Genomic DNA, 114,544 nt, shown 5'->3' on the forward strand with positions numbered 1-114,544 from the left:
TCGCGGCCGCCTCATCGCCCGACTGCGCCGCCCGGGCGATCGACAGCGCCGTCCGCGGGAAGATGCCGCCGATCACCGAGTACCAGGCGTCGCAGCCGCCGAGCAGCCCGCGCGCACCCGCGGCGTCCCCCGAGACCCCGACGGTGACCCCCTCCGGCACCCGCGCCCGGATCTCGCTGACGCGCGCCGCCGCGGCGCCCGGTCCCTCCGGCACGCCGGGGATCTTGAGGGAGGCGACCTGCGGCAGCCGGGCGACGGCCCCGTAGAGGTCGTCGGAGAAGGAGAAGCGCGTCGTCCCGGGGTTGTCGTACACGACGAGCGGCACCGAGAGCTGAGCCGTCACGTCTTCGTAGAGCCCCAGCACGTCCTCGTCCGTCAGCGGCTGGTAGCCGAGCGGCGCCAGGAGCACCGCGCTCGCTCCGGCGCTCTGCGCGTCCTCGGCGAGCGCCAGCACCTGCGAGGTGCGCAGCGCCCCGATCCCGACCACGACCGGCACCGGGCCAGCGCCGCGGACGGCGATCTCGGCGGCGCGCCGGCGCTCGCCGCGGTCCAGGTACGGAGCCGAGCCGGTCGAGCCCAGGGCGCCGATCGAGTCGACTCCCGCCCGCGCGAGCCGCTCGACGAGAGCGGCGAACGACCGCTCGTCGATGCTGTCGTCGCGGAGCGGTGTGAGGGGGAAGGCGCTGAGTCCGGTGAGCACGTCGGTCCGTTCGCTGAGGGCGGGAGGGGCCCGGACAGTCTCCCCGGCGGCAGGGGCCCGGTCGAGGCCAGAACCGCCGGGGGCCGGGGGACCAGCCGTCACTCCGCGTCGAGCACCACTCGGGAGTGGAGTCCGAGCCGGTCGAGGAACGCCTCGTCGTGGCTGACGACGACCAGGCCGCCCCGCCAGGCGGCGAGAACGTCGACGAGGTGGTCGGTCGTGGCGAGATCGAGGTCGTTCGTCGGCTCGTCGAGCACGAGCAGCTGCGGAGCCGGCTGCGCCAGCACGAGCCCGGCGAGCGCGACGCGGAACCGCTCGCCGCCCGAGAGCGACGCGATCCTCCGATCGACCACGTCGCCGCGCACCAGGAGCCGCGCGAGGGCGTTCCGCAGCTCGACCGCAGGACGATCCGGCGCGGCCCGGGAGACGTGCTCCCGCACGGTGGCCTCCTCGTCGAGGAGTCCCTCGCGGCGCTGGGGGAGCCAGCCGACCCGCTCCGTCAGCGCTCGGGCCGTGGTGCCGGCGAGCGGATGCTCCCGCGCACCCGGCGCCCCGACGAGGTGCTCGAGCAGGGTCGTCTTCCCCGTCCCGTTCGCGCCGACCACGGCGATCCGCTCCGGCCCCTGGAGCACCGTCGTCCGGCCGCGCACCGTCACCTCCGCCAGACGGCGCCCGGCCGCGACCCCGGGGTCCGGCAGGTCGAGGCGGACCCGGTCGTCGTCCCGGACTGCTCGCGACGCTGCGTCGACCTGCTCGCGCGCCCGCGCCTCCGCGGCCCCGTGCCCGGAGCGCAGCCGTCCCGCGGTCGCCTCGGCTCGTCCTCTCCGCGCGTTCGCGAGGATCGCGGGCATCGACTCCGCCGATCGCGCCCCCGCCCGCGCCCGGCGGGCGATGGTCGTCTCGGCCTCGATGCGCTGCCGCCGCTCGGCGCGGAGAAGCCGGTCGGCGTCGCGCAGATCGCGCTCCGCGGCCGCCTGCTCGAGGGCGAGCCGCTCCTCGAACGCCGAGAACGTCCCGCCCGAGGTGCGGACCGCCCCGTTGCGCAGCTCCGCGATCTCGTCGACGTGCTCGAGCAGCTCCCGGTCGTGGCTGACGAGCACGAGCGTCCCGCGCCACCGGTCGACCAGGTCGAGCAGAAGCCCTCGGGAGCGCCGGTCGAGGTCGTTCGTCGGCTCGTCGAGCACGGCGATCGGCCGGCCGCGCAGCCGGACGCCGGTCACGGCCGTGAGGACGACCTGCCCTCCGGAGAGGGTCGCGACCGGCCGCAGCAGGTCCGCCTCCTCCAGGTCGAGACCGGCGTCGCCGAGTGCGGCGAGCGCCCGGGCCTCGAGGTCCCAGTCGTCCGCGAGCACCTCGAAGTGCCTCGGATCCGCGTCGCCGCGGAGGATCGAGTGCAGAGCGTCCAGGCGCTGCCGGATCCCGAGGAGATCGGCGACGGTGTCGTCGGGCCCTCGCCGGAGGCGCTGGGGCAGCAGGTCGACAGGTCCCGTCGTCGAGACGCTCCCGGCGGTGGGGGAGAGGCCACCGGTGACGAGGCGGACGAGGGTCGACTTGCCGGCGCCGTTCGCGCCGACGAGACCGGTGCGCCCGCGCCCGAACGCAGCGGTGACGCGGTCGAGGACGACGGAGCCGTCGGGCCAGGCGAACGTGCAGTCGTGGAGGACGACGGCGGGCGGGGTGGTGCGGGAAGAGGAGGGCACGGTGCTCCAGTGGTCGGTGTCGGCGCACGACGACCACCGGGCTCCGAGGAGCAGCGGCTCGCCCCTGAGGGGCGGGCACGGGGGACGTCAGTGCGAGAGCAGCTGCTGCGTCGTGGACGCAGTACCGGTGCTGGAGCGCAAGAGTCCGTCTTCCGTGCGGGGAGCCCCCGTGACCGCGAGCCGCTGGATCGGCCGGTGTGGCGGCCGCACCGACGTCGCGGCTCGCGACGAGGTACCCGACGACCGTAAGTGCCCGTCGATACACGCGCAACCGTGACCGACTGCTCGTCCGCGGCCTGCGTCCGTCGGCGCCGTCGCGCGGCTCGCGGCGGACGGCTCTCCACCCACGGCGGGACGGCCGGACCGCCCTTGTATGCACGCTGCTGCCCACCGGTCGAGGGGGTCGCCGGCGGGCCCTCCCGTCGCCGGGCCCTCACTACGCTGAGCCCATGGTGACCATTCGCGACGTCGCGGCCGATGCGGGGGTGGCCCGCAGCACGGTGTCCTACGTGCTCTCCGGCAACAAGAAGCTCCCGGAGGCGACCCGCCTGCGCGTGCTCGCGAGCGTGGAGCGGCTCGGCTACCGGCCCGACCCGATGGCGCGGGCCCTGGCGCTGCGGCGCACGAACATCCTCGGCTTCTTCGCCTCCGTCGATCCGGAGTCGCGGCAGACCGATGTCGACGTCTTCATGCGCTTCGTGCGGGCGGCGATGTACGCGGCCCGCGCCCGCGGCTTCGACCTGCTGATGATGGGCACGGGCGAGGGGGAGCTCGCGCGCGACGTCCTCGCCGATGCGCTCGTCGTGATGGACATCCGCCGGGACGACCCCCGGCTGCCGGTCCTCGCGAGCATCGGCCTGCCGACCGCGCTGGTCGGCTACCCGGGCGAGGGCAGCCCGTTCAGCGCGATCGACCTCGACTTCGACGGCGCGGCGCGGGTCGCCGTCGACCACCTCGCCGACCTCGGGCACGTCGAGATCGCGGTCCTCGGGATGGGCCCCGACGCCTACGAGAGCGGCTACGCCTTCGCCCTGCGGTTCCGCGAGGGCTTCCTCGACCAGTGCCGCCTGCGCGGCGTGCGGGGAGCCGTCATCCCCAGCACCGACGACGTCGACGACTGGTTCGAGCAGGCGCAGGAGCAGCTCCCCGGCCTGAGCGCCGTGGTCACGCACGGGCCGGGCGTGCTCGAGCCGTTCCTGCAGCGCCTCAGCGGCCTGGGCCTGCGCGTCCCGGAGGACTGCTCGATCATGACCATCGCCCCGGAGGCGGTGATGCGGCACGCCGACCAGCCGGTCACCGTGGTGGACCTGCCCGGCGACGAGATGGTCTCGCGGGCGGTCGACCTGGTGCTCGACGAGCTCGCCGGCACCGCGACTCCGGGAGTGACGGAGCTGCTGCCCGCGGTCGTCGTTGATCTCGGCACCACCGCGCCCTTCTCGCCGGGCACCAGCCGGGGCGTCGTCCCCTCGTGGCGGCGGGCGCGCGGCTGACGTCGCCGGGTCGTCCGGAGCGTTCCCCGGGCGATCGGTGAACCGGTTCTCCGAAATCTATTGAACCGGTTCTCCGACTCGGTTAGGCTCGCCACGACTTCCGGTCGGACCGCCTCAGCGGGCGCCCCCGGAGGGTCTTCCCGGCGCGAGCGCTCCGCTCGTCCCGACCGTATTCAGAGAGGAATACCGTGAAGAACAGCATCCGACGGGCCGCAGGCGCCGCCTCCCTCGTCCTCATCGCCGGAGTCGCCCTCAGCGCGTGCAGCGCACAGGGAGCGGGCGACGACTCGTCGAAGTCGCTCACCCTCTGGGACAGCTTCACCCAGTACGACGCGTCCTCCCCCTACGGCCAGCTCCTGGCCGGCTGCGAGGCCTCGACCGGGATCACCCTCGAGCGCACCTCCGACCCCGACCTCACCACCAAGCTCCTGCAGTCGGCCGCGTCGAAGACGACGCCGAACCTGGTCGTCCTCGACAACCCCAACGTCGCGAAGTTCGCCGACACCGGCCTGCTCGTCGACAACGCCGCCTCCGGGCTCGACACCAGCGACGTCCTCCCGAACGTGCTCGCCGCCGGCCAGCTGGACGGGAAGACCTACGGCTCGTCGATCGGCTCGAACACCCTCGCGCTCTTCTACAACAAGGCGCTCTTCGAGGCCGCCGGCGTCACTCCGCCGACGACCTGGGACGAGCTGACCACCGCCGCGAAGGCCCTCACCGCGGGCGACGTCACCGGGCTCGGCTTCTCCGCGATCGGCACCGAGGAGGGCACCTTCCAGTTCCTGCCCTTCTTCTGGGGCTCCGGTGCGACCCTCGAGGACATCTCCTCCGACGACGCCGTCTCGGCGCTCGCGCTCTGGACCGACCTGGTGAAGAGCGGCTCGGCCTCGCAGGCGAACGTCAACGCCAACCAGCAGGACGTCCGCGACCAGTTCCTCGCGGGCAAGCTCGGGATGATGGTCAACGGCACCTGGCAGCTCTCCGCCCTCGACGAGGCGGGCATCGACTACGGCGTCGTGCCGATCCCGGCGAAGGACGGGGGAGCGGCACCGAGCCCGCTCGGCGGCGAGTTCGTCGAGGTGGTCGCCTCCGACGCCGCGAAGCAGACCCTCGCCACGGAGTTCGCGCAGTGCGTCATCCAGCCCGACAGCCTGAAGGCCTGGGCGGCCGGCCAGTCGTACATCATGCCGTACGCCGACGCGGCCGCCGAGCAGGCGACCGAGGACCCCGCGCTCCAGCCGTGGGTCGAGGCCATCTCGGTCGCGCAGGGACGCACCAGCGACCTCGGCGTCGCCTACCCGGACACCTCGAAGGCGCTCTGGACCGCGATCCAGGAGTCGCTGACCGGCTCGAAGACGCCGCAGGCGGCCCTCGACGACGCCGCGGCGAGCCTGAAGTAGCGGCCGCATGACCGACCCCGCCGTGCTCACGGCGCCGGTCGCGGGCGGGGCGGCCACCAGGCCGCCCGTCCGCCGCCGACCCCGCTCTCACCTCCGCCTCGCCGCCGCCGCCTTCATGGCGCCCGTGGTGATCTTCCTCGCCGTCTTCTTCGTCTACCCGATCATCCGCGGCGTCGTCCTCAGCCTCCAGGACTTCGGACCGTCGTCCTTCGTGACCGGGATCGCCCCCTTCGTCGGCTTCGACAACTACGTCACGGTCGTCACCGATCCGATCTTCGCGAGCATCGCCTGGCACACCGTGGTCTTCACCGTGGTCTCGCTGGTGGGCCAGTTCACGATCGGCATGGCCCTGGCGCTGTTCTTCAGCCGCCGGTTCCCGCTCTCGGCGACGTTCCGCTCCCTCATCCTGCTGCCGTGGCTCCTGCCGCTGATCGTCTCGGCGACGGCCTGGCGCTGGATCTTCGACCAGCAGTTCGGCATCCTGAACGCCGCGATCGGCACGCCGGTCGGCTGGCTGACCGATCCGTCCGTCTCGCTGTGGGCGGTCATCATCGCCAACATCTGGCTGGGCATCCCGTTCAACATGGTGCTGCTGCACGGAGGCCTGCAGGGCATCCCCGAGAGCCTCTACGAGGCCGCGGCACTGGACGGCGCCTCGCGCTGGCGGTCCTTCTGGAGCATCACCTGGCCGCTGCTGCGACCGGTGACCTCCGTCACGCTCCTCCTCGGCCTCGTCTACACGATCAAGGTGTTCGACGTCATCTGGATCCTCACCAAGGGAGGCCCGGCCAACAGCTCGCACACCCTCGCGACCTGGGCCTACGAGCAGTCCTTCACCGACCTGCAGTTCGGAGTCGGTGCGGCGGCCGGCCAGATCCTCGTGATCGTCGCCCTCGTCTTCGGCGTGATCTACATCCGCGCCCAGCGCAAGGAGGACCTCGGATGAACCGGCACACCACAGGGCTGCGCCGCGGGATCGACGTGGTCATCGCGATCGTGCTCTGCGGCTTCCTCCTCTTCCCGCTCTACTGGATGGTCAACGTCTCGCTGACCAAGCCGCAGAACCTGATCCAGACCCCGCCGAGCCTGTTCCCCGGCGACCCGACCCTCGACGGGTACGTGCAGGCGTTCTCGACGCAGCTGCCGAACCTCATCACGAGCCTCGTGATCTCGATCGGCTGCGTGATCCTGACGCTGGCGATCGCCCTGCCCGCCGCTTTCGCGATGGCGAAGTTCCGGGTGCGGGGGACCGGCGTCGTGATGTTCGTGTTCCTCCTCGCCCAGATGATCCCCGGGATCGTCCTGGTCACCGCGCTGTTCGCGATCTACAACGCGCTGGGGCTGCTCAACACCTATCCGGGCCTCATCCTCGCCGACGCGACCGCCTCCGTGCCGTTCGCGGTGATCATCCTCCGGGCCTTCATGCTCGGCATCCCCGACGAGCTGATCGAGGCCGCGCGGATCGACGGTGCGAGCAACTGGCGCTCCTTCGTCTCGATCGTCATCCCGCTGAGCCGGAACTCGATCGTGACCGCGGGCCTGTTCTCGTTCCTGTTCGCCTGGGCCGACTTCCTCAACGCGAACTCGCTCACCTCGGGCAACAGCATCGTGCCGTTCACCCTCGGCCTCTACCGCTACATCGGATCGACCACCACCAACTGGAACGGGATCATGGCGACCGCCGTGATCGCCTCCATCCCGGCCGCCGTGCTGCTGATCGTGGCCCAGCGCTACGTCGCCGCCGGCGTCACCGCCGGCGCGGTCAAGGACTGAGCGCCGTGCCCGACTCGAGGAAGCAGGAGCACATGGACACCGACGCGTTCGCGCTCGAGGGGGACCGCCTCGTCTGGCGCGGCGACGGCGAGACCGTCGTCGTCGAGCCGTGGGGGAGGGACAGCGTCCGGGTCCGCGCCCGCCGGTCCGGGGAGGTCCTCGACACCGACTGGGCGCTGATCGCCCCCGAGCGCCGCGCGCCGGAGGTCTCGATCGAGGGACCGCGGGCGACGCTGCGCGCCGGCGGCATCACCGTCGTCCTCGAGCAGCAGGAGGGCTACGGGTACCAGACCGGCTACCACGAGCTCTCCTGCTCCCTCTCCTTCTACGACCGTCGGGGGGAGCTGCTCTTCCGAGAGCTCGGGAGCGGGGGAGCGCTCAAGCTGCGCGCCCGCGAGCAGCGTCCGCACCTGGGCGGCGACTTCCGGCTGACCGCGCTGTTCGAGACGTCCCCCGACGAGAAGCTGTACGGGATGGGGCAGTACCAGCAGGACATCCTCGATCTGAAGGGCTGCACGCTCGAGCTCGCGCACCGCAACTCCCAGTCGAGCGTCCCGTTCGTGCTGTCGAGCCGCGGCTACGGGTTCCTCTGGCACAACCCCGCGATCGGCCGCGCGACTTTCGCAGCCAACCGCACGGAGTGGTCCGCCGAGTCCTCCCAGCAGCTCGACTACTGGGTGACCGCGGGGGAGACCCCGGCCGACATCACCCGGGCCTACGCCGACGCGACCGGGCACGTCCCGATGATGCCCGAGCACGGCCTCGGCTTCTGGCAGTGCAAGCTGCGCTACTGGAACCAGGAGCAGCTGCTCGAGGTCGCCCGCGAGCACCGGCGCCGCGGCCTGCCGATGGACGTGATCGTGGCCGACTTCTTCCACTGGCCGCACATGGGCGACTTCCGCTTCGAGGAGGAGTTCTGGCCGGATCCGTCCGCCATGGTCGCCGAGCTGCGCGAGCTCGGGATCGAGCTGATGGTCTCGGTCTGGCCGCAGGTGTCGGTCGAGTCCGAGAACTACATCGCGATGAAGAAGGGGAACCTCCTCGTCAAGGCCGAGCGGGGCCTGGACCTGCACATGCAGTTCGAGGGTCCGAGCGCGTTCTACGACGCGACGAGCCCCGCCGCCCGGAGGTTCGTCTGGGAGGCGTGCCGGCGCAACTACGGCGAGCACGGGATCCGGCTCTTCTGGCTCGACGAGGCCGAGCCCGAGTACGGCGTCTACGACTTCGACAACTACCGCTACGCCGCCGGCCCCGCCGTCCAGGTCGGCAACCTCTACCCGCAGGCGTTCTCCCGCGGATTCTTCGAGGGGCAGAGCGAGGGCGGGGAGACCGCGATCGTCAACCTCGTCCGCACCGCGTGGGCGGGCAGCCAGCGCTACGGTGCGCTCGTGTGGTCGGGCGACATCCACTCGACCTTCGCGGACCTGCGCCACCAGATCACGGCCGGCATCCACATGGGCGTCGCGGGGATCCCGTGGTTCACGACCGACATCGGAGGATTCGCCGGGGGAGACCCGTCGGATCCGGAGTTCCGTGAGCTCCTCGTGCGCTGGTTCCAGTTCGGCGCGTTCAGCCCGGTGATGCGCCTCCACGGCGACCGCGCGCCGTCGGCCCCGGTCACGGCCGCCGACGGGAGCCGCCGCGCCGCGACCGGAGCCGCGAACGAGGTGTGGAGCTTCGGCGAGGAGGCCACGCCGATCCTCACCCGCCTGCTGCATCTGCGCGAGACCCTGCGCCCGTACACGCGGGAGGCGATGCGGGAGGCGCACGAGCTGGGCCAGCCGGTGCTGCGCGCGGTGTTCCACGAGTTCCCGGGGGACCCGGAGGCCTGGGATCTGGCCGACCAGTACCTCTTCGGCTCGGACCTGCTGGTGGCTCCGGTCACGCACGCCGGAGCCGTCTCCCGACGGGTCTACCTGCCCGCCGGGGCGCGCTGGACGGAGCTCTCGACGGGCGCCGAGCGCGAGGGCGGGCAGTGGATCGTCGCCGACGCGCCGCTGGCCGTCATCCCGGTCTTCGCGCGCGACGGCCGGCAGGCGCACCTCGTCGGGCAGCTCTGAGCGGAGGCTCCCCGCTGACCGGAGGATTCCGCCGCGAGGAGCGCCCCCGCGTCAGCCCGTCCCCGCGAGCCAGAAGTCGACCGCGTCGGGGGACGGGCGCCCGGCGACCCGGACGACGTCGCCGAACTCGAGCACGCTGTCCGGATCCTCCTGGACGGCCGGCCACCGCTCGCGGCCGGCGGCGTCCGGATCGCCGTGGGAGACGAACGCGAGCCAGCGCGCGGTCATCTCCTGCTCGAGCCGGCGGTCGACGTCCGTGTAGTCGGCGTCGCCGTCCGCCCCGAGGTTCCCGTACGCGTACATCACCTCGGCGCCGTGGTACGCGCCGAACCGCTCGAGTCCGCTCTCCGGGGGAGTGCGCGTGAAGATGTAGGCGTGGACGCCCGCCCGCCCGGTCCGGGCGGCCGTCAGCGCCCAGAGCCGCATCGGGGCGGTCATCGTCCGGTCGCTGCCGGCGCGCAGCCGGGAGTCGACGACCTGGTCCTCGACGGCACCCGGGTACAGCGCGAGGAAGCGGTCCGCGTCGTCTCCGTGCTCCCGGCGCACCTCCTGCTCATAGGCGTCCGGATCCGAGTCGACGCCTCCCAGCAGATCGAGTGAGGTCTCGTCGGAGTTGCTGCCGAGCAGGAGGGGGACGTCGTTCTGCCGACCGGCCTCGTAGACGGCGAGCGGCGTGTCGGGGAGGACGACGCTGTCGATCGAGGGCCACCAGTGCTGCGAGAGGCCCGCGGCGGCCGCGACGATGCGCTCGGCCGGCAGGGATCTCATCTCGGCGAGGCTCGCCCCGCCGAGGGCCTCGCTCAGGCGCGCAGCCGCCTCCCGAGCGGTGGCGGCGTCGTCGTAGAGGTCGCCGTCCTCGCGGTCTCCCGCCGACCCCAGGCATCCTCCGCTCTCCCCGATGATCCCGTGGAGGAGGCCGGCGGCGAGCGGCGAGGCCCCGAGGATGCAGGCGCTGCCGGAGCCGGCGGACTGGCCGGCGACCGTCACCCGCCCTGGGTCCCCGCCGAAAGCGGCGATGTTGTCCTGCACCCACTGCAGAGCGGCGACCTGGTCGAGCAGTCCCTGGTTCCCCGGGGTGCCGCCGCCGAGCACATCACCGGCGAGGAATCCGAGGACGCCCAGACGGTAGGCGACGGTGACGACCACGGCGCCCCGGGAGGCGAGCGCCGCGCCGTCGTAGGCGGGGAGGGCGCCGGACCCCGAGACGAACGCGCCGCCGTGGAGGTAGACGAGGACCGGGCTGGAGTCGCCCGCCCCGCCGGCCGGCGTCCAGATGTTCAGGCGGAGGCTGTCCTCGTCCGTCGCGTACCCGCCGAGGAGCGTCTCCTCCAGCGGCAGGTCGAGCACGCGGGTCGCCGCTCGGGAGAGGAACGTCGGCTCCGGCTGAACGGCGGAGGGGCCGAAGTCGTCGGCCACGAGGGTCGCCGACCGCTGCGGGGCCGGGCGGGGCGCCTCCCAACGCAGCGGGCCGACCGGGGGAGCGGCGTAGGGGATCCCCGCGAAGGCGTCGACCCCGGCCGCGGCGTCGTGCACACCGACGACGTCGCCCTGCCGGGTCGTGACCGGGGCGGTGTGCGGACCGGCGAGCGTCCGCGTCGCCGGGAGAGGACCCGCGGCGAGGGCGACGGCTCCGACGAGCCCTGCGGACGCGACCCAGGCCGCCGTACGCAGCATCCAGTGCCGGTGCCGCCAGCTCCTCGAGACGGCCGCGATCAGGACCGCGGCCGCCGCGACGACGAGCCACCCCCACCACTCCACCCGGTTCAGCCAGGCGAGGACCGCCCCGATGAGCACGACGGTCGCGGTCGGCAGCCACCGGGACCGTCGCCGTCGAGGTTCGGGCAATCCAGTTTTCGATACGGTATGCATTGGAAACGAAACGTACTGAAAAGGCCCATTCAGCGCAAGGATCCGAATAGGCTGGGGGCGTGGTCACAGGCGAGCAGGCTCCGGTCCGGCGGAGGAGCGAGACGCGACGACGTCTCCTCGCCGCGGCCGCCGAGCTCTTCGAGAGCACGGGCACCATCGGCCAGCGCGTCGAGGACATCTGCGCGCAGGCGGGCTTCACCCGCGGCGCGTTCTACTCGAACTTCACCGGCGTCGACCAGCTCTTCCTCGCACTCCACGAGGAGCAGGCCGCGAGAGTGTGGGGGAGCCTGCAGGAGGCCCTCGACGTCCAGCTGCAGGAGGAGCACCGCGCGGCGACCCTCGACGGCGCCGTACGCTCCCTCCTCGACGCGCTCCCGTCCAGCCGCGAGTGGTTCTCCCTGCGGTCGGTGCTCCTGGCACGCGCTGCCGCGGACCCGGAGTTCGCCGAGCGGATGATGATCGACGACGACCGCGTCTCGCGCGAGCTGGGCGAGCGCTTCGCCGCCCTCGCCGCCGTGCACGGCCGCGTCCCCGCCGTCGAGTCCGCCGTCCTGGCGAAGGCGGTCGTCGCGGCGCACGTCGGGTCGGTGAGCCAGTGGCCCGTGGACACCAGCGCCGAACTCACGCAGCGCATGGTCGTCGCCGCGGTGATCCGAGGCCTCACCGTCGAAGCGCCCGGTCTGCCATCGGAGCGCGGCGGCGATCGATGACGTCCTGTCTCAGGAGCGTTGAGGGGAGCCGATCGCCATCCTGCCGACCGGGGCTTCGGTCGAACTGACATAATGCGCATTATCGGATAACGGTGGACGGACCGGACGGACCGGGACCGAGGCCGCCCGACGGTCCGGCACGTCATCAGCGGACAGGCGAATGCTCCACCCACGGCTCGACGTCCTCGTACCACCACGTTTCGGTCGGAGTGTCGAAGTGCGTGACCAGCCGTAGCCGCGGATCGACGGTCATCGTGCCGCGGACGCGGCCGTCGCCTCGATCCTCCCGGGCGCCCGCCGCAACGCGCGTCGGCGTTCCTGCGAGCGCTCCCGCCGGTTCACCATCACCGCGACGGCATCGAGAAGGATGCTCACGCCGCCCGGCGTCCGCCGGCGGACGGACTGCGCCCACAACGGCGTCGGACTCCCCCTATGCCGGTCCGCTGCCGTCCATCGGAGTCATCCGTCGAGGCTCGCAGAACCGTGCGCCGGCGTCAGTCTCTGGTGAGGATCAGGCGAAGTCGGAGATGTCACCGACGAGGCGGGTGTTGTCCGCGGGGATCGGCTCGACGGCCGCCAGAGCGACCTCGGCCGCGAACTCCTGCACGTTGTAGAGCTTGCCGGCCGACTCGCGACGCGAGCTGATCGCGCCCGGGTTCGCGCGCTCCAGCAGGGTCGCGGTGATGGTGCCCTCGATCATGTCGCCCGAGACGACGACGAACTCGATCCCGCGCTCGGCGAGCTCACCGATCCGCTCGCGCAGGGCGTCCTCGCCGGCGCGCTTGGAGAGCGCGACGGGCTCGTACTCGGGCATCGTGGGCGTGGTCCGGATGAAGTGCGCCTGGTGGCTCGTGACGAACACGACACGGGAGCCCTCGGAGAGCAGCGGCAGCGCCGCGTCGAGCACGGAGACCTGCGAGTCGCGGTTGAGGACCATCGCGTAGTCCTCCCCCATGTTGCTCTCCATGCCGCCGGAGGCGTTCAGGACGAGCACGTCCAGACCTCCGTACTCCTTCTCGATGCGCGAGAAGAGCTCGGCGCGCGAGTCGGCGTCGGTGAGATCGGCGCCGACGGCGATGGCGGTGCCGCCGGCCTCGACGATCTGCGCGACGAGCTTGTCGGCGCGCGGCGCCTTCGAGCGGTAGTTGACGACGACGCGGGCTCCGGCCTCGGCCAGGTAGCGGACCGTGTCGGCGCCGATGCCGCGGGACGACCCGGTGACGAGAGCGCGCTTGCCGTCGAAGGAGCCGGGGGCGAGGGGATTGGACACGGGTATTCCTCCAGAACGCCGGCTCGGAGACCGGATCGGGCACGATGACGGGCCACGGCCCGACGGAGGAGTCTACCAAGGGCCTCGAGACCGTCGGCGCACCCCCTCTCCCAGCCCTCGTCCGGGGGGCGTTGATAGCCTGGGAATGCTCGTCGAGGGGAAGGAGCACACAGCATGGACGCTGTCACCCAGTACGCGTGGATCCTCTGGCTCGCGCTGATCCTCATCTTCGTGATCGTCGAGATGATCACTCTCGAGTTCACGTTCCTGATGCTCGCCGTCGGCAGCATCGGCGGACTGCTGACCGGGCTGGTCGGGGCTCCCTTCTGGGTCCAGGTCCCCGTCGCGGCCGTCCTCGCCGCCCTCCTGCTGTTCACCGTCCGGCCGTCGCTGCTGCGGCTGCTGAAACGGGGCGGCGATCCCACCCCCAGCGGAGCGGACGCTCTCCTCGGGCTCTCCGGCAGCGTCGTCCTCGCCGGCCCCGGAGCCGGCCAGGTCAAGCTCGCCAACGGCGAGACCTGGACCGTCCGCCTGTCCCCGCTCGTCGAGGACCGCACACTCGGAGTCGGCGAGAGAGTCGTCGTCACCGCCATCGAGGGCGCGACCGCGGTCGTCGTCCCCGCCGAAAGGAGCACACCGTGACACCGTCCTCCGTCGTGACGATCGTCGTCGTCGCCGCCGTCGTCCTCTTCGCCCTGGTCGTCCTCTTCCGAGCGGTCCGCATCATCCCCCAGGCCACCGCCGGGGTCGTGGAGCGCCTCGGCAAGTACCACAAGACCCTGCTGCCGGGCCTCAATCTCGTCGTGCCGTTCATCGACCGGGTCCGCCCGCTGATCGATCTGCGCGAGCAGGTCGTCTCGTTCCCGCCCCAACCCGTGATCACGGAGGACAACCTCGTCGTCTCGATCGACACGGTCGTCTACTTCCAGGTGACGGACGCCCGCGCGGCGACCTACGAGATCGCCAACTACCTCGGCGCGGTCGAGCAGCTGACCACCACCACGCTCCGCAACGTCGTCGGCGGCCTGAACCTCGAGGAGGCGCTGACCTCCCGCGACAACATCAACGGGCAGCTGCGCATCGTCCTCGACGAGGCCACCGGCAAGTGGGGCATCCGCGTCGGACGCGTGGAGCTCAAGGCCATCGACCCGCCCCTCTCCATCCAGGACTCGATGGAGAAGCAGATGCGCGCCGAGCGCGACCGTCGAGCCGTGATCCTCACCGCCGAGGGCACCAAGCAGTCCCAGATCCTGAACGCCGAGGGTCAGCGCCAGGCCGCGATCCTCGCTGCGGAGGGCCAGGCGAAGGCGGCGGTCCTGCGGGCCGAGGGTGAGGCCAAGGCGATCACCACCGTCTTCCACGCCATCCACGAGGGCCGCCCCGACAGCGAGCTCCTCGCGTACCAGTACCTCCAGACACTCCCCAAGATCGCCGAGGGCAGCGCGAACAAGCTCTGGGTCATCCCGAGCGAGCTCACCGAGGCGCTGAAGGGCATCGGAGGCGCGCTCGGCCAGCGCGGCCAGTCCGCCCCGGCGGTCCGCCCGCAGGATGCGGCACCCCCGTCGGCGCCTGCGGCGTCCGCGCCTGCCGCATCCGGGTCCGTCGGCTCCACTCCTGTCGAGCCCGGATCCGACACGTCCGCCCCCGTGGCGCCCGCGACGACCGACGGAGCCCCCGGCTCGGCGCCCACTCCCCCGCCGCCGGCCGTCTAGCCGCGGACCCGGTCCGCGATGCGCACCCCTGAGCGACCCCTCGCCCTGAGCGGGCCGACCCCCCGGGTGATCGCGCATCGCGGGTTCGGCCCGCAGGCCGAGGGCAACACGCTCGCCGCCTTCGAACGCGCCCTCGCCGCGGGTGCGGACCTCCTCGAGACGGACGCGCGCGCCTCCCTCGACGGGGTCGCCGTGCTCGTCCACGACGCCGAGGTGGTCGACCGCTCCGGCCGCCGCCACGTCGTCGCCGCCACCCGGTGGGAGGAGCTCGCCGACCTCCGACTGGCGGGCGGCGCCCGGCTCGCCTCTCTCGAGCAGGCCCTCGCCGCACTCCCCCGCGCGCGCTTCAATGTCGACGTGAAGTCGCGGGACGCGATCGACCCGGTCGTCGCGGCGGTGTCCGGCGCCGCCGCCGCGGAGCGCGTCCTGATCACCTCGTTCTCCGAGATCCGTCGAGCAGCGGCCCTCCGCCGTCTTCCCGGCGCCGCGACCTCGGCGTCGGCGGTCCGCTTCGTCGTCGCCCTGGTCGCCGCCCACCTCGGCGCCGCCCTCCCCGTGCGTCTCGCTCTCCGCGGCATCGACGCGCTCCAGGTGCCCGAGCGCGCGCTCGGCCTCCGCGTCGCCGAGCCGCGGATCCTCGCCCGGCTGCGGGTGACCGGCTGCGAGATCCACCTCTGGACCATCGACGATCCGGAGCGGATGGAGCAGCTCCTCGCGCTCGGGATCGACGGGCTCGTGACCGACCGCACCGACCTCGCCCGAGCGGCCGTCGACGCCGTCCTCAGCGCCCGTCGGCCACGCCCTCAGGAACCGCGGAATACGCCTCCGACCTGAGGATTCTCTGGCAATGGCAGGGACGGGAAGACCACCTCCAGGTACGACGTTGACACTGGGGAAGCACAGCGAGAGGAGACCACACAATGGCAGATCGAAGCTTGCGAGGAATGCGGCTCGGATCCCAGAGCCTGCAGAGCGAAGAAGGCGTCGTCTTCTCCCCGCGATCGACGTACGAGTACCACTGCGCGAACTGCGGCCACGACACCGACATGGTGTTCTCGGCCGATGCGGAAGCGCCGGAGACCTGGGAGTGCCGCTCCTGCGGTCACGAGTCCACTCTGATGGTGGACTCGAAGCCGGTCGTCGTGGACAAGGGCGAGCAGAAGGCTCCGCGCACCCACTGGGACATGCTGCTCGAGCGCCGGACCCGCGCGGAGCTGGAGGAGCTGCTCGAGGAGCGGCTCGCCTATCTGCGCGCCAGGCGCGGCGAGCACAAGATCGGCGCGTAGCGCCGGTCAGCGGGAACGGCGTCGCGGCTCGCGCGTCCTGAGGACGAACGAGACCATGACGATGAGACCGGCGGCCAGGAAGTACCAGCCGAGGTCTCGCGCCCACACCAGAGCCGGGGTCGTGGTGGAGCTGAGGGGGACCTCGTCCACCATGGCACCCGGCTCGAACCATGTCAGGGAGTCGATCGTCGCGCCGTCCGGCCCGATGATCGCACTCGTCCCGACGGTCGAGATGTTGACCACGCTGCGCCCGGTCTCGATGGCCCGCAGGCGAGCGATGGCGAGCTGCTGGACGCTCTCGTCCGTCCGGCCGAAGTCGGCGTTGTTGGTCTGCCCGAGGATGACCTGGGCTCCCCCGTCGACCATCGCGTTCGTCAGCGCGTCGTCCGAGATGTCGAAGCAGATCGCGATGCCTGCGAGGACGCCGTTCACGTCGAAGACGTTGGGACGGGTGCCGATCGAGTAGTCGCGGCTCACCAGGTCGACCAGGTCCGGAGCGAACATCCGCCAGAACGCCCGGTCCGGCATGTACTCGGCGAACGGGACGGGATGCACCTTGTCGTAGACCTGCGTCGCCCCCTCCCCCGCCTTCCAGAGCAGCGAGCTGTTGTAGAAGACGTCGTCCGAGGGGTTCGTGATCGTGCCCACGACGAACGGCGCGTCCATCGTCCGGCTGAGGTAGTCGAGGACGGCGGCCGACTGGGCGTTCCGGGTCGGATCGATGTCGACGCCGTTCTCGGGCCACACCACCATGTCGACGTCCTGATCGAGGATCGGCAGCGTCGCCGAGGTGTGGTCCTCGAGGATCTGCCCGCGGTAGCTCTGCGAGAACAGGCCCGCATCGGAGTCGCCCTGGACGGCGGCGATCCGGGTCGTGCCCTCCGTCGGTGCCGGCCAGGCGGGGAACACCAGCGCCACGATCGCGAAGCCCGCGAGAGCGCTGACGCGAGAGAAGGCCGGGACGGACATCTCGCGGACGGCCTGCGCGAGCACGGCCGCGAGGAACGCCACCACGAAGCCGAGGCCGGCGAAGCCGATCCACGCCGCGAGACCGGCGAGCGGGCCGAGGGACTGCGAGATCGCGAGGCGGCCCCAGGCGAAGCCGCCGTAGGGCCAGACGCTGGTGATCGACTCGCGCCCGATCCAGAGCGCCGCCAGGAGGGCGGGGAGGCCGACCATCCGGCCGAGCGGTCCCTTCCAGACGCGGTGGCCGCGCGTGGAGACGACCGCCATCAGCCCCGCGGAGAGCGCGAAGAAGATCGCCTGCAGGCCGGCGAGGGCCGCCCACGGGACCGGGCCGAGGTAGAGGGTCAGCCACTCGATGTGGACGCCCCAGAAGACCGCTCCGCCGACGAGGCCGACGAGGCTTCCGCTCCAGAAGCCGCGCCCCCCCAGCGCGAACAGGATCGCCGCGGCGCCCACGATCGCCAGCGGCCAGACGTCGGAGTCGGGGAAGCCGCGGTCGAGCACGGCGCCGCCGAGGGCGGCGAGGGGCAGCGCCACCCACAGCGGAACGGTCCGCCCGTCGGGCGGAGGAGCGATCGGCGTCATGCGACCGTCGAGTACGCGACGATGCCGCGGCGGACCAGGTCGAGGGCGGTCCGGGCCGCGCGGCCGACCTTGCCCTCGGCGACGACGGAGAGCTGGTCGAGGAGGTCGATGGTCTGCTTCGCCCAGCGCACGAAGTCGCCGGCGGCCATGTCGGACTCGCGGAGCACCATGTCGAGCGGCATGCCCTTGGCCCACATGTTCATCGACAGCGCCAGGCTCGTCGAGATCGGGTTGCTGCCCGGCAGGCGGTGCTCCCGCTCGACGTCGTCGAGCCGGGCCCACAGAAGCTGGGTCCTCTCCAGCGCCTCGGGGAACGCGCCGCGGGGCAGGAACTGCTCGCCGAGCGTCCCCTCCTCGCGTCGCGGCTCGAAGACCAGGCAGCACGCCATCGCCGCGAGGCCGGCCGGATCGAGCTCCGTCCACGCCTGCTTCCGGAGGCACTCGGCGACGAGCAGGTCCCGCTCCCCGTAGATCCGGCGGAGCGTGCGACCGTTGGGCGTCAGCGAGAGCTCGCCGACCTCGTCCCGGCGGAAGTAGCCGAGCTCGAGCAGCACGTCCGTGATGTGGTCGAAGATGCGGGCGACGGCGCCGGTGCGCGAGCGGATCTGGCGCTCGATCTCGTCGGTCTCGCGGCGCAGCTTCCACCAGCGCTCGGCCCAGCGCGCGTGCTGCTCGCGGTCGGAGCAGGCGTGGCACGGGTGCGCCTTCATCCGACGCCGCAGGCTCGTGAGCTGTCCCTGGCGCTTCTCGCGCTCGGCGTGGGAGGCCGACTCGCCGCGCACCGCGCCCCGGCGCTCGAGGTCGCCGATCTCACGGCGGATCGCCGCGTACTGCTCGAAGTCGCCCAGGTGGCACTGCATCGCCGTGACGTAGCCCGCCATCGACTCCTCCTGCTGGCGGACCCGGCGGGCGAGATCGACGACGGACCGGTCGGCCTGGAACTGCGCGAACGACGACTCGAGGATCTCGCGCGTGCGCACCCGGCCGAACTGCTCGATCAGGTTCGCGGCCATGTTGTAGCTGGGGCGGAAGCTGGAGTTGAGCGGGTAGGTCCGCCGGGAGGCGAGGGACGCGACCGCCTGAGGGTCCATCCCGCCGCGCCACTGGATCACCGAGTGGCCCTCGACGTCGATGCCGCGTCGGCCCGCCCGGCCGGTGAGCTGGGTGTACTCCCCCGGTGTGATCGGGACGCGCGCCTCGCCGTTGAACTTCTCGAGCTTCTCGAGGACGACCGTGCGGGCCGGCATGTTGATGCCGAGCGCGAGCGTCTCGGTCGCGAAGACCACGCGCACGAGCCGGCGCAGGAACAGCTCCTCGACGACCTCCTTGAAGGCGGGGAGCATCCCGGCGTGGTGCGCGGCGACGCCCCGCTGGAGTCCGTCGAGCCACTCCCAGTAGCCGAGCACCGCGAGGTCCTCGTCGCGGATCGTCCGGCACCGCTCCTCGACGATCGCGCGGATCTCGTCGCGCTCGTGGCGCTCGGTGAGGCGCACGCCCGACCGCAGCACCTGGCGCACGGCCTGGTCGCAGCCCGCACGGCTGAAGACGAAGAAGATCGCGGGGAGGAGGTTCTTGCCGCGGAGGATCTCGACGACCTCCGAGCGCAGCACGAGCTCCTCGGTGCGCTGCTCCGGGTAGCGGCCGCGACCGCCTCGGCCGTTGCGGCCGCCCCTGCCGCCGCGCTCGACCCGGGAGCCGCCCTGGGCCATGCGGGCGAGCTCGGGGTTCACCCGGTTCGTCGCCGCCCGACCGGAGGAGTCGAAGAGATCGACCAGCTTGCCGCCCACCAGGACGTGCTGGTCGAGCGGGACGGGCCGCTCCTCGGAGACGATGACCTCGGTCTCGCCCCGGACGGTCTGGAGCCAGTCGCCGAACTCCTCGGCGTTCGACACGGTCGCGCTGAGCGAGACCAGCCGCACGCGCTGCGGGAGGTGGATGATGACCTCCTCCCAGACGGCGCCGCGGAAGCGGTCGGCGAGGTAGTGCACCTCGTCCATCACGACGTAGGCGAGGTCGCGCAGGAGGTCCGAGTCGGCGTACAGCATGTTGCGCAGCACCTCGGTCGTCATCACGACGATGCGGGCGCGCGCGTTGACGTTCGAGTCGCCGGTCAGCAGGCCGACCTCGGAGGCTCCGTAGTCCTCGACGAACTCCTGGAACTTCTGGTTGCTCAGCGCCTTCATCGGCGTCGTGTAGAAGACCTTGGCCGTCGGGTCCTGCATGGCCAGGTGGATCGCGAACTCGGCCACCGCGGTCTTGCCGGCGCCGGTGGGCGCGGCGACGAGGACGCTGTGGCCGTCGTCGAGCGCGCTGCAGGCCTCGTACTGGAAGGGGTCGAGGTCGAACGCGAGGGTCGAGCGGAACGCCTCGACCCTCGCGTGGCCCTGGCGCGTCCGGAACGCGGCGAACCGCTCGGCGGGAGACGGTCCGGTCACGCGGGCAGGTCGGAGGGGCTGCCGTCGAACACCAGCTGGCGCTTGGCGGCGCGCCGGTCGTGCAGGATCGCGATCCCGCAGGCGAGGAAGAACAGGAAGATGATCGGGATGGCCAGGAGGAACATCGAGATCGGGTCGGCCGCGGGGGTCGCGATCGCCGTGAAGAGCACGATCGCCATGATCGCGATGCGCCACGACTTGAGGATCAGCATGCCGGGGAGGACGCCGAGGAAGTTGAGGAGCACCAGGAAGACGGGCAGCACGAAGGCGATGCCGACGACCAGCACGAGCTTGAGAACGAACTCGTAGTAGATCTTGGCGTCGAGGAAGCTCGCCGCGTTGCTGCCGGTGAAGCTCGTCAGGAGCTCCACGATGTGCGGGAACACGAACCAGCCGGCCGCGCAGCCCGCGAAGAACAGCGGGATGGCGGTGAGGATGAAGCCGAGGCCGTACCGCATCTCCTTGCGGGTCAGGCCCGGGACGAGGAACGCCCAGATCTGGTACAGCCAGACCGGGCTTGCCAGGACGATGCCCACCGTGATGGCGATCTGCAGCCGCAGGTCGAAGGCACCGGCGATCGTCGGGAAGTTGAGGATCGCCTCCTTGCCCTGGGTGGAGGCCACCTCGGAGATCGGAGCCTTGAGGGCCTCGAAGACCCACTCCGAGACGAACCACCCCGCGACGCACGCGATGACGATCGCGATCGCGGACTTGAAGAGCCTGTTGCGAAGCTCGACGAGGTGCGCCCCGAGCGACATGCGCCCGTCGGGGTTCTTCGTCCGCTTCGTCCGTGGCTTCTTCGGTGCCACGGACGTCATTACTTGAGCGGGGACTCGGGCGGCGTGGTGGTGCCGGTGCCGGTGGTCGTGCCGGTGGATCCGGCGACGGTGCCGGTGGTCCCCTCGGTCGACTCACGGCGCTCGGTGCCGTCCTCGTCCTTCATGGTCTTGACCTCGCTCTTGAAGATCCGCATCGACTGCCCGACACTGCGGGCCAGCTGCGGGAGCTTGGGCGCACCGAACAGGAGGAGGATCACGGCGAGGATGATGAGGAGGTGCCACCCCTGGAGGCCAGCGAACATTGCAGACTCACTTCACTTGTCGGTTGCGGTGTACGAGGAGCTTACCCTGTTCGACCCGTTCTGACCGGCGGAGATCGATCCTGTCGCGACGTGCGTCACGCCGGCCCTCGTGCGCACGCCTCACGTCGTCGCGATCGGCGAACAGCGACGAGGACGGCCGGGGCGGCAGGTCGTCCGTCATTCCAGGACTCAGTGTCTCGAGTTTCGCGGTGACCTCGGACAGCTGTCCGAGGAGCACCTTCCCCTTGCGCCAGTAGGAGAGGGCGAAGAGGACCAGCATCGCCAGAGCGCCCAGCGCGAGGCCGAGCCAGATCAGGATCCACGACCACCAGGTCACGACGGCTCCCCCACGTTCGCGGCGAGCGCGGAGGCCGCCCAGAGCGCGACCGCGGTGCGCGCCTCGGGGGGTGCCACCACGGTGACGAGACCCGCCAACGACGCCACCAGGCGCGTCAATCCCTCCAGATGGGCGACGCGGAGACGGACGAGGACACCGTGGTCCTCCTCCCCCGGCACGGGATCGGGGAACTCGGCGTCGGCCGCGTAGTCGCCCAGCAGCACGACGGCGCTGGGGGCGACGCGCAGGTCCACGACGAGATCGGAGGCGGAGGCCTCGAAGAGCCGTTCCGAGAGGGTCACCTCGTTGCGGCGCCGGACGATCGGCGTCCCCGTGTCGCGGAGGGAGCGCATCCTGTCGACCCGGAACGTCCTGACGCCCTCGCGGAGGTGGTCCCATCCCCGCAGGTACCAGTCCCGATCGACCGATTCGAGCACGAAGGGGTCGACGAGCCGGGACTCGGTCTCGCCGCGGGCGCTGCGGTAGTCGAAAGCGACCTGCGTCGCCGAGCCCATCGCTGTCCGCAGGAGCGCCACAGCGCTGTCCGCGCCCGTGCCGCGCGAGACCGCGACCGCGCTCGGGGCCGAGGAGGCGCCGCGTGCGAGCTTCCCCATCAGCGAGGCGATCCGGTCGTTGCCCTGGTTCTCGGGCAGCGCTGCGAGGTACTGCATGCCGGCGATGAGGGCGGCGGCCTCCCGCGCCGAGAACCTCGGCGAGTCGTCGATCGCGACCTGGTGGGTGAGGACGACGTGGTCGTTCTCCTCGAAGTCGTCCCAGCCGATGTCGAAGAGGTCGTTCGCCTGGTACTGCGCGGTCTCGCCGGGGATGCCCGAGACGGCGATGAGGCGCACCGCGCGGCGCACCTCCTCCTCCGGGATCTCGAAGTGCGCGGCGACCTCGGCGACGGAGACGCGGCCCCGGTCGAGCAGGTAGGGAACGAGGGAGAGGAGGACGGCCAGGCGGTCGCGCGCCTGCAGGGAGCGGGGTCTAGCCACGGGGATCCCCTCCATGGTCGTCCAGGGTGCGGCGGAGGCGGTCGAGGACGCGGCGGCGGAGCTCCTCCGGCTCGAGCACCCGCACCTCGGGACCGTGACCGGCGAGCTCGTCCGCGAGCACGTCCGGGTCGGTGTAGTGCAGGCGCAGCAGGCCCTGGCCCTCGCCCTCGGCCTCGGCACGCCCGCCGAGACGGAGGGCGGCGTCGGAGTCGGGGGCGACGCGCAGGAGCGCGCTGTTGCGCTGCAGGATCTCGTCGAGCTGGGCGAGAGCGGTCGCCGCGTGGTCCCCCTCCACGAGAGGCGCGGTGCGGCCGGTGGACGCGACCGGCCCGACGATCCGCGACAGGAGGAAGGTCCGCGTGCCCTCGGCGCCCTCGTCCCAGCCGTGGAGGTGCCAGCGCCCCTGGTGGTTCACCAGGGCGCGGGGCTGCACGGTGCGCACGCGCGGCTCCTCGCCGCCGGGCTTCAGATAGGGGAAGCGGACGACCTGGCCGCGGTCGAGCGCAGCGTTGAGCGGCTCGAACGAGGCCTCGCGGACCCGGATCGAGGGGCTGATGCCGATGACGGGGTCGACGGACTCGACCCCGATCGAGCGCAGCTTGATCAGCGCGCGCCGCGACTCCGCCGAGAGCGTCCCCTCGCGCCAGACCGCCCCGGCCAGGCGGAGCAGCGCGAGCTCCTCCGGGTCGAAGGTCAGGTCGGCCGGGAGGTCGTAGCTGCGCTTCGCGATGCGGTACCGGACGGTCTGGGTGTTGCCCGGGTCGCCCGGGGCGTCGACCGTCTCGATCGGGATGCCCAGCTCGCGCAGGTCGTCCTTGTCGCGCTCGAACTGGCGCTCGAGCGAGGTCCGGTCGCCCCGGCCCACCCGCTGCCGGTAGCCCTGCACCGTAGAGAGGACGTCGGCCTTCGTCAGTCCGTTCTCGGCCGCGACGAGCGCGAGCACGAGGTTGAACAGACGCTCCTCGGCCGGGACGCGGCTCGAGGACGGGGCGTCGGAAGGCACGCCCTCCAGTCTAGGGCCGGGCCCGGTCAGACCTTTCCGAGGATGTCGGCGACGAAGATCAGCGTCGCGCCGCCGGGGATCCCGCCCTGAGGGGAGCCCTGGTCGCCGTAGCCCTGGTCCGGCGGGATGACCGCGATGACCTGGGATCCGACGGGCTGGCCGATGAGGGCGTCGGCGAATCCGGCGATGACTCCGCCCTGGGTGGTCGAGCCGTCGGCGGCCGTGAAGACGGCGGGAGCGCCCTTCTCCCAGCTGGAGTCGAACACCTTCCCGTCGCTCCACTGCCAGCCTGTGTAGGCCACGACGACCTGGTCGCCCTCGGCGACGACGTCGCCGTCGCCCTTCTTGAGCTGGGCGATGCGGAGGTCGGTCGGCGCGTCACCGGAGGGCTTCGCGAGCCCCGGGCGTCCGTCGTCGCCGAGCGTCACCGTCGGGAAGCCGTCGGGCGCGGGCTGGGCGGCGCCGTTCGCGCGGGCCAGCGAGGCCTCACGGACGTCCGCGACGAGCACGAGCGTGTCGTCCTCCGAGATGCCGAGCTGCGACGAGGACTGGCCGAAGCCGTCCTCGGGGGCGATCGCGATGGCGACGCGCGAGCCGACCTGCGTGCAGAGGAGGCCCTCGTTCAGGCCGACGAGCCCGGCTCCGCCGACGCCGAAGCGGGCGGTGCTCGACCCGTCGTAGGGCGAGGTCTCGAGGACCGTGCCGTCCGCTCCGTTGACCAGGGTGTAGTCGATGGTGACGAGCTGGCCCTTCTCGAGCGGTGCGCCCGAGCCCTCGATGAGGGTGCTGACCTGCGTGCCGTCCGCCTTCAGCGGCGTCGGGACGCTGACGTCCGGCTTCGCTCCGAAGTCGCCCGTGGCGCTGACCGCCGCCGAGGAGTCGCCGGAGGAGAACGGAGCGTCGCAGTCCGCCTGCGAGGAGGACGCGGTGCATCCGGTGAGAGCGGCGACGATGCCGATGCCGGCGATGAGCGCGGTGGTCCTGCGCACGGGTCCTCGATTCGAGTGAAGGGGAGCGGTGACGCCCGGGGTGGAGACGGCCCGGAGGCCGGGAACAGCTTAGAGGATGCCCTCGTCGTCGGGCTCCGCGGTCTCCTCGCCGAACCCGCGGGCCCGGGAGAGCTCGGCGCTGGTGGCGGACTCGCGGACCCGCTTGCGCAGGCTCTTGGGGCTCACGGCGCGCTCGCCGAGCGCGCCGGGGGTCCAGGCCTCCACGTCCTCGTCGCTGAAGTCCGTCTTCGACGGGCGACGCTTGAGCTCGGGGAGCACGGTGTCCGGAGCGAGCCGGCGAGCGGTGATGAGGAAGCCGGTGTGGCCGATCATCCGGTGGTCCGGCCGGACCGCGAGGCCCTCGACGTGCCAGCCGCGGACCATGGTCTCGTTCGACGACGGGTTCGTGAACAGGCCCGAGGCGCGGATCGCCTCCGCCGTCCGCGAGAGCTGCGTGACGGTGGCCACGTAGCAGAGGAGGACTCCCCCGGGCGTGAGAGCCTCGGCGGCGACGTCGAGGCACTCCCAGGGCGCGAGCATGTCGAGCACGACGCGGTCGGCCTCGCCGGACGGGACCGTGCCGGGCAGCGCCTCGACGAGGTCGCCGACGGTGACGCTCCAGTTGTCGGGCGTGTAGCCGAGGAAGGTCTCGATGTTCGCCCGTGCGACATCCGCGAACTCCTCGCGCCGCTCGAACGACGACAGCCGGCCGGTCGGACCCACCGCCCGCAGCAGCCAGAGCGAGAGCGCGCCGGAGCCGACACCGGCCTCGACCACGCGGGCGCCGGGGAAGACGTCGGCGAGGGCGAGGATCTGGGCCGCGTCCTTCGGGTACACGATCGCCGCGCCGCGGGGCATCGACATCACGAAGTCGGCGAGGAGAGGGCGCAGCGCGAGGTGCTCGACGCCGACGGTGTTGGTCACCACCGAGCCGTCGGGCAGCCCGATCACCGTGTCGTGCTCGATGCCGCCCCGGTGCGTGTGGAACACCTTGCCGGGAACGAGCGTGATGGTGTTCATCCGCCCCTTGGGTCCCGTCAGCTGGACGCGGTCTCCCGCGCGGAAGGGTCCGGAATGCTGCAGTGCCTCACCGGTCATCGGCGGGCCTCCGTCTCGGTCGTGGCCGGGCCGGAGCCGCGGTGCTCGGAGGACACCGTCGCGAGGTCCGCGACGGTGCGGCCCGCGAGAGTGGGCCAGAGGGCGTAGGGGCCGGCGGGGTCGAGCTCCAGCTGGTGCGGGACGCCGATCGACGCGGCTCCGGAGGCGACGGCCGCGCCGAGGCCCGTGAGGGAGTCCTCGATCGCGACGCAGGCGGCGATGTCGACACCGAGGGTGCTCGCGGCGAGGAGGTACGCCTCGGGGTGAGGCTTGCTGCGCTCGACCATGTCGCCGCTGACGACGGCGGCGAAGGCGGGGAACGGGATCCGGTCCACGACGGCCGCGGCCATCCGCGAGATCGACATCGTGACCAGCGCCTGCGGCACTCCCGCCTCGGACACCGCGTGCAGCAGCTCGAGCGCGCCCGGTCGCCACGGGATGCTCACGGCCAGCTGGTCGACGACCTCGTCGGTCATCCGGTCGATGATCGCGTCGACGGAGAGGTCGACGCCCTTGCCCTGCAGGATGCGGGCGGCGGCGGGCAGGCCCGAGCCGACGAGTCCCATCGCGTCCTCGTGGGTCCACACTCCGCCGAAGGAGGAGACGAGCGCGTGCTCCGACGCCATCCAGTACGGCTCGGTGTCGACGAGCGTCCCGTCCATGTCCCAGAGGACGGCGGCGGGGGCGGACGCTCCTCCGAGCGGCTCGGAGGACAGCGGCCGGGCGGAGGTCTCGGGAGTCACGAGCGACCATGGTACCGGCAGGGCCGCGCCCCTCCCCGGCCGCGGGCCGAGAGCGAACAGCGCGGCCGATCCCGCCGGACGGGACAGGCGCGGCCGGGGGCGGTCCTATCCTGGACGGAGGGACAGGCGCGGTGTGCGCTCCCCGCACATCGAGCCGAACGCGGAGATCCTGCCTATGAACGTGATCACGGGGAACGTCCTGGTCGTGGCCTTCGAGGGCTGGAACGACGCCGGGGACGCCGCCAGCGGCGCGCTGCGGCTGGTCAAGGACGCCGGGGAGTACGTGCCCCTCTTCGCCGTCGACGCCGAGCAGTACTACGACTTCCAGTACACCCGCCCCATGCTCTCGATCGGCGAGGACGGCCGCCGCAGCCTCGCCTGGCCCGGCACCCAGATCTTCGGCCCGGCCGACACCTCGGTCGACGCCGAGAGCGCGCTGTACCTCATGATCGGCACCGAGCCCTCGCGCAGCTGGAAGAGCTTCGCCGCCGAGGTCGTCGACGCCATGCTCGCGATCGACATCTCCGCCGTCGTCTTCCTCGGCGCGATGCTCGCCGACGTCCCGCACACCCGGCCGATCTCGATCTTCGCCTCGAGCGAGAACGCGGAGCTGCGGAGCTCCTTCGAGCTCGAGCGCTCCAGCTACGAGGGGCCGGTCGGCATCCTCAGCGTGATCGGCGAGGCCGCGCAGAAGGTCGGCATCCCCGCCGTCTCGATCTGGGCCTCCGTCCCGCACTACGTGCACAACGCGCCCTCGCCCAAGGCGATGCTGGCGCTGCTCGAGAAGCTCGAGGAGGTCGTCGGCCTGGCGATCCCCCGCGGCGACCTCGTCGAGGAGGCGGAGGAGTGGGAGCGCGGCATCGACGCCCTCGCCGCCGAGGACGAGGAGATGGCGTCCTACATCGCCCAGCTCGAGCAGGCGCGCGACACCGTCGACTCGCCCGAGGCGAGCGGCGAGGCGATCGCCCAGGAGTTCGAGCGCTACCTGCGCCGCCGCGGCGACGGCCGCTCCGGCGAGGAGCCCTGGCGGCCGTAGCATCCGCCGGCGCCCGCTCGTCCGAGACGGTCGTCGATCACGGGACCGCTGCCGGCCGATGCCCCTCCCGGCCGCCCTGACGGGACTCGAGCCATTCGGGACTCGAGCCTGACGGGGTTCAGGCCGGGCGCACCCCGAGCAGGGCGTCGACCGCGTCGCGCAGGAGCGACGGGTCGTCCACGCCCTCGGTCAGTGCGGCGTCGACGACGGCGAGGGCGGCCGGAGTGCCGAGGTCGTCGGCCAGCGCCTCGCGCAGCTGCGCCAGCACCTCGAGCGCCGAGCGCGGTCCGACGGCGGCGAGGGCCGACTCCCAGCGCGCCAGGCGCGCCTCGGCCGACGGCAGGTCCTCGGGCAGCCACTCCCAGTCGGAGCGGTAGTGGTGCGCGAGGAGCGCGAGGCGGATCGCCCGCGGGTCCGCGCCCTCGCTCCGCAGACGGGAGACCAGCACCAGATTCCCGAGCGACTTGCTCATCTTCTCGCCCTGGTAGGCGACCATCCCGGCGTGCGCGTATGCGCGGGCCAGAGGACGGCCGGACAGCGACGCGGCGTGGCCGGCGCTGAACTCGTGGTGCGGGAAGACCAGGTCGCTCCCGCCGCCCTGCAGGGTGAACTCGGGTCCGAGCCGGTCGAGGGCGATCACCGAGCACTCGATGTGCCAGCCCGGACGGCCGCGGCCGACCTCGGCGTCCCAGGCGGGCTCGCCGGCGCGCTCGGCCCGCCAGAGCAGCGGATCGAGGGGGTCGCGCTTGCCGGCGCGCTCCGGGTCGCCCCCGCGCAGCGCCGAGAAGCGGGCCATCGACTCCGCGTCGAGCCGGCTCTCGCTGCCCAGGTGCCAGACGGCGCTCTCGGCCGCGGCGATGTCGTAGTAGAGGTCGCTCGCGCCCTCCTCCGCCGCGTCCGGAGCAGCGACGCGGTAGGCGACGCCGTCGCGCTCCAGGCGGGCGACCGCTTCCGCGATGGGATCCACGGTCTCGGTGACTCCGACGTAGTGCTGCGGAGGCAGGACGCGCAGGGCGGCCATGTCGCCGCGGAACAGCTCGACCTGCTCCTCGGCGAGGTCGCGCCAGTCGACGCCGGTGGCCGTCGCACGCTCGAGCAGAGGGTCGTCGACGTCGGTCACGTTCTGGGCGTACTCGACCGTGTAGCCCGCGTCGAGCCAGACGCGCTGGACCGTGTCGAAGGCGAGGTAGGTCGACGCGTGCCCGAGGTGGGTGGCGTCGTAGGGCGTGATGCCGCAGACGTAGAGGCTCGCGACTCCGCTGGGCGCGTCGAGCTCGACGGGGCCGGCGGTCGCGGTGTCGTGCAGGCGCGGTGCGCTCCCCCGGCCGGGCAGGGCGGGGACGTCGGCGGCGGTCCAGGCGCGCATCTAGGCGGCGATCAGGCCGGTGGCGAGCGCGACCATCAGGACGACGCCGAGGACGATGCGGTACACGACGAACGGGAGGAAGCTGCGGCGGGAGATGTAGCTCATGAAGAACGCGATCACGACGAAGCCGACCACGAACGCGACGATGGTCGCCACGAGGGTCTCGAGCCCGCCGACCTGGACCTGGTTCGGGAGCACGACCGGGTCGCTGATGCTCTTGTACAGCTGGTAGAGACCGCTGCCGAACACCGCGGGGATCGCGAGGAGGAAGGAGTAGCGCGCCGCAGCCTTGCGCTCGTAGCCGAGGAAGAGGCCGGCGGTGATGGTGCCTCCCGAGCGCGAGACGCCGGGGATCAGGGCGAGCGCCTGCGCACCTCCGAAGATCAGGCCGTCGCGGACGCCCAGGTCGCGCAGGCGGCGCTTCTTCGCGCCGACCGCGTCGGCGATGCCGAGCAGGATGCCGAAGAGGATGAGGGTGGTGGCCACCACCCACAGAGAGCGGAGGGTCGTCTCGATCGCGTCCTGGAAGACGAGGCCGAGGACGATGATCGGAAGGCTGCCCAGGATGATGAGCCAGCCCATGCGGGCGTCCGGGTCCGAGCGCGGGATCCGGCCGACGAGGGAGCGCGCCCAGTGCGACACGATCCGCACGATGTCGCGCCAGAAGTAGATGATGACGGCGGTCTCGGTGCCCAGCTGCGTGATCGCGGTGAAAGCGGCTCCGGTGTCGCGGCCGCCGAGGCCGGGCAGCAGCTCGCTGACGATCCGGAGGTGGGCGCTGGAGGAGATGGGGAGGAATTCGGTCAGACCCTGGACGAGTCCCAGGATCAGCGCGTCGAGCAGGCCCATGCGTCACTTTCGAGGAGGGCTGGGGCGTCGTCGGCCAGCAGTCGGTCGGGATCGGTCGGTGCTGACCCGGTCCGCGGCGCCGTCAGGAGCTCAGCAGGAGATCGGTCAGGACCTTCCTGCCAAACACTAGTGCGTCCAGTGGAACGCGCTCGTCGACCCCGTGGAACAGCGCCGGGAAGTCCAGGGACGACGGCAGCTGGAGCGGCGCGAACCCGTATCCGGTGATGCCGAGCGTCGAGAGCGCCTTGTTGTCGGTGCCTCCGGAGAGCAGGTACGGGAGGACCTCGGCGCCCGGATCGAACCGGCGGATCGAGGAGGCCATGCTCTCGACGAGGGGGCCGGCGAAGGGCACCTCGAGTCCGATGTCGCGGTGCTGGACGAGGATCTCGACGTGCTCGCCCGCGAGGACCTTCAGGCGCTCGAGCACCGCGTCCTCCTCGCCGGGGAGGACGCGCACGTCGATGGTGGCGTCCGCGGTGTCCGGGATGACGTTGGCCTTGTAGCCGGCCGACAGCATCGACGGATTGGCGGTGGTGCGCAGCGTCGCGGCGATGAAGCGCGAGGCGGTGCCGGTGGCGAGTGCCAGCTCCTCCGGAGTGCTGCGCTGAGGGTCGTGGCCGAGCAGGCGGGCGACCTCGTCGAGCAGCTCGCGCGTGGTGTCGGTGAGGCGGGTGGGCCACTCCTCGCTTCCGATGCGGGCGATCGCCTGCGCCAGCCGGGTGACGGCGTTCTCGGAGTTGATCTGCGAGCCGTGCCCCGCCGTGCCGTGCGCGCGGAGGGTCAGCCACATCAGCGCCTTCTCGCCCGTCTGCACGAGATAGGCCCGCTTGCCGGCCAGCTCGATCGAGTAGCCGCCGACCTCGCTGATCGCCTCGGTCGCTCCGGCGAACAGCTCGGGCCGCTCACGGGCCAGGAATCCCGATCCCCGCACACCGCCCGCCTCCTCGTCGGCGAAGAAGGCGATGACGAGGTCGCGGGAGGGGCGCCTCCCCTCACGGAGGATGTCGCCGAGCGAGGCGAGGATCATCGCGTCCATGTTCTTCATGTCGACCGCGCCGCGGCCCCAGAGCATGCCGTCCTTGATCTCGCCGCCGAACGGGTCGACGCTCCAGTTGTCGGCGATGGCGGGCACCACGTCGAGGTGCCCGTGGACGACGAGGGCGCCGCGCTCGCGGTCCTCCCCGGCGACCCGCGCCACGACGCTCGTGCGTCCCGGGTCGGAGTCGATCAGCTCGGGCTCGAGGCCGAGGTCGCGCAGCTTCGCCGCGACGTACTCCGCGGCCGGGCGCTCCGGCTCCGCCTTCCCGTCGCCGTAGTTGCTGGTGTCGAAGCGGATGAGATCGCGCGCGATGAGCGCCGTCTCGTCGAGGGTGCTGTCGGTCACGGGCGCGCTGTCGATGCTGTCGGACATGCGGGCAACGGTACCGGCGCGGGCTCGACGGCGCGCGGAGGACGGTGGGCCGGGAGGTGGCGTGAGAGGCCCCGGAACCGTGCTAATGTCTTCTTCGGCCGCGGAAACGCAGGTCGAAGGAAACACTCGTCCGGGTGGCGGAAATGGCAGACGCGCTAGCTTGAGGTGCTAGTGCCCGTATAGGGCGTGGGGGTTCAAGTCCCCCCTCGGACACACTGATCGGAACCCCTCGTCTCTCCTCGGAGAGGCGGGGGGTTCCGTCGTTCCCGGCACCGTCCGCTCCTCGCGCCGGCGGGAAAGATGCTGTGGTCGGAGAGAGCAGACGCCCCGCTCTTTCCCGAAGAGGTGGGGGCGTCTCCTGCAGTAAACGGGCGCTCCTGCAGTAAACGGGCGCTCCTGCACCGCAGGGGCGCTCCTGCACCGCAGGGGCGCTCCTGCACCGCAGGGGCGCTCCTGCACCGCAGGGGCGCTCCTGCACCGCAGGGGCGCTCCTGCACCGCAGGGCCCTCCTGCACAGACCGTGCCTCGGCGTCAGACGCCTGCTGTCGCCGGCGACCAGCCGAGAGCCGGAGCGATCGATTCCACGACAGTGCGCAGGAGCCGCGCGTTGTACTCGACCCCGAGCTGGTTGGGAACGGTGAGCAGCAGCGTGTCCGCCTCCTGCACGGCGGCGTCCGCAGCGAGCTCGGCGGCGACGGCGTCCGGCTCGCCCGTGTAGCTGCGGCCGAAGCGGGCGCGGACGCCCTCGAGGGTGGCGACCTGGTCCTGCTCACCGCGGCCGCCGAAGTACATGCGGTCGAGATCGCTCGTGATCGGGAGGACGCTGCGCGAGACGGAGACGCGCGGGGTGCGCTCCCAGCCCGCCTCGCTCCACGCGGCGCGGTACTCGCGGATCTGGCGGGCCTGCAGCTCGTCGAAGGGCACGCCCTCCTCCTCCAGGAGCAGGGTCGACGACTGCAGGTTCATGCCCTGCTCGGCCGCCCAGCGCGCGGTCGCGAAGCTGCCGGCACCCCACCAGATCCGGTCCTCGAGGCCGGGCGAGCGCGGCTCGATCGAGAGCGGGAGCGACTGGCGCGTCATCGCCGGATCCGACTGCGCGACCGGCGCTCCGGCGAGCGCATCCCGGAGGATGCGCACCTTCTGCCGGGCGAGGTCGGCGTCGGTCATCCCCTCCGGGGGGACGAAGCCGAACGTCTCGGACCCGCGCAGGGCGGTCTCGGGCGATCCCCGGCTGACCCCGAGCTCGAGCCGGCCGTCGGAGATCAGGTCGGTGGCGGCCGCCTCCTCCGCCATGTAGAGCGGGTTCTCGTAGCGCATGTCGATGACCCCGGTGCCGATCTCGATGCGGCGGGTGCGCGCGGCGATCGCCGCCAGCAGCGGGAACGGCGAGGCGAGCTGCGGCGCGAAGTGGTGCACGCGGACGTAGGCGCCGTCGATGCCGATCTCCTCCGCCGCCTCCGCGAGCTCGATCGTCTGGAGGAGGACGTCGCGAGCCGAGCGGGTCTGAGACCCGGGGACGGACTGGTAGTGGCCGAAGGAGAGGAAGCCGATGCGCGAGACCATGCCTGCCTCAGCGCTCGGGGGTCCCCCGCTATTCCCGGAGGGTGTGCACGGCGGACGCCGAACCGCGACAGCGCTCCCGAGGAGTCCTCAATACACGTATGGTGGTCGCGTGCCCGCTGATCGGGGCGGAGAGGGGTCGTCGTGGAGCCGATGGTCGGTCGCCTCGGGGCGACTCTCGGGGTCGCCATGCAGACGATCAGCGGGTCGCAGGTGCAGGCATGCGCTCTCCGTCCGCAGCGGAACCGGTCGCCCGGTCGCGTCTCCGCGTCAGTGCGCCTCGAAGTCGGCGGAGACCGAGGCGGTGACCTCGATGTCCTCCGGCTTGAGGGCCAGCGGCTCCTCAGGAGAGGAGAACGCCTTGGCGCGGCTCATCATCGCCGAGCCGCCCTCGATGCGCGTGTGCGGCCGCAGTCCCGGCTCGAAGAGGGTCAGCACCCGCACCTCGGTCAGGCCGAGGGCCGCCGCATAGGCCTCGGCCCGCTCGCGCGCGTCGCGCACGGCAGCGGTGCGGACCTCGCGCTCGATGCCCGCCCGTCGCGCCGCCGTCACGTCCCAGTCGATCCCCGAGATCTGGATCCCCGGCACCTCCGAGATCGAGCCGACCCAGCGCCCGAGAGCCGCGAAGTCCCGGTACTTCACCCGGACCCCGGCGGCCGCGACATGGAACAGCTGCGTGACGTCCGAGTCCTTGATGTACCGGCGGATCGAGGAGACCGAGATCTGATCGGAGGACCACCAGGTGGCGGCGCCGGACGCCTGCTCGGCGGCCGCCTCCTCACGGACCCGCGCGTGCAGGGCGGTGACCTCGGCGAGCGCCTGGGGTCGGGATCGCGACTCGCGCCGGATCTCGAGGCGGACGGTGCCCCGCTCGGCGGGGTGGAAGTGCTGGGCGAGACCGGCGACGGTGATGGTGACCATGGCCCCATGGTGCCGTACGCACCCCGTCAGCTCCGAGCGGCGAGCATCTCCCGGATGCGGTCGGCGAGGGCCCGCTCCGTCGTCAGGTTGCTGACCAGCTGGGCTCGGTGCCCCCCGCAGGCGCCTGGGAGGGGATCTCCGGTGCTCGGGTCGACCCGGCCCAGCAGTGCCCGCTCCCCCTGGGCGATCGAGGCCTCGAGCAGGGCGAGCCGCCGCTCGAGCCGCTCGATCTCGAAGCTCTCGGGCGTGATGTCGGACTCGCGGAAGTGGCCGGCTGTGGAAGTGGGGACGCTCATCGATGATCCGTTCCGTCGGGGGCGCCCAGGAGCGGCGCCATCACCAGGAAGACACCGGAGAACGGCGATCATGACGCGAAGGCGCGAAATGCACTGAGACGTGGCGCGCCACCGGCGGTCAGGAGCGGAAGACGGCCAGGTTCTCGTTCTCCACGATGGCGAGGGTGCGGACGAGGCGGGTGTAGCGCTCGACGAGCTCGCCCTCCCCCGCGCCCTGCCCCAGCAGGGCCGAGATGCTCTCGGCGGGGAAGAGGGAGACGATCTCCATCGCGACGGCCCGAGCGTGCTCGGAGGAGAGAGTGCGCGCGTACTCCAGAGCGCGGGTCAGCTGCGGCCTCTCCTCCCCCTCCGGACTCGCCGACGGCGCCGTCGTGGCGGCATGGCCGAGGACCGCCACGAAGACGCGGGCGATCTCGTCGACCCGGAGTGCGCGGACCAGGGTCAGCAGACGCGAGGAGACGCGGGAGACGCCGCGCGCGAGGAGCTCTCCGCTGAGGGCGCGCACCTCGATCACGTCGCCGCCGCCGAACTCGCCGGAGACGCGCTTGATGCCCGAGGCGAACAGGCTCGAGCCGGCTCCGATGCTCCGCTCGGCCTCGAGGTTGATCTCGACGCGGCCGCGGCCGGTGGCCACTCCGGAGATCCAGCGCTGCTCCACGGGCGGATGCGCGTGCACGGCGCGGACGAGGGTGCCCGGGCCCGGCCCTCCCAGGGCGCCCAGGATGACCTCGGGGGTGCGCGCCCCGGCGATCCTGGTCGAGACGCCGTTGTGCGCGGCGAGCTCGGCGGCCCGCAGCTTGGAGCGGATGCCCCCTCGGCCGGTGCCGCCCTTCTGCACGCCGATGCGGCGCAGCTCCGAGATGCCCAGCTCCTCGAGGTGCACGCCCTCGGCGATGCTGCCGGCGAAGACGCCGGGGACGTCGGTGAGCAGCAGCAGCAGGTCCGCGCCGAGGAGCATCGCCAATCCGCCGGCGACGCCGTCGTTGTCCGAGCCGGCGGAGTCGATCGTGTCGTTGCCGTTGACCACGGGCACGACTCCGGCGTCGAGGGCGTGGCGGATCGCCTCGGCGACGTGTGCCATCTGCCGGGGAGAGGCGAGGTCGGACTCGCCGATGAGGATCTGCGCGATCAGGGCGCCCGAGAGCTCGGCCACCGAGCGGTAGAAGCCCATCAGGACGGTCTGGCCCACCGCTGCCGCCAGGCGGGCGCTGATCGGCTCCTCCTGCGAGCGGGCGAAGAGCGCCCGACCCGAGGAGACGGCGCCGGAGGAGACCAGCACGACGTCCCAGCCCAGCGCGCGGGCGGCGAAGGCGCTCTCGAGCGCGCTGGCCAGGAGAACGGGATCCGGACCCGACTGCTTGGTGACCGAGCTGGACCCCATCTTGACCACGAGGGTCCTTCTGCGCGGCGCGGCCGGGGCGGTGGCGTCGGAGTCGGCGGGGTCGGGCAGGGCGTCGGACATGGCTCCATGCTAGAGGCGCGGTAGGAGGCCCTCCCTCGCCGAGACCCGGCGGAGAACGCCCCCGGACGGGGATGTCGGGGGCGGATGCGAGACTGCCCGGGACGTCTGGAACCTCCTTCACGGTGCCCCTTGCCGGGCGGTCACGGAAGGGTCCGAGCGGCTCGCCGGTGGATGTCGGTGGCGATTGACATACTCGAACACATGTTCGAACATGGGCAGATGAGCCCCCCTTCATCCCTCGTCTCCGCGGAGACGGCCGAGGCCGCAGAGCCCCTTCTGCGGCAGCTCGCGTCGGTGAAGGAGCTGCAGTCCCGCATCCGGGACATGCAGGCGACCACCCTCGAGACCAGGAGCCTCGCCACCCTGCCGGCCTTCTCCTCCGTGCTCCCGGGCGGCTCGCTCAAGCAGGGTGCCGCCTACTCGGTGGAGGGCTCGATGAGTCTGGCGATGGGGCTGCTGGCCGGCCCGTCCGCCGAGGGCTCGTGGTGCGGCGTGGTGGGCGTCCCGGAGTTCGGGGCCGAGGCCGCGGCCGGCATGGGGATCGACCTCGAGCGCCTGGTGCTCGTGCCCGCACCGGCCGAGCACTGGCTCACCGTCACCGCCGCTCTGGTCGATGTGCTGACCGTCGTGCTCACCCGTCCGCCCGCCTCCGTCTCCTCGACCGACGTCTCACGTCTGGGAGCACGACTGCGCCAGCGGGGTGCCACGCTCGTGGTCCTCGGCGAGTGGCCCCAGGCCGAGGCGCGGCTCAGCATCCGCAGCAGCCGCTGGGAGGGGCTCGGCGACGGCCACGGCTACCTGCGCTCCCGGGAGGCGATGGTCGATGTGGTCGGCCGGGCCGGCACCCGGGTGCGCACGGTGCGGATGAGCATGCCCGGCGTCGAGAGCGCCTTCGGCTCCCGGGTCGAGCACGGCCGCCTGCACGAGCGGGCGGTCTGAGATGGCGAGCGCACCCGAGCTGCGGCGGACGATCCTCGTCTGGTGCCCCGACTGGCCCCTCCTCGCGGCCGCCGCCGACGCCGGCCTCGGCGCCGGGCACCCCCTGGCCCTCACGGAGAAGAGCCTGGTCTTCGCCTCCTCCCCCGCTGCTCGGGCGGAGGGGGTCCGGCGGGGCATGCGCGTGCGCGAGGCGCAGTCCCGTTGCACGGGTCTCGCCGTCCTCCCGTACGACCCGGTGCTCGACCACCGGGCGTTCGAGCCGCTCATCCAGGCGCTCGAGGAGATCACCCCGGGCGTCCAGCTGATCCGGCCCGGTCTGTGCGCGATCCGCGCCCGCGGTCCGCGCCGCTACTACGGGAGCGAGCAGAGCGCGGCCGAGGCGATCCTGCAGCGGCTGGCCGAGCTGGGTCTCCCCGACGCCCGCATCGGGATCGCCGACGGGCTCTTCGCCTCCGAGCTCGCCGCGAAGCACTCCGGCTGCCCCGTCGCCGTCGTGCCCCCGGGAGCAGCGGCAGGCTTCCTCGCTCCGCTCCCGCTCGACGCCCTCGAGACCGAGTCCGTCGCTGCCCCTGCCCGTGCTCCCCGCCGGGGGGACGACCTGGTGGCGCTCCTGCGCAGGCTCGGCGTCCGCACCCTCGGCGCCTTCGCCGCCCTCCCTCGCGAGGACGTCGCCGCCCGGTTCGGACCGGAGGGCGCCCACGCGCACCTCCTCGCCGCCGGTGCGGAGTCGGAGACGGTGGTGCCCCGGCTCCCGCCGGAGCGCCTCGACCGGGCGATGGAGTTCGAGCCCCCTCTGGACCGCATCGACCAGGCCGCCTTCGCCTTCCGCGTCCCCGCGGAGGAGTTCGTCGCCGGGCTCACCCGCGCACAGCTGGTCGCGACCGCCATCCGCATCGAGGTCGTCAGCGAGCGCGGTGAGGTCTCCTCCCGGAGCTGGCTGCACCCGAGATGGTTCACCCCGGGCGACGTGCTCGACCGGGTCCGCTGGCAGCTGCAGGGCAGCGGGGAGATCGACACCGGTCTCGGAGCGCCGATCTCGCGGCTGTGCGTCGAGCCCGAGGCGGTCGACGCGATCGGCAACCACGAGCAGGGTCTCTGGGGCACCGCTCCGGAGGAGCGCGTCCACCACGGGCTGAGCCGCGTGCAGAGCATGCTCGGGCACGAGGCCGTGATGACCGCGTCGATCGGAGGGGGTCGATCCCTCCGCGACCGCCAGCACCTGATCCCCTGGGGCGACCGGGAGCCGGGCGACGCACGGCCGAGGACCCTGCCCTGGCCCGGCTCCCTGCCGCCGCCCCTCCCGCCGACGGTCTTCGCGGAGCCCGCGGCCGTGCTGGTCCGCGGACCGAGGGGCGAACCCGTCGCCGTCGACGAGCGCGGCGCCCTCAGCTCCGTGCCCGCCTACTTCACCCCCGGGACCTCTCAGGCACGCCTGGAGCCCCTCGCCGGATGGGCGGGTCCCTGGCCGATCGACGAGCGCTGGTGGGATCCGAGCACCGCCGTCCGCTACGACCGCTTCCAGGTGGTCGACGCCGCCGGTGTCGCCTGGCTGCTGCTCTGCCTCGACGGGGTCTGGGCCGCAGAGGCCCGCTACGACTGAACCGGAGCATCCCTCCACCACCGCGAACGAGCACCGAAGGAGCCCCGATGGGCTGGAACAACCCGCCGATCCCCTGGTCGGAGTTCGAGCGCCGCCTCTCCAGCGGCAAGCGCGCCGACGGCACGGTCGTCCAGGGCGACGGCGGCGACAGTCCGGCCTGGTCGCACAAGCGCCCCGCCTACGTGGCAGGGGACGACGTCCGGCCGCCGGCTCATCCGGTGCCCTACGCCGAGCTGCACGCCCACTCCCACTTCAGCTTCCTCGACGGGGCGAGCAAGCCGGAGCAGCTGGTCGAGGAGGCGGTCCGGCTCGGCATCGACACTCTCGCGCTCACCGACCACGACGGCCTCTACGGCATCGTGAGGATGGCCGAGGCCGCGCAGGGGCACGCCGTCCGCACGGCCTTCGGAGCCGAGCTCTCGATCGGGCTCACCTCGCCTCAGAACGGGGTCGCCGATCCGGAGGGGACCCACCTGCTCGTCCTCGCGCGCCGCGAGGAGGGCTACCACCGCCTCGCCCGTGCGATCACCACCGCCCAGCTCGCCGGAGCCGAGAAGGGCAAGCCGAGCTACGACCTCGAGGAGCTCGCGCGCGCCGCCGACGGCCACTGGATCGTGCTGACGGGCTGCCGCAAGGGAGCGGTCCGTCAAGCGCTCGCCGCCGCAGGAGTGGCCACGGCCGAGCAGGAGGTCCGCGAGCTCGTCCGGCTCTTCGGTCCCGCCAACGTCCTCGTGGAGCTGTACGACCACGGGGATCCCCTCGCCTCGCGCGCCAACGACCAGCTGGCGGCGATCGCCGAGAAGCTCCGGCTGCGGACGGTCGCCACCGGGAACGTGCACTACGCCCGGCCGGAGGAGCGCCCCCTCCAGACGGCCCTCGCCGCGGTCAGAGCACGCCGGAGCCTCGACGAGATGGACGGCTGGCTCCCCGCCGCGGGCGGCGCCCACCTGCGCTCCGGAGCCGAGATGGCCGAGCGCTTCGGCCGCTACCCCGGCTCCGTGGAGAACACGGTGCGCGTCGCCGACGAGATCGCCTTCGAGCTCGGCCGAGTCCGGCCCCGGCTGCCGCGCCAGGAGGTCCCCGAGGGGCACACCTCGATGAGCTGGCTGCGCGAGCTCGTGCGCGAGGCCGTGCCGGCCAAGTACCCCCGCGCCGACGCCGACGTCCTCGCGCGCCTCGAGAAGGAGCTCGCGGTGATCGAACAGAAGGACTTCCCGGGCTACTTCCTGATCGTCCACGACATCGTCCACTACGCCAAGCGGAACGGCATCCTCTGCCAGGGACGCGGCTCGGCCGCCAACTCGGCGGTCTGCTACGTCCTGGGCATCACGGCGGTCGACTCGATCTTCTACGACCTGCCGTTCGAGCGGTTCCTCTCCAGCATCCGCGACGAGGAGCCCGACATCGACGTCGACTTCGACTCGGAGCGACGCGAGGAGGTGATCCAGTACGTCTACCGGAAGTACGGACGTCTGAACGCGGCCCAGGTCGCCAACGTCATCACCTACCGGCCCAAGTTCGCCGTGCGCGACATGGCCAAGGCCCTCGGATACAGCGCCGGGCAGCAGGACGGCTGGTCGAAGCAGGTCGAGCGGTGGGGGTCCGTCACCGAGAGCACCGACCACGACATCCCCGAGGACGTGGTCGCCCTGACCACCCGGGTGCTGGGAACGCCCCGGCACCTGGGCATCCACTCCGGCGGCATGGTGCTGACAGACCGGCCCGTGGGCGAGGTCTGCCCGATCGAGCCCGCCCGGATGGAGGACCGCACCGTCCTGCAGTGGGACAAGGACGACTGTGCCTGGATGGGCCTGGTCAAGTTCGACCTCCTCGGGCTCGGGATGCTCGCCGCCCTGCAGTACACGTTCGACCTCGTCGCCGAGCACGTCGGCGAGAAGTGGGACCTCTCCACCCTCCCCCGGGAGGAGAAGGGCGTCTACGACCAACTCTGCCGCGCCGATTCGATCGGGGTGTTCCAGGTCGAGAGCCGGGCGCAGATGGGCACCCTCCCCCGGCTGCAGCCGCGCCGCTTCTACGATCTGGTGATCGAGGTAGCGCTCATCCGCCCCGGCCCCATCCAGGGCGGTGCGGTCCATCCCTACATCCGCCGCAAGCTCGGCGAGGAGCCGGTGACGTACCAGCACCCCCTCCTCGTGACGCCGCTCAAGCGCACCCTCGGCGTGCCGCTCTTCCAGGAGCAGCTCATGCAGGTGGCCGTGGCCGTCGGCGACTGCAACGCGGAGGACGCCGACCTGCTGCGCCGGGCGATGGGGTCCAAGCGCGGGACCGAGAAGATCGAGACCCTCCGCGAGCGGCTCTACCAGGGGATGGCCCGCAACGGCATCACGGGCGAGGTCGCGGACGACATCTACCTCCGGATCCAGGCCTTCGCGAACTTCGGCTTCGCCGAGAGCCATGCGATCAGCTTCGCCCTGCTGGTCTACGCGAGCGCCTGGCTCCGCCTGCACTACCCCGCCGCGTTCACCGCCGCGCTGCTGAGGGCGCAGCCCATGGGCTTCTACGCCCCGCACACCCTGGTCGCCGATGCCCGGCGTCACGGAGTGGAGGTCGTCTCGCCCGACGTCAACCGCTCGCTGGCGCCTCCCGGGCTCGAGGCGAAGGAGGACACCCCCGCACGCCGGAGGGGCGGTGCCGCCTACGGGAGCGACGACTGCCTCCGCGCCGATCAGCCGCCCACGGGACTGTTCGACCGCACCGAGCACTTCCACACGGACGACCACAGGCGCGACAGCGGCTTCGTGATCCGGCTCGGGCTGGCAGGGGTGAAGGGCATCGGCACCGCGCTCGCCGAGCACATCGTCGCCGAGCGCGAACGCGGCGGACCCTACGCGAGCATGGCCGACCTCTCGCGTCGGGTCGGCACGACCGCGGCTCAGCTGGAGGCCCTCGGCGCCGCGGGCGCCTTCGACTCGCTCGGTCTGCAGCGTCGGCAGGCGCTCTGGGAGGCCGGCACCGCCGCAGGCGACCGCGAGGAGTTCCTCGCCGGCTCCACGGTCGTCGTGCAGCCCCCGCTCCTGCCGATGCTCTCCCCTCAGGAGCGCGTGGTCTTCGACTTCTGGGCCACCGGCATCTCGCCCGACGACCATCCGCTGCGCCACCTCCGCGAGGGGATCGCTCGCCGCGGCGCCCGCTCCTCGGCCGATCTTCCCGGCATCCCCTCGGGGACCCGGATCGAGGTCGGTGGGGTCGTGATCCACCGCCAACGTCCCTCCACAGCCGGTGGAGTGACCTTCCTCAACCTCGAGGACGAGCACGGGATCCTCAACGTGATCTGCTCCGTCGGAGTATGGAACCGCTACCGCCGCGTGGCCCGCGAGGCACCCGCCCTGCTGGTCAGGGGGATCCTCGAGCGCTCCGACGAGGGGGTGACGAACCTCCTCGCCGACAGGTTCGAGACCCTCACGGTCGGCGCTCGCACCACCTCCCGCAACTTCCGATGACCCCTCAGCGGCACCGCCCGCTCGCCCACGAGAAAGCGACACCATGACCACTCTCGACCACGCCGCTCCCGCTCCGCACCTCGATGCGCCGCTCCTGAACGACCGCGAGCTGCGCGAGCGCGTCTCCTCGCTGATCGGACCGGCCTACCGCCGGGCCCTGTGGCCGATCTTCCTCGACCGCGACGGCGTGCAGCTGCCGATCCTCTACCCGGTGGACGGGCTCCCCGTGCACCCCGACGAGGAGAAGACCGAGCGGATCGTCGCCACCCTCGCCAAGGCCGTCGCGCACCAGGACGTGGGCTCGCTCGCCTTCGCCCTGGAACGTCCCGGGCGCGCCTTCCTCGGCGAGACCGACCGGGTCCTCGCCCGTCACCTGGCGGCGGCGTGCCACAAGCGGGCCATCCCCCTCCGCGCGCTCCTGCTCGTCCACGACGAGGGAGTGCGGGTCGTGACCGCGACGGAGTACGCCGCGGTCACGCTCTGAGCGCTCGGGCCCGAGGCGGCCGTTCAGGACAGCGGCGGCCGGCCACCTGAAGAGCCGGCCGCCACGGAGCTCAGGCGCTCAGCGTCACCAGCAGCGAGGAACCGCCGAGATCCACCTCGGTGTCCCCGGGCTGCACCGCGTACTCCCCGACGCCGAGCAGCGTCTCCGCCACCTCCGGCAGGGCGATGCGGGCGGCGGACTCGCCGACGTTGATCGCGACGGTCACCCGACCGCGGCCGAGAGTCAGCCAGCGGGCCTCCTCGTCGAACTCCACGCGGAGCGACCCGAAGCGCGGGTCCGTCAGCTCGGGGTAGCGGCGGCGGATCGCCGCCAGCTCGCGGTACACCTCGAGGGTGCGGGCGTGACGCCCCTCCCCGACCTCGGACCAGTCGAGCCGCGAGCGCAGGAACGTCTCCGGGTCCTGCGGGTCGGGCACGACCTCCGGGTCCCAGCCCATCTTCGCGAACTCCTCGATGCGGCCCTTCGCCGTCGCCTCGCCCAGATCCTTCTCCGGGTGCGAGGTGAAGAACTGCCACGGGGTCGACGCCGCCCACTCCTCCCCCATGAACAGCATGGGAGTGAAAGGGCCCAGCAGCGTCAGAGCCGCGGCGATCGCGAGGCGCCCCTCGTCGAGGGTCGCCGTCAGACGGTCGCCGACCGCCCGGTTGCCGATCTGGTCGTGGTTCTGGCTGCAGACCACCAGGCGCCAGGTCGGCATGTGCTCGGTGTCCACCGGACGGCCGTGGTGGCGGCCGCGGAACGTCGAGAGGGTGCCGTCGTGGAAGAAGCCCCGCGTCAGCACCTTCGCGAGGGCGCCGAGCGGCGCGAAGTCCTCGTAGTACCCCGTGGTCTCCCCGGTCAGCGCGACGTGGACCGCGTGGTGGAAGTCGTCGCTCCACTGCGCGTCGAGCCCGTAGCCGTGCGCCTCCCGCGGAGTGATCAGCGTCGGGTCGTTGAGGTCGGACTCGGCGATCAGCGTCAGAGGGCGCCCGACGTGGGCCGACAGCACGGCCACCTCGCTCGCCATCTCCTCGAGCACGTGCACGGCCCGCTCGTCCGAGAGGGCGTGCACCGCGTCCAGGCGCAGGGCGTCGACGTGGTAGTCGCGCAGCCACATCAGAGCGTTGTCGATGATGTACCCGCGGACGGTGTCCGAACCCTCGCCGTCGAGGTTGATCGAGCTGCCCCAGGTGTTGGCCTTCTCGTTCTTGAGGTACGGGCCGAACTCCGGCAGGTAGTTGCCGCTCGGGCCGAGGTGGTTGTAGACGACGTCCTGGACCACGCCGAGGCCGGCACGGTGGGCGGCGTCCACGAAGCGCTGGTACGCCTCGGGTCCGCCGTACGGCTCGTGCACGGCGTACCAGAGGACGCCGTCGTAGCCCCAGTTGTGCGTTCCGTTCACCGCGTTGACCGGCAGCAGCTCGATGAAGTCCACGCCGATCGAGCGCAGGTGCTCGAAGCGCTCCGCCGCCGCGTCCAGGGTGCCCTCGGGTGTGAACGTGCCGAGGTGCAGCTCGTAGATGACGGCGCCGGCGAGCTCGCGCCCGGTCCAGGCGGAGTCGCCCCACTCGTGCGCCGAGGGGTCGAACGTGCGCGAGAGCTCGTGCACGCCCTTCGGCTGGCGACGCGAGCGGGGGTCCGGCAGCGGACCGCTGCCGTCCACCCGGTACCCGTAGTCGACCTCGCCGGTGGCCGGGGCCGACGCGGGCGCCCGCCACCATCCGTCGTCTCCGTGGCGGGTCATCGTCAGCGACGAGTCGTCGCCGAGAAGGAGCTCGACCGTCGAGGCCTCGGGGGCCCAGACGTCGAACCGCTCGGGCCCGGTCGTCGGGAGTGCGTAGCGGTAGGGAGTCGTGCTGATCACTGCTGTCTCCAGGAGGGGTCGGATCGGTCTGCGGTGCGGTGCGGAACCGGTCAGGAGACCGGGGCGAGCAGTGCCACGGGGTAGTCGGCGAGGATCTCGGCGACCGGAGTCACTCCTCCCGCGAAGGTGCGGCCGGTGAGGACGTCCTCCATCGGGTGCCCGGGCAGGACCACGACCGTGCCGTTCCACCCGCCCGAAGCGGCGAGGCCCTCGGGGAGCCTGGTCGCGACGGTCAGCGCGCCGCCGCGGTCGAAAGCGATCGCGTGCTCGGCGGCGGGCCCGATCGCGGGGACGGCGGCGTAGCGGGTGAACAGCTCGGGGCGGTCGCGGCGGAGCCGGAGGGCGCGTGAGGTGACGAGGAGCTTCGCGGCTCCCTCGGCGTCGATCGCGGGCTTCCAGCCGCCGTCGATCCGCTCCAGCAGCGCTCGACGCTGCCCGAAGTCGACCTCGCGGCGGTTGTCCGGGTCGACGAGGGAGGTCTCCCAGAGCTCGCTGCCCTGGTAGACGTCCGGGATGCCCGGGGCGGTGATCTGCACGAGCTTCGCGGCGAGGCCGTTCGACCAGCCGGCGGCCGACACCCGCTCGACGGTCTGCTCGACCAGCCGGCGGACGGCGGGCTCGTCGAACGCCGCGTCGATCGCCGCGTGCATCCGCTTCTCGAACTGCTCGTCAGGAGCGGTCCAGTGCGTCGAGTCGTCGGCCTCGCGCGACGCCTTCTCGGCGTAGGCGTGCAGGCGCTCGCGGCTGGCGGGCCAGGTCCCCACGACGGCCTCCCAGAGCAGGTGCTCGATCGGGCCGTCGCCGAAGCCGACGAGGTCGTGGAGCTCGCGGAGCGTCGCCGCCCACGCCTCCGGGTCCTCGGCCAGTGCGGTGATGCGGGCACGGGTGTCCTCGCCGCGCTTCGTGTCGTGGGTCGAGAGCGTGGTGAGCGAGGCGGGGAACGAGGCCTGGCGCACGGCCTGGCGGCGGTGGAACTCGACCAGGTCGATCGCGAACTCGTCCGGGTCCGCTCCGACCTCGTTCAGCGAGGTGAGGCGGCTGAAGCGGTAGAACGCCGTGTCCTCGACGCCCTTCGCCATCACCATGCCGGAGGTCTGCTGGAAGCGCACGGACACCGGAGTGCCGGTCTCGCCGAGCGCCGCGGCGACCTCGTCGATGGTCGCGCGGATCTCGGGACGGCGGCGCACGGCGTCGACGCGGGCGTGCTCGAGGTGCTCCGCTCCGTAGGGGAGGTAGCTGCGGTAGACCGGGTAGGTCGCCAGGAGCTCCGCCAGCGCGTCGTCCGCTCCCTCGATGCCGGGGATCAGGCGGGCCAGCCGCAGGACCTCGGAGCGGAGGATGCCGTCGGCGATGCCGCGCTTGGTGTCGTGGATGAGGTCGGCCCACTGCAGCGGGGCGCCCTTCCCCGTGAGCTCGGCGTCGAGGCCCTCCAGCACGGGGCGGGCGTCGGGGTCGACCAGGATGCGGTCGACGTCGGCCAGGGCGTCGTAGCCCGTGGTGCCGACGGTCGCCCAGTGCGGCGGGAGCTCCTCGTCGCCCTCGAGGATCTTCTCGACCCAGACCGGGGCGCCGCCGATCGCGCGGGCCAGGTCGTCGAGGTATCCGCCCGGGTCGGCCAGGCCGTCCGGGTGGTCGACGCGCAGGCCGTCTGCGAGCCCCTCGGTGAACCAGCGGACGATCTCGGCGTGCGAGGCGTCGAACACCTCGGGCCGCTCGACCGTGATGGCGGCGAGGGTGTTCACCGCGAAGAAGCGGCGGTAGTTCAGCTCCGCGTCGGCGCGGCGCCAGTTCACGAGCTCGTAGCTCTGGCGCTCGTGCACCGTGCGGCCGGAGTCGCCGGGCTCGGCGGTTCCGGGCGCGATCGGCAGGCGGTTCTCGTAGTAGTGCAGCTCGTCGCCGACGACCTCGAGCGCGTCGAGCTCGCTGTCGCTGTCGCCCTCGCTCGCACCGTCGCCGAGGATCGGCACGCGCAGCTTCCCGCCCCCCGCCTCCCAGTCGATGTCGAAGGCGGTGGCGTAGCGGGAGGACTTCCCGTTCCTCAGCAGGTCCCACCACCACGAGTTCCCGCTCGGGGTCGCGACGCCCATGTGGTTGGGGACGATGTCGATGAGGACGCCGAGGCCCTCCGCCCGCGCCGCGGCCGAGGCGTTCGCCAGGCCGGCCGCGCCACCGCGGTCGGGATCGACCTCGGTGTGGTCCACCACGTCGTAGCCGTGGTCCGAGCCGGGCTCGGCCTTCAGCAGCGGCGAGAAGTACAGCCAGTCCGCTCCGAGCGCGCGCACGTAGTCGGCGACGCGGGCGGCGTCGTCGAGGTCGAACGCCGACCGGATCTGGAGGCGGTAGGTGGAGGCGGGCAGACGCACGTCAGGCTCCTGTCGAGGGTGCGGTCGCGGAGTCGGTCGACTCGGCGTGGGGGCTGGTGGGTCCCGTCGAGGAGACGATCGGGATGGCCGAGGTGGCGGCCAGGGACGCGAGCGAGGCGGCGACCGAGTGGTCGACCTCGGGCTCGGGGGTGCTGTGCTCCTGGAGGATGACGAGAGACTTCGCCTGGACGGTGAGCATCGCCCCCGCCGGACGCGGGATCGAGTCCGCCTCGGCGCCGGCGGTGTCGACGAGGACGCTCCACTCGAGCGCGTACTCGTCGCTCGGGATCGCGAACTCGACGTCGACGTCGTCGGCGTTGAAGTACAGGAGGAAGCTGTCGTCGGTGACGGGGCGCCCGCGCTGGTCGCGCTCGCGGATCCCGTTGCCGTTGAGGTAGATGCCCACCGATCGGCCGAGACCGGAGTCCCAGTCGGACGGGGACATCTCGGTGCCGGCAGCGGTGAACCAGACGATGTCGGGCAGGGGCTCGCCGTCGCCGCGCAGGACGGGGCGGCCGTCGAAGAAGCGCATGCGTCGGAAGGTCGGGTGCTCGGCGCGCAGGCGGATGAGCGCCGCGGTGAACTCGAGCAGCGGCCGGTCGGCGTGGGCCCAGTCGATCCAGGTCAGCTCGCTGTCCTGGGCGTAGGTGTTGTTGTTGCCGTTCTGGGTCCGGCCCAGCTCGTCGCCGTGGAGGATCATCGGGACGCCCTGGGAGATCAGCATCGTCGCGAGGAAGTTCCGCTGCTGGCGTGCCCGGAGCGCGAGCACCCGCGGGTCGTCCGTGGGCCCCTCCACGCCGTGGTTCCAGGAGCGGTTGTGCGACTCCCCGTCGTTGCCGTCCTCGCCGTTGGCGTCGTTGTGCTTCTCGTTGTACGAGACCAGGTCCCGGAGGGTGAAGCCGTCGTGCGCCGTGACGAAGTTGATCGAGGCGACCGGGTAGCGGCCCGAGTGCGCGTACAGGTCGGCCGAGCCGGTGAGGCGCGAGGCGAACTCCCCCAGCGTCGACGGCTCGCCGCGCCAGAAGTCGCGGACCGTGTCGCGGTACTTGCCGTTCCACTCCGTCCACTGGGGCGGGAAGTTTCCCACCTGGTAGCCGCCCGGCCCGACGTCCCACGGCTCGGCGATCAGCTTCACCTGCGAGACCACCGGGTCCTGCTGGACGAGCTCGAAGAAGGTGGAGAGCCGGTCGACGTCGTAGAACTCGCGTGCCAGCGCCGAGGCGAGGTCGAAGCGGAAGCCGTCGACGCGCATCTCCGTCACCCAGTAGCGCAGCGAGTCCATGATCAGCTGGAGCGAGTGCGGGTGGCGCACGTTCAGGGTGTTCCCGGTGCCGGTGTAGTCCATGTAGTAGCGCTTGTCGTCGTCGACGAGGCGGTAGTACGCCTCGTTGTCGATGCCGCGGAACGACAGCGTGGGGCCGAGGTGGTTGCCCTCCGCCGTGTGGTTGTAGACCACGTCGAGGATGACCTCGATGCCGGCCGCGTGGAGCGCCTTCACCATGCTCTTGAACTCCTGGACCTGCTGGCCCTGGTCGCCCGTGGAGGAGTAGGTGTTCTGCGGAGCGAAGAAGCCGATCGTGTTGTAGCCCCAGTAGTTCGAGAGGCCCTTGTCCATCAGCGTCGAATCGTTCACGAACTGGTGCACGGGCATGAGCTCGATCGCCGAGACGCCCAGGTGCTTGAGGTGGTCGATCACCGCGGGGTGGGCGACTCCGGCGTAGGTGCCGCGGAGCTCCTTCGGCACGTCGGGGTGCGTCTTGGTGAGCCCCTTCACGTGCGCCTCGTAGATCACGGTGCTGTCGTAGGAGGTGCGCGGGCGGCGGTCACCGGCCCAGTCGAAGAAGGGGTTGATGACGACGCCCATCATCATGTGCGGCGCCGAGTCCTCGTCGTTCGTCGAGTCCGGGTCGCCGAAGGTGTACGAGAAGAGGGACTGGTCCCAGTCGATCTCCCCCGAGATCGCCTTCGCGTAGGGGTCCAGCAGCAGCTTGTTCGGGTTGCAGCGGTGGCCGGCATCGGGGTCGTACGGTCCGTGGATGCGGAAGCCGTAGCGCTGGCCCGGCTGGACCTGCGGGAGGTAGCAGTGCCAGACGTAGGCGTCCGACTCCTGGATCTCGACGCGCGTCTCTGTGCCGTCCTCCTCGAAGAGGCACAGCTCGACGCGCTCGGCGATCTCGCTGAACAGGGCGAAGTTCGTGCCGCTTCCGTCGAACGTCGCGCCCAACGGGTAGGCGGTTCCGGGCCAGGTCTCCACGAGACTCCTCAGGGGATTGTTCTCGGGCAGTCCGGGAGACGCCGATGTGCGGTCTGCGGATGCCCGACGTCGGGGGTGATGGTCCGTCACTTCCGCGACGGACCGACTGCTCAGCTTAGCGAGCGTGTCTCGAGCATTCCCCTGACGGTCAGCGCTCATCGCGCGGTCCTCCTCCGGTGGTCACGACCGGCGGCCGGAACCGCCGTCCGGTTCGTCCTGCGGGCGCGTGAGCGGGCAGGTCGTTCCGGTGGGTCACGCTCGAACAGTACGGTCGCGCCCGGTCCGCCGGGGAGGGCTGGCGCCGCGCCGGGTGCATCGGCTAGAACGCGCCGGAGGGGCTGTCCGGCCCACGCGGAGGGGCCGGCCGGGCTGGGCGGGAGCAGCGATCGGCTCCGTCGTCGAGAGCGCGGCGCCACTCACCGGGGCGCCGCACCGCGATCAGTGCGAGCCGAGCCTGCGCCGCAGGAGGTCGATCCGCGCCTGCAGCTGGGTCACGCTCGCCTGCGCCACCGCGGGTCCGCCGCAGAGCCGGCGCAGCTCGGTGTGCACCTGGCCGTGCGACTCCCCCGTCCCCCGCGCCCACAGGCCGACCAGGGAGTTGAGCAGGCTGCGCTGCTCCTTGAGCGTGCGGTAGAGCGGCGCCGGGATCTCGCTCGCCGGCTCGGCCGGGGCCGCCGCCCCCGCGCGGCTGCCGGCGCGCTTGGCCTGCCGCTGCTGCCGGTGCTGGAGCAGCTCCCGCACCTGGTCGGGCTCGAGGAGCCCCGGCAGGCCGATGAAGTCGAGCTCCTCCTCGCTCTCGACCTCGACCTCCATCCCGAACTCGGCGCCCTCGTAGACGACGCGGTCGAAGGTGGCGGCCGAGCCGATCGACTCGAAGCGGCCCTCCTCCAGGAGATCCGAGGACGCCTTGTCGCTGCGCTCGGCGTCGGCCATCAGATCGGCCTCGGGGTACTCCTCGTCGTCGGAGGTCCTGCGGTCGAGGGCGTGATCGCGCTGCAGCTCCATCGAGCCCGCCAGCGCGAGCAGGCCGGGCACGTTCGGGAGGAACACCGAGGCGGTCTCGCCGCGGCGCCGCGCGCGCACGAAGCGGCCGATCGCCTGGGCGAAGAACAGCGGAGTCGACGCCGATGTCGCGTAGACGCCGACGGCGAGCCTCGGCACGTCGACGCCCTCGGAGACCATGCGGACCGCGACCATCCAGCGACTGGTGTCCTTCGCGAACTCCTCGATCCGGTCGCTCGCCTCCTTCTCGTCGGAGAGCACGACGGTGACGGTCTCGCCGCTGATCTCGCGGAGCATCGCGGCGTAGGCGCGCGCGGTGTAGTGGTCGGTCGCGATGACCAGGCCGCCGGCGTCGGGCACGGCGCGCCGCACCTCGGTGAGGCGGGTGTTGGCGGCGCGGAGGACCGAGGGGATCCAGTCGCCCTTCGGGTCCAGCGCGGTCCGCCAGGCCTGCGAGGTGATGTCCTTGGTGTTGCCCTCGCCGAGCCGCGCCTCCATCTCGTCGCCGGCCTTCGACTTCCAGCGCATCTGCCCGGCGTAGACCATGAACAGCACCGGCCGGACGACGCCGTCCGCGAGCGCGCGGCCGTAGCCGTAGGCGTAGTCGGTGAGCGAGGTGCGGATGCCCTCCTCGTCCGGCAGGTAGCTGACGAACGGGATCGCTGCCGTGTCCGAGCGGAACGGCGTCCCGGTCAGCGAGAGCCGGCGGACGGCGGGCTCGAAGGCCTCGCGCACCGCGTCGCCCCAGCTGAGCGCGTCGCCGGCGTGGTGCACCTCGTCGAGGATGACGAGGGTGCGCCCGGACAGGGTGAGCTCGCGGTGGAGCTCGGCGCGGACGGCGACCTGCGCGTAGGTGACGGCGACGCCGTGGTAGTGGCGGGCGTGACGGCCCATGCGGTTGGTGAAGGTCGGGTCCAGGCGGATGCCGACGCGGTGCGCGGCCTCGGCCCACTGGCGCTTGAGGTGCTCCGTCGGCGCGACCACGGTGATCCGGTCGACCGTGCGGTTGTGCAGCAGCTCGGCGGCCAGCCGCAGCGCGAAGGTGGTCTTGCCCGCGCCCGGGGTCGCGGCGGCCAGGAAGTCGCGCGGCTCGTGCTCGAAGTAGGCCTCGAGCGCCTCCGCCTGCCAGGCGCGGAGCTTGTTCGCGGTACCCCACGGCGCCCTGCCCGGGAACGACGGGGACAGGTGCTCAGCGGCGGAGGTGCCGACCTGATGACCGAAGCTCGAGGGACTGTTCACGTGGACCGAATCTAGCCGACGCCACCGACAGCGGCTCGGTCTCCGCGGTCCGCCGGGAGGCGCACGGCGTGTCGCGCCGTGCCACCGGCGGCCGGGTGCGGAGCATGATGGAGGGATGGTCGAGCAGCGTCATCCGTGGTCCCGCTACGTCGCCCTGGGCGACTCCTTCACCGAGGGGATCGGCGATCCCGAGCCCGGCAGCCCCGGCGGGCACCGCGGCTGGGCGGACCGCGTGGCGGAGGTCCTGGGCAGCCAGAACGAGGACTTCGCCTACGCCAACCTTGCGGTGCGCGGCCGCCTCCTGCAGCAGATCGTCGACGAGCAGGTCGAGCCCGCCCTGGAGCTGCGCCCCGACCTCATCACCATCTCCGCGGGCGGGAACGACGTCATCCGCCCGGGGACCGACCCCGACGACATCGCGTCCCGCTTCGAGTCGGGCCTCGCCCGGCTCCGCTCCGACGGGGCGACCGTCGTCCTCTTCACCGGAGTGGACGTGGGCTTCTCCCCCGTGTTCGGGCGGATCCGCGGGAAGGTCGCGATCTACAACGAGAACCTGCGGGCGCTGGCCAAGCGGTACGACTGCATCGTCGCCGACCAGTGGTCCCTCCAGGAGATCCAGGACGTGCGGATGTGGGCGCCGGACCGCCTGCACCTCAACCCGCACGGCCACCACGAGGTCGCGCGCATGGTCCTCGAGTCGCTGAACGTCGAGAACGACCTGCGCCCCCTCGCCCCGGAGCCGCTGCACGCCCGCACCTGGCGTGCCGCCCGCACGGAGGACATCCAGTGGGCGCGGGAGTACCTCGTGCCATGGGTGCTGCGCCGAGTCCGCCACCAGTCCTCCGGCGACTTCATCACCGCCAAGCGGCCCTCCGCCGAGCGCTGGAGCACCGATCCCGCGGCCTCGGAGCCGGGCTCGGTCGTGCCGGGCAACGCGACGCCGGAGGAGGTCGCCGAGGACATCGCGACCGCCGGCGTGCGGATCATCGACGACCGGGCCGCGGATCCCCTGGCCTGATCCGCTCCCGGGAGGCGGCGGCTCGCCCCGCGCTCAGCCGAACAGCTCGGCCGGGTGGCCGAGGCGCCAGGCGAAGCCCGGGTCCTCGATCGACCCGTCGGCGACGAGGGGAAGCTCGTACGAGGTGCCGTTGACGTCGACGGTCGCGGTCCCCACGCGCTCGCCGTCGGCGACGGTCTCGAGCGGATCGAGGGCGACCGTGGTCGACGTCGAGACCGCACCCCACACCAGCACGGACCGCGCCTCCGCGGTCTCGGCCGTCGCCGTCTCCCCCCAGGCGCTCGTGAGGGTGCCGTAGTCCTGGCCCTCGACGGTCAGCGGGACGGTCCGGAAGCCTGCCTCGACGGTCGGGACGAGGGTCAGCACGTCCGCGGCGAGCTGCGGGTGCGTGCGCGCGCCCACCACCACGCCGACGAGGGTGACCGGCCGGCCCTCGACGGTCGCGTCGAGCGAGAACAGCAGGCACGAGCCCGCCTCGTCGGTCGTCCCCGTCTTGATACCGTCCACTCCCGAGCGGCCGAGGAGCGAGTTGGTGTTGTCGACCTCGCCGACCCCCGGGATGACCGCGGTCGGCGTCGCGACGATCGGAGCGAGCACCGGGTCCGCGATCAGCAGCTCGCCCAGGCGCACCATCTCGGCCGTCGTGCTGACCGTCGCCGGCGAGAGCCCGCTGGTGTCGGCGAGGGAGGTCCGCTCGAGCCCCTGCCCGTCGAGCCAGCCGCGCGCCGCGGCGAGGAAGGCGTCCTCCGAGCCGTACGCCCAGATCGCGAGGGACTTCGCGTAGTTGTTCGCGGACGGGAGCATCATGGCGGTCAGCGCCTCCCGCTCGGTCAGCTGCAGACCCGCGGTGACCGGAGCGTTCGAGCCGTTCTCGGCCAGGGTGTCGTTGTAGTACTGCACGTCCGCGCTCGTGAAGGTGATGGTCTCCCCGTCCGTCCCCTCTGCGATCGGCTTCGCCGCGAGGACGACGAGAGCGGTGACGACCTTGGCGATGCTCCCCGTCGGCACGGTTCCGGTGGAGCCGTAGCGGGCGAGCAGCCCGTCCTCCTCCGTCCCGTCGATGCCCACGGCCGCCACGGCGCCGGAGCCGTAGGCCGGCCAGGCCGGAGCGGGCGCGTCGACGGTGCTCGAGACGGGGTCCACCGCGACGGCGCTCGCCGTCGGCAGCTCCGCGGTCGCCGCGTTGGTCGCGTAGGCACCGCCTCCACCGACCAGCACGGTCGCGGCGACGAGACCGGCGACGACTGCCCCGCGCCGTCGACGCGGTCGCGGCTCCGGCGCGGCGGGCTCCCCGAACAGGTCGAGGGCGTCGTCGGATCGGGTCGGGGAGGTCACCCCGTCATCGTACGGGCGGGCCTCTCCCCCGTCCCGGACGCCGCCCCGTCGTCGGACGCGGCGGGTGACGCGCGGCACCGACCCCGATCCAGCGGCGGGAGCGTCAGCAGCAGGTCACCGCGGGGCCGCCGAGCGCCGGAGCCGGGCGGTCAACGCCCGCGGGTCAGCGCCCACAGTGCGACGGCGCTCGCCGAGGCCACGTTGAGCGAGTCGACGCCGTGCAGCATCGGGATGGTGACGACGGTGTCCGATGCGTCCAGCGCCGCGCGGCTGAGGCCGTCCCCCTCGGCGCCCAGGACGATCGCGACGCGCTCGGGGCGAGCCGCCGCGTACTCGTCGAGCGGCACCGCGTCCGGAGCGAGCGCCAGCGCGGCGACCGAGAACCCGGCCTCCTCCAGAGCGCGGCGAGCCGGTGCCCACTCAGGGGTGCGCGTCCACGGCACCTGCAGGACCGTGCCCATGCTCACCCGGACGCTGCGACGGTACAGGGGGTCCGCGCAGCGCGGCGTCACGAGGACCGCGTCCGCGCCCATGCCGGCCGCGGCGCGGAAGACGGCGCCGACGTTGGTGTGGTCGACCAGGTCCTCCAGGATCACGACGAGGCGCGCGCCCTCCAGCAGCTCGGCCATCGGCCGCAGCGGCGGACGGTGCATCGAGGCGAGCGCTCCGCGGTGGAGGTGGAACCCGGTCAGCTCCTCGATCAGCGGATCCGGCGCCACGAAGACCGGCACCTCGGAATGACGCTCGAGCACCCCGGCCGCGTCCGGCAGCCGCTTCTCCTGCACCAGGACCGAGCGGGGACGGTGCCCGGCGTCGAGCGCCCGCTCGATCACCTTGGCCGACTCGGCGATGTACAGACCGCCCTCCGGCTCCAGCACCCGCCGCAGCGCCACGTCGGTGAGGCGGTGGTAGTCGGCGAGGAGCGGGTGGTCGAGGTCGGTGATGTGCACGATCGGCATCCCGGCAATCTAGGGCACGGCGCGGACTAAACTCGTCCAGGGGCCGCTCGAACGGCCCTCGAAGGAGGCGCGGATGGAGTCGAGTCCGACACCGGTCGCCGAGGGCCCCGAGGCGCTCGCGGTCGAGCAGGCCGTCGAACTCCTCAGCGGGCGCCGCATCGCCGCCGTCACCGGCGCGGGCATGAGCACCGACTCGGGCATCCCCGACTACCGCGGAGCCGGGGCACCGGTGCGCAGCCCGATGACCTACTCCCAGTTCGTCGCCGATCCCGACTACCGCCGCCGGTACTGGGCCGGCAGCCAGCTCGGCTGGCGCCGCTTCACCAGCACGCGCCCCAACGACGGCCACCGGGCCCTGGCCCGGCTCGAGGAGCGCGGCCTGCTCACGGGCGTCGTCACGCAGAACGTCGACGGCCTGCACGTCCGAGCCGGTTCGCGCCGCGTGGTGGATCTGCACGGCTCGGCGGACCGTGTGCGCTGCATGACCTGCGGCCAGTACTTCGCCCGCGACGCGGTGGCCGAGCGGATCGAGGCGCTCAACCCCTGGCTCGACGACCCCGACGTCTCCTCCCTCAACCCCGACGGCGACGCCGAGGTCCACGACGTCTCGGCGATGACCGTCCCCGAGTGCACGGTCTGCGGCGGGATCCTGAAGCCGGACATCGTCTTCTTCGGCGAGTTCATCCCGACCGAGCGGTTCGAGGAGGCGCGCGCCATCGTCGCGGGCGCCGACGCCCTGCTCGTCGCCGGCTCGTCGCTCGTGGTCAACTCCGGCATCCGCTTCCTCGAGATCGCCCGACGCGCCCGGATGCCGATCGTGATCGTCAACCGCGGCACCACCAAGGGCGACTCGCGGGCAAGCATCAAGATCGACGGAGGCACCAGCGAGGTGCTCCGCGAGCTCGCCGAGCGCCTGCCCGCGCGCCGCACCGCCGCCCTCTGAGCTCCCGCCCGCTCCGCACCCGACCTCCCGAGAGGCCCCTGTGACCCAGCTCACCCTCGTCCGCCACGGCCAGACCGACTGGAACGCCACCCGGCGCATCCAGGGCAGGAGCGACATCCCGCTCAACGCGACCGGGCGCGCCCAGGCGCGGGCGGCGGCGCGGCTGCTCGCCGACCGGCGCTTCGACGCGGTGGTCGCCAGTCCGCTGCAGCGCGCCTTCGACACCGGAGCGATCATCGCGCGCGGTCTCGGACTCGACGAGCCGCTGGCGGTGCCGGGCCTGGCCGAGCGCGCCTACGGCGAGGCGGAGGGGATGACCGGTCCCGAGCTCGCCGAGCGCTTCCCCGGAGGCATCGAGCGCGCGCCGATCCCCGGCTGCGAGACCCGCGCCGAAGTCGTCGAGCGGGCGACCGCCGCGCTGCTCGAGGTGGCCGAGCGCTTCCCTGACGCGTCCGTCGTCGTCGCCACGCACGGTGCGGTCATCGGCAGCCTGATCCGCGCGCTCAGCAGCGAGGACCTCCCCGTGCACGGCGTCTCGGTCGGCAACGGCTCCCGGCACGACTTCGCGATCGTCGACGGGGCACTGCGCATCGTCGGCGTCGACGACTCCGGCGACGTGGTCGTGGCGGACGTCGACCTCGACGACGTGCTCAGCCCGGCCCCGGGAGCCTGACGGCCCGCCTCCCGGAGGCGGTCCGATCGCCGGACCGCGTCAGCGCCGGCCGAGGTCCTGCAGGAGCCCGAAGAGCACCCGGGCGGAGTCGCGCCAGGAGAAGGCCGCGGCCCGCTCCCTCGCCCGGGCCGAGTGCGTCCGCCACACGGCGCCGTCCTCGAGCGACCGCACGCCGTCCGCGATGCCCTTCGCGCTCGACGGGTCGACGTACACGGCGGCGTCCTGGGCGATCTCGCGGAAGATCGGGATGTCGCTCACCACGACCGGCGTCCCGAGCGCCATCGCCTCGACCAGCGGGATCCCGAAGCCCTCGTCCCTGCTCGCCGTCACGAGAGCGGTCGCCCGCGCGAGCACCGCACGGTACTCCGCGTCCGGCGCCCCCTGGTGGAACACCAGCTTCGCGGTCGGCGCCAGGGCCCGGAGCGTCTCGACGGTCTCGTCGGTCGCCCGACTCATCAGGTGCAGCTCGTAGTCGGGCAGCAGCCGCATCGCGCGCGCGAGCGTCTCGACGTTCTTGTAGGGCATGAACGAGCCCATGTAGACGAGCGAGCGCGCGGCCGACCGGTCGGGCAGCGATCCCGCCAGAGCGGCGCTCGCCTCGTCGGGCTCGGTCGCCGCGTTCGGGACGACGACCACCGGCCGGGTGGTGAGGCGGTGGGAGCGGATCAGGTCGCGGGTCGTCTCCGAAACGGTGACGACCGCGTCGGCGCGCTGGAGGAGCCTCCGCTGCGGCCACCAGGCGAGGTGGTAGAGCCGCCAGAGCGCGCGCACGGGAGCGGCCAAGTCGCGCGGCGGAGTGCGGTGGCGGTAGTAGATGAGGTCGTGCACGGTCAGGACGAGCCGGTAGCGGCGGCCGAGCGAGCCCATGGTCTGCATCGGCGAGAAGACCACGTCGGGCCGCAGCCGGTTCACCAGCAGCGCGACGAACGGCTCGAACGGGCTGGTCGGCCCGGTCACGCGCTCCCACGGGAGCGACGGGAGCATCGCGAGCTGGCGGCGGTCGCTGATCAGCATGGTCACGTCGTGCAGCTTCGCGAGCTCGCGGACGAGCTCCGCGGTGTAGCGGCTGATCCCGTCGTGCCGCTCGAGCCGGGTGTACCGGCAGTCGACGACGATCCTCATCGGTCGATCCCCTCCTCGAGGGCCGTCCGCAGCACGGCGGCGGCCTCGTCCGGCGTCTCGTAGTGGATCAGGTGGCCGACTCCGTCGATGACGTGCAGGCGGGCGTGCGGCAGCCTCTCGAGCAGGCGGTACTGCGCCGGGAGCGGAGTGATGTCGTCCTGCGCCGCGGCGATCAGCTGGGTCGGCACGCCGATCCGGGAGGCGTACTCGCCGACGTCGTGCGAGACGGAGGCGCGGAACGCCTCGAGGACCGTGTCGCGGGAGGCGAAGGCGCTGAAGTAGCGGTCGTGCTGGTCGTGCACGAAGCGTCGCAGCGCCGGCTCCTTCGTCTTCACCATCGCCAGGCTCATCACCCGCACGATCAACGGGTCGCTGAGCAGGCGGCGTCCGAGGGGCCCCGGCAGGAGCGCGCCGAGCCGGTAGTAGAGGACGGCGAGCCTGGTCAGGACGCCGCGGGGACCCTGCAGGGCGGGCGCGCCGATCGGGTTGACCAGCACCAGGAGCGGAGCGGGCAGCCCGTCCGCGACGGCCGCGGCCGCGACGATCGAGCCGAAGGAGTGGCCGAGGACGGCCGCCTCTCCGCGGAGCCCCAGCGCGTCGAGGAAGGAGCCGAGCCAGGAGGCGTAGCCGTCCACGTCGTGCGGCAGGCGCGTCATGGGGGTCGAGGCGCCGAAGCCGGGCAGGTCGGGAGCGACGACCCGCACGTCCGCTCCCCCGGCGAGCAGACGGGCGACGACGGGCTCGAGGCCGTGGTGCTCGCCGCGGAACCCGTGCACCAGCACGAGGACGCTCGAGGCGTCCGGAGCGCCGTAGGTCCAGTAGGCGGTGCGGGATCCGGCGACGTCCACCGCGGCCTCGCGGACGGGGACACGGCCGAGATCGGAGGCGTAGGGGGAGGGAGTGGTCATCGCGTTCCTTATCGTAGGGAAAGCCCGTCGAAGATCTGGCCGCAACGCCTTGCGTGGCCTCGATCCGAGCCGGGAGCATGATCACGCGCTCGCAACACGGCGCACCGCCCACCCGTCTCGCGAGACGGTCATCCGCTCAGGCAGCAGCAGAAGGAGCACCGTGAGCTTCACGTCGCCGATCCAACTCCCCGGACTCGCCCTCGACCCCCAGTGGTACCGCCGGGCGGTGTTCTACGAGGTGATGATCCGGTCGTACTACGACTCCAACGGCGACGGCGCCGGCGACATCAACGGGCTCGCCTCCAAGCTCGACTACCTGCAGTGGCTCGGCATCGACGCCCTCTGGCTCCCGCCGTTCTACATGTCGCCTCTGCGCGACGGCGGCTACGACGTCTCCGACTTCAAGGCGATCCTCCCCGAGTTCGGCACGATGGAGGACTTCCGCGACCTCGTGCGGAAGGCCCACGAGCGCAACATGCGCATCGTGATGGACTTCCCGCTCAACCACACCAGCGACCAGCACGAGTGGTTCCAGCAGTCCCGGTCCGACCCCGAGGGCCCCTACGGCGACTTCTACGTCTGGAACGACACCGACGACAAGTGGCCGGACATCCGCATCATCTTCGTCGACACGGAGGACTCGAACTGGGCCTTCGACGCCGAGCGCCGCCAGTTCTACTTCCACCGCTTCTTCTCGCATCAGCCGGACCTCAACTTCGAGAACCCCGCCGTGCACGAGGCGATCCACGACGTGGTCAAGTTCTGGCTCGACCTCGGCGTCGACGGCATCCGGCTCGACGCGATCCCCTACCTCTACGAGTCCGACGAGGGCAACGGAGAGGGCGAGCCGCCCACCCACGAGTTCATCAAGAACCTCCGCACCATGGTCGACCGCGACTACCCCGGCCGCATCCTGATCGCCGAGGCGAACCAGTGGCCGCGGGAGGTCGCCGCGTTCTTCGGCACGGAGGAGGAGCCCGAGTGCCACATGGCGTTCGACTTCCCGGTCATGCCGCGCATCTTCTACTCCCTCCGCGCGCAGACGGCGAACGAGCTGAAGAAGGTGCTCTCCGAGACGTTCGACATCCCCAGCGGCGCCGCCTGGGGCGTGTTCCTCCGCAACCACGACGAGCTCACGCTCGAGATGGTGTCCGAGGAGTACCGCCAGGCCATGTACGGCTGGTACGCCTACGACCCGCGGATGCGCTCGAACATCGGCATCCGCCGCAGGCTCGCGCCGCTGCTGGACAACTCGCGTGCCGAGCTCGAGCTGATCAACGCCCTGCTCTTCTCCCTCGCCGGCAGCCCGTTCCTGTACTACGGCGACGAGATCGGCATGGGCGACAACATCTGGCTCAACGACCGCGACGCGTCGCGCACGCCGATGCAGTGGACGCCCGACCGCAACGCCGGCTTCTCGGCCGCCGACCCCGGCAAGCTCGTGCAGCCGATCGTCCAGTCGCTCGTCTACCACTACAACCAGGTCAACGTGGAGGCGCAGCTGGCGCAGTCCCGCTCCCTGCTGCACTGGATGCGGAACGTCCTGCACGTGCGCCGCGGCCACCCGGCGTTCGGCCTGGGGTCGATGCGCGTCCTCGAGACGGACCACGAGTCGGTGCTCGCCTTCGTGCGGGACTACGCCGGCTCGGGCTCCGAGATGGGCGACCAGCCCGAGGAGGTGCTCTGCGTCTTCAGCTTCAACCACAACCCGGTCTCGGTCACGATCACGGACCCGGAGAACCCCGGATCGACGCTCAGCGACCTGTTCGGCGGCGGCCGCTTCCCCGGATTCTCGGACGACGGCACGCTGACGATGACACTCGGCACGCAGGGCTTCTTCTGGCTCCACGTCGCCAAGGCGCACGAGGCCCGCTGACCCGGCAGCACGCCGAGGGGCCTCCGGCCGATGTCGGAGGCCCCCTTTAGGCTGTCGGCGTGAGCACCACCGGAACGACCGAGACGCAGACCGAGCCGATGCTGTTCGACGACGCCGAGCAGGAGCTCGTCCCCTCCGAAGGGGCGCGGTGGTTCGACCTGCTGGCCGTGTTCGACCTCGAGACCACCGGCATCGACGTCCGCACGAGCCGCATCGTCACCGCGCACGTCGGCGTGATCGACGCGGCGGGCGAGCCGATCGAGGGCACGACCTGGCTCGCCGATCCCGGGGTCGAGATCCCGGCCGGCGCCTCCGCCGTCCACGGGATCAGCACCGAACACGCCCGCGCGCACGGCCGCCCCGCCGGCGAGGTCGTGGCCGAGATCTCCGAGGCGCTGCGCTCGCTCCTCGCCCGCGGCATCCCGGTCGTCGTCTACAACGCCCCCTACGACCTCTCACTTCTCGCCCACGAGGCGCGCCGCTGGGGCGTGCCCGTGCTGCTCGACCCGAGCCCCGTCGTCGATCCGCTCGTGATCGACAAGGCGGTGGACCGCTACCGCAAGGGCAAGCGCACCCTGACCCTCGCCGCCGAGCACTACGGCGTCGCCCTCACCGAGGCGCACGACGCGGGCGCGGACGCGATCGCGGCGGGTCGGGTCGCCCAGGCGCTGGGCCGCGCCTTCGCCGACGAGCTCGGAGTCGGCGCGGAGGCCCTGCACGCGCTCCAGGTCGACTGGTGCCGCACCCAGGCCGAGTCCTTCCAGGAGTACATGCGCCGCGTCCGCGACGAGTCCTTCGTCGCCGACGGGGGCTGGCCGGTCCGCCACTGACCCCTCAGGTCAGCGTGCGCCCCTCGCGCAGGAGCGCCACGTACTCCGCGATCCGCCGCTCCCGCGTCGCCGCCCGCTTCAGCTGCGAGAGGCGGAAGAGGAACGCGAAGCGCCTCTGCCCGCCGACGGTCGCGAAGAAGGCCAGCGCCTGCGGATCCGCGTCGAGCGCCCGCTGGAAGTCGTCCGGCACCTCCGCATCGCGCTGCCGGTAGGCCGCGTCCCAGCGCCCGTCGGCACGTGCCCGCTCGACCTCGGCCAGCCCGCCCGGCAGCATCCGACCCTCCGCCAGCAGCCGTGCGACATGATCGCGGTTGACCTTGGACCACGGGCTCGCGCGACGCCGCGGGGTGAAGGCCTGGAGCTTGAACTGCTCGTCGAAGGCTCCCGCCTGACCGTCGATCCAGCCGTGGCAGAGCGCGATGTCGAGCGCCTCGGCGTAGGTGATCCCCGGATCGACGGCGGCCTTCTTCCGCAGCTTCAGCCGGACTCCGTCCGGGTCGGGCTCGCCGCGGAGGTAGGCGTCCCACTCTTCAGGAGTCGTGAACGGCAGGATCGGCTTGTCGGCGAAGGACACCATGCCGGGACGCTACCGCGCCGGCTCCCCGACGGCCACGGCCCGCCCGTCGGCGCAAGCCCTCGCTCCGCGGACCGCGGCGCTGTGGGATCGGGTGAGCACGTGTTCCCCCTCCCCCCCCCTCTCGCAAGGAGAAGTCATGCCCACCATCCGCACGGTCACCGTCCTCGGCAGCGGAGTGCTCGGCTCCCAGATCGCCTTCCAGTCGTCCTTCCACGGCTTCGCCGTCACCGTCTACGACCTCTCCGACGACGTCCTCGAGTCGGCGCGCGAGCGGCTCCGCGGTCTTGCGGGCGTCTACGAGTCGGTGCCCGGCGGCGTCGCCGGCGGACCGCAGGAGGCGCTCGACTCCCTCCGCCTCACCTCCGACCTCGCGGAGGCTGTCGCCGACGCCGACCTCGTGATCGAGGCCGCCCCCGAGGACCTGGGCCTGAAGCAGGAGCTGTACGGCCGCCTGGGTGCGCTCGCTCCCGAGCGCACGGTCTTCGCGACCAACTCGTCCACGCTGCTCCCCAGCGACCTGAAGGCCTCGACCGGCCGACCCGACCGGTTCCTCGCGCTGCACTACGCCAACCACGTCTGGGCGCAGAACACGGCCGAGATCATGGGAACGGCGGACACGGACCCCGCCGTGGTCGACGCCGTCGTGGAGTTCGTCGTCTCCAGCGGCCTCGAGCCCATCAGGCTGCAGAAGGAGAAGGCCGGCTACGTCCTGAACTCGCTGCTGGTGCCGCTCCTCAACGCCGCGTCGGGTCTGCTCATGGGCGGCTACGCTGACCACGAGACCATCGACAAGACCTGGAGGATCGGCACCGGCGCCCCTCTCGGACCCTTCCAGATCTTCGACGTCGTCGGTCTGCGGACCGCCTACAACATCGCCGCCGCGGCCCCGGACGAGGCCTCCCAGGCGTTCGCCGCCCACCTGAAGACGGAGTACGTCGATCGCGGCCGCCTCGGAACGGCCACCGGAGAGGGCTTCTACCGCTACTGAGGACCGCCCCGCGGGAACGACGAAGGGCCCCCGACCGTGAGGTCGAGGGCCCTTCGAGGAGTGCTACTTGCCGAAGTTCTTGTAGCGGCTGTTGAACTTCTCGACGCGGCCGGCCGAGTCCATGATGCGCTGCTTGCCCGTGTAGAACGGGTGCGAGGCGGAGGAGATCTCGACGTCGATGACGGGGTAGGTCACGCCGTCGAGCTCGATCGTCTTGCTGCTCTTCGCGGTCGAGCGGGTGAGGAAGGTCTCACCGGACGCGAGGTCGCGGAAGACGATCGCGGAGTACTCGGGGTGGATGTCGGTCTTCATGGTCGTGTCCTGTCGTCGATGGTCCTGAACCGCACCTGTCGTCGACGGGAACGGGTGGATGAGGGCGGGCGCACCGCGAACGGGCCCGAACCAGCTACCGAGAATACCAGACCGGCAGCGCGCGCAGAAGTCGCGCCGCGCCCGGACCCCGGAGCCGGGGTCAGCCGCGGGCGCGGGCCGAGAAGCGCCCGTTCTCGCGGGTGAGAGCGATGTCGAGCCCGAAGGTCTCGGCGAGCGTCGCCTCGGTCAGGGACTCGGCCAGCGGGCCCGCCGCCACCACCGCTCCGTCGCGGAGGAGCAGGGCGTGGGTGAAGCCGTCGGGGATCTCCTCGACGTGGTGGGTCACCATCACGATCGCGGGCGACGCCGGGTCCTTAGCGAAGCCGCCCAGCAGCTGGACGAGCTCCTCGCGGGCGCCGAGGTCGAGGCTCGCGGCCGGCTCGTCGAGCAGGAGCAGCTCGGGGTCGGTCATGATCGCGCGGGCGATCTGGACGCGCTTCTGCTCGCCGTCCGAGAGCGTCCCGAAGGTGCGCTCGGCGAGGTGCTCGAGCTTCCACTCGGACAGCACGCGGCGGGCGCGGCGCTCGTCGATCGCGTCGTAGCCCTCGTTCCAGCGGCCGGTGACGGCGTAGGCGGCGGTCATCACGACGTCGAGCACGCTCTCACCCGCCGGGAGGCGGCGCGCCATCGCGGTCGAGGCGTAGCCGATGCGCGGGCGCAGCTCGAACACGTCGACCCGGCCGAGGGTCTCCTCGAGCAGGTGCGCGGCACCGGTCGAGGGGTAGTTCTGCGCGGCGGCGATCTGCAGGATCGAGGTCTTGCCCGCCCCGTTGGGGCCGAGGATCACCCAGCGCTCGTCCTCGGCCACGTCCCACGACACGTGGTCGAGGATCCGCTTGCCGTTCCGGACGAAGGACACATCGACGAACGAGACAACGCTGGGCATGGGAGCCATTCTAAAGGAGGCGGCCGGGAGGCTCAGACGAGCGAGTCGTAGATCGCCCGGGTGTCCCGCGCGATCTGCGTCCAGCTGAAGTGGCTCTGCGCGCGCTCGCGGCCCGCGGCGCCCATCCGCTTCGCCGTCTCCGGGTCGGCGACGACCTCGGCGAGGACGGCGGCCAGGTCGGCGACGTAGCGCTCCGGGTCCACGGGGGTACCGGTGCCGTCGGTGACCTGCTCGATCGGGACGAGACGGCCGGTCACGCCGTCGTCGACGACCTCCGGGATGCCGCCGGTCGCCGTCCCGACGACCGCCGCACCGCAGGCCATCGCCTCGAGGTTGACGATGCCGAGGGGCTCGTAGATCGAGGGGCAGACGAACGTGGTCGCGTTCGTCAGGACCGCGGAGAGCTGGTGGCGCGGCAGGTGCCGGTCGATCCAGACGACGCCGGTGCGCTCCTCCTGGAGGCTGCGGACGAGGGAGGTGACCTCGGCCATGATCTCGGGGGTGTCGGGGGCGCCCGCGCAGAGCACGAGCTGCACCTCGGGAGGCAGGGTCGCCGCGGCGCGGAGCAGGTAGGGCAGGCCCTTCTGCCGGGTGATGCGGCCGACGAAGACCACGGAGGGGCGCGAGGGGTCGATGCCCAGCTCGGCGAGGACGGCCTCGTCCTCGACCGGGTGCCAGGCGTCGAGGTCGATGCCGTTGTAGACCACGTGGACCTTCGCCGGGTCCAGGGCCGGGTAGGAGCGGAGGATGTCCTCGCGCATGCCGCCGGACACCGCGATCACGGCGTCGGCGTTCTCGTACGCCTCCCGCTCGATCCAGCTCGAGACGCGGTAGCCGCCGCCGAGCTGCTCGGCCTTCCACGGACGCAGCGGCTCGAGGCTGTGCGCCGAGACCACGTGCGGGATGCCGTGCAGGAGCTGGGCGAGACGCCCCGCGGCGTTGGCGTACCAGGTGTGGGAGTGGACCAGGTCGGCCCCCGCCGCGTCCTGCGCGATCTGCAGGTCGACCCCGAGGGTCTGCAGCGCGCCGTTCGCCTCGGCGAGCTCCGCGGGGACGGAGTACGCGAACGTGCCCTCCTCCTCGCGCGGCGCGCCGAAGCAGCGCACCACGACCTCCAGGTCGCTGCGCAGCGCCTTGGTGAGCTCGGCCACGTGGACACCGGCTCCCCCGTACACCTCGGGCGGGTATTCCTTGGTCAGCAGATCGACTCGCACCCCCGAACCGTAGTACAGGGCGCTCCCCCGGCGACAGCCGGGGTCCACGGGGAAGCCCGAGCCCCTACTGTGGTGCCATGCAGTCAAAGAAGATCTTCGGCATCGTCCTCGCCGGCGGCGAGGGAAAGCGCCTCATGCCCCTCACGGCGGACCGGGCCAAGCCCGCGGTGCCGTTCGGCGGGCAGTACCGGCTGATCGACTTCGCGCTGTCCAACCTGATCAACTCCGGTCTCACCCAGATCGTCGTGCTGACGCAGTACAAGTCGCACTCGCTCGACCGCCACGTCTCGCAGACCTGGCGCCTCTCCGGGCTCCTGAACTCCTACGTCGCCTCGGTCCCCGCGCAGCAGCGCCTGGGCAAGCGCTGGTTCAGCGGCTCGGCCGACGCGATCCTGCAGAGCCTCAACCTGATCCGCGACGAGAAGCCCGACATCGTCGTCGTGGTCGGCGCCGACCACGTCTACCGCATGGACTTCTCGCAGATGATCGACGCGCACATCACTTCCGGTGCGAAGGCGACCGTCGCGGCCATCCGCCAGCCGATCGAGCTCGCGGACCAGTTCGGCGTCATCCAGCTCGCCGGTGACGAGGCGGGCGACGGCATCGTCCCGACGATGATCTCCGAGTTCCTCGAGAAGCCCAAGGACGCCGTCGGCCTGGCCGACTCCCCGCACGAGGTCCTCGCCTCCATGGGCAACTACGTCTTCGACGCGGACGCCCTGATCGACGCGGTCATCCGCGACGGCGAGTCCTCCACGTCGGACCACGACATGGGCGGCGACATCATCCCCGACTTCGTCGCGCGCGGCGAGGCCGGCGTCTACGACCTCAAGCTCAACGACGTCCCCGGCTCGACCGACCGCGACCGCTACTACTGGCGGGACGTCGGCACCATCGACTCCTTCTTCGAGGCCCACCAGGACCTCATCTCGGCGCTGCCGGTCTTCAACCTCTACAACCAGCAGTGGCCGATCTTCTCGTCGCAGCTGAACTCCCCTCCGGCCAAGATCGTCCGCGACGGCAAGGGCAACATGGGATCGACGGTCGACTCGGTCGTCTCGCTCGGAACCGTGATCTCGGGCGCGCACATCGAGCGCAGCGTCGTCGGGCCCTGGACGGTCATCGAGTCGAACGCGACGGTCACCGACTCGGTGGTCTTCGACAAGGTCCGCATCGGCCCTGACGCGCTGGTCGTCCGCGCTATCCTCGACAAGGACGTCGTCGTCGAGCCCGGTGCTCGAGTCGGCGTGGACCACGACCGCGATCGCGAGCGCGGGTTCACCGTCACCGAGTCGGGCATCACCGTCGTCGGCAAGGGCGTCGTCGTCCACCCGTAGCACCCCCGCGGGTCGAGCTCTGCGCCCCGGCGCGCCCACCCGACCGATCGGACCGGCCCATGAGTGAGCGTCCTGCGACGCCTGCCCGCTTCCTCGTCGTCCTCGACGCGGACTCCACCCTCCTCCAGGACGAGGTGATCGAGCTCCTCGCGGTGCACGCCGGCTCCGAGGAGCGCGTCGCCGCCGTCACGGAGCGGGCGATGCGCGGCGAGCTCGACTTCGGCGAGAGCCTCCGCGAGCGGGTCGCCACTCTCGCCGGGGTCCCGGAGTCGGTGCTCCCCGGTGTGAGCTCGGGCGTCCGCGTCACGCCCGGCGCCGCCGAGCTCGTGGCCGGCGTCCACTCCGCCGGCGGCCGCATCGGAGTGGTGTCCGGAGGGTTCCACGAGGTCCTCGACCCGGTCGCCGGTGCGCTCGGCCTCGACTTCGTCCGGGCCAACCGCCTCTGCTGCGGGGGCGGCCTGCTGACCGGAGCGGTCGACGGGGCGGTCATCGACGCCGCGGCCAAGGCGGAGGCGCTCCGCGAGTGGGCGGCGGTCTCGGGCGTCCCGCCGCAGCGCACGATCGCCGTCGGCGACGGTGCGAACGACCTGGAGATGATGGCGGTCGCCTCCCTCGCGGTCGCCTTCAACGCCAAGCCCCTGGTGCGCGAGCGCGCCGACCTCGTCGTCGGCGGCCTCGACCTGTCGCAGCTGCTGCCCGTCCTCGGCCTCCGCGGCTGAGGCCCGCCTCCCCCGCCCTCAGGGGCGTCAGCGGCCCGCGATCGCGACGAGTCCGGCGCAGCCGAGCGCCAGCGCCCAGCTGACGAGCGAGCCCACCAGGAAGTACTCCGCCTTCTCGCCGCTGCCGCCGTCGCGGGAGATCTCGGGGAAGCGCACGATCCCCTTGGCCGCGAGCACGGCACCGGCGAGGCCGATGGCTCCGGCGAGCGTGAGGCCGGCGATCAGCAGCCGCTCCAGCGGTCCGATCGTGCGCCCGCCCTGGAGGTCCGGCAGGCGGGCGTCGGCCGGCTCCCGACGCGCGAACCGCTCGCTCCAGCGTGGACGCGGCGCGGGCTCGGCCTGCGGGAGCTCGCGGAACAGCGCCGCCCGCACGATCACGTTGCCGCTCTCCAGCAGGAAGAGCCCGGCTCCGACCGCCAGAGCGAGCTGCTCGATCGGAGGGAGCGTGTTCGCGACGGTTGTCGGCGCGAGCGGCCCCGTCGGGACGCCAGCGGCGCGGTCGACAGCGGTCAGCACCAGGACCGCCGCGACGAGGGCGACGGCCGGACGCAGACCCCCGGGCGGCCGCGCGTTCTCGACGGTCGTGGTCGTCAGCAGCCAGGCTCCGGCCAGGACGACGACGATCGCCGCACCGAGCGGCGGGGCTCCGACGAGGAGCGCTGCGGTCACGGCTGCGGCGGCGAGCACGGGGATCGCGAGGAGGGCCCCACGGCGGCGGAGGTGCGTGCGCGCGAGGTCGCCGAGGCCGATCACGGCGAGCAGCAGCGCCGTCAGCACGTCTCCTCCAGCAGGCGCGCGCCGGCGAGGAGGGCGCCCGCTCCCGCGCGCCGCAGCGCCTGCGAGACGGCGGGCTGCGAGATCGACTCCTGCTCGCCCAGCTCCTTCTGCGACGCTCCGCGCAGGCTCCCCAGCACGAGTCGGCGATCGCGCGCGCTGAGCGCTCCGACCAGCGCGTCGCGGGAGAGGAGGTAGGCGTTGACGGCCGCCTCGCCGGAGTCCCCGTCGGCGTCCCCGGCGACGAACCATCCGCGGGCCGTGGGCACGGCACCGTCCTCGAGCGCGTGGGCGCGATCGATGGCCTCGCGCGCGCGCCACCAGCCGGACCCGTCCTCGAGGTCCCCGGCGATCCCCGACCCGACCACCCGCACCTCGCCCAGGCCGATGCCCGCGCGGCAGTCGACGCCGGCCGGGAGCGAGAGGCGCGCCTGCAGCGTCGCCCGGAGCGCGGCGTGGACGGAGGGGTAGATCGCCTGGAACTCGTCGCCGACCGTCGGGTGCAGGGGCTGGATCGCCGGGACCGCGGCCTCCACCTCGGCGAAGCCCCGCTCGATCTCGCGCTGAGCACCCGCGCGGTCGACGAGGGAGCGGGAGGTCACCAGGTCCAGGAGCACGGCGACGACATCGGAGGAGGTCATCGCATAAGCCTAGAGCTTATATCCGTCGGATATAAGCCCAGGGCTTATCGGTCAGTGGCCCATCCCGAGGCCGCCGTCGACCGGGATCACGGCACCCGAGATGTACGCCGCCTCGTCGCCGGCCAGCCAGCGCGTGACCTTCGCGACCTCGGCAGCGGTGCCGTAGCGGGCGAGCGGGATGCTCTTCCGGTACTCCGCCTGCTGCTCCGGCGAGAGCTCCGCGGTCATGTCGGTCTCGATGAAGCCGGGAGCGACGACGTTGGCGGTGATGTTGCGGGCGCCGAGCTCGCGGGTCAGCGAGCGGGCGAAGCCCACGAGGGCGGCCTTCGACGAGGAGTAGTTGATCTGGCCCGGCGACCCGTAGAGGCCGACCACGCTGGAGATGAGGACGACGCGGCCGAAGCGCTGCTTGAGCATCCCCTTCGATGCGCGCTTGACGACGCGGAACGCCCCGGTGAGGTTCGTGTCGACGACGGACGTGAAGTCCTCCTCCGTCATGCGCAGCAGCAGGGTGTCGCGGGTGATGCCCGCGTTCGCCACCAGGATCTCGACCGGGCCCAGCTCGGCCTCGACCTGCGTGAACGCGGCGTCGATGGAGGCGGAGTCGGTCACGTCCGCGACGACGGTGAGGGAGCCCTCCGGGCCGGAGCCCGAGCGCGCGGTCACGGCGACCCGGTGACCGGCGGCCACGAACTCCTGGGCGATGGCGAAGCCGATCCCCCGGTTGCCCCCGGTGACGAGGACGGTGCGCGGCGTGGTCATGGTGTCCCTCCTGCCGGCGCTCGTGCGGCGCCGGGCGACCCGTACATCCTAGAGGCGCGTCGCGCAACAGATTCCGGGATGCAGCCCTCCCGGCCTGCACCCGCCCGCCGCGACGTAGGCTTGCAGGGCTGTGAAACCACGCGAGACACTCACCTCCCTACCGCCGTCGCCGAGCGCCGAGCGGCGCTCCCGCGCGATCAAGTACTCGATCGCCATGGGCATCAGGATGCTCTGCGTCATCTGCCTGCTCTTCGCCCACGGCTGGTGGCTGCTGTTCTTCGCCATCGGCGCCGTGGTTCTGCCCTACTTCGCCGTCGTGCTGGCCAACGTCGGCAGCGCGGGCGAGCGCGGCAACGTCGAGCGGCCGGGTGCGATCGTCCTCTCCCGGCCGGTCCCGCCGCCCCCCGCCCCCGACTCCGAGGCGCCGACCGGCCCCGAGGGCGGCGACCCGCGGGGAGACCGGCCGTGATCCCGCTCGGCCGGGTCCCCGACGCGCACGCCTGCTCCCGAGCGGGCTGCCCGCGGACGGCGACGTTCGCGATCGAGTGGCGGAACCCGAGGATCCACGCGGAGGACCGTCGGAAGACCTGGCTGGCCTGCGGCGAGCACCGGGAGTTCCTGCGCGAGTTCCTTCTCGCCCGCGACTTCCCGCTCGAGGTGAAGCCGCTCTACACGGTCGATCGCGGAGCGGAACGATGAGCGGCGACGCGCCCCGTCCCTCCTGGCGCTTCGTCTTCTCGCGACGCTGGTTCGGCTACCTCGCTCTCGCGATCGTCTTCGCCGTCGCCTGCGTGCTGCTCTCGCGCTGGCAGGTCGCGCGGCTCGACCAGGCCGCCTCGACCAACCGGCTGGTCACCGCGAACTGGACCGCCGACCCGGTGGCGCTCGACGGGCTGCTCCCCGCCGACTCCACGTGGGACGACGCGCTCGAGTACCGCCCGGTCGAGGTCACCGGCGTCTACGAGACGGAGGGGCAGACCCTCGTCCGCAACCGGCCCTACAACGGCAACCCCGGCTTCGAGATCCTGACGCCGTTGCGGCTCGACGACGGCAGCGTGTTCGTCGTCGACCGCGGCTGGGTCCCCGTCGGCTCGACCCAGGACTCCCCCGACGCGATCCCCGCGCCGCCCGAGGGGGAGGTGACCGTCGTCGCCCGCCTGAAGCCCGCGGAGGGACGGATCGACGGACGCTCCGCACCGGCCGGCCAGATCGCCACGATCCAGCTCGACGACCTGTCGACGCAGCTGGACGAGCCCCTGCGGACCTCGGCGTACGGCCTGCTGGTCGCCGAGGCGCCGGCGCCGGTCGACGCTCCCCCGCTGGCCGCGATCAAGCCGGTCGCCGACGAGGGCCTGCACATCAGCTACGCCATCCAGTGGGTGCTGTTCGCCGTCATGGGCTTCAGCGGGCTCGGCTGGGCGATCCGCCACGAGTACCGCATCCGCAACGCCGACGACCCCGAGGTCGTCGCGGCCGAGGAGCGGCGCGAGGAGCGCCGCCGACGCCGCGGCCGCAGCGACTCCGAGGTCGAGGACGAGCTGCTCGACGCCCGCTAGGCGAGCGTGATCAGGTCGAGGTAGTCGGCCGCCCAGTGGTCCTCGGTGCCCTCCGGCATGATCAGGACGCGCTCGGGGTTCAGCGCCTCGACGGCTCCCTCGTCGTGGCTGACCAGGACGACCGCGCCCTCGTAGTGCGCGAGCGCGTCGAGGATCTCCTCGCGGCTCGCGGGGTCGAGGTTGTTGGTGGGCTCGTCGAGCAGGAGCACGTTCGCGCCCGAGACCACGATCATCGCCAGGGCGAGACGGGTCTTCTCCCCGCCGGAGAGGACCCCGGCCGGCTTGTGCGAGTCGTCCCCGGTGAACAGGAACGAGCCCAGGACCCGGCGCGCCTCGGTCTCGGTGAGGTTCGGGCTGGAGGAGACCATGTTCTCGAGCACCGAGCGCTTGACGTCGATCGTCTCGTGCTCCTGCGCGTAGTAGCCGATCCGGAGGCCGTGCCCGGCCTCGATCACTCCGGTGTCGGGCTGGTCCACGCCGCCCAGGATGCGCAGGAGCGTCGTCTTGCCCGCTCCGTTGAGCCCCAGGATGACGACCTTGGAGCCGCGGTCGATCGCGAGGTCGACGGCGGTGAAGATCTCGAGCGAGCCGTAGCTCTTCGACAGGTTCTGAGCCTGCAGAGGGGTGCGACCGCAGGCGGACGGGGTCGGGAACCGGAGCTTCGCGACGCGGTCGACCGCGCGGACCTCCTCGAGCCCGCTGAGCATGCGCTCGGCACGCGCGACCATCTGGTGCGCCGCTGCGGCCTTCGAGGCCTTCGCGCCGAACTTCGCGGCCTGCAGCTGGAGGGCGCCGGCCTTCTTCTCGACGTTGACCCGCTCCTTCTTGCGGCGCTCCTCGTCGGCGGCGCGCTGGCGCTGGTAGTTCTTCCAGTTCATGTTGTAGACGTCGATGACCTGGCGATTGGCGTCGAGGTAGAAGACGCGGTTCACGGTCTCGCCGACCAGCTCGATGTCGTGGCTGATCACGATGAAGCCGCCGCGGTAGTTCTTGAGGAACTCGCGGAGCCAGACGACGGAGTCGGCGTCGAGGTGGTTCGTCGGCTCGTCGAGGATCAGCGTGCTCGCGTCGGAGAAGAGGATGCGCGCGAGCTCGATGCGGCGCCGCTGGCCACCGGAGAGCGTCTTGAGCGGCTGGTCGAGGATCCGGTCGGGGAGGTTGAGGTTGCTCGCGATCGACGCGGCCTCCGCCTCAGCCGCGTATCCGCCGAGGGAGAGGAAGCGGTCCGTGAGGTTGCCGTACTTCTTCATGCCGGCCTCGCTCACGGAGGTGTCGCTGCTCGACATCGCGACCGTCGCCTCCTGCATGCCGAGCACCAGCTGCCCCAGCCCGCGGGCGTCGAGGATGCGGGTGCGCGCGAGCTCCTCCGGGTCGCCGGAGCGCGGGTCCTGAGGGAGGTAGCCGATCTCGCCGCCGCGGTCGACCGTGCCCTTCGAGGCGATGAGGTCGCCCGCGAGGACCTTGGTCAGCGTCGTCTTCCCCGCCCCGTTGCGGCCGACGAGGCCGACCTTGTCGCCGTCGCCCACCCGGAAGGAGACGTTCTCCATCAGGAGTCGGGCGCCGACTCGGAGTTCGAGGTCGTGCACGCTGAGCACAGTGCTGTCCGTTCCCGCCAAGAAATGGCGTTCGGTTCGGGAGGAGTGGGGCAAGGGGCCGCGATGCGGCAGCCCCCTAGTATATTTCCTGAGCCGCGGGGCGGATCCACGTCCGCTCACCGCGGACGCGCTCGCTCCTCGCTCTCGGGCGACCAGGACTCTCGGAGATCACCCATGTCCCCTTCCTCTTCCGCCCTCCCGCGCCCGGTCCTCGCCGACCGGCTCGTCACCCGCTCCGTCGCGACCGACGCCCTGCTGGTGCTCGCGGGTGCGGGTCTCACCGCGGCGATGGCGCAGCTGTTCATCCCGATGTGGCCGGTCCCCTTCACGGGCCAGACCTTCGCGGTCCTTCTGGTCGGCACGACGCTCGGCGCACTCCGCGGCGCGCTGTCCATGCTCGTGTACGCGCTCGTCGGCGCTCTCGGCGCCCCGGTCTTCACCGAGGGCTCGCACGGCTGGGCGGTCCTCGCGGGTCCCACCGGCGGCTACATCGTCGGCTTCGTCCTCGCGTCGATCGTCACCGGATGGCTCGCTCAGCGGCAGTGGGACCGTCGCGTCGTCGGCACGCTGGTGACCTTCCTCGCCGGCACCGCCACCATCTACCTCGTCGGCCTGCCCTGGCTGGCCGCCGCCCTCGCCTCGCTGGGGCTGCCCGCCGACCTCGGCTCCGTCCTCTCCGCGGGACTCGTGCCCTTCCTGGTCGGCGACGCGCTCAAGGCGCTGGTCGCCGCCGCGCTGCTCCCCACCACCTGGGCGATGCTCTCGCGCCGCTCGCGCTGAGCGGTCGCACGGACGCCGAAGGGCCGGGAGGACGATTCCTCCCGGCCCTTCGGCGTTCAGCAGAGGTCGAGCCGCCCGGTCCTCCTGCTCGACCTCGGTGGGCACCTCCACCGACTCGACCGGCAGGGGCGACGACAGCCCTCGACGCCGGAGCCGGCCCGCCCCGCCGTTCCGACTCCGCGACGGACTGCGACAGGCTGGAGACGACAGGAACGCCGAAGGGCCGGGAGGACGACTCCTCCCGGCCCTTCGGCGTCGGCGTGCAGCGGCTAGATCGAGAAGCCGAGTGCGCGCATCATGTCGCGCCCGTCCTCGGTGATCCGGTCGGGACCCCACGGCGGCATCCAGACCCAGTTGATCCGGAACGCCTCGACGATGCCGTCGAGCGACTCGGCGGTCTGCTCCTCGAGCACGTCGGTCAGCGGGCAGCCCGCCGAGGTGAGGGTCATGTGGATGACGAGGGCGTCGTTCTCGTCGTCCCAGCCCAGGTCGTAGATGAGTCCCAGGTCGACCACGTTGACCCCGAGCTCGGGGTCCATGACGTCCTTGAGGGCCTCCTCGACCTGGTCGAAGAGCTTCGGCTCGAGAGTGGTGACCGCCATGATCAGACCGTCGCCGAGGTCAGGAAGCGGTCGTAGCCCTCGTCCTCGAGCCGGGTGGCGAGCTCCTTGCCGCCCTGCTCGGCGACGCGGCCGGCGACGAAGACGTGGACGAAGTCGGGCTGGATGTAGCGGAGGATCCTCGTGTAGTGCGTGATCAGCAGCACGCCGAGACCGGTGCTCTGGTGGGCGCGGTTGACACCCTCCGACACGATCTTGAGCGCGTCGACGTCGAGGCCGGAGTCGGTCTCGTCGAGGACGGCGAACTGCGGGGCGAGCAGCTCGAGCTGGAGGATCTCGTTGCGCTTCTTCTCGCCGCCCGAGAAGCCCTCGTTGACGTTGCGCGCCGCGAAGGACGAGTCCATGCGGAGGTTCGCCATCGCCGACTTGACGTCCTTCGTCCACGTGCGGATGGCGGGCGCCTCGCCGGCGATCGCGGTCTTGGCGGTGCGGAGGAAGTTGGTGTTGGTCACACCGGGGATCTCGACCGGGTACTGCATGGCGAGGAAGAGGCCCGCGCGGGCGCGCTCGTCGACGGACATGTCGAGGACCTCGACGCCGTCGAGGGTGATCGAGCCGCCGTCGACGTGGTACTTGGGGTGTCCCGCGATCGTGTACGCGAGGGTGGACTTGCCGGACCCGTTGGGGCCCATGATCGCGTGGATCTCACCCTGGTTGATGGTGAGATCGACACCGCGGAGGATCTGCTTGGTCCCCTGCTCGGTCTCGACACTGACGTGGAGATCGCTGATCTGGAGAACGGACATTCAGACTTCCTTCGTGACGGTCGGGTCGATGTAGACGTCGCCGTCGATGATCTCGACGACGAACACGGGGACCGGCTCGTAGGCCGGGAGGTTCAGGGGGGTGCCGGTGCGGAGGGAGAACTGGGAGCCGTGCGCCCAGCACTCGAGGCTGTCGCCCTCGACGAAGCCCTCGGAGAGCGAGATCTCGCCGTGCGTGCACGTGTCGCCGATGGCGTGGATCTCGCCGGCGGAGTCCTGCACGACCGCGATCGCGACTCCGTCGACCTCGACCCGCATGGCCTGGTTGGGGATCAGCTCGGAGACCGAGCAGATCATCGCGGCGTTGCTCATGCGGTGACCGCCGCTCCGCGGGAGGAGCCGGTCTGGCCGGCGCTGCCGGCGAGCTCCGCCTCGATCGCGAGCTGCAGGCGGTCCTCGAGCTCGGCGACCTTGATCTGCTGCACGATCTCGCTGAGGAACCCGCGCACGACCAGGCGTCGCGCCTCGTCCTCGCGGATCCCGCGGGACTGCAGGTAGAAGAGCTGCTCGTCGTCGAAGCGGCCGGTCGCCGAGGCGTGCCCCGCTCCGGCGATGTCACCGGTCTCGATCTCGAGGTTCGGAATGGAGTCGGCGCGCGTGCCGTCCGAGAGGACGAGGTTGCGGTTCTGCTCGTAGCTGTCGGTGCCGGTGGCGCTGTTGCGGATCAGGACGTCGCCGATCCAGACGGTGCGCGCGCCCTCGCCCTGCAGCGCGCCCTTGTAGGTCACGCGGCTGCGGGTGTCGGGGGCGTCGTGGTCGACGTACACCTGCTGCTCGAGGTGCTGGCCGCCGTCGGCGAAGTACAGGCCGAAGAGCTCGCCGTCCGCTCCGCGCTCGACGAGGTGCGCCGAGGGGTTCACCCGGACGATGGAGCCGCCGAGGGTGACCACGATGTGCTTCACCTTCGCGTCGCGTCCGACCCGCACGAAGTGGTTGGCCAGGTGCCGGGCGTCATCCGCCCACTCCTGCACGGTGACGACGGTGAGCTGCGCGCCCTCGCCGACGAGGATCTCCACGTTCTCCGCGAGGGAGGCCTCCCCCTCGTTCTGCAGCACGACGACGGCGCGGGCGTAGGGCGCCGCCTCGATGATCGTGTGCGCGGCGCGGGGTGCGGAGCCGAGGCCCGAGCGGACGAGGGTGGCGACCTTCTCGTCCTCGCCCGTCACGCGGACGGCGAGGGCCCTCTCGAAGCTCGACCAGGCGTTCGCGGCGGCGCGGTCCTCGGGGAGGCCGGCGGTGCCGATCCGCTGGTCGTCGCGGCCGACCCACGAGACGTCCACACCGTCCACCGCCGCGTGCTCGAGGGGGGCGGGCGAGCCGTCGAGCGCGCCGTCGATCAGATCGCCGAGGCGGGCGACGGGCGTCAGCTTCCAGGCGATCTCGCGGCCGGTGACGGCCTCGAAGGCCTCGACGTCGGCCGACGCGAAGCGCTCGGAGCGCGTCTGCACGGGCGTGAACGCCCCGTCGGAGTGGGCGCTGATGCCCAGGCGCTCAGCGGCGGCCGCGCCGTCGATCTCGGGGGTCGCGGCGCTCGTGGGGACCGTCATCTGGCGGTGGTTCCTTTCGATGGGTGCGGGGCGCCCCGTCCGGGCGCCCCTTCGAGGGGGGAGGCGGGCGTCAACCGACGCTGCCCTCCATCCCCATCTCGATGAGCTTGTTCAGCTCGAGGGCGTACTCCATGGGCAGCTCGCGCGCGATCGGCTCGATGAAGCCGCGGACGATCATGGCCATCGCCTCGTCCTCCGGCAGGCCGCGCGACATCAGGTAGAAGAGCTGCTCCTCGCTGACCTTCGACACCGTCGCCTCGTGGCCGAGCTGCACGTCGTCGACACGGATGTCGATCGCCGGGTAGGTGTCGGAGCGCGAGATGGTGTCGACCAGGAGGGCGTCGCAGCGCACGGTGTTCGCCGAGTGGTGCGCGTTCGCGTCCACCCGGACCTCGCCTCGGTATCCGGCGCGACCGCCGCCGCGGGCGATCGACTTCGAGACGATCGACGACTGCGTGTACGGCGCCATGTGGACCATCTTCGCGCCGGCGTCCTGGTGCTGGCCGGGGCCCGCGAACGCGACGGAGAGGGTCTCGCCCTTGGCGTGCTCGCCGACCAGGAAGATCGACGGGTACTTCATCGTGACCTTGGAGCCGATGTTGCCGTCGATCCACTCCATCGTCGCGCCCTCGTGCGCGATCGCGCGCTTGGTGACGAGGTTGTAGACGTTGTTCGACCAGTTCTGGATCGTCGTGTAGCGCACGCGGGCGTTCTTCTTCACGATGATCTCGACCACGGCCGAGTGCAGCGAGTCCGACTTGTAGATCGGAGCCGTGCAGCCCTCGATGTAGTGGACGTAGCTGTCCTCGTCCGCGATGATCAGGGTCCGCTCGAACTGGCCCATGTTCTCGGTGTTGATCCGGAAGTAGGCCTGCAGCGGGATGTCCACGTGGACGCCCTTGGGGACGTACACGAAGGAGCCGCCGGACCAGACCGCGGTGTTCAGCGCCGCGAACTTGTTGTCGCCCGCGGGGATGACGGTGCCGAAGTACTCCTCGAAGATCTCGGGGTGCTCGCGCAGCGCCGTGTCGGTGTCCATGAAGATGACGCCCTGCTCCTCCAGGTCCTCGCGGATCTGGTGGTAGACGACCTCGGACTCGTACTGGGCCGCGACGCCGCCGACGAGGCGCTGGCGCTCCGCCTCCGGGATGCCGAGCTTCTCGTACGTGTTCTTGATGTCGTCCGGAAGGTCGTCCCAGGTCTGCGCCTGCTTCTCGGTGGAGCGGACGAAGTACTTGATGTTGTCGAAGTCGATGTCCGACAGGTCGGCGCCCCACGTCGGCATGGGCTTGCGCTCGAAGAGCTTCAGGGCCTTCATGCGGCGGTCGCGCATCCAGGCGGGCTCGTTCTTGAGCGCGGAGATGTCGGAGACGACCTCGGGCGAGATGCCGCGTCGCGCGGAGGCTCCGGCGGAGTCCGAGTCGGACCAGCCGAACTCGTAGACGCCCAGGCTCTCGAGCTCGGGGCGGTCGATCAGGATGTCTGACATGTGTACCTCGTTTCCTACCCACTGCTAACCGGTCGGGTCCCGGAGTCATTCCCCCGGGGGTGGCCCGCGGGTGCTCTCCGGCCGGTCGCGCGATCGATCTGATGCGCGGAGCGGATGATGTGCGTCCCTGGATTCCGGAGGTGTGCGTCGGCGCTCCATCGGGCCGTGTGCGGATCACGTGCGCAGGGTGCGTCGAACCGTGACCAGCTTCTCATTCTACCGGCGTCCGCCGTTCAGCGGAACCTCCGCACCTGGGTGTCGGCCGGGCACCGGTGACGTGCCTCCAGACGCGCATGGCCATACCGGTGTCGGTGGTCCGTGATTCGGTTCCGCCATGACGAACGACGCATCGACCCCGATCCCCGCACGACTCGTGACCGCACTGGTGGGCGCCGGCCTGCCGACCGGACCCGCACGGGCGTTCGGCCCTCTCGCCCGCGCGATCGCGGCCGACCTCCCGCTGCGGGCGCTCCCCCGCGTGCTCCTGCGCCTCCGGCGGCACCTGCTCTCCGCCGAGCCGGAGCCCGCGGTCAGGCGGCGGGCTGGAGCTCCTGGGCGGCGTCCCGGCGCTGGGCGCGCACGGTGAACAGCCTCGGGTTGACGTCGAGCAGCACGCGGACCGCGCCGACCCAGATGAGCGCCGAGCCGAGCAGGTGCACCGCGACGAGCGTCTCGGGCAGCGCGGTGAGCGACTGCGCGACCCCGACCAGCGCCTGCAGCACGACGACCACGAGGAAGGCGACCACGCGCCGCCGGGCGAGCTCCGAGCCCGCCGCCCGCGACAGGCGCAGGAGCAGCGCGGCGCCCACGACGAGCACCGCCGTGCCGAGCACGCCGTGGACGACGGTCACGCTCTCCCAGTGGAACTGCATGCGGGGCACCTCCGCGGAGTCGCCGGCGTGCGGGCCGGTCCCCGTCACGAGGGTCCCCACGAGGATCACGAGGAGCGTCAGGCCGACGAGCCCGATGCTGAGCGCCCGCGTCGGGCGGTCCGGCTCGAAGGCCACGGACTGCGAGCGGTGGGCGCGGTGCCACGTCAGTGCGGTGGTGGTGAGGAGGGCGATGGCGAGAACGAAGTGCCCGGCCACGATGTACGGGTTGAGGCCCGAGTGGACGGTCGCGCCGCCCGCGAGGGCGTTCGCGACGACGAGCCAGAACTGCGACCAAGCGAGCCGGGTCATGGTGCGGTCGCGCGGCTTCTGCAGGCGCGCGGCCGTGATCGCCCAGCCCACCGCGACCACGAGGACGCCGGTGAACGCGCGGTTCGTGAACTCGATGAAGCCGTGGATCCCGAGCTCGGGGGTCGAGGTGAGCGAGCCCGGCTCGCACGCCGGCCAGGTGGGGCAGCCGAGGCCAGAGCCGGTCAGCCGGACGACGCCCCCGAAGAAGATGATCAGGATGCTCGCGACGAGCGCCGCGGTGGTCCCCCAGCGCAGTGCGCGCGGACCCAGAATCACCCGCTCGGCGAGCAAGGAGAACGGCGTCACCATCAGAAGGGGAGCAGCGGGTCGATGCCGACGGCGAGGAAGAGCAGGGTGAGGTATCCGATGGACCCGTGGAACACCCGCATCGGCGAGACGTGCTCGTGACGGATCGCGAGGCTGTAGAGGCGGTGCGTCTCGGCGATGAACCAGACTCCGCTGCCGAGCGCGACCACCGTGTAGAGCACCCCCATTCCGGCGACGGGGATCAGCAGGAGCGAGCAGGCGACGGTGGCCCAGGCGTAGAGGATGACCTGGAGCCCGACGATCGTGCGCCCGCGCACGACGGCCAGCATCGGCACGCCGGCGGCCTGGTAGTCGTCCCGGTACTTCATCGACAACGGCCAGTAGTGCGGCGGCGTCCAGAGGAAGATGACGGAGAAGAGGATGACGGGGGCCCAGTCGAGCGAGCCGGTGACCGCCGCCCAGCCGATCAGCACCGGCATGCAGCCCGCGATGCCGCCCCACACGATGTTCTGCGGCGTCCGGCGCTTGAGGAAGAGCGTGTAGAACACGACGTAGATCAGGATCGCGGCGAGCGAGAGGCCCGCGGAGAGCCAGTTGGCCGTGAGGCCGAGCCAGACGATCGACAGGACGCCGATCGTGGTCGCGAAGACGAGCGCGGCCCGGTCCGAGATCTCCCCGGTCACGAGCGGCCGGTTCTTCGTCCGGTTCATGATCCGGTCGATGTCGCGGTCGAAGTAGCAGTTGAACGCGCCCGCCGACCCGGCGCTCAGCGCGCCGCCGATCAGGACGTTGAGGACCAGCAGCAGGTTCGGGATCCCGCCCTGCGCCAGGATCATCGTCGGAGCGGTCACCACGAGGAGCAGCTCGATCACGCGCGGCTTCGTCAGAGCGACGAAGGCCTTCACCTTGCGCGAGAGGGTCGTCGGCGACGCCCCGTCCCGCTCGACGGCGGTGGTCTCCACGACTGCGTCCATTGCTCCTCTAACGATTCGATGATCCCGAACGAGTGTAATGCGCCCGTCCGGGAGCCGGGCCCGGCGTGCACGCTTGTCCAATCGGACGCAGACATATGCGACCACGCAACCCCCGGTCAGCGGCGCACCCCCCTCCGTATACTCGGGACTGCTCGCCAGAGCGCCCGGCACGCACCCGAGCCCGCCCGACGATCGTCGGCACGGGGCCGAGAGGGTCGTCGCCGGAGCATCGTGTCGAAGTCGTCATGCGGCGTGCTCCACCATGCGAGAGGGCGGACGGTCCCCGTCTGCCCCACGTCTCGAGAAGGGTCAGTACCAAGTGTCAGAACTGCAATGGGAATCCATTGACGAGAAGGCAGTCGACACGGCGAGGGTTCTCGCCGCGGATGCGGTCGAGAAGGTCGGCAACGGCCATCCCGGAACCGCCATGAGCCTCGCGCCCGCCGCCTACCTCCTGTTCCAGAAGGTCATGCGCCGCGATCCGTCCGATGCGACCTGGATCGGCCGCGACCGGTTCATCCTGTCGGTCGGCCACTCCTCGCTGACGCAGTACGTCCAGTTCTACCTGGGCGGCTACGGACTCGAGCTCGACGACCTCAAGGCGCTGCGCACCTGGGGCTCGAAGACCCCGGGCCACCCGGAGTACGGCCACACCGACGGCGTCGAGATCACCACCGGACCGCTCGGCCAGGGCCTCGCCTCCGCCGTGGGCTTCGCCTACGCCTCGCGCTTCGAGCGCGACCTGTTCGACCCGGAGGCCGCCGCGGGCACCTCCCCGTTCGACCACTTCGTCTACGTGATCGCCGGCGACGGCGACCTGCAGGAGGGCGTCACCAGCGAGGCCTCCTCCCTGGCCGGCCACCAGAAGCTCGGCAACCTGGTCGTCATCTACGACTCCAACCAGATCTCGATCGAGGACGACACCAACATCGCCTTCACCGAGGACGTCAAGGCGCGCTACGAGGCCTACGACTGGCAGGTCCAGGTCGTCGACTGGAAGAAGACCGGCGAGTACCACGAGGACGTCGCCGAGCTGCACGCCGCGATCGAGGCTGCGAAGGGCGAGACCGACAAGCCGTCGCTCATCATCCTGCGCACCATCATCGGCTGGCCGTCGCCGAAGAAGCAGAACACCGGCAAGATCCACGGCTCCGCCCTGGGCGCCGACGAGCTCCGCGGACTCAAGGAGGTGCTCGGCTTCGACCCCGAGAAGACCTTCGACGTCGCCGACGAGGTCATCGAGCACACCCGCAAGGCCGTCGAGCGCGGTCAGGCCCAGCACGCCGAGTGGGACGAGCAGCTCGCCGCCTGGGCGTCCGCGAACCCCGAGAAGAAGGAGCTGCTCGACCGGGTCCTCTCGGGCGAGCTGCCCGAGGGCGTCCAGGAGGCGCTCCCCGTCTTCGAGCCCGGCAAGGAGGTCTCGACCCGCGCCGCGTCCGGCAAGGTCATCAACGCCCTCGCCGGCGTGATCCCCGAGCTGTGGGGCGGCTCCGCCGACCTCGCCGAGTCGAACAACACGACGATCGAGGGAGCCGGCTCCTTCGTCCCGACGGAGTTCTCGACCCACGAGTGGACCGGGAAGAAGGGCGGCCGCGTGCTGCACTTCGGCATCCGCGAGCACGCCATGGGCGCGATCCTCAACGGGATCGTCCTGCACGGCAACACCCGTCCCTTCGGCGGCACCTTCCTGATCTTCTCCGACTACATGCGCCCGGCGGTCCGTCTCGCCGCGCTCATGAAGGCGCCGGCCATCTACGTCTGGACCCACGACTCCGTGGCGCTCGGCGAGGACGGCCCGACGCACCAGCCGGTCGAGCAGCTGTCGACCCTCCGCGCGATCCCGGGCCTGGACATCGTTCGCCCCGGTGACGCGAACGAGGTCGCCTATGCCTGGAAGACCATCCTCGAGCGCCGCGAGGGCCCCGCCGGCCTCGCGCTCACCCGTCAGAACATCCCGGTGTTCGAGCGCGGCGAGGGCGACGCGGAGGGCGAGACCTTCGCCTCCGCCGCGAACGTCGCCCGTGGTGCCTACATCCTGGCCGAGGCGCCGGGCGGCACCCCGGACGTGATCTTCATCGCGACCGGCTCCGAGGTCCAGATCGCCGTCGAGGCGCGCGAGGCCCTGAGGAGCGAGGGCGTCAACGCCCGCGTCGTCTCGGCTCCGTCCCTCGAGTGGTTCGAGGAGCAGGACGCCGAGTACCGCGAGAAGGTCCTGCCCTCCTCGGTGAAGGCGCGCGTCTCGATCGAGGCCGGCCTGAGCCTGGGCTGGCAGAAGTACGTCGGCGACGCCGGCCGCTCCGTCTCGATCGAGCACTTCGGCGCATCGGCCGACTACAAGACCCTGTTCCGCGAGTTCGGGATCACCACCGAGGCGGCACTGTCCGCCGCCAAGGAGTCGCTCGCAGCCTCCTGACCCGAAGGCCGCGTCCACCACGGACGCGGCCTTCGCCGTCGGAGCAGCGGCTCCCCCTCACACCACGCACCACCTACGCAGAAGAAGAAGAGACATGACCGAGAACACCCCCACCGCAGAGCTCTCCGCCGCCGGCGTCAGCATCTGGCTCGACGACCTCTCCCGCTCGCGCATCTCCACCGGAGGGCTGCAGAAGCTCATCGAGGAGAAGAACGTCGTCGGAGTCACCACGAACCCCACGATCTTCGCCGCGGCCCTGACCAACGGCGAGTCCTACGACGCCCAGGTGCGCGAGCTCGCCTCCGCCGGCACCTCGGTGACCGACGCCGTCTTCGAGATCACCACCGACGACGTCGCCGCGGCGTCCGACATCTTCCGCCCGATCTACGACGCGACCAACGGCTACGACGGCCGCGTGTCGATCGAGGTCGAGCCCGGCCTGGCGCACGACGCCCAGGGCACCATCGAGCAGGCCAAGGCCCTCTGGGCCAAGGTCGACCGCCCCAACGCGATGATCAAGATCCCCGCGACCGTCGAGGGCCTCGAGGCCATCACGGAGGTCATCGGCTCCGGCATCTCGGTGAACGTCACCCTGATCTTCTCGCTCGCCCGCTACCGCGCCGTCATCAACGCGTACCTGGCCGGCCTCGAGAAGGCCAAGGACGCCGGCATCGACCTGTCGACCATCCACTCCGTCGCCTCGTTCTTCGTCTCGCGCGTCGACACCGAGATCGACAAGCGCCTCGAGGCCGTCGGCACCGACGAGGCCCGCGCCCTCAAGAGCAAGTCCGGCGTCGCCAACGCGCAGCTGGCCTACGAGGTCTTCGTCGAGGCGTTCGCCACCGAGCGCGCCCTGCTGCTCCAGGAGTCCGGCGCCAACCGCCAGCGCCCCCTCTGGGCCTCGACCGGCGTCAAGTCGACCGACCTCCCCGACACCCTCTACGTGACCGAGCTCGTCGCGGCCGGCGTGGTCAACACGATGCCCGAGAAGACCCTCGAGGCGACCTTCGACCACGGCGTCATCACCGGCGATACCGTCACCGGCTCGTACGCCGACGCGAACGCCGTCCTCGACGCCGTCGCGGCGCAGGGCGTCTCGTACGCCGACGTCACCGAGCTGCTCGAGAAGGAGGGCGTGGAGAAGTTCATCGTCTCCTGGAACGAGCTGCTCGACACCGTCACCGCGGCGCTCGAGGGCGCGAAGGCGCAGGCCTGATCATGGCCATCCAGATCCACGTCAGCGGAGACGCCGAGAAGGCCGTCGACCGCGTCGTCCCGGAGCTCGTCGCCGACGAGGTCGCGTCCGGCATCACCGCCCAGGTCCCCACCCTGTGGGGCGCCGCGGCGGAGGAGGAGGCGGCCAAGCGCCTCGGGTGGACCGAGTCGACCACCGTCTCCCGCCCCCTGATCCCCCAGATCCTCGCCCTGCGCGAGGAGTTCCAGGCCAAGGGCGTCGACCACATCGTCCTCGGCGGCATGGGCGGCTCCTCGCTCGCGCCCGAGGTCATCACCCGCACCGCCGGCGTCGAGCTCACCGTGCTCGACTCGACGGCGCCCGGCCAGGTGCTCGCGGCCCTGAACGACCGGCTCGCGTCGACCGCGGTCGTCATCTCCTCGAAGTCCGGCTCGACCGTCGAGACCGCGAGCCAGAAGAAGGCCTACGAGAAGGCGTTCACGGAGGCGGGCATCGATCCGCTCGACCGCATCGTCATCGTGACCGACCCGGGCTCGCCCCTGGACACCTCCTCCCGCGAGGCCGGCTACCGCGTGTTCAACGCCGACCCGAACATCGGCGGGCGCTTCTCGGCGCTCTCCGCGTTCGGCCTCGTGCCGTCCGGGCTCGCCGGCGCCGACATCGAGGCCCTCCTCGACGAGGCGGCCGAGGCCTCCCTCGGGCTCGCCGTGGACTCCCCCGAGAACCCGGGCCTGATCCTCGGAGCGGCGATCGCCGCGACCAGCCCGCGCCGCGACAAGCTCGCGATCGTGGCCGACGGGACCGACATCGTCGGCTTCGCCGACTGGGCGGAGCAGCTCATCGCCGAGTCCACCGGCAAGGACGGCACGGGCATCCTCCCCGTCGTCCTCGGCACGCTGGCCCCCGAGCTCTCGGAGGACCTGCCCGACGTGCAGGTCGTCCGCCTGGTCGAGGACGCCACGGCGCTGCACCTGTTCCCGCGCGACCGCCACGAGGGCGAGATCCTCCTCTCCGGCTCGCTCGGCGCTCAGATGCTGACGTGGGAGTACGCCGTCGCCGTCGCGGGTCGCCTCCTGGGCATCAACCCGTTCGACCAGCCCGACGTCGAGTCGGCGAAGGTCGCGACCCGGGCCCTGCTCGAGAAGCGCCCCGAGCCCGAGGCGCCCGCGTTCACCGACGCGGGCATCGAGGTCACCGGCAGCAGCAGCGTCACCGAGGGCGTCTCGACCGTCGCCGCTGCTGTCGACCGCCTCCTCGCTCAGTTGGGCGACGGCGGCTACGTCTCGATCCAGGCGTACGTCGACCGCCTCGCGCTCCCGCAGCTCGAGGGCGTGCGCGACCTCCTCGCCGCTCAGGCCCAGCGCCCCGTCACCTTCGGGTGGGGCCCGCGCTTCCTGCACTCGACCGGGCAGTACCACAAGGGCGGCGCGCCGACCGGCGTGTTCCTCCAGATCACCGAGCGCTCCGACGTGGACCTCGAGATCCCGGACAGCCCGTTCACCTTCGGCCAGCTCATCCTGGCGCAGGCCGCCGGCGACGCGAGCGTGCTCGCCGAGCACGGCCGGCCGGTGCTGACCCTCACGCTGACCGACCCCGAGGCCGACCTCGAGGCGCTCTTCGAGGCCCTCAACACCTGATCCGACGGGCACGCCGCCGTTGCGCTCTCGAGCGCGCGGCGGCGTGCCCGCGGTCGTCCCGCGACCACTTCCCGGGGCAGCAGCCGGGCCCGCCCGCTCCTCCCCCTCCCTCACCGATAGCAGTGCGCCGGTCCCACCGGCACACAGAAGGACACTGCACATGTCTGTGGACATCACCCCCGAGTTCAACCCGCTGAGGTTGAGCTTCGACCGCCGGTTGAACCGGATCGCCGGGCCCAGCGGCCTCGTCATCTTCGGCGTGACCGGCGACCTCTCCCGCAAGAAGCTCATGCCCGCGGTCTACGATCTCGCCAACCGCGGCCTCCTGCCTCCCGGCTTCGCCCTCGTCGGATTCGCCCGGCGCGACTGGGACGACCAGGACTTCGAGCAGGTCGTCCACGACTCCGTGAAGAAGCACGCCCGCACCGAGTTCCACGAGGAGGTCTGGGCGCAGCTCGCGCAGGGCATCCGGTTCGTGCAGGGCGAGTTCGACGACCCCGAGGCGTTCGCCCGCCTGAAGACGACCGTCGACGACCTCGACCGCGAGCGCGGCACGAACGGCAACTTCGCCTTCTACCTCTCGATCCCCCCGAAGTCCTTCCCGCAGGTCACCGAGCAGCTGCGCAGCTCCGGCCTCGCCGAGCAGAAGGACGGCCAGTGGCGCCGCGTCGTCATCGAGAAGCCGTTCGGCAGCGACCTGAAGACGGCCCGCGAGCTGAACGACGTCGTCGAGTCGGTCTTCCCGCCCGACTCCGTCTTCCGGATCGACCACTACCTCGGCAAGGAGACGGTCCAGAACATCCTGGCCCTCCGCTTCGCCAACATGATGTACGAGCCGCTCTGGAACTCGAACTACGTCGACCACGTGCAGATCACCATGGCCGAGGACATCGGCGTGGGCGGGCGCGCGGGCTACTACGACGGCATCGGAGCGGCGCGCGACGTCATCCAGAACCACCTGCTGCAGCTGCTCGCCCTGACCGCCATGGAGGAGCCGATCTCGTTCGACGCGGCCGACCTCCGTGCGGAGAAGGAGAAGGTCCTCGCGGCCGTCCGCCTCCCCGCCGACCTCTCCACCGCGACCGCCCGCGGGCAGTACGCCGGCGGCTGGCAGGGCGGCGAGAAGGTGCTCGGCTTCCTCGAGGAGGACGGCATGAGCCCCACCTCGACCACCGAGACCTACGCCGCCATGCGCCTGGACATCGGCACTCGACGCTGGGCCGGCGTGCCGTTCTACCTGCGGGCCGGCAAGCGCCTCGGCCGCCGCGTCACCGAGATCGCGGTCGTGTTCAAGCGGGCACCGCAGCAACTCTTCGCCGAGAGCCAGACCACGTCGCTGGGCCAGAACGCGCTCGTCATCCGCGTCCAGCCCGACGAGGGCGTCACCATGCGATTCGGCTCGAAGGTGCCCGGCGCCGGCATGCAGGTGCGCGACGTGACGATGGACTTCGGCTACGGCCACGCGTTCACCGAGGCGAGTCCCGAGGCCTACGAGCGCCTCATCCTCGACGTCCTCCTGGGCGAGCCGCCGCTCTTCCCCCGGCACGAGGAGGTCGAGCTGTCCTGGAAGATCCTCGACCCGATCGAGGAGTTCTGGGCCACGCAGGGCCAGCCCGAGCAGTACCGCCCCGGAACATGGGGCCCCGATTCCGCCGACGAGCTCCTCGCCCGCGACGGCCGCACCTGGAGGCGTCCATGATCGTCGATCTGCCCGACACCACGACGAGCGAGGTCTCGAAGACCCTCGTCAAGATCCGCGAGGAGGGCGGCGCCGTCGCCCTCGGCCGCGTCCTCACCCTCATCATCGCGACCTCCCGGGGTCACGAGGAGGAGGCCATCGAAGCCGCGAACGACGCGTCCCGCGAGCACCCGATGCGCGTCATCGTGGTCTCGAAGGACGACGGCACCACCACGGTCCCGGTCGACGCGACGGCGCGGGTCGACGCGCAGATCCGGGTCGGAGGCGACGCCGGCGCGAGCGAGGTCGTCGTGCTCCGTCCCTACGGGGACGCGGCCGAGGACGAGGAGAGCCTGGTCACGGGCCTGCTCCTCCCCGACGCCCCCGTCGTGGCCTGGTGGCCGAACAGCGCTCCGGACAACGCCTCCGCGTCCCCGATCGGCCGGATCGCCACCCGGCGGATCACCGACGCGTCGGCCCAGTCGAACCCGGCGGAGGCGCTGCACCACCTCGCCTCCACCTACGCCCCCGGCGACACCGACTTCGCCTGGACCCGCCTCACCCTCTGGCGCGCGCAGCTCGCCGCCGTGCTCGACCAGCCGCCCTACGAGCCGATCACGGCCGTCGAGGTCTCGGGCGCGGCCGACTCGCCCTCGACGATCCTGCTCGCCGCCTGGCTGCAGCTCGAGCTCGACATCCCCGTCGACCATGAGCTCACGATCAGCGCCACCGGGTCCAGCGGGATCCACGGCGTGCGGCTCATCCGCGACTCCGGAGTGATCGAGCTCGAGCGCTCGGTGCCCAACGTCGCGACGCTCACTCAGCCCGATCAGCCGGTCCACGACATCTCGCTCCCCCGCCGCAGCCTCCGGGACTGCCTGGCGGAGGAGCTGCGCCGACTCGACCCGGATGACCTGTACGGTGAAGTGATCTCGCGCGGGGTCGACATGCTCACTGAGAAGGCCGAGGCCCGCAGCGCCTCCTGAGGTGTGGGCGCCCGTCCAGGGCGCCCACACCTCAGAGCTTCCCGACACGGAGCCGAACCCCGCCGATCGGCACCCGAACCCGAAGGAGTCCCCTGAGATGACCACCGAACGCCGCGTGCTGGTCCACCGCGACAAGCAGACCCTCGCCGGCTCGGTCGCCGCCCGGTTCCTCACCAAGACGATCGACGTCCTCGACGACCTGGGTTCGGCGAACGTCGTGCTCACCGGAGGGACGATGGGAGCCGCCACGCTCAAGGAGATCGGCTCCTCCTCCGCCGCCGGCAACGTGGACTGGTCGCGCGTGCACTTCTGGTGGGGCGACGAGCGCTGGGTGCCCCGCGGCCACGAGGACCGCAACGACGTCCAGGCCGGGGACCTCTTCAGCGTCCTCGATGTGCCGGCGGCGAACGTGCACTCCTACCCGGCCTCGGACGAGGGCCTGGACCTCGACGGCGCCGCCGCTGCCTACGACGCGGAGCTGCGCGAGCACGCCTCCGAGGGGCGCGACTACCCGCGCTTCGACATCACCTTCCTCGGCGTCGGGCCGGACGGGCACATCGCGTCGCTGTTCCCCGAGCGCTCCGCGATCCGCTCCACGACGCCCGGCGTCCTCGCTGTCCGCAACTCGCCGAAGCCGCCGCCCGAGCGCCTCACCCTCACGCTGCCGCTGATCAACCAGTCGGACCGCATCTGGATGGTGCTCGCCGGCGCCGACAAGGCCTCGGCCCTGGGCCTCGCGCTCGCGGGTGCCAGCACGAACGAGGTGCCCGCGTCGGGCGCGTTCGGCCGCAAGCGCACGGTGTTCTTCGTCGACCAGGAGGCAGCGGCCGAGGTCCCCGAGTCGCTCATCGCTCCGAGCTACTGAGCACGGTCCGGAAACGACGGAAGGCCCGTCCCCCGAGGGGGCGGGCCTTCCGTCGTTCGTCGTCCGGTGAGGATCAGGACGGGGTCGCGGTGCCTCGTCGGGCGCGCAGCTGCTGCAGCGCCTCCTCGAGGAGCTGAGCCGCCTCGGCCTCGGTGCGGCGCTCCTTCACGTAGGCGAGGTGCGTCTTGTAGGGCTCGGTCTTCGCGACCTGCGGCGGGTTCGCCCGGTCGCGGCCAGCGGGGAGACCGGACTGCGGCGAGTCGATCACCTCGGGGATCTCGTCCTCGGGGAGGGCCGCCGAGAAGTGGCGCACCGTCTCGTTGCCGAGAGCGTCCCAGTAGGAGACCGCGACGCGCTCCGCGTGGAAGCCCCGGTCCTGCTCGCCCATAGGTCCTGCGCCGACGCGCGAACCGCGGATTGCACTGCCGCCTGATGCCATTGCGAGTACCCCTATGCTCCTGTGGTGAACTTGGTGATGAGTCCGAGCACCACGATGCAGGCCAGCCAGACGACGCCCAGGATCACGGTGATGCGGTTCAGGTTGCGCTCGGCGACGCCCGACGCGCCGAGGTTGGAGGTGACTCCGCCCCCGAACATGTCGGACAGTCCGCCGCCGCGCCCCTTGTGGAGCAGGATCAGCATGGTGAGCAGGAGGCTCGTGATGCCCAGGATGACCTGGAGCACGACCTGGAGGATGTCCACGCGGTACCTTTCGAAGTTCTGGCGCGTTGCGCGCCCCGACGAGTATAACGGCGCCTGCGAATCCGCGAGGAATGCGTCGTCCCGTGTTCGGGGCGATGTATACGAGTGTCCGTCGAGGGGCGGAGCGGGTGGCCTCGTCGCGGTGCCCTCGACAACCTCTTCAGTCGCCGGACCGCGAGCCTGTGATCCACGTACCAGCGGACCGATCGAGCCGAACGCGCCACGCTCTCGGAGGGCACCCCGCGAGGAGCTGACGGCACCGGACCGGCCAACGCGTGATGCCGGTGTGGGATCTCCGAGGCGAACCGGCGATCCGCGTCCGAGCGGATCGACGTAGCCGGACGCATCCCGCTCCCGGAACCGCGCCCCGTCGCGAAGCCGACCGCGCCACGCCGCGCAGGGAGCGGCGTGGACGACGAGAGGGCGGGCCCGATGGGCCCGCCCTCTCGTCGCAGCAGCTCAGACCCCGACGTGGTTCCGGAATCGCGCGATCGCCGCGAACTCGTCGACCTGGAGGCTGGCGCCTCCGACGAGTGCTCCGTCGACGTCGGGCTCGCGCATGAAGCCGGCGATGTTGCCGGACTTCACGGAGCCGCCGTAGAGGATGCGGGTCTTCGCGGCGGTGTCGGCGCCGAGGACGTCGGCGACGACTCCGCGGAGCGCCTTGCAGACCTGCTGGGCCTGCTCGGGCGTCGCGGCCTGTCCGGAGCCGATGGCCCAGACCGGCTCGTAGGCGACGACGAGGTCGGCGTCCGCGGGGAGGCCGGTGAGGGCCTCCTTCAGCTGGGCGACCGGCACGGCCGACGGGCCGTGCTTCTCGAGGTCCTCCGCGGTCTCGCCGACGCAGATGATCGGAGCGACGCCGTGATTGACGGCCGCGGCCGACTTGGCGGCGATGTCCGCGTCCGTCTCGCCGTGGAGCGTGCGACGCTCCGAGTGGCCGACGATCACGTAGTCGCAGTCGAGCTGCTTCAGGAACTGACCCGAGATCTCACCGGTGTAGGCGCCGCTGTCGAACTTCGAGACGTCCTGCGCGCCGTACTTGAGCGGCAGCTTGTCCGAGTCGACGAGGATCTGCACGGGCCGGAGGTCCGTGAAGGGCGGGAACACCGCGACCTCGACGCCGTCGAAGTCGTGATCGGCGTCCTTGAGGCTCCACGCCAGCTTCTGCACGAAGGCGATGGCCTGGAGGTGGTCCAGGTTCATCTTCCAGTTGCCGGCGATGAGCGGGGTGCGGGCGGCGGTGTCTACCATCCGAGGACCTCCAGTCCGGGGAGGCGCTTGCCCTCGAGGAATTCGAGGCTCGCTCCGCCTCCCGTCGAGATGTGGCCGAACTGGTCGTCGCGGAACCCGAGGGCGCGGACAGCCGCGGCGGAGTCGCCTCCGCCGACGACGCTGAGACCGTCGACCTCGGTGAGCGCCTGCGCGACGGTCTTGGTGCCCGCCGCGAACGGCTCGAGCTCGAAGACGCCCATGGGGCCGTTCCAGAACACCGTCCTGGACGCCGCGATGATCTCGGCGAAGTGCGCGGCGGTGTCCGGTCCGATGTCCAGGCCGAGGCCCTTCTCACCGAAGGGCGTGCCCTCGATCGCGTCGGCCGAGGCGACCTGGTGCTCGGCGTCGGGGCCGAACTCCGACGCCACGACGACGTCCGTCGGCAGGACGATCTCCACACCCAGCTCCTTCGCCGTCGCGAGGTAGCCGAGCACGGTGTCGACCTGGTCGGCCTCCAGCAGGCTGGCGCCGACCTCGTGGCCCTGGGCCTTGAGGAAGGTGAAGAGCATTCCGCCGCCGATGAGGATCGAGTCGACCTTCGGGAGCAGGTGCTCGATCACGCCGAGCTTGTCCGAGACCTTCGAGCCGCCGAGGACGACCGCGTAGGGGCGCTCGGGCTTCTCGGTGAGCCGCTCCAGCACCTCGAGCTCGGCCGCGATCAGCGTGCCGGCGGCGCTGGGGAGAAGCTCGGCGAGCTCGTAGACGCTCGCCTGCTTGCGGTGCACGACGCCGAACCCGTCGGAGACGAAGGCGTCGCCGTAGGCGGCCAGCTTCTCGGCGAAGGTGCGGCGCTCGGCCTCGTCCTTGCTCGTCTCGCCGGCGTTGAACCGGAGGTTCTCGAGGACGACGACCTGGCCGTCCTCGAGGGCGTCGACGGCGGCCGAGGCCGCCTCCCCGACGGTGTCCTCGGCGAAGGCCACCGGAGCGTCGAGCAGCTCGCCGAGGCGGGCGGCGACGGGAGCGAGGCTGTACTTCGCCTCGGGCTTCCCCTCGGGGCGCCCGAGGTGGCTCACGACCACGACTCGGGCGCCCTCGGAGACCAGACGCTGGAGCGTGGGCACCGACGCGCGCACGCGGCCGTCGTCCGTGATCGTTCCGTCCTTCAGGGGGACGTTCAGATCGCAGCGGACGACGACGCGCTTGCCTGCGAGGGAGCCCAGTGAGTCCAGAGTGCGGAGCGTCACTGCGCGCAGCCCTTAGAGCTTGCCGGCGACGAACTCGGTGACGTCGACGAGGCGGTTGGAGTAGCCCCACTCGTTGTCGTACCAGGAGGCGACCTTGACCTGGCTGCCGATGACCTTCGTGAGGCCCGCGTCGAAGATCGACGAGTGCGGGTCGGTCACGATGTCGCTCGAGACGATCGGGTCCTCGGTGTACTTGAGGATGCCCTTGAGGTCTCCCTCGGAGGCGGCCTTGTACGCCGCGTTGATCTCCTCGACGGTGGCGGGCTTGGTCAGCTCGACGGTGAGGTCGGTGATCGAGCCGGTCGGGACCGGGACGCGGAGGGCGTAGCCGTCGAGCTTGCCGACGAGCTCCGGGATGACCAGGCCGAGCGCCTTGGCGGCACCGGTCGAGGTCGGGATGATGTTGACGGCGGCGGCACGGGCGCGACGCAGGTCGCTGTGCGGGCCGTCCTGGAGGTTCTGGTCGGCGGTGTACGCGTGGACCGTGGTCATCAGGCCGCGCTCGATGCCGAAGTTGTCGAGCAGCACCTTGGCGAGCGGCGCGAGGCAGTTCGTGGTGCAGGACGCGTTCGAGATGATGTCGTGCGTCGCGGGGTCGTAGGTGTTCTCGTTCACGCCGAGGACCAGGGTCGCGACGTCGCTGCCGGTGGCGGGAGCGGAGACGATGACCTTCTTGGCACCCGCGGTGATGTGCTTGCGCGCGTCCTCCGACTTGGTGAAGCGGCCGGTCGACTCGATGACGACGTCGACTCCCAGCTCGCCCCAGGGGAGGTTCGCGGGGTCGCGCTCCTCGAGGACGATGATCGGCTTGCCGTTGACGACGATGCGGTCGCCGTCGAGCTCGACGGTCGCGTCGAGGCGGCCCGTGATGGAGTCGTACTTCAGGAGGTGCGCGAGGGCCTTGTTGTCGGTGAGGTCGTTGACCGCGACGATCTCGAGGTCGCTGCCCTTGGCGAGGGCTGCACGGAAGAAGTTACGGCCGATACGGCCGAAGCCGTTGATGCCGATCTTGACGGACACAGATATCTCCTGGTGAGGAAAGGCACCTCGACGGTGCAGTGGAGGGGTGGAAGCCGACGACAGGGCGTCCCGGACGCGGGGCCCGGGACGCCGAGATCGCTACGACAGTAGCAGCAGGCCCGAAGTCTTCTCGCGGGCCTTCTCGAAGCGCGCGGAGACGTCGGCCCAGTTCACGATGTTCCAGAACGCCTTGACGTAGTCGGCCTTCACGTTGACGTAGTCGAGGTAGAAGGCGTGCTCCCACATGTCGAGGAGGAGGACCGGGACGGTCGCCGCGGCGAGGTTGCCCTGGTGGTCGTAGAGCTGCTCGATGATGAGCTTCTCGCCGAGCGAGTCCCAGGCGAGGATCGACCAGCCGGAGCCCTGGATGCCGAGGGCCGAGGCGGTGAAGTGGGCGCGGAACTTGTCGAACGACCCGAAGTTGTCGTCGATGGCCGCGGCGAGCTCGCCGACGGGCTTGTCGCCGCCGTCCGGCGAGAGGTTGTTCCAGAACACGGTGTGGTTCACGTGACCGGCGAGGTTGAAGGCGAGGTCCTTCTGGAGCTTGTTCACGTTCGCGAGGTTCTCGCTGTCGCGAGCCTCCTGCAGCGAGGCGAGGGCGGTGTTCGCCCCGGCCACGTACGTCGCGTGGTGCTTGTCGTGGTGGAGCTCCATGATCCGCCCACTGATGTTCGGCTCGAGGGCCGAGTAGTCGTAGGGCAGTTCGGCGAGCGTGTAGTCAGCCATGTGCGATCTCCTGTTCGTGGTCGTCGCTCCCGTGCGACCCGCCGGCGTCTCGGCGTCCTCCGCGAGGCGGAGGAGGAGGGCCGGGAGTGTCCTGAGCGACCCGATCAGTCTAGCGAGGGGGCCCCTCCGCGTTCGGAGGGCTTGCGTTGTTCGACCAGGAGACACTCAGCGTTCGCCGGGCGGGGCGCGCCGTGCGGCCGGGCCTACAGGTCCTGCAGCTCTGCCGGGAGGTTCGCGTCGGTGCCCGGGATGTCGAGGTCGGACGCGCGCTTGTCGGCCATCGCGAGGAGGCGGCGGATGCGGCCGGCGACGGCGTCCTTCGTCATCGGCGGATCGGCGTGGTGGCCGAGCTCGTCGAGGCTCGCGTCGCGGTGCGCGAGGCGCAGGCGCCCGGCGTAGCGGAGGTGCTCGGGGATGTCGTCGCCCAGGATCTCCATCGCGCGCTCGACGCGGGCGCACGCCGCGACGGCGGCCTGGGCGGAGCGGCGGAGGTTCGCGTCGTCGAAGTTGACGAGGCGGTTCGCGGTCGCCCGCACCTCGCGGCGCTGGCGCAGCTCCTCCCAGCTCGCGACGGTCGCGGTCGCGCCCATCAGGGTGAGCATCGCGCTGATGCTCTCGCCGTCGCGGATGACGACCCGGTGGACGCCGCGCACCTCGCGGGACTTGGCCTGGACTCCCAGGCGTCCGGCGGCTCCGACGATCGCCATGGCCGCCTCGTTGCCGGGGCAGATGATCTCGAGCGCCGCGGAGCGGCCCGGGTCGGTCAGCGAGCCCTGGGCGAGAAAGGCGCCGCGCCACAGGGCGGCGAGCTCCTCGCGGGAGCCGGTCGTGAGGCGGTTGGGCAGGCCGCGGACGGGCCGGCCCCGCTGGTCGAGGAGGCCGGTCTGCCGGGCGAGGGTGTCCCCGCCCTCGACGACGCGCACCAGCCAGCTCGTGGTCCTCCGGGATCCGCCGGCCGAGACGATGCTGCCCTCGCTGCGGACGCCGTACAGCTCGGCGAGGTCGCGGCGCACGCGGGTCGCGAGCGGGGCGGAGTCGAGCTCGACCTCGACCGCGAGGCGGTTGGAGATGATGTGCAGTCCTCCGGAGAAGCGGAGGATGGTCGCCAGTTCGGCGGCACGGACGGTGTTCTTGCGCGAGACGATCGCGACCAGTTCGCCCTTGACGTCTGCGGTGAGGGCCACGGAGTCTTCCTTACGTCGGGTGCGCGGCTGAGCGCGCGGGGATCATTCTCGGCCGAGGTCGCGGTGCGCCACGTTGACGGCGACGCCCGGCAGCTCGGCCAGACGGGCCGCGACACGGCCCGCGACCGCGACGGAGCGGTGCTTGCCTCCCGTGCAGCCGATCGCGATGGTCGCGTGGCGCTTGTTCTCGCGCTGGTAGCCGTCGAGCACGGGGCGCAGGGCCCGGGAGTAGGAGTCGATGAACTCCTCGGCGCCCTGCTGGGCCAGCACGTAGTCTCTCACCTCTTCGTCGAGACCCGTGTGCGGACGCAGCTCCGGGATCCAGTACGGGTTCGGCAGGAACCGCGCGTCGGCCACCATGTCGGCGTCCGTCGGCAGCCCGTACTTGAAGCCGAAGCTCATCACCGTGACCTGGAGGCCCGCGCGGCCGGCCTCGGCGAAGCGCTCGGTGATGCTGGTGGCCAGCTGGTGGATGTTGAGATCCGAGGTGTCGATGACGATGTCGGCCGACTCCCGCAGCTGAGCGAGGCGCGTCCGCTCGGCGGAGATGCCGTCGAGGAGGGTCCCCCGGCCCTGCAGCGGGTGCGGACGGCGCACCTGCTCGAAGCGACGGACGAGCGCGGCGTCGGTGGCCTCGAGGAACACCACTCGGAGGTCGACCCCGGCGCGCAGCTCGCGGACGATGTCGCCGAGGTCCTCGAAGAAGTCGCGTCCGCGGACGTCGACGACCGCCGCGATCTTCGGCAGCGTGTCCCCCGCACGCTGCGCCAGGTCGACCAGCGGGCGCAGCATCTGCGGCGGCAGGTTGTCGACGACGTACCAGCCGAGGTCCTCCAGCGCGTTCGCGGCCGTGGACCGGCCCGCTCCGGACATCCCCGTGACGATCAGCACGTCCTGCTGCTCGCTCTCCGTGCTCATGCGCTCTCCGTGCTCGTGTCTGCTCGTGTCCTCGGTGCCGGGCACCGGCCGCTCTCCCCCGGAGCGCGGGCCTCCAGCCTAGGGCGTGCCCCCGACGGCGGACCCGTCCGGATGCAGGTGCGCGTGGATCGCGCCCGCCAGCGTCGGGCCGATGCCCTTGACCTCGGCGATCTCGGCCTCGCCCGCCTCGCGGAGCCGGGCGACGGATCCGAAGTGCTTCAGCAGGTCGCGAACTCGCGTCCCTCCGAGCCCGGGCACCTCGGCCAGCTGCGACGAGATGTCGCGCTTGCGACGCGTCCTCTGGTGGGTGATCGCGAAGCGGTGCGCCTCGTCGCGGATGCGCTGGAAGAGGAAGAGCGCATCGCTGTTGCGCGGCAGGATGACGGGGAAGTCGGAGTCCGGCAGCCAGATCTCCTCGAGGCGCTTGGCGATCCCGCAGAGGGTGATGCCGGTCACCCCGGACTCGTCGAGCGCGCGCTGCGCGGCTGCGACCTGCGGCTGGCCGCCGTCGACGATCAGCAGCTGCGGGGGGTACGAGAACTTGCGCCGCTTGGCCTCGCCGGTCTCGGGGTCGACCGCCGCGGGCTCGACCGGCTCGCGGAGGTACGCGAGGCGGCGGGTGAGCACCTGGTGCAGCGACTCGGTGTCGTCCGTCGACTCCGCGATGGAGAACCGACGGTACTGGTCCTTCCGCGCGAGCCCGTCCTCGAAGACCACCATCGAGGCGACGATGTTGGTGCCGCTGAGGTGGGAGACGTCGTAGCACTCCATCCGGAGCGGCGCCTCGCTCATGCCGAGGGCGTCGCGGATGTCCTCCAGAGCCTGCGTCCGAGCGGTGAAGTCGGCGGAGCGGCGGGTCTTGTAGAGCATCAGCGAGTGCTTCGCGTTCTGCGTCGCCGTCTCGAGGAGGGCGGCCTTGTCTCCGCGCTGGGCCGCTCGGAGGCGCACGTTCGTGCCGCGCAGTCCGCTCAGCCACTCCTCGAGCGCCTCGGTGTCCTCGGGCAGCTCCGGCACGACGACCTCCCGGGGCGGGACGTCGCCGGTCTCGTAGGCGGCCTGGAGCGCCGTGTCGACGAGCTCCGCCGTGCTCATGTCGAGCTCCTTGTCGACGACCCAGCCCCGCTCGCCGCGGATGCGCCCGCCGCGGACCCGGAACTGCTGCACGGAGGCGGCGAGCTCGTCGTGGACGATCGCGTAGAGGTCGACGTCCACGTTGTCCTTGAGCACGACCGCGCTCTTGGCGAGGACCGCGTCGAGGGCGGCGGCCTGATCGCGCAGCTTCCCCGCGCGCTCGTACTCCATCGCCGCCGCGGCCTCGCGCATCTCCTTCTCGAGCTCGCCGATCATCCGGCGGTCGTGGCTGCCCATGAAGGCGATGAAGCGGTCGACCATCTCGCGGTGCTCGGCGAAGGTGACGCGGTGGGAGCAGGGCCCGCCGCAGCGGCCGATCTGCGACGCGAAGCAGGGCTTGCCGCTCTGCATGGCGCGCTTGTAGTTGGAGTCGTTGCAGGTCCTGATCGGGAACGCCTTGATCATCAGGTCGATCGTCTCGTGGATCGCCCAGATCTTGGGGTAGGGCCCGAAGTAGCGGGCCTTCCTGATCTTGGCGTTCCGCGTGACCATCACCCGCGGGGCCTCGTCGCCGAGCGTCACCGCCATGTAGGGGTAGGACTTGTCGTCGCGGAACTTGACGTTGAAGGGTGGATCGAACTCGTTGATCCAGGTGAACTCGAGCTGCAGGGCCTCGACGTCGGTGCCGACGACGGTCCACTCGACGCCGGAGGCCGAGGTGACCATCCGCCGGGTGCGCTCGTGCAGGCTCGGCAGCGGGGCGAAGTAGTTGCTCAGCCGCGCGCGGAGGTTCTTGGCCTTGCCCACGTAGAGCACCCGCCCCCGGGCGTCCGTGAAGCGGTACACGCCCGGGAGGGTCGGGATCTCCCCCGGCTTCGGCCGGAAGTCGACTGTCTGCGCCATGCCTCTCGCTCGCGTCAGCCGAGGATCTCGGCGAGGAACATGCCGGTGTGGCTGCCCTCGACCTTCGCCACGTGCTCGGGGGTGCCCACCGCGACCACCTGTCCGCCGCCGGCGCCGCCCTCGGGACCCATGTCGATCAGCCAGTCGGCCGACTTGATGACGTCGAGGTTGTGCTCGATGGTGATCACCGTGTTGCCCTTGTCGACCAGGCCGTTGAGGACGAGGAGGAGCTTGCGGACGTCCTCGAAGTGCAGGCCCGTCGTCGGCTCGTCGAGCACGTAGACGCTGCGGCCGTTGGAGCGGCGCTGGAGCTCGGTCGCCAGCTTGACGCGCTGCGCCTCGCCGCCGGAGAGCGTGGTCGCGCTCTGCCCGAGGCGGACGTAGCCGAGGCCCACCTCCACCAGCGTGCGGAGGAAGCGGTGGATCGCCGTGATCGGCTCGAAGAAGTCGGCCGCCTCGGCGATCGGCATGTCGAGCACCTCGGCGATGTTCTTGCCCTTGTAGTGCACGGTCAGGGTGTCGCGGTTGTAGCGCGCTCCCCCGCAGACCTCGCACGCGACGTAGACGTCGGGCAGGAAGTTCATCTCGATCTTGATGGTGCCGTCGCCCGAGCAGGCCTCGCAGCGGCCGCCCTTGACGTTGAAGCTGAAGCGGCCGGGCAGGTACCCCCGCGCCTTCGCCTCGGTGGTCTCGGCGAAGAGGTTGCGGATGCGGTCGAACACGCCCGTGTAGGTGGCGGGGTTCGAGCGCGGCGTGCGGCCGATCGGATTCTGGTCGACGTGCACGACCTTGTCGAGGTTCTCGAGGCCGGTGACGCGCGTGTGCTTGCCCGGCACCTTGCGGGCGCCGTTGAGCTGGTTGGCGAGCACGCGGTAGAGGATGTCGTTCACGAGGGTGCTCTTGCCGGAGCCGGAGACCCCGGTGACCGCGACGAACGTGCCGAGCGGGAACTCCGCGTCGACCTTGCGGAGGTTGTTGGCGTTCGCCCCGACGACCTTGATCATCCGCTTGCGGTCGATCTTCCGCCGCTTCTTCGGGACCTCGATCGCCTTGCGGCCCGAGACGTAGTCGCCGGTGAGCGAGTGGGTGTTCTCGAGCAGCGACTCGTAGGAGCCGGAGTGCACGACCTTGCCGCCGTTGACCCCGGCGCCCGGGCCGATGTCGACGATCCAGTCGGCGGTGCGGATGGTGTCCTCGTCGTGCTCGACCACGATCAGCGTGTTGCCCAGGTCGCGCAGCTTGATGAGGGTGTCGATCAGGCGGCGGTTGTCGCGCTGGTGGAGGCCGATGCTCGGCTCGTCGAGCACGTAGAGCACGCCGGTCAGCCCGGAGCCGATCTGGGTCGCCAGGCGGATGCGCTGCGCCTCGCCGCCCGACAGGGAGGCGGCGGCGCGCGAGAGGTTGAGGTAGTTGAGCCCGACCTCGATGAGGAAGTCGATGCGCGCGCGGATCTCGCGCAGCACCTGCGCGGCGATGTGCGCCTCGCGGTCGGTCAGCTCGAGCCGGCTCATGAAGTCCTGGGCGTCGCCGAGGCTGAGGTCGGCCACGTCCGCGATGCTCGCCCCGTGCACGAGCACGGCGAGCACCTCGGGCTTGAGGCGGGAGCCCTTGCACACGGGGCAGGGCACCTCGCGGAGGAACTCGGACCAGCGGGTGCGCTGGACGTCGGTCTCGGCCTGGACGAACTGGCGCTCGATGTAGGGCACGACGCCCTCGAAGCCCGAGGTGTAGCTCATCTCGCGGCCGTAGCGGTTCTTCCACTTGACCTTGACCTCGAAGTTGTCGCCGTGGAGGACGGCCTGCTGCACCTCGGTGCTGAGGCGCTTCCACGGGGTGGTGAGCGTGAAGCCGAGGTCGCGGGAGAGGCCGTCGAGCAGCTTCTCGTAGTACTGGAACAAGCCCTTGCCCTGGGTGGTCCAGGGGATGATGACGCCCTCGGCGATGCTCAGGTCGGGGTCGCCGAGCAGCAGCTCGTCGTCGACCGACATGCGCGTGCCGAGGCCCGAGCACTCCGGGCAGGCGCCGAACGGCGCGTTGAAGGAGAAGGTCCGCGGCTCGATCTCGGTCAGCGAGATCGGGTGGTTGTTGGGGCAGGACAGCTTCTCGGAGTAGGTGGTCCAGGCGCCGTCGCCCTCGCCGTCGACGTAGTTGATCTGCACGATGCCGTCGGTGAGCCGCAGGGCCGTCTCGAGCGAGTCGGTGAGGCGCCCGAGGATGTCGGGGCCGGCCACGAGCCGGTCGACCACGACGGAGATGTCGTGCTTGTACTGCTTCTTGAGCACCGGCGGCTCGCTCAGCTGGACGAGCTTCCCGTCCACCATGGCGCGGGAGTAGCCGCCCGCGGTCAGCTCCTTGAAGAGGTCGACGAACTCGCCCTTCTTCTGGGAGACGACGGGGCTGAGGATCTGGTAGCGGGTACCGGTCTCGAGCTCCATCAGCTGGTCGGCGATCTGCTGCACGGTCTGCGCGGAGATCCGCTCGCTGCAGATGGGGCAGTGCGGGACGCCGATGCGCGCCCACAGCAGACGCATGTAGTCGAAGATCTCGGTGATCGTGCCGACGGTCGAGCGCGGGTTGCGGTTCGTCGACTTCTGGTCGATCGAGACCGCGGGGCTGAGGCCCTCGATGAAGTCGACGTCCGGCCGGTCCACCTGCCCGAGGAACTGGCGGGCGTACGCGGAGAGGGACTCGACGTAGCGCCGCTGGCCCTCCGCGAAGATCGTGTCGAAGGCCAGGGAGGACTTGCCCGAGCCCGAGAGACCGGTGAACACCACCATCGAGTCGCGCGGGATCTCGAGGTCGACGTTCTGCAGGTTGTGCACCCGCGCGCCGCTCACCACCAGCTTCGAGGACGACTCGTCGAGCGAGGAGACGAAGCGGTGGAAGGAGGGAGAGGGGGTGGAGGAGGGGTCCGTAACGGCGTTCAGGATCGACACTCCGAAAGTGTATGCGGAGCCACCGACATCGCCCGTGGCGTTCGCTGGGCGCTGATCCGCGGGCCCCTCCCCTTGCGGATCAGCGCCCCCGATCAGGACAGGTGCCCGGCCTTCTCCATCTGGCGGAGCTCGCGCTTGAGCTCCTGGACCTCGTCCCGCAGCCGGGCCGCGAGCTCGAACTTGAGCTCGCCCGCCGCCTGGAGCATCTGCCCGTTGAGGTCGGAGATGATCGCCTCGAGGTCGTTGCCGCCGTTCGCGGCGAGACCCTGACGGCGCAGGTTCGGCGTCGGGCTCTTCTTCTTGGCGTCGCGCCCGGCGAGCAGCTTGGCGGTGTCGGCCCCCTCGCGGGCGAGGGCGTCGGTGATGTCGGCGATCTTCTTCCGCAGCGGCGTCGGGTCGATGCCGTGGTCGAGGTTGTAGGCGACCTGCTTCTCGCGTCGGCGGTCGGTCTCGTCGATCGCGAGCCGCATCGAGTCCGTCACCTTGTCGGCGTACATGTGGACCTCGCCCGAGACGTTGCGCGCCGCACGGCCGATCGTCTGGATGAGCGACGTGGACGAGCGGAGGAAGCCCTCCTTGTCGGCGTCGAGGATCGCCACGAGCGAGACCTCGGGCAGGTCGAGCCCCTCGCGCAGCAGGTTGATGCCGACCAGGACGTCGTACACGCCCGCTCGCAGCTCCGAGAGGAGCTCGACGCGCCTCAGGGTGTCGACGTCGGAGTGCAGGTAGCGGACCCGGACGCCGGCCTCCGTGAGGAAGTCGGTGAGCTCCTCGGCCATGCGCTTCGTCAGCGTCGTGACGAGCACGCGCTCGTCGCGCTCGGTGCGGCGCTTGATCTCCTCGAGCAGGTCGTCGATCTGGCCCTTCGTCGGCTTGACGACGATCTCGGGGTCGATCAGGCCGGTCGGGCGGATGATCTGCTCGACGATGCCGTCGGCGATGCCCATCTCGTAGCGGCCCGGGGTCGCCGAGAGGTAGACGGTCTGACCGACGCGCGACTTGAACTCCTCCCACTTCAGGGGCCGGTTGTCCATCGCCGAGGGCAGGCGGAAGCCGTGCTCGACCAGCGTGCGCTTGCGGGACGCGTCGCCCTCGTACATCGCACCGATCTGCGGCACCGTCACGTGCGACTCGTCGATCACGACGAGGAAGTCGTCCGGGAAGTAGTCGAGCAGGCAGTGCGGGGCCTCGCCCGACTCGCGGCCGTCGATGTGGCGGGAGTAGTTCTCGATGCCGGAGCAGAATCCGATCTGCTGCATCATCTCGAGATCGAAGGTCGTGCGCATCCGCAGGCGCTGCGCCTCGAGGAGCTTGTTCTGCTTCTCGAGGTCGGCCAGGCGCACCTCGAGCTCCTGCTGGATGGTGTCGATCGCACGGTGCATGACGTCCTGGCTGGCGACGTAGTGCGAGCCGGGGAAGACCGACACGGAGTCGAGCTTCCGGACGATGTCGCCGGTGAGCGGGTGGAGCGTGTAGAGCGCCTCGATCTCGTCGCCGAACATCTCGATCCGGATCGCGAGCTCCTCGTACATCGGGATGATCTCGATCGTGTCGCCCCGCACTCGGAAGGTGCCGCGGGCGAAGTCGACGTCGTTGCGCGCGTACTGCATCGACACGAACTTGCGGATGAGGCGGTCCCGGTCGACCCGCTGGCCGACCTGGAGCGCCACCATCGCCTCGAGGTACTGCTCGGGCTGGCCGAGGCCGTAGATGCAGGAGACGGTCGACACCACGATCACGTCGCGGCGGCTCAGGAGCGAGTTCGTGGTGGAGTGGCGCAGCCGCTCGACCTCGGCGTTGACCGAGCTGTCCTTCTCGATGAAGGTGTCGGTCTGCGGGACGTAGGCCTCGGGCTGGTAGTAGTCGTAGTACGAGACGAAGTACTCGACGGCGTTGTTGGGGAACAGCTCGCGGAACTCGTTGGCGAGCTGCGCGGCGAGGGTCTTGTTGTGCGCGAGCACGAGCGTGGGACGCTGCACGGCCTCGACGAGCCAGGCCGTGGTCGCGGACTTGCCGGTCCCGGTGGCGCCCAGCAGGACGACATCGGTCTCGCCGGCGTTGATGCGGGCGCTCAGATCGGCGATCGCGCCGGGCTGGTCACCGCTCGGCTTGTACTCGCTGATGACCTCGAACGGGTGCACGGCACGGGTTGGCTCCATGGTTCGAAGCGTAGCCGCGACCACCGACACCGGACGGCGCGTGCGCTGGCGGCGAACGGGGTGCGCTCTCCGGCCGGGCCGCTCGGCCACGAGGGCGGGTGGCCGGGACGGACCGTCAGCGGGCGAGACGCTCCCACAGCGCGTCGGTCCGAGCGAGCGTCTCCTCCAGCGTGCCGGAGGAGTCGATCACGACGTCGGCGAGGGCGAGGCGCTCCTCGTCGCTCGCCTGCGACGAGACCCGCGCACGAGCCTCCTCCTCGGTCAGTCCCCGGAGGGCGACGAGACGCTCGATGCGGAGGTGCTGCGGCGCGTGCACGACGACCACCTCGTCGAACTCCCCCGCTCCACGGCCCTCGGCGAGGAGGGGGACGTCGTAGACGACCACCGCGGCCGGGTCCGCCTCGGCGGCCTCCGCGAACAGCCGCTGCGAGCGGAGCGTCACCGCCGGATGGGTGATCGCATTGAGGTCGGCGCGGGCCGCCGCGTCCGAGAAGACGATCGCGCCGAGCGCCGGGCGGTCGAGCGCGCCGTCCGCGCGGATCACGGACGGGCCGAAGCGCTCGGCGATCGCCGCCAGCGCCGGCTCCCCCGGCTCGACGACCTCGCGCGCGAGGACGTCGGCGTCGACCACCACCGCTCCGTGCTCGGCGAGACGGCGGGCGACGGTGGACTTGCCCGAGGCGATGCCTCCGGTGAGGGCGACGAGATGCACCCGGCCACCCTACCCAGCGCCGTCGCCCGGAACGCCGAACGGCCGGCCCCCGAGGGGACCGGCCGTTCAATGCGATGTGCTCGCGATCAGTTGTTCGAGGACAGCTTCTCGCGGAGCGCGGCGAGCGACTCGTCGTCGGCGAGGGTGCCGCCGGTGGTCGACTCGCTGGTGAAGCCGGCGCCGACCGAGACGCCCTCGGAGACGGTGGCCGCCTCCTCCTGCGACTTGGCCACCTGGGCCTTGTGGGCCTCCCAGCGCGCCTGAGCAGCGGCGTACTCCTGCTCCCAGGCCTCGCGCTGCGACTCGAAGCCCTCGCGCCACTCGTTGGTCTCGGGGTCGAAGCCCTCGGGGTACTTGTAGTTCCCCTGGTCGTCGTACTCCGTGGCCATGCCGTAGAGCGCCGGGTCGAACTCGGTGCCCTCGGGGTCGACGTTCTCGTTCGCCTGCTTGAGCGAGAGGGAGATGCGGCGACGGTCGAGGTCGATGTCGATGACCTTGACGAACACCTCTTCGCCGACCGACACGACCTGCTCGGCGAGCTCGACGTGCTTGCCCGACAGCTCGGAGATGTGGACGAGGCCCTCGATGCCGTCCGCGACGCGGACGAAGGCACCGAACGGGACCAGCTTCGTGACCTTGCCCGGCGCGACCTGTCCGATCGCGTGGGTGCGGGCGAAGACCTGCCACGGGTCCTCCTGGGTCGCCTTGAGCGAGAGCGACACGCGCTCGCGGTCGAGGTCGACCTCGAGGATCTCGACGGTGACCTCCTGGCCCACCTCGACGACCTCGGAGGCGTGCTCGATGTGCTTCCAGGAGAGCTCGGAGACGTGGACGAGACCGTCGACCCCGCCGAGGTCGACGAACGCACCGAAGTTGACGATCGACGACACGACGCCCTTGCGGACCTGACCCTTGTGCAGGTTGTTCAGGAACGTGGTGCGGCTCTCGGACTGGGTCTGCTCGAGGAGCGCGCGACGCGACAGGACCACGTTGTTGCGGTTCTTGTCGAGCTCGAGGATCTTCGCCTCGATCTCCTGGCCGAGGTACGGCGTGAGGTCGCGGACGCGGCGCAGCTCGATGAGCGAGGCCGGGAGGAAGCCGCGGAGGCCGATGTCGACGATGAGACCGCCCTTGACGACCTCGATGACCGAGCCGGTGACGACGCCGTCCGACTCCTTGATCTTCTCGACGTCGCCCCACGCACGCTCGTACTGCGCACGCTTCTTGGACAGGATCAGGCGACCCTCCTTGTCCTCCTTCTGGAGGACGAGGGCCTCGACGCTGTCGCCCACGTTGACGACCTCGGAGGGGTCGACGTCGTGCTTGATGGAGAGCTCGCGCGAGGGGATGACGCCCTCGGTCTTGTAGCCGACGTCGAGGAGGACCTCGTCGCGGTCGATCTTCACGACGGTGCCTTCGATGAGGTCTCCGTCGTTGAAGAACTTCAGAGTCTTTTCGACCGCGGCAAGAAAGTCTTCAGCAGACCCGATGTCGTTGATCGCGACCTGCTTGGTTGCCTTGTCGGTCGTTGCGGTTGTCATTAAGGGATGCTCCAGGATGGATGGGTCTCGGGCGGCGGCCGCCTGCGGGCCTCGCGGCTCGGCGGAGTGGTGACCACTGCGGTGGTGAGGGATGTGCCTCCGGCCCGGGAGCCGCGCTCGGCCGGCCGGAGGACCGGCCTTCCTCGCGCGCCGCGGGCACGGCGGCGCCACAGATGTGACACCCCAGCTTAGACGCCCCGGGAGGCGCACGGCAATCTCGCCGCGCCCGTCCAGGCGCGGGTTCCGGAGTCAGCCGGCGAGGGAGGAGCGGAGGGTGTCGAGACCGACGCCGCCGAGGTCGAGCGCCCTCCGGTGGAAGGCCGCGAGCGAGAACGCGGCGCCCTCGCGCGCCTCCGCCTCGTCGCGCAGCTGCTCCCAGATCCGCTGCCCGATCTTGTAGGACGGAGCCTGCCCCGGCCAGCCGAGGTACCGGTTCACCTCGAAGCGCACGAACGCGTCGTCCATGTTCACGTTGGCCCGCATGAAGTCGAGGGCCGACTCGGCGGTCCAGACGGTGCCGGAGCCCGGCATCGGCTTCTGGAGGTGCACGCCGATGTCCAGCACGACGCGCGCCGCGCGCATCCGCTGGCCGTCGAGCATGCCCAGGCGGTCGGCCGGGTCGTCGAGGTAGCCGAAGCGCTCCATCAGCCGCTCCGCGTAGAGCGCCCAGCCCTCGGCGTGGCCGGAGGTCCCGGCGAGCTGACGGCGCCAGGTGTTGAGGCGGGCGCGGTTGTGGACGGCCTGGCCGATCTGCAGGTGATGGCCCGGGACGCCCTCGTGGTAGACCGTGGTCAGCTCCCGCCAGGTGGCGAACTCGGTGACTCCGGCCGGGACCGACCACCACATCCGCCCTGGGCGCGAGAAGTCGTCGCTCGGACCGGTGTAGTAGATGCCGCCCTCCTGGGTCGGCGCGATCCTGCACTCGAGGCGGCGCACCTCCTCCGGGATGTCGAAGGCGGTGCCGGCGAGCTCGCGGACGGAGCGGTCGCTGGTCTCCTGCATCCACGCCTGCAGAGCGTCGACGCCGTGCAGAGTGCGGGCCGGGTCCGCCTCGAGGTGGGCGATCGCCTCGGCGACGGAGGCGCCGGGCAGGATCTCGCGCGCGATCGCCTCCTGCTCGGACGTCATGCGGGCCAGCTCCTCGATCCCCCACTCGTAGGTCTCGTCGAGGTCGACGACAGCGCCGAGGAAGCGGCGGGAGTGCAGCGCGTACAGCTCCCGGCCGACGGCGTCCTGCTCGGTCGCGGCGGGGGCGAGCTCGCCCCGGAGGAACTGCGCGAGCGACCCGTAGGCGGCCGAGGCACGGCGGGCGCCGTCCTCCAGCCGCTGAGCGAGCGACGCGGGCAGGGATCCGGCGGCGGGAGCGGCCTCCGCGGCCAGCTCGGCGAAGAACCCGCGGGGAGCGGCGATCTTCCGCGCCTGCTCGGCGACGAGCTCGACCTGGCGGCGGGCGGGGACCACGCCGGTGCGGATCCCCTCGCGCAGGGTCTCCGCGTAGCCCTCGAGGGCGGCCGGCACGGCCAGCAGCCGCTCGGCGACCGCCTCCCAGTCGGCGACCTCGTCCGTCGGCATCAGGTCGAAGGCGTCGCGCAGCTCCTGCGCCGGGGACGCGATCACGTTGAGGTCCCGCAGCGGCAGACCGGCGTCGTGCCCCTCCAGGGAGAGCCGGAGCTCGGCGCCGAGGTCGGCGGCCGTGACGCGGTCGACGTCGTCCACGGGGTCGGCGGCCTCGAGCTCGGCGAGGGCCGAGGCGGTCGCCGCCCGGGCCTGCTCGAGACCGGCCGGCGAGTAGTCGCCCAGACGGCCGTTCGCGCCGCTGCGTCCGATCGCGGTGCCGAGGGTGGGGTCGAGGTCGACGAGCGTGTCGACCCAGCGCTCGGCGACGGCGTCGACGGCGGTGGGCTCGCGGGGGGTGTCGGTGCTCATGCCTCCGAGCCTAGCCAGGCCCTGCGGCCGGCTCAGTGCGCGGCGACGTCCCAGTCGGATCCGTGGCCCACCTGCACCTCGAGCGGGACGCTCAGGTCGGCGGCACCCGCCATCCGGCCGCGGACGACCGCCTCGAGCGACTCCTCCTCGCCGGGGGCGACGTCGAAGATCAGCTCGTCGTGCACCTGGAGGAGCATCCGCGAGCCGAGCCCCTGCTCGTCGAGGTCGGCCTGCACGCCGATCATCGCGCGCTTCATGATGTCGGCGGCCGAGCCCTGGATCGGCGAGTTGAGCGCCGCCCGCTCGGCGTTGTCGCGGAGGACGCGGTTCGCGCTCTGCAGGTCGGGGAAGGGACGCCGGCGACCGAAGATCGTCTCGGTGTAGCCGGTCTCGCGGGCCTGCTCGACGACGCTGCGGAGGTAGTCGCGCACCGCGCCGAAGCGGACGAAGTAGTCGGTCATCAGCTGCTTCGCCTCGGCGCTCGAGATGCGCAGCTGCTTCGACAGGCCGAAGGCGCTCAGGCCGTAGGCGAGGCCGTACGACATCGCCTTGACCTTGTTGCGCATGGCCGAGGTGACGTCGCCCGGATCGACGCCGAAGATCCGCGATCCGACGAAGCGGTGCAGGTCCTCGCCGGAGTGGAAGGCCTCGATCAGCCCGGCGTCCCCGGAGAGGTGCGCCATGATCCGCATCTCGATCTGCGAGTAGTCGGCGGTGAGGAGGGTGCTCGCGTCCGCTCCGTGGACGAAGGCGGTGCGGATGCGGCGGCCCACCTCGCTGCGGACGGGGATGTTCTGCAGGTTCGGGTCGTTGGAGGAGATCCGGCCGGTGGCCGTGCCGGTCTGGTCGTAGCTGGTGTGGATCCGGCCGTCGGCGGTGACCGACTTCTCGAGCGTCTCGATGATCTGCTTGAGCTTGGTCGCGTCGCGGTGCTCGAGGAGCAGCCCGAGGAACGGGTGCGGGTGGGACTCCTGCAGGTCGGCGAGGGCGGAGGCGTCGGTGGTGTAGCCCGTCTTCGTGGCCCGGGTGCGCGGCATGTCGAGCTCCTCGAAGAGGACCTGCTGCAGCTGCTTGGGCGAGCCGAGGTTCATCTCGTGGCCGATCTCCGCGAACGCGCGGCTCGCGAGGTCGGCGGCCGAGACGGTCAGCTCGGCGCGGAGGCGCGCCAGCACGTCGGCGTCGATCGCGACGCCGGTGAGCTCCATCGTCGCGAGGACCTGGACGATCGGCAGCTCGATGTCGACGAGCACCGAGAGCATCCCCTCGCCCAGCCGCTCGCGCAGCGGAGCGACGAGCCGGTACGCGTACCAGGCCTCGGTGGCGGGCCCCATCGGCTCGACGGTGGGGACCAGCTGGTTCGGGTCGCCCTGCGCCATGGTCTCGTCGAGGTGCTGCGCGACCTGCGCCGCGAGCGTGGCCGGGTGCCCGGTGGGCTGCACCAGCCAGGAGGCGACGCGGGTGTCGAACGCGAGCCCCGCGACGGGGAGTCCGGCCCTCCGCAGCGCCTTGATCTGGGGCTTCGCGTCGGCGAAGTACTTGGGGGCGGGCCCGGCCAGCCACTGCTCGAGCGCGGTGTAGTCGGGTCGCTCGGCGGCCCACGGGACGAACGCCGTCTCCTTCTCGACCGCGAGACCCACACCCTCGAGCCCGCCGGCTCCGAGCAGGACCTGCACGGCGACGGGCGCGGTGCCCTTCGCCGACACGCGGTCGAGCCAGTGCGCGAGCTCCTCGTCGACCAGGGTGCGGACGGCGGGTGCGGAGGTCGTGACCACGTCGCCCGCCAGGGCCGCGGCGGCGCCGTCGACGCCCTCCTCCGCGGCGATCGTCAGGACCCGCTCCTGCAGGGTCTTGAACTCGAGGCGGCTGAAGATCTCGCGGACCGCGTCGGGATCGATCGGGCGGCGCGTCAGATCGTGCGGGCCGAGGGGGAGCTCGACGTCCGTCACCAGCCGGTTGAGGCGGCGGTTGCGGAGCGCGTTCTCCTTCTGCTCGCGCAGCTTCTCGCCGACCACGCCCTTGATCTCGTCGGCGTGGGCGATGATGTCGGCGACCGTTCCGTACTGGTTGACCCACTTCGCGGCCGTCTTGGGGCCGACCTTGTCGACGCCGGGCAGGTTGTCGCTCGTCTCGCCGACGAGGGCGGCGATCTCGGGGTACTGGTGCGGCTCGACGCCGTACTTCTCGAACACCTTGTCGCGGTCGTAGCGGGTGAGCTGCGAGACGCCCTGGGTGGAGGGGTAGAGCAGGGTGACGTCCGGGGTCACCAGCTGTATGGTGTCGCGATCGCCCGAGACGACCAGCACGCGGAAGCCGGCCTCGGCCCCCTGGCGCGCGAGCGTCGCGAGGATGTCGTCGGCCTCGAAGTCCTCCTTCGAGACGGTCCGGATGTTCATGGCGTGCAGCGCCTCCTCGAGGAGGGGGACCTGGCCCTTGAACTCGGGCGGCGTCTCGCCGCGGGTGCCCTTGTACTCCGGGTACTCGCGGGTGCGGAACGAGTAGCGGGAGATGTCGAACGCGACGCCGAGGTGGGTCGGCTTCTCGTTCTTCAGCAGCAGGATCAGCATCGAGAGGAAGCCGTGGATGGCGTTGGTGTGCTGGCCCTCGCGGGTCTGGAAGCTGTCGACCGGGAGCGCGTAGAACGCCCGGAACGCCAGGGAATGGCCGTCGACGAGCAGGAGGGTAGGCTGTTCCGGATCTGACACAGGGCCAGACTACACAGCGCCTCCGACACCGGATCGGCCCGCTCGCGCCCGCCGGTCAGGGCCGCTCCGAGGCTCCAGCGCGAGGAGCGACGTGACCGAGCCGACCCCCACCACGACCGCCTGGATCCGCCCGCCCGCGCTAGACCTGGTCGCCGGGATCGGCCGCGGCATGGGCGAGCTCGCCGAGCGGATGGGGATCCTCTGGCACGAGCTCACCCCGCAGCACTCGGTGGCCTCGATGCCCGTCGAGGGCAACCGGCAGCCGGTCGGCATCCTGCACGGCGGCGCGCACGTCGTGCTCGCCGAGTCGATGGGCTCGATCGCGGCGAACGTGCACGCCGGCGCGGGCCGCCTGGCGATGGGCATCGAGCTGAACGCGAGCCACAGCCGGTCGGTCCACTCGGGCTTCGTGATCGCCACCTGCGACGCGATCCACCTGGGCTCCACCCTCACCACCCACGAGATCGTCGTGCGCGACCAGGAGGGGCGCCGCCTCTCCACCGTGCGGATCACCAACATCATCCGAGACGCCCGCTGACGGGGAGCGGACGGGTCCCCCTCGCGGGAGCGGAGGGCGAGGACCGCGATCGCCGTCAGGACCGCCCGCGCCTGCGCGCGACCGGGGATCGACCGGTCGGCCGCGCCGCTCGGAGGCCCGGCACCGCGGCGAGCGGCACTGTCAAGCGACGGCGCGCGACTGTGCCCGGTGGTGCCCGAAGGGCGACACTGAGCGGATGAGCCTTCGCCATCTCCTCAAGAGCCTCCCGTCCATGCCCTCCGACCTGCCCTCGTTCGATGCGGAGGCGGCTCCGGCCGATCCTCTCGAGCTGTTCGCGCAGTGGCTCGAGGAGGCGAAGGACGCGGGCCAGCTCCTCCCCCACGGCGCCACGCTCTCCACCGCCTCCGACGACGGCACCGTCTCGGCGCGCGTGCTCGTGCTGCGCGAGATCGACGAGGCGGGCTGGGCGTTCTCCACCCATGCCACCAGCCCCAAGGGACGCGCCATGGAGGAGAACCCGCACGCCGCGCTGACCTTCTTCTGGCCGGTCCAGGGCCGTCAGGTCCGGGTCGAGGGCCGGGTCGAGCGCGCCTCCGCGCAGGAGTCGGCCGACGACTTCCGCCGCCGCTCCGAGGCCGCTCGCACCGCCCTGCTCGTCGGACGCCAGAGCGAGCCGATGCGCAGCGCGCAGGACTTCGGCCTCGTCACGCTCCAGACCAGCGTCGCCGTGGGCTGCTCGCCCGCGACGCTCGACCGGGAGTGGGCCGTCTACCGCGTCGTGCCCGAGCGCATCGAGTTCTGGCAGGGCTCGACCGCGCCGGAGCAGGATCACACCCGTCTCGAGTACCGCCCGGGAACGACGGAGGCGGGCGGCTCCCCGTGGGAGCGCACCCGCCTCTGGCCCTGAGGCCGTGGGCCCTCGGGCCCGGCCTCGCGCTAGGCCTTCTTCGTGCTCAGCTGCTCGATGATCGCCTGCGCGACGTCGTGCATGGTGAGCCGGCGGTCCATGGAGGCCTTCTGGATCCAGCGGAACGCCTCGGGCTCGGTGAGTCCCATCTTCTCGTTGAGCAGGCCCTTGGCGCGGTCGACGAGCTTGCGGGTCTCGAAGCGCTCGACCATGTCGGCGACCTCGGCCTCGAGGGTGAGGATCTGGGCGTACCGCGAGAGGGCGATCTCGATCGCGGGCAGCAGGTCGTTGGGCGTGAAGGGCTTCACGACGTAGGCGAGCGCTCCGGCCTCGCTGGCGCGCTCGACGAGCTCCTTCTGGCTGAAGGCGGTGAGCAGGACGACGGGCGCGATGTGCGCCTTCGAGAGGCGCTCGGCCGCCGAGATGCCGTCGAGCTGGGGCATCTTGACGTCCATGATGACGAGATCGGGGCGCAGCTCGGTGGCGAGGGCCACAGCGGTCTCGCCGTCGCCGGCCTCGCCGACGACCTCGAAGCCGTTGTCGCGGAGGATCTCCACGATGTCGAGGCGGATGAGGGATTCGTCTTCGGCGACGACGACCCGACGGGGTGCGGTCGACGAGGGTTCCTGGTCAGTCACGCCGATGAGCCTACGGTATTCTCGACGGGCTGGTGATGAGCCGGTGTGGCGGAATGGCAGACGCGGGGCACTCAAAATGCTCTGTCCGAGAGGGCTTGTGGGTTCGAGTCCCACCACCGGTACCCGCCTGGTCGCGCGGTGCGCGCCTCCGCTCGCTAGCGTCGTCGGATGAGCACCGACCCCTGGCCCCTGTTCTCGCTGGAGCTGCGCACGCCGCGGCTCGAGCTGCATCCGGTCCGCGACGCCGACCTCGGCCCTCTCGCCGACGCGGCCCTCGCGGGCGTGCACGAGAGCGGCCGCTCGCCGTTCCCCTCCCCCTGGGCCGAGGCGCCGGCGGAGCGCCTGCCCGGCGAGCTCGCCCGCTTCCACTGGTCGCAGCGCGCGCAGACGACGCGGGAGTCGTGGCGCGTCGCGTTCGCCGTGGTCGAGGACGGCCGGGTCGTCGGCTGCCAGGACGTGGTCGCCGAGTCCTTCGCCGCCACCCGCACCCTGACCTCGGGCTCGTGGCTCACCCGCTCGGCGCAGGGCCGCGGCCTCGGGCGGGAGATGCGCGCCGCCGTGCTCCTCCTCGCCTTCGACCACCTCGGAGCCGAGGTCGCCGAGAGCGCCGCTCTCGCCTGGAACACCCGCTCGATCCGGGTCTCGGAGGCCCTCGGCTACCGGCCGAACGGGACGCACCGGATCGTCGGTCCGGACGGTGCGCCGGTCGAGGAGCTGCGGTTCCGCGTCACACCGGAGACCCTGGTGCGGCCGGAATGGACGCTGGAGGCCTCGGGGATCGACGCCGCACGAGCGGTCCTCGTCCAGGATCCGCTCGGTCCGCCCTCCCCCGTCTGATTCACCAGAACATCGTGCCCGGCGAGCCCTTGAACGGACCGACCACGCGCGAGGTGATCCAGCCGCCGTAGAAGTCGCCCGGCTGCGGCTGGACCGCCTCGCCGTCGACCGTGCAGGAGTCCATCCGGCCGGGGTAGAGGGCGACGGTGTCGACGAGGGCCTCGAAGCCGGCCATCGGCTCGGGGTACGTCCAGCCCGCCGCCTCCGCGACCGCTCCTCCTCCCCCGCGCACGGTCAGGTAGGAGGCCGCGCCCTTGAACTCGCAGATGCTGCGGCCGGGCGCGGGCTCGAGCGCCCCGGGCGCGAACGAGGACACGGGGAGGTAGTAGACGGGAGGGTGGCTCGTCTCGAGGACGCGGAGAGCGTCGCGGGACTCGGCGACGACGACGCCGCCCAGCCGCACGACCACGTGCTCGGTGGTGGTCTCGACCCTCGGGGGTCGCGGGTAGTCCCAGACGGATTCCTGGCCCTCGGCGGGCGGCACGCGCTTCATCCCGCTCACGCTACGCGGCGGGGAGCGGTGCTCCGGCGCCTCCCAGAGGATGCCCGGGCGGACGCCGCGGCTCCGCAGATCCCCGCCGCCGGGACGCGCGGGGGCCCCGGTCGCGTAACGTCGTCCCTGCGGCGGAACCCCGAGCCCGCGCGCAGAAGGAATCCAGAGTGCCCACCGAATGCATCCACGGCCTCGACATCGCGCTCTGCGACGTCTGCACCCCGAAGAAGCTCCCCGAGCAGGTCGGCCGTGCCACCCGCGCCCCCGCGCGCGTGCCCGGGACCTCCCGTGCGGCCACCGCCCGTGCCGCCGCCCGCGGCACGGCGCGCGAGAAGCCCCTGCCGAAGGTCGACATCGCCGCGCAGCGGATCTACCACGTCACCCACCTCGACAACCTCGAGGCGATCGTCGCCGCCGGCGCGATCCTGGCGGACCAGCAGCTCCAGGAGCGCCCCGCGATCGACGTCAGCGCCGAGACCACCCGCGAGCACCGCCGTGCCGTGCAGGTGAAGGACGGCGTCAGCGTCGCCGGCTTCGTGCCCTTCTTCCTCTCCCCCGACGCCGCCCTCTGGGCCGACCTGCGCGGCGAGCGGGTCGCTCCGCACTGGTCGCCGAGCGCCCACGAGACCACCGCTTCGCAGTACGTCGTCCTGGTGGGCTCGCTCGCCTCCGCCCCGGTCCTGAGCGACGGCGACGCCTCCCACGTCCTCACGCGCTTCACCGAGGGCGACGCGCTCGTGCGCACCTTCGCGCGCCTCCTGGTCGACGAGCCGGCCCTGCGCAGCGCCGAGGCGCTCGTGCCCGAGCGCTTCCCGCTCGAGGGCGTCGCGACGGTCGGCGTGGCGTCGGTCGCCGCCCGCAACCGCGTCAAGGCTCTCTTCGAGGGCATCGACGCCTCTCCCCGCGTCGCCGTCTACCCGCCGTGGTTCCACCCGGTGGCCGAGGAGGAGTGACCCGGCGCTAGTCGGCCTCGAGGAGGTCGAGGCGGTCGGCCAGGTACCGGCGCAGCGGCATCAGTCCCTGCTCTCCCAGACCGGGCGCCCAGCGCACGAGCACCTCGGAGCCGTGCAGTGCCAGCGGCTCCTGGCCCGACTCGAGCGCTGCGGCGTCCAGTGCGAGGCGCCGGCAGCCGTAGTTGACGATCTCGCCCTCCTGGAACGGACCGTCGAAGGCGGCGCGCCGGATCTCGCGGCGCGCCTCCTGCGACTCGGACTGGTTGTTGGCGTGCAGCGGAGCGACGGCACGCGTGACAGAGCCCGTCGCGAGGAGCTCTCCCTCGCGTCCGAGGAGGAGCACGCCGAGGCGCCACGCGCGGGTCACCGGCGCCATCACCGGCTTGCGGTGGAAGCCGAGGATCGCGCGCGGCGTCCGCAGCTCGGCGACGGCCTGGTCGGCGATGCCGCGGGCGTCGAGCTCTGCGGAGACCTCGCGCAGGAGCGCGGCCAGATCGGCGGCGGCCTGCTCGGCCCCGGGTGCTGCGGGCATCGCTCCTCCTCGGCTCGTCCCGCCAGCCTACGGGCGCGGTGTGCACCGGCCACCCCGCTCCGCACCGCTAGCATCGCCTGACGACACCGAGGAGGACGAGCGATGCGCGTCATCATGATGGGCCCGCCCGGCGTGGGCAAGGGCACCCAGGCGGCCGTGCTGTCGCGCGAGCTGGGGGTGCCGGCGATCTCCACCGGCGATCTGTTCCGCGCGCACGTCGCCGACGGCACCGACCTCGGACGGCGTCTGCGGGCGCTCGTGGAGGCCGGCGAGTACGTGCCGGACGAGCTGACGAACGCCCTGGTCGCCGAGCGCATCGCCGAGGAGGACGCCCGGGACGGGTTCATCCTCGACGGCTACCCGCGCACGCTCGCCCAGGTGGACGCGCTGGCGGAGCTCCTCGAGGAGCGGGGCACGCCGCTCTCGTGCGTCGTGCTGCTGACGGCCGACGCAGACGTGGTCCTCGAACGGCTGCACGTGCGGGCGCAGGAGCAGGACCGCGCCGACGACGACCCCGAGGTGGTGCGGAACCGGATCGAGGTCTACGAGCGCGAGACGGCTCCTCTGGCGGAGGTCTACGACGAGCGCGAGCTCCTGGTGCGGATCGACGGCTCCGCCTCGCAGGACGAGGTCGCCGCGAGGATCATCGCGGCGTGCCGGCCCGAGTGAGCCGACCCGCCGCGACGCGGGGTCAGATCGCCGAGGCGAGGACCTCGTCGAGCTTGGCCGAGGCCTCCTCGTCGGTGCCCTTCAGGGCGAGCGAGAGCTCCGACACGAGGATCTGACGCGCCTTGAGGAGCATCCGCTTCTCGCCGGCCGAGACGCCGCCCGCCTGCTCGCGGCGCCACAGGTCGCGGACGACCTCGCTGACGCGGTACACGCTGCCGCTGGCCATCTTCTCCTGGTTGGCCTTGAAGCGGCGGGACCAGTTGCTGG

Annotated in this window: 101 protein-coding genes and 2 tRNA genes (2 of these 103 only partly in view); 40 read left to right on the forward strand and 63 right to left on the reverse strand. The window is 71.6% G+C overall.

The annotated features are described in order from the left end of the window. Positions 1-700, reverse strand: the 5' portion of a protein-coding gene (locus tag C5B98_RS04650) for a dihydrodipicolinate synthase family protein (RefSeq protein ID WP_104222054.1). Its footprint begins 200 nt before the window's first position; the window shows 700 of its 900 coding nt (coding positions 1-700); its start codon is at positions 698-700; the stop codon falls past the left edge of the window. A 98-nt stretch (positions 701-798) separates the two neighbouring features. Then, complete coding sequence (locus C5B98_RS04655) at positions 799-2,400, reverse strand: ABC-F family ATP-binding cassette domain-containing protein (protein WP_104222052.1); 1,602 nt, start codon at positions 2,398-2,400, stop codon at positions 799-801. Between the two features lie 449 nt (positions 2,401-2,849). Here C5B98_RS04655 and C5B98_RS04660 point away from each other — a divergent pair, with 449 nt between their 5' ends. From C5B98_RS04660 to C5B98_RS04680, 5 genes are all read left to right on the forward strand, one after another. Continuing rightward, positions 2,850-3,890 (forward strand): LacI family DNA-binding transcriptional regulator, encoded by a 1,041-nt coding sequence (locus C5B98_RS04660; RefSeq protein WP_104222050.1) that lies wholly within the window; start codon positions 2,850-2,852, stop codon positions 3,888-3,890. A 188-nt stretch (positions 3,891-4,078) separates the two neighbouring features. Further along, positions 4,079-5,290 (forward strand): extracellular solute-binding protein, encoded by a 1,212-nt coding sequence (locus tag C5B98_RS04665; protein ID WP_104222048.1) that lies wholly within the window; start codon positions 4,079-4,081, stop codon positions 5,288-5,290. A 7-nt stretch (positions 5,291-5,297) separates the two neighbouring features. Then, positions 5,298-6,236: a carbohydrate ABC transporter permease gene (locus C5B98_RS04670; RefSeq protein WP_104222046.1), complete on the forward strand. Its 939-nt coding sequence runs from the start codon at positions 5,298-5,300 to the stop codon at positions 6,234-6,236. Next, complete coding sequence (locus tag C5B98_RS04675; protein WP_104222044.1) at positions 6,233-7,063, forward strand: carbohydrate ABC transporter permease; 831 nt, start codon at positions 6,233-6,235, stop codon at positions 7,061-7,063. Before C5B98_RS04670 ends, C5B98_RS04675 begins: the two co-directional genes overlap by 4 nt. 32 nt (positions 7,064-7,095) lie before the next feature. Next, positions 7,096-9,123 carry a TIM-barrel domain-containing protein gene (locus C5B98_RS04680; RefSeq protein ID WP_104222042.1) on the forward strand — a complete coding sequence of 676 codons (2,028 nt, stop codon included), beginning with the start codon at positions 7,096-7,098 and terminating at the stop codon, positions 9,121-9,123. Between the two features lie 51 nt (positions 9,124-9,174). Here the strand turns inward: C5B98_RS04680 and C5B98_RS04685 are convergent, their stop codons facing one another. Beyond that, complete coding sequence (locus tag C5B98_RS04685) at positions 9,175-10,968, reverse strand: carboxylesterase/lipase family protein (RefSeq protein WP_219812897.1); 1,794 nt, start codon at positions 10,966-10,968, stop codon at positions 9,175-9,177. A gap of 83 nt (positions 10,969-11,051) precedes the next feature. Between C5B98_RS04685 and C5B98_RS04690 the strand changes: the two genes are divergently transcribed. Then, positions 11,052-11,702 carry a TetR/AcrR family transcriptional regulator gene (locus C5B98_RS04690; RefSeq protein ID WP_104222038.1) on the forward strand — a complete coding sequence of 217 codons (651 nt, stop codon included), beginning with the start codon at positions 11,052-11,054 and terminating at the stop codon, positions 11,700-11,702. A gap of 511 nt (positions 11,703-12,213) precedes the next feature. On the opposite strand, the gene C5B98_RS04695 is transcribed toward C5B98_RS04690, so the two are convergent. Continuing rightward, positions 12,214-12,972 (reverse strand): SDR family oxidoreductase, encoded by a 759-nt coding sequence (locus C5B98_RS04695; RefSeq protein ID WP_104327389.1) that lies wholly within the window; start codon positions 12,970-12,972, stop codon positions 12,214-12,216. Between the two features lie 174 nt (positions 12,973-13,146). On the opposite strand from C5B98_RS04695, the gene C5B98_RS04700 reads away from it, so the two are divergent. From C5B98_RS04700 to C5B98_RS04715, 4 genes are all read left to right on the forward strand, one after another. Continuing rightward, on the forward strand, positions 13,147-13,614 hold the full coding sequence (locus C5B98_RS04700; protein WP_104327390.1) for an NfeD family protein: 468 nt from the start codon (positions 13,147-13,149) through the stop codon (positions 13,612-13,614). Between the two features lie 14 nt (positions 13,615-13,628). Further along, on the forward strand, positions 13,629-14,684 hold the full coding sequence (locus C5B98_RS04705; protein ID WP_374952912.1) for an SPFH domain-containing protein: 1,056 nt from the start codon (positions 13,629-13,631) through the stop codon (positions 14,682-14,684). A 66-nt stretch (positions 14,685-14,750) separates the two neighbouring features. Beyond that, positions 14,751-15,518 (forward strand): glycerophosphodiester phosphodiesterase family protein, encoded by a 768-nt coding sequence (locus tag C5B98_RS04710; protein WP_258063439.1) that lies wholly within the window; start codon positions 14,751-14,753, stop codon positions 15,516-15,518. An 86-nt stretch (positions 15,519-15,604) separates the two neighbouring features. Beyond that, positions 15,605-15,970, forward strand: coding sequence for an RNA polymerase-binding protein RbpA (locus C5B98_RS04715; protein ID WP_104327392.1), 366 nt, complete (start codon positions 15,605-15,607; stop codon positions 15,968-15,970). A 6-nt stretch (positions 15,971-15,976) separates the two neighbouring features. On the opposite strand, the gene lnt is transcribed toward C5B98_RS04715, so the two are convergent. The 10 genes from lnt to C5B98_RS04765 all read right to left on the reverse strand — a co-directional run bounded on the left by lnt (position 15,977) and on the right by C5B98_RS04765 (position 26,202). Continuing rightward, complete coding sequence (gene lnt / locus C5B98_RS04720; protein ID WP_104327393.1) at positions 15,977-17,521, reverse strand: apolipoprotein N-acyltransferase; 1,545 nt, start codon at positions 17,519-17,521, stop codon at positions 15,977-15,979. Then, positions 17,518-19,956 (reverse strand): RNA helicase, encoded by a 2,439-nt coding sequence (locus C5B98_RS04725; protein ID WP_104222026.1) that lies wholly within the window; start codon positions 19,954-19,956, stop codon positions 17,518-17,520. The genes lnt and C5B98_RS04725 overlap by 4 nt, the downstream gene beginning before the upstream one ends. Next, positions 19,953-20,714, reverse strand: coding sequence for a twin-arginine translocase subunit TatC (tatC, locus tag C5B98_RS04730; protein ID WP_104222024.1), 762 nt, complete (start codon positions 20,712-20,714; stop codon positions 19,953-19,955). Before tatC ends, C5B98_RS04725 begins: the two co-directional genes overlap by 4 nt. Positions 20,715-20,773: 59 nt before the next feature. Further along, positions 20,774-21,037 (reverse strand): Sec-independent protein translocase subunit TatA, encoded by a 264-nt coding sequence (gene tatA, locus C5B98_RS04735; RefSeq protein WP_104222022.1) that lies wholly within the window; start codon positions 21,035-21,037, stop codon positions 20,774-20,776. Positions 21,038-21,044: 7 nt separating this feature from the next. Next, the gene (locus tag C5B98_RS04740; RefSeq protein WP_104222020.1) at positions 21,045-21,374 is read right to left on the reverse strand and encodes a hypothetical protein; all 330 of its coding nucleotides are present in this window, start codon (positions 21,372-21,374) and stop codon (positions 21,045-21,047) included. Continuing rightward, positions 21,371-22,369 (reverse strand): YafY family protein, encoded by a 999-nt coding sequence (locus tag C5B98_RS04745; RefSeq protein WP_258062133.1) that lies wholly within the window; start codon positions 22,367-22,369, stop codon positions 21,371-21,373. Before C5B98_RS04745 ends, C5B98_RS04740 begins: the two co-directional genes overlap by 4 nt. After that, on the reverse strand, positions 22,362-23,372 hold the full coding sequence (locus tag C5B98_RS04750) for a YafY family protein (protein ID WP_104222016.1): 1,011 nt from the start codon (positions 23,370-23,372) through the stop codon (positions 22,362-22,364). The genes C5B98_RS04745 and C5B98_RS04750 overlap by 8 nt, the downstream gene beginning before the upstream one ends. 26 nt (positions 23,373-23,398) lie before the next feature. Continuing rightward, positions 23,399-24,361 carry an FKBP-type peptidyl-prolyl cis-trans isomerase gene (locus tag C5B98_RS04755; protein ID WP_104222014.1) on the reverse strand — a complete coding sequence of 321 codons (963 nt, stop codon included), beginning with the start codon at positions 24,359-24,361 and terminating at the stop codon, positions 23,399-23,401. A 69-nt stretch (positions 24,362-24,430) separates the two neighbouring features. Beyond that, positions 24,431-25,459 (reverse strand): tRNA (adenine-N1)-methyltransferase, encoded by a 1,029-nt coding sequence (locus C5B98_RS04760; protein WP_104222012.1) that lies wholly within the window; start codon positions 25,457-25,459, stop codon positions 24,431-24,433. Next, positions 25,456-26,202: an HAD family phosphatase gene (locus tag C5B98_RS04765; protein ID WP_258062132.1), complete on the reverse strand. Its 747-nt coding sequence runs from the start codon at positions 26,200-26,202 to the stop codon at positions 25,456-25,458. The genes C5B98_RS04760 and C5B98_RS04765 overlap by 4 nt, the downstream gene beginning before the upstream one ends. Before the next feature lie 175 nt (positions 26,203-26,377). Here C5B98_RS04765 and C5B98_RS04770 point away from each other — a divergent pair, with 175 nt between their 5' ends. Further along, positions 26,378-27,238, forward strand: coding sequence for a proteasome assembly chaperone family protein (locus tag C5B98_RS04770; RefSeq protein WP_104222142.1), 861 nt, complete (start codon positions 26,378-26,380; stop codon positions 27,236-27,238). Between the two features lie 118 nt (positions 27,239-27,356). On the opposite strand, the gene mshC is transcribed toward C5B98_RS04770, so the two are convergent. The 3 genes from mshC to C5B98_RS04785 form a co-directional block, all read right to left on the reverse strand. Beyond that, positions 27,357-28,604, reverse strand: coding sequence for a cysteine--1-D-myo-inosityl 2-amino-2-deoxy-alpha-D-glucopyranoside ligase (mshC, locus tag C5B98_RS04775; protein ID WP_104222010.1), 1,248 nt, complete (start codon positions 28,602-28,604; stop codon positions 27,357-27,359). Beyond that, positions 28,605-29,453 carry an undecaprenyl-diphosphate phosphatase gene (locus C5B98_RS04780; protein WP_104222008.1) on the reverse strand — a complete coding sequence of 283 codons (849 nt, stop codon included), beginning with the start codon at positions 29,451-29,453 and terminating at the stop codon, positions 28,605-28,607. Positions 29,454-29,535: 82 nt separating this feature from the next. Continuing rightward, positions 29,536-30,864 (reverse strand): M20/M25/M40 family metallo-hydrolase, encoded by a 1,329-nt coding sequence (locus tag C5B98_RS04785; RefSeq protein ID WP_181065457.1) that lies wholly within the window; start codon positions 30,862-30,864, stop codon positions 29,536-29,538. Between the two features lie 128 nt (positions 30,865-30,992). On the opposite strand from C5B98_RS04785, the gene C5B98_RS04790 reads away from it, so the two are divergent. Further along, a tRNA-Leu gene (locus C5B98_RS04790) sits at positions 30,993-31,077 on the forward strand. A 318-nt stretch (positions 31,078-31,395) separates the two neighbouring features. On the opposite strand, the gene C5B98_RS04795 is transcribed toward C5B98_RS04790, so the two are convergent. The 4 genes from C5B98_RS04795 to proB form a co-directional block, all read right to left on the reverse strand. Further along, on the reverse strand, positions 31,396-32,427 hold the full coding sequence (locus C5B98_RS04795) for an LLM class flavin-dependent oxidoreductase (RefSeq protein ID WP_104222006.1): 1,032 nt from the start codon (positions 32,425-32,427) through the stop codon (positions 31,396-31,398). A gap of 267 nt (positions 32,428-32,694) precedes the next feature. After that, the gene (locus C5B98_RS04800; protein WP_104222004.1) at positions 32,695-33,345 is read right to left on the reverse strand and encodes an SIMPL domain-containing protein; all 651 of its coding nucleotides are present in this window, start codon (positions 33,343-33,345) and stop codon (positions 32,695-32,697) included. Between the two features lie 26 nt (positions 33,346-33,371). Then, entirely contained in the window at positions 33,372-33,641 is a 270-nt protein-coding gene (locus C5B98_RS04805; RefSeq protein ID WP_104222002.1) for a hypothetical protein, read from the reverse strand. A gap of 118 nt (positions 33,642-33,759) precedes the next feature. Then, positions 33,760-35,103, reverse strand: a complete 1,344-nt coding sequence (proB, locus tag C5B98_RS04810; RefSeq protein WP_104222000.1) for a glutamate 5-kinase — start codon at positions 35,101-35,103, stop codon at positions 33,760-33,762. A gap of 219 nt (positions 35,104-35,322) precedes the next feature. Between proB and C5B98_RS04815 the strand changes: the two genes are divergently transcribed. From C5B98_RS04815 to C5B98_RS04830, 4 genes are read left to right on the forward strand one after another with little or no spacing between them, the layout of a single operon-like run. Continuing rightward, positions 35,323-36,042 carry a hypothetical protein gene (locus tag C5B98_RS04815; protein WP_104221998.1) on the forward strand — a complete coding sequence of 240 codons (720 nt, stop codon included), beginning with the start codon at positions 35,323-35,325 and terminating at the stop codon, positions 36,040-36,042. 1 nt (position 36,043) lies between these two features. Further along, positions 36,044-37,642: a DNA polymerase Y family protein gene (locus tag C5B98_RS04820; RefSeq protein WP_104221996.1), complete on the forward strand. Its 1,599-nt coding sequence runs from the start codon at positions 36,044-36,046 to the stop codon at positions 37,640-37,642. Between the two features lie 47 nt (positions 37,643-37,689). Next, positions 37,690-41,103 carry an error-prone DNA polymerase gene (locus C5B98_RS04825; RefSeq protein ID WP_104327394.1) on the forward strand — a complete coding sequence of 1,138 codons (3,414 nt, stop codon included), beginning with the start codon at positions 37,690-37,692 and terminating at the stop codon, positions 41,101-41,103. Between the two features lie 43 nt (positions 41,104-41,146). Next, positions 41,147-41,587, forward strand: a complete 441-nt coding sequence (locus C5B98_RS04830; RefSeq protein WP_104221992.1) for a hypothetical protein — start codon at positions 41,147-41,149, stop codon at positions 41,585-41,587. 70 nt (positions 41,588-41,657) lie between these two features. Here C5B98_RS04830 and treZ read toward each other — a convergent pair whose 3' ends face one another. The 4 genes from treZ to C5B98_RS04850 all read right to left on the reverse strand — a co-directional run bounded on the left by treZ (position 41,658) and on the right by C5B98_RS04850 (position 50,309). Beyond that, positions 41,658-43,451, reverse strand: coding sequence for a malto-oligosyltrehalose trehalohydrolase (gene treZ, locus C5B98_RS04835; protein WP_258062130.1), 1,794 nt, complete (start codon positions 43,449-43,451; stop codon positions 41,658-41,660). 50 nt (positions 43,452-43,501) lie between these two features. Then, positions 43,502-45,814: a malto-oligosyltrehalose synthase gene (gene treY / locus C5B98_RS04840; protein WP_104221990.1), complete on the reverse strand. Its 2,313-nt coding sequence runs from the start codon at positions 45,812-45,814 to the stop codon at positions 43,502-43,504. 1 nt (position 45,815) lies between these two features. Beyond that, a complete protein-coding gene (gene glgX / locus C5B98_RS04845) occupies positions 45,816-48,068 on the reverse strand; it encodes a glycogen debranching protein GlgX (protein ID WP_104260690.1) in 2,253 nt (750 codons plus the stop codon). A gap of 438 nt (positions 48,069-48,506) precedes the next feature. Continuing rightward, positions 48,507-50,309 (reverse strand): DEAD/DEAH box helicase, encoded by a 1,803-nt coding sequence (locus C5B98_RS04850; protein WP_104327395.1) that lies wholly within the window; start codon positions 50,307-50,309, stop codon positions 48,507-48,509. Between the two features lie 115 nt (positions 50,310-50,424). Here C5B98_RS04850 and C5B98_RS04855 point away from each other — a divergent pair, with 115 nt between their 5' ends. Continuing rightward, on the forward strand, positions 50,425-51,327 hold the full coding sequence (locus C5B98_RS04855; protein WP_104262936.1) for an SGNH/GDSL hydrolase family protein: 903 nt from the start codon (positions 50,425-50,427) through the stop codon (positions 51,325-51,327). A 33-nt stretch (positions 51,328-51,360) separates the two neighbouring features. Here the strand turns inward: C5B98_RS04855 and C5B98_RS04860 are convergent, their stop codons facing one another. Together C5B98_RS04860 and C5B98_RS04865 are read right to left on the reverse strand one after the other, a co-directional pair. Beyond that, positions 51,361-52,662, reverse strand: coding sequence for a D-alanyl-D-alanine carboxypeptidase family protein (locus C5B98_RS04860; RefSeq protein WP_181065458.1), 1,302 nt, complete (start codon positions 52,660-52,662; stop codon positions 51,361-51,363). A gap of 149 nt (positions 52,663-52,811) precedes the next feature. After that, positions 52,812-53,621, reverse strand: coding sequence for an RNA methyltransferase (locus C5B98_RS04865; RefSeq protein WP_104225277.1), 810 nt, complete (start codon positions 53,619-53,621; stop codon positions 52,812-52,814). A gap of 73 nt (positions 53,622-53,694) precedes the next feature. Between C5B98_RS04865 and C5B98_RS04870 the strand changes: the two genes are divergently transcribed. Next, positions 53,695-54,564: a Sir2 family NAD-dependent protein deacetylase gene (locus C5B98_RS04870; protein WP_104221978.1), complete on the forward strand. Its 870-nt coding sequence runs from the start codon at positions 53,695-53,697 to the stop codon at positions 54,562-54,564. 40 nt (positions 54,565-54,604) lie between these two features. Continuing rightward, positions 54,605-55,237 (forward strand): histidine phosphatase family protein, encoded by a 633-nt coding sequence (locus C5B98_RS04875; protein WP_104221976.1) that lies wholly within the window; start codon positions 54,605-54,607, stop codon positions 55,235-55,237. A gap of 39 nt (positions 55,238-55,276) precedes the next feature. On the opposite strand, the gene C5B98_RS04880 is transcribed toward C5B98_RS04875, so the two are convergent. Together C5B98_RS04880 and C5B98_RS04885 are read right to left on the reverse strand one after the other, a co-directional pair. Continuing rightward, a complete protein-coding gene (locus C5B98_RS04880) occupies positions 55,277-56,359 on the reverse strand; it encodes a glycosyltransferase family 1 protein (RefSeq protein ID WP_104221974.1) in 1,083 nt (360 codons plus the stop codon). Continuing rightward, the gene (locus C5B98_RS04885) at positions 56,356-57,267 is read right to left on the reverse strand and encodes an alpha/beta fold hydrolase (RefSeq protein ID WP_104221972.1); all 912 of its coding nucleotides are present in this window, start codon (positions 57,265-57,267) and stop codon (positions 56,356-56,358) included. The genes C5B98_RS04880 and C5B98_RS04885 overlap by 4 nt, the downstream gene beginning before the upstream one ends. Before the next feature lie 160 nt (positions 57,268-57,427). Between C5B98_RS04885 and treS the strand changes: the two genes are divergently transcribed. Both treS and C5B98_RS04895 read left to right on the forward strand, forming a co-directional pair. Beyond that, the gene (treS, locus tag C5B98_RS04890; RefSeq protein WP_104221970.1) at positions 57,428-59,143 is read left to right on the forward strand and encodes a maltose alpha-D-glucosyltransferase; all 1,716 of its coding nucleotides are present in this window, start codon (positions 57,428-57,430) and stop codon (positions 59,141-59,143) included. Positions 59,144-59,241: 98 nt separating this feature from the next. Further along, the gene (locus tag C5B98_RS04895; protein WP_104222136.1) at positions 59,242-59,973 is read left to right on the forward strand and encodes a 3'-5' exonuclease; all 732 of its coding nucleotides are present in this window, start codon (positions 59,242-59,244) and stop codon (positions 59,971-59,973) included. 4 nt (positions 59,974-59,977) lie between these two features. Here the strand turns inward: C5B98_RS04895 and C5B98_RS04900 are convergent, their stop codons facing one another. Beyond that, positions 59,978-60,550, reverse strand: coding sequence for a YdeI family protein (locus C5B98_RS04900; protein WP_104221968.1), 573 nt, complete (start codon positions 60,548-60,550; stop codon positions 59,978-59,980). Positions 60,551-60,686: 136 nt separating this feature from the next. Here C5B98_RS04900 and C5B98_RS04905 point away from each other — a divergent pair, with 136 nt between their 5' ends. Beyond that, a complete protein-coding gene (locus tag C5B98_RS04905; RefSeq protein ID WP_104221966.1) occupies positions 60,687-61,538 on the forward strand; it encodes a 3-hydroxyacyl-CoA dehydrogenase in 852 nt (283 codons plus the stop codon). Between the two features lie 63 nt (positions 61,539-61,601). On the opposite strand, the gene C5B98_RS04910 is transcribed toward C5B98_RS04905, so the two are convergent. From C5B98_RS04910 to glgA, 3 genes are all read right to left on the reverse strand, one after another. Then, positions 61,602-61,850: a type B 50S ribosomal protein L31 gene (locus C5B98_RS04910; RefSeq protein ID WP_068253003.1), complete on the reverse strand. Its 249-nt coding sequence runs from the start codon at positions 61,848-61,850 to the stop codon at positions 61,602-61,604. 160 nt (positions 61,851-62,010) lie between these two features. Continuing rightward, positions 62,011-62,796: an ABC transporter ATP-binding protein gene (locus tag C5B98_RS04915; RefSeq protein WP_104221964.1), complete on the reverse strand. Its 786-nt coding sequence runs from the start codon at positions 62,794-62,796 to the stop codon at positions 62,011-62,013. A gap of 32 nt (positions 62,797-62,828) precedes the next feature. Next, positions 62,829-64,010 carry a glycogen synthase gene (glgA, locus tag C5B98_RS04920; RefSeq protein ID WP_104221962.1) on the reverse strand — a complete coding sequence of 394 codons (1,182 nt, stop codon included), beginning with the start codon at positions 64,008-64,010 and terminating at the stop codon, positions 62,829-62,831. Between the two features lie 77 nt (positions 64,011-64,087). On the opposite strand from glgA, the gene C5B98_RS04925 reads away from it, so the two are divergent. Continuing rightward, the gene (locus C5B98_RS04925; protein ID WP_104221960.1) at positions 64,088-65,347 is read left to right on the forward strand and encodes a glucose-1-phosphate adenylyltransferase; all 1,260 of its coding nucleotides are present in this window, start codon (positions 64,088-64,090) and stop codon (positions 65,345-65,347) included. Between the two features lie 59 nt (positions 65,348-65,406). Then, positions 65,407-66,066: a phosphoserine phosphatase SerB gene (serB, locus tag C5B98_RS04930; protein WP_104221958.1), complete on the forward strand. Its 660-nt coding sequence runs from the start codon at positions 65,407-65,409 to the stop codon at positions 66,064-66,066. A 27-nt stretch (positions 66,067-66,093) separates the two neighbouring features. On the opposite strand, the gene C5B98_RS04935 is transcribed toward serB, so the two are convergent. From C5B98_RS04935 to C5B98_RS04945, 3 genes are read right to left on the reverse strand one after another with little or no spacing between them, the layout of a single operon-like run. Beyond that, complete coding sequence (locus C5B98_RS04935; protein ID WP_104221956.1) at positions 66,094-66,843, reverse strand: hypothetical protein; 750 nt, start codon at positions 66,841-66,843, stop codon at positions 66,094-66,096. Next, complete coding sequence (locus C5B98_RS04940; RefSeq protein ID WP_104221954.1) at positions 66,837-67,481, reverse strand: SatD family protein; 645 nt, start codon at positions 67,479-67,481, stop codon at positions 66,837-66,839. Before C5B98_RS04940 ends, C5B98_RS04935 begins: the two co-directional genes overlap by 7 nt. 51 nt (positions 67,482-67,532) lie before the next feature. After that, entirely contained in the window at positions 67,533-68,243 is a 711-nt protein-coding gene (locus tag C5B98_RS04945) for a beta-ketoacyl-ACP reductase (protein ID WP_104221952.1), read from the reverse strand. 130 nt (positions 68,244-68,373) lie between these two features. Between C5B98_RS04945 and C5B98_RS04950 the strand changes: the two genes are divergently transcribed. Genes C5B98_RS04950 through C5B98_RS04960 form a run of 3 tightly spaced genes read left to right on the forward strand, consistent with a single transcriptional unit; the run spans position 68,374 to position 69,799 of the window. After that, the gene (locus C5B98_RS04950; protein WP_104221949.1) at positions 68,374-68,712 is read left to right on the forward strand and encodes a DUF3099 domain-containing protein; all 339 of its coding nucleotides are present in this window, start codon (positions 68,374-68,376) and stop codon (positions 68,710-68,712) included. After that, positions 68,709-68,942, forward strand: coding sequence for a hypothetical protein (locus C5B98_RS04955; protein ID WP_104221947.1), 234 nt, complete (start codon positions 68,709-68,711; stop codon positions 68,940-68,942). The genes C5B98_RS04950 and C5B98_RS04955 overlap by 4 nt, the downstream gene beginning before the upstream one ends. Then, a complete protein-coding gene (locus tag C5B98_RS04960) occupies positions 68,939-69,799 on the forward strand; it encodes an SURF1 family protein (RefSeq protein WP_104221945.1) in 861 nt (286 codons plus the stop codon). The genes C5B98_RS04955 and C5B98_RS04960 overlap by 4 nt, the downstream gene beginning before the upstream one ends. On the opposite strand, the gene C5B98_RS04965 is transcribed toward C5B98_RS04960, so the two are convergent. Then, positions 69,796-71,394, reverse strand: a complete 1,599-nt coding sequence (locus tag C5B98_RS04965; RefSeq protein WP_104221943.1) for an ABC-F family ATP-binding cassette domain-containing protein — start codon at positions 71,392-71,394, stop codon at positions 69,796-69,798. The genes C5B98_RS04960 and C5B98_RS04965 overlap by 4 nt on opposite strands. A 174-nt stretch (positions 71,395-71,568) precedes the next feature. Between C5B98_RS04965 and C5B98_RS04970 the strand changes: the two genes are divergently transcribed. Further along, the gene (locus C5B98_RS04970; RefSeq protein ID WP_104221941.1) at positions 71,569-72,174 is read left to right on the forward strand and encodes a biotin transporter BioY; all 606 of its coding nucleotides are present in this window, start codon (positions 71,569-71,571) and stop codon (positions 72,172-72,174) included. A 269-nt stretch (positions 72,175-72,443) separates the two neighbouring features. Here C5B98_RS04970 and C5B98_RS04975 read toward each other — a convergent pair whose 3' ends face one another. The 7 genes from C5B98_RS04975 to C5B98_RS05005 all read right to left on the reverse strand — a co-directional run bounded on the left by C5B98_RS04975 (position 72,444) and on the right by C5B98_RS05005 (position 79,016). After that, positions 72,444-72,776 (reverse strand): metal-sulfur cluster assembly factor, encoded by a 333-nt coding sequence (locus tag C5B98_RS04975; RefSeq protein ID WP_104221939.1) that lies wholly within the window; start codon positions 72,774-72,776, stop codon positions 72,444-72,446. Between the two features lie 2 nt (positions 72,777-72,778). Then, entirely contained in the window at positions 72,779-73,540 is a 762-nt protein-coding gene (gene sufC, locus C5B98_RS04980) for a Fe-S cluster assembly ATPase SufC (RefSeq protein ID WP_104221937.1), read from the reverse strand. Continuing rightward, positions 73,541-73,870, reverse strand: a complete 330-nt coding sequence (locus C5B98_RS04985; RefSeq protein ID WP_077222834.1) for a non-heme iron oxygenase ferredoxin subunit — start codon at positions 73,868-73,870, stop codon at positions 73,541-73,543. Next, complete coding sequence (gene sufD, locus C5B98_RS04990) at positions 73,867-75,105, reverse strand: Fe-S cluster assembly protein SufD (RefSeq protein WP_104221935.1); 1,239 nt, start codon at positions 75,103-75,105, stop codon at positions 73,867-73,869. Before sufD ends, C5B98_RS04985 begins: the two co-directional genes overlap by 4 nt. A gap of 70 nt (positions 75,106-75,175) precedes the next feature. Beyond that, positions 75,176-76,594, reverse strand: coding sequence for a Fe-S cluster assembly protein SufB (gene sufB / locus C5B98_RS04995; protein WP_104221933.1), 1,419 nt, complete (start codon positions 76,592-76,594; stop codon positions 75,176-75,178). A 530-nt stretch (positions 76,595-77,124) separates the two neighbouring features. Then, positions 77,125-78,084 (reverse strand): heme A synthase, encoded by a 960-nt coding sequence (locus tag C5B98_RS05000; RefSeq protein WP_104221931.1) that lies wholly within the window; start codon positions 78,082-78,084, stop codon positions 77,125-77,127. Then, positions 78,084-79,016 (reverse strand): heme o synthase, encoded by a 933-nt coding sequence (locus tag C5B98_RS05005; protein WP_104221928.1) that lies wholly within the window; start codon positions 79,014-79,016, stop codon positions 78,084-78,086. The genes C5B98_RS05000 and C5B98_RS05005 overlap by 1 nt, the downstream gene beginning before the upstream one ends. Positions 79,017-79,335: 319 nt before the next feature. Between C5B98_RS05005 and tkt the strand changes: the two genes are divergently transcribed. From tkt to pgl, 6 genes are all read left to right on the forward strand, one after another. Beyond that, the gene (tkt, locus tag C5B98_RS05010; protein ID WP_104221926.1) at positions 79,336-81,429 is read left to right on the forward strand and encodes a transketolase; all 2,094 of its coding nucleotides are present in this window, start codon (positions 79,336-79,338) and stop codon (positions 81,427-81,429) included. Between the two features lie 94 nt (positions 81,430-81,523). After that, the gene (gene tal / locus C5B98_RS05015) at positions 81,524-82,645 is read left to right on the forward strand and encodes a transaldolase (protein WP_104221924.1); all 1,122 of its coding nucleotides are present in this window, start codon (positions 81,524-81,526) and stop codon (positions 82,643-82,645) included. Between the two features lie 2 nt (positions 82,646-82,647). Beyond that, the gene (locus C5B98_RS05020; protein ID WP_104221922.1) at positions 82,648-84,261 is read left to right on the forward strand and encodes a glucose-6-phosphate isomerase; all 1,614 of its coding nucleotides are present in this window, start codon (positions 82,648-82,650) and stop codon (positions 84,259-84,261) included. A 160-nt stretch (positions 84,262-84,421) separates the two neighbouring features. After that, the gene (gene zwf / locus C5B98_RS05025) at positions 84,422-85,960 is read left to right on the forward strand and encodes a glucose-6-phosphate dehydrogenase (RefSeq protein ID WP_104221920.1); all 1,539 of its coding nucleotides are present in this window, start codon (positions 84,422-84,424) and stop codon (positions 85,958-85,960) included. Further along, a complete protein-coding gene (locus C5B98_RS05030; protein WP_104221919.1) occupies positions 85,957-86,925 on the forward strand; it encodes a glucose-6-phosphate dehydrogenase assembly protein OpcA in 969 nt (322 codons plus the stop codon). Before zwf ends, C5B98_RS05030 begins: the two co-directional genes overlap by 4 nt. A 97-nt stretch (positions 86,926-87,022) precedes the next feature. After that, positions 87,023-87,790 (forward strand): 6-phosphogluconolactonase, encoded by a 768-nt coding sequence (gene pgl / locus C5B98_RS05035; RefSeq protein WP_104221917.1) that lies wholly within the window; start codon positions 87,023-87,025, stop codon positions 87,788-87,790. 73 nt (positions 87,791-87,863) lie between these two features. Here pgl and C5B98_RS05040 read toward each other — a convergent pair whose 3' ends face one another. From C5B98_RS05040 to polA, 15 genes are all read right to left on the reverse strand, one after another. After that, positions 87,864-88,229, reverse strand: coding sequence for an RNA polymerase-binding protein RbpA (locus C5B98_RS05040; protein ID WP_055791968.1), 366 nt, complete (start codon positions 88,227-88,229; stop codon positions 87,864-87,866). A gap of 11 nt (positions 88,230-88,240) precedes the next feature. Next, positions 88,241-88,492, reverse strand: a complete 252-nt coding sequence (gene secG, locus C5B98_RS05045) for a preprotein translocase subunit SecG (RefSeq protein WP_104221915.1) — start codon at positions 88,490-88,492, stop codon at positions 88,241-88,243. Between the two features lie 459 nt (positions 88,493-88,951). Next, on the reverse strand, positions 88,952-89,746 hold the full coding sequence (tpiA, locus tag C5B98_RS05050; protein ID WP_104221913.1) for a triose-phosphate isomerase: 795 nt from the start codon (positions 89,744-89,746) through the stop codon (positions 88,952-88,954). After that, positions 89,740-90,951, reverse strand: a complete 1,212-nt coding sequence (locus tag C5B98_RS05055) for a phosphoglycerate kinase (RefSeq protein WP_104221911.1) — start codon at positions 90,949-90,951, stop codon at positions 89,740-89,742. The genes tpiA and C5B98_RS05055 overlap by 7 nt, the downstream gene beginning before the upstream one ends. Positions 90,952-90,963: 12 nt before the next feature. Continuing rightward, positions 90,964-91,971: a type I glyceraldehyde-3-phosphate dehydrogenase gene (gene gap / locus C5B98_RS05060; RefSeq protein ID WP_104221909.1), complete on the reverse strand. Its 1,008-nt coding sequence runs from the start codon at positions 91,969-91,971 to the stop codon at positions 90,964-90,966. Between the two features lie 99 nt (positions 91,972-92,070). Further along, on the reverse strand, positions 92,071-92,697 hold the full coding sequence (locus tag C5B98_RS05065; protein WP_104221907.1) for a superoxide dismutase: 627 nt from the start codon (positions 92,695-92,697) through the stop codon (positions 92,071-92,073). A 203-nt stretch (positions 92,698-92,900) separates the two neighbouring features. Further along, entirely contained in the window at positions 92,901-93,881 is a 981-nt protein-coding gene (gene whiA, locus C5B98_RS05070) for a DNA-binding protein WhiA (protein WP_104221905.1), read from the reverse strand. A gap of 42 nt (positions 93,882-93,923) precedes the next feature. Further along, positions 93,924-94,799 (reverse strand): RNase adapter RapZ, encoded by an 876-nt coding sequence (gene rapZ / locus C5B98_RS05075; protein WP_097166020.1) that lies wholly within the window; start codon positions 94,797-94,799, stop codon positions 93,924-93,926. Between the two features lie 78 nt (positions 94,800-94,877). Next, the gene (gene uvrC / locus C5B98_RS05080; protein WP_104221903.1) at positions 94,878-96,773 is read right to left on the reverse strand and encodes an excinuclease ABC subunit UvrC; all 1,896 of its coding nucleotides are present in this window, start codon (positions 96,771-96,773) and stop codon (positions 94,878-94,880) included. A 14-nt stretch (positions 96,774-96,787) separates the two neighbouring features. After that, positions 96,788-99,613, reverse strand: a complete 2,826-nt coding sequence (gene uvrA / locus C5B98_RS05085; protein ID WP_244229661.1) for an excinuclease ABC subunit UvrA — start codon at positions 99,611-99,613, stop codon at positions 96,788-96,790. 188 nt (positions 99,614-99,801) lie between these two features. Then, complete coding sequence (gene uvrB / locus C5B98_RS05090) at positions 99,802-101,868, reverse strand: excinuclease ABC subunit UvrB (protein ID WP_104221901.1); 2,067 nt, start codon at positions 101,866-101,868, stop codon at positions 99,802-99,804. 115 nt (positions 101,869-101,983) lie between these two features. Beyond that, positions 101,984-102,580: a dephospho-CoA kinase gene (gene coaE / locus C5B98_RS05095; RefSeq protein WP_104221899.1), complete on the reverse strand. Its 597-nt coding sequence runs from the start codon at positions 102,578-102,580 to the stop codon at positions 101,984-101,986. Positions 102,581-102,666: 86 nt separating this feature from the next. Beyond that, positions 102,667-104,121: a 30S ribosomal protein S1 gene (gene rpsA / locus C5B98_RS05100; RefSeq protein WP_104221897.1), complete on the reverse strand. Its 1,455-nt coding sequence runs from the start codon at positions 104,119-104,121 to the stop codon at positions 102,667-102,669. A 249-nt stretch (positions 104,122-104,370) separates the two neighbouring features. After that, positions 104,371-106,047, reverse strand: a complete 1,677-nt coding sequence (locus C5B98_RS05105; protein WP_104221895.1) for a DUF885 domain-containing protein — start codon at positions 106,045-106,047, stop codon at positions 104,371-104,373. 32 nt (positions 106,048-106,079) lie between these two features. Then, complete coding sequence (polA, locus tag C5B98_RS05110; protein WP_104221893.1) at positions 106,080-108,749, reverse strand: DNA polymerase I; 2,670 nt, start codon at positions 108,747-108,749, stop codon at positions 106,080-106,082. A gap of 91 nt (positions 108,750-108,840) precedes the next feature. Here polA and C5B98_RS05115 point away from each other — a divergent pair, with 91 nt between their 5' ends. Both C5B98_RS05115 and C5B98_RS05120 read left to right on the forward strand, forming a co-directional pair. Next, a complete protein-coding gene (locus C5B98_RS05115) occupies positions 108,841-109,287 on the forward strand; it encodes a PaaI family thioesterase (RefSeq protein WP_374953047.1) in 447 nt (148 codons plus the stop codon). A 196-nt stretch (positions 109,288-109,483) separates the two neighbouring features. After that, the gene (locus C5B98_RS05120) at positions 109,484-110,155 is read left to right on the forward strand and encodes a pyridoxal 5'-phosphate synthase (RefSeq protein WP_104221891.1); all 672 of its coding nucleotides are present in this window, start codon (positions 109,484-109,486) and stop codon (positions 110,153-110,155) included. 29 nt (positions 110,156-110,184) lie between these two features. Here the strand turns inward: C5B98_RS05120 and C5B98_RS05125 are convergent, their stop codons facing one another. Then, entirely contained in the window at positions 110,185-110,793 is a 609-nt protein-coding gene (locus C5B98_RS05125) for an ANTAR domain-containing response regulator (protein ID WP_104221889.1), read from the reverse strand. A 39-nt stretch (positions 110,794-110,832) separates the two neighbouring features. On the opposite strand from C5B98_RS05125, the gene C5B98_RS05130 reads away from it, so the two are divergent. Beyond that, positions 110,833-110,915, forward strand: a tRNA-Leu gene (locus tag C5B98_RS05130). A gap of 46 nt (positions 110,916-110,961) precedes the next feature. Further along, the gene (locus C5B98_RS05135) at positions 110,962-111,630 is read left to right on the forward strand and encodes a GNAT family N-acetyltransferase (protein ID WP_104221887.1); all 669 of its coding nucleotides are present in this window, start codon (positions 110,962-110,964) and stop codon (positions 111,628-111,630) included. 1 nt (position 111,631) lies between these two features. On the opposite strand, the gene C5B98_RS05140 is transcribed toward C5B98_RS05135, so the two are convergent. Then, positions 111,632-112,123, reverse strand: coding sequence for a DUF427 domain-containing protein (locus C5B98_RS05140; protein WP_104221885.1), 492 nt, complete (start codon positions 112,121-112,123; stop codon positions 111,632-111,634). A 167-nt stretch (positions 112,124-112,290) separates the two neighbouring features. Between C5B98_RS05140 and C5B98_RS05145 the strand changes: the two genes are divergently transcribed. Then, on the forward strand, positions 112,291-113,076 hold the full coding sequence (locus C5B98_RS05145) for a DarT ssDNA thymidine ADP-ribosyltransferase family protein (RefSeq protein WP_104221883.1): 786 nt from the start codon (positions 112,291-112,293) through the stop codon (positions 113,074-113,076). 7 nt (positions 113,077-113,083) lie between these two features. On the opposite strand, the gene C5B98_RS05150 is transcribed toward C5B98_RS05145, so the two are convergent. Continuing rightward, the gene (locus C5B98_RS05150) at positions 113,084-113,608 is read right to left on the reverse strand and encodes a hypothetical protein (RefSeq protein ID WP_104221881.1); all 525 of its coding nucleotides are present in this window, start codon (positions 113,606-113,608) and stop codon (positions 113,084-113,086) included. Positions 113,609-113,710: 102 nt separating this feature from the next. Here C5B98_RS05150 and C5B98_RS05155 point away from each other — a divergent pair, with 102 nt between their 5' ends. Further along, a complete protein-coding gene (locus tag C5B98_RS05155) occupies positions 113,711-114,277 on the forward strand; it encodes an adenylate kinase (protein ID WP_104221879.1) in 567 nt (188 codons plus the stop codon). A 22-nt stretch (positions 114,278-114,299) separates the two neighbouring features. Here the strand turns inward: C5B98_RS05155 and C5B98_RS05160 are convergent, their stop codons facing one another. Beyond that, on the reverse strand, positions 114,300-114,544 hold the 3' portion of the coding sequence (locus C5B98_RS05160) for a CarD family transcriptional regulator (protein ID WP_068257183.1). 244 nt of this gene lie beyond the right edge of the window; only the last 245 of its 489 coding nucleotides appear in the window; its start codon lies beyond the right edge, outside the window; the stop codon is at positions 114,300-114,302.

Source organism: Rathayibacter sp. AY1A5, assembly GCF_002930875.1.
Taxonomy (GTDB): domain Bacteria; phylum Actinomycetota; class Actinomycetes; order Actinomycetales; family Microbacteriaceae; genus Rathayibacter.

Bases quoted from the DNA above. Each gene is read 5' to 3' on its own strand.
- C5B98_RS04680 (WP_104222042.1), top strand. From the start codon at position 7,096: ATGGACACCGACGCGTTCGCGCTCGAGGGGGACCGCCTCGTCTGGCGC.
- C5B98_RS04885 (WP_104221972.1), bottom strand. From the start codon at position 57,267: ATGACCACTCCCTCCCCCTACGCCTCCGATCTCGGCCGTGTCCCCGTC.
- C5B98_RS05150 (WP_104221881.1), bottom strand. From the start codon at position 113,608: ATGCCCGCAGCACCCGGGGCCGAGCAGGCCGCCGCCGATCTGGCCGCG.
- C5B98_RS05040 (WP_055791968.1), bottom strand. From the start codon at position 88,229: ATGGCATCAGGCGGCAGTGCAATCCGCGGTTCGCGCGTCGGCGCAGGA.
- C5B98_RS04795 (WP_104222006.1), bottom strand. From the start codon at position 32,427: ATGGTCTCGCGCATCGGCTTCCTCTCCTTCGGCCACTACCAGTCCGTC.
- C5B98_RS04825 (WP_104327394.1), top strand. From the start codon at position 37,690: ATGGGCTGGAACAACCCGCCGATCCCCTGGTCGGAGTTCGAGCGCCGC.
- C5B98_RS05155 (WP_104221879.1), top strand. From the start codon at position 113,711: ATGCGCGTCATCATGATGGGCCCGCCCGGCGTGGGCAAGGGCACCCAG.
- C5B98_RS04905 (WP_104221966.1), top strand. From the start codon at position 60,687: ATGCCCACCATCCGCACGGTCACCGTCCTCGGCAGCGGAGTGCTCGGC.
- proB (WP_104222000.1), bottom strand. From the start codon at position 35,103: ATGTCCGACGCCCTGCCCGACCCCGCCGACTCCGACGCCACCGCCCCG.
- C5B98_RS05105 (WP_104221895.1), bottom strand. From the start codon at position 106,047: ATGAGCACCGACACCCCCCGCGAGCCCACCGCCGTCGACGCCGTCGCC.
- C5B98_RS04780 (WP_104222008.1), bottom strand. From the start codon at position 29,453: ATGGGCCTGCTCGACGCGCTGATCCTGGGACTCGTCCAGGGTCTGACC.
- C5B98_RS04670 (WP_104222046.1), top strand. From the start codon at position 5,298: ATGACCGACCCCGCCGTGCTCACGGCGCCGGTCGCGGGCGGGGCGGCC.
- sufB (WP_104221933.1), bottom strand. From the start codon at position 76,594: ATGTCAGACATCCTGATCGACCGCCCCGAGCTCGAGAGCCTGGGCGTC.
- C5B98_RS04760 (WP_104222012.1), bottom strand. From the start codon at position 25,459: ATGACCGGTGAGGCACTGCAGCATTCCGGACCCTTCCGCGCGGGAGAC.
- C5B98_RS04830 (WP_104221992.1), top strand. From the start codon at position 41,147: ATGACCACTCTCGACCACGCCGCTCCCGCTCCGCACCTCGATGCGCCG.
- tal (WP_104221924.1), top strand. From the start codon at position 81,524: ATGACCGAGAACACCCCCACCGCAGAGCTCTCCGCCGCCGGCGTCAGC.
- C5B98_RS04675 (WP_104222044.1), top strand. From the start codon at position 6,233: ATGAACCGGCACACCACAGGGCTGCGCCGCGGGATCGACGTGGTCATC.
- C5B98_RS04785 (WP_181065457.1), bottom strand. From the start codon at position 30,864: ATGTCCGACAGCATCGACAGCGCGCCCGTGACCGACAGCACCCTCGAC.
- C5B98_RS04820 (WP_104221996.1), top strand. From the start codon at position 36,044: ATGGCGAGCGCACCCGAGCTGCGGCGGACGATCCTCGTCTGGTGCCCC.
- C5B98_RS05065 (WP_104221907.1), bottom strand. From the start codon at position 92,697: ATGGCTGACTACACGCTCGCCGAACTGCCCTACGACTACTCGGCCCTC.
- zwf (WP_104221920.1), top strand. From the start codon at position 84,422: ATGTCTGTGGACATCACCCCCGAGTTCAACCCGCTGAGGTTGAGCTTC.
- C5B98_RS05020 (WP_104221922.1), top strand. From the start codon at position 82,648: ATGGCCATCCAGATCCACGTCAGCGGAGACGCCGAGAAGGCCGTCGAC.
- C5B98_RS04960 (WP_104221945.1), top strand. From the start codon at position 68,939: ATGAGCGGCGACGCGCCCCGTCCCTCCTGGCGCTTCGTCTTCTCGCGA.
- C5B98_RS04900 (WP_104221968.1), bottom strand. From the start codon at position 60,550: ATGGTGTCCTTCGCCGACAAGCCGATCCTGCCGTTCACGACTCCTGAA.
- uvrB (WP_104221901.1), bottom strand. From the start codon at position 101,868: ATGGAGCCAACCCGTGCCGTGCACCCGTTCGAGGTCATCAGCGAGTAC.
- tpiA (WP_104221913.1), bottom strand. From the start codon at position 89,746: ATGGTAGACACCGCCGCCCGCACCCCGCTCATCGCCGGCAACTGGAAG.
- C5B98_RS04895 (WP_104222136.1), top strand. From the start codon at position 59,242: ATGCTGTTCGACGACGCCGAGCAGGAGCTCGTCCCCTCCGAAGGGGCG.
- tatA (WP_104222022.1), bottom strand. From the start codon at position 21,037: ATGTTCGCTGGCCTCCAGGGGTGGCACCTCCTCATCATCCTCGCCGTG.
- C5B98_RS04700 (WP_104327390.1), top strand. From the start codon at position 13,147: ATGGACGCTGTCACCCAGTACGCGTGGATCCTCTGGCTCGCGCTGATC.
- lnt (WP_104327393.1), bottom strand. From the start codon at position 17,521: ATGACGCCGATCGCTCCTCCGCCCGACGGGCGGACCGTTCCGCTGTGG.
- mshC (WP_104222010.1), bottom strand. From the start codon at position 28,604: ATGCGCGCCTGGACCGCCGCCGACGTCCCCGCCCTGCCCGGCCGGGGG.
- C5B98_RS05120 (WP_104221891.1), top strand. From the start codon at position 109,484: ATGAGCCTTCGCCATCTCCTCAAGAGCCTCCCGTCCATGCCCTCCGAC.
- C5B98_RS05140 (WP_104221885.1), bottom strand. From the start codon at position 112,123: ATGAAGCGCGTGCCGCCCGCCGAGGGCCAGGAATCCGTCTGGGACTAC.
- C5B98_RS04815 (WP_104221998.1), top strand. From the start codon at position 35,323: ATGAGCCCCCCTTCATCCCTCGTCTCCGCGGAGACGGCCGAGGCCGCA.
- rpsA (WP_104221897.1), bottom strand. From the start codon at position 104,121: ATGACAACCGCAACGACCGACAAGGCAACCAAGCAGGTCGCGATCAAC.
- tatC (WP_104222024.1), bottom strand. From the start codon at position 20,714: ATGTCGCTCGGGGCGCACCTCGTCGAGCTTCGCAACAGGCTCTTCAAG.
- C5B98_RS04880 (WP_104221974.1), bottom strand. From the start codon at position 56,359: ATGAGGATCGTCGTCGACTGCCGGTACACCCGGCTCGAGCGGCACGAC.
- sufC (WP_104221937.1), bottom strand. From the start codon at position 73,540: ATGTCCGTTCTCCAGATCAGCGATCTCCACGTCAGTGTCGAGACCGAG.
- C5B98_RS04715 (WP_104327392.1), top strand. From the start codon at position 15,605: ATGGCAGATCGAAGCTTGCGAGGAATGCGGCTCGGATCCCAGAGCCTG.
- C5B98_RS05030 (WP_104221919.1), top strand. From the start codon at position 85,957: ATGATCGTCGATCTGCCCGACACCACGACGAGCGAGGTCTCGAAGACC.
- C5B98_RS04940 (WP_104221954.1), bottom strand. From the start codon at position 67,481: ATGACCTCCTCCGATGTCGTCGCCGTGCTCCTGGACCTGGTGACCTCC.
- C5B98_RS04970 (WP_104221941.1), top strand. From the start codon at position 71,569: ATGTCCCCTTCCTCTTCCGCCCTCCCGCGCCCGGTCCTCGCCGACCGG.
- C5B98_RS05005 (WP_104221928.1), bottom strand. From the start codon at position 79,016: ATGGACGCAGTCGTGGAGACCACCGCCGTCGAGCGGGACGGGGCGTCG.
- C5B98_RS05135 (WP_104221887.1), top strand. From the start codon at position 110,962: ATGAGCACCGACCCCTGGCCCCTGTTCTCGCTGGAGCTGCGCACGCCG.
- uvrC (WP_104221903.1), bottom strand. From the start codon at position 96,773: ATGGCGCAGACAGTCGACTTCCGGCCGAAGCCGGGGGAGATCCCGACC.
- C5B98_RS04870 (WP_104221978.1), top strand. From the start codon at position 53,695: ATGGAGTCGAGTCCGACACCGGTCGCCGAGGGCCCCGAGGCGCTCGCG.
- C5B98_RS04945 (WP_104221952.1), bottom strand. From the start codon at position 68,243: ATGACCACGCCGCGCACCGTCCTCGTCACCGGGGGCAACCGGGGGATC.
- C5B98_RS04805 (WP_104222002.1), bottom strand. From the start codon at position 33,641: ATGAGCGTCCCCACTTCCACAGCCGGCCACTTCCGCGAGTCCGACATC.
- C5B98_RS04925 (WP_104221960.1), top strand. From the start codon at position 64,088: ATGCAGTCAAAGAAGATCTTCGGCATCGTCCTCGCCGGCGGCGAGGGA.
- pgl (WP_104221917.1), top strand. From the start codon at position 87,023: ATGACCACCGAACGCCGCGTGCTGGTCCACCGCGACAAGCAGACCCTC.
- C5B98_RS04975 (WP_104221939.1), bottom strand. From the start codon at position 72,776: ATGGCGGTCACCACTCTCGAGCCGAAGCTCTTCGACCAGGTCGAGGAG.
- C5B98_RS05000 (WP_104221931.1), bottom strand. From the start codon at position 78,084: ATGGTGACGCCGTTCTCCTTGCTCGCCGAGCGGGTGATTCTGGGTCCG.
- C5B98_RS04800 (WP_104222004.1), bottom strand. From the start codon at position 33,345: ATGGTCACCATCACCGTCGCCGGTCTCGCCCAGCACTTCCACCCCGCC.
- C5B98_RS04865 (WP_104225277.1), bottom strand. From the start codon at position 53,621: ATGCCGATCGTGCACATCACCGACCTCGACCACCCGCTCCTCGCCGAC.
- rapZ (WP_097166020.1), bottom strand. From the start codon at position 94,799: ATGAGCACGGAGAGCGAGCAGCAGGACGTGCTGATCGTCACGGGGATG.
- C5B98_RS04915 (WP_104221964.1), bottom strand. From the start codon at position 62,796: ATGCCCAGCGTTGTCTCGTTCGTCGATGTGTCCTTCGTCCGGAACGGC.
- C5B98_RS04660 (WP_104222050.1), top strand. From the start codon at position 2,850: ATGGTGACCATTCGCGACGTCGCGGCCGATGCGGGGGTGGCCCGCAGC.
- C5B98_RS04855 (WP_104262936.1), top strand. From the start codon at position 50,425: ATGGTCGAGCAGCGTCATCCGTGGTCCCGCTACGTCGCCCTGGGCGAC.
- C5B98_RS04910 (WP_068253003.1), bottom strand. From the start codon at position 61,850: ATGAAGACCGACATCCACCCCGAGTACTCCGCGATCGTCTTCCGCGAC.
- C5B98_RS04985 (WP_077222834.1), bottom strand. From the start codon at position 73,870: ATGAGCAACGCCGCGATGATCTGCTCGGTCTCCGAGCTGATCCCCAAC.
- serB (WP_104221958.1), top strand. From the start codon at position 65,407: ATGAGTGAGCGTCCTGCGACGCCTGCCCGCTTCCTCGTCGTCCTCGAC.
- C5B98_RS04770 (WP_104222142.1), top strand. From the start codon at position 26,378: ATGAACGTGATCACGGGGAACGTCCTGGTCGTGGCCTTCGAGGGCTGG.
- sufD (WP_104221935.1), bottom strand. From the start codon at position 75,105: ATGACGGTCCCCACGAGCGCCGCGACCCCCGAGATCGACGGCGCGGCC.